Below are 112,379 nucleotides of genomic sequence, written 5' to 3'. Positions count from 1 at the left end.
CGCTGCCGCACGCGCACAGCGAGGAAGAAAATCTGGTCCGGCTTGCAGCGCGCCGGGTGCTCTCGACCTATAGTGACATGGAAGAGATGGTGCGGCTGGGCGCGTACAAGGCGGGATCCAACGCGGAGGTCGACCGTGCGGTCGACCTCGCGCCGCAGATCGAAACGTTGCTCAAGCAGGGCAAGAACGAGCGCGGCTACGCGGCCGAAGGCTTTGCCACGCTCGCTGCGATATTGGAGGACACGCATGAAGACGCCCTATGACGGTGCGATGCGCATCCAGCAGTCGGAGATCGACGACGTGCGCGTGGCGATCAACGTCCAGGTCAATCAATTGATCCAGATCGAGAATTCGCGCACTGTCGTGAACGCGGCGATTGAGCGCGAGACCGCGATCGCCGCGGACGATATCCAGTTTTCGTCCCATGCCTATGTCGCGCGGATGCGCGCCGAGCGCGCCCGGCTCGCGGCGGACCAATCAGTGGTCGATGCGCGGTTGGCGCAACTGCGCAATCGCGCAGTCAGCGCTTATGGCGCGTTCAAGGCGACGGAATCGGCCGCCGACGGCTTTCGTGAGGACGCGGAGCGTACGCGCGCCAATGCCGAGCAGGCGGGCATAGACGATTTTACGGCGACCAGTTTTGTGCAGGGCCGGCAGGCCGCGCGACGCGCACAGCTCCGATGATCGGGCGGATCGATCCGTCGCAGCTCGGCGCGCAGCAACGTGCCGAGCTGATCTACGCGCAGGCGCGATCCGAACTCTCAAGCCGCCTGTGGCAGGCGGCGCTTGGGACGGGCGAGCGTGGCGTAGAAGGACAGCCAACATCCATGCCGCGCGCTTCCGAGCTTAATCTTGAAGCGCTGTTGGCAACGCTTGCCAACGATCATGCCAAACCCGTCGTTCTGCCGCGCCCCCCGCAGCCGGCGATTGCGCAGGCTGCAACAGCGCCCGACCGCCGTGAGACAAGTGATGAGCGCGGCGAGCGGTCGCGTGCACCAGTCGAGGCTGCCGAGGCAATGGGGCTCGGTCCCAATGCCCAATATCGTGCGACATTGATGGCGGCCGCCGACCGCACCGCAATACCCGCCGCGGCGCTCGCTGCGATCGTTCATGCCGAAGCGGCAAAGGGACCAGGCGGGCGATGGCTCGCCTATTCGCGCAATCCGCGATCGAGCGCCGCCGGTCTTGGCCAGTTTCTGAGCGGTACCTGGAAGAGTGAGGCCGAGCGCGAGGGAAGCTGGCTCAACACGCTGGCTCGCCAGAAGGGCTGGCTCAACGCACGGGGCAAGGTGGCTGGCGAGGCGCGCGCCGAACTGCTCGCGTTGCGCTACGACCCTCATGCGTCGATTCAGGCAATTGCCGATTATGCGCGCGCCAACCTCGACACGCTCGAACGCAAGGGCGTCAGGATAGAGGGGGATGTCGAGAGCACCGCCCAGGCCGCCTATCTTGGCCACCACCTCGGAATCGGGGATGCCGTGAAGTTCCTCAAGGGAGGCCTCGACTCTGCGCGCGCGCGGACGCTGCTTTCCGCGCAGATTGGTAGCGTCAGCGCCGGCCAGCGAATCGCGAGTGCGGGCAGCGCCACGGGCGCGCATCGTGCGTGGCTGCTCGACTATGTGGACCGTAACATCCGTCCTGCGCGCTTCGACGGGGCCTTGCCGGTCGGCTAATCCGAATATTCCTATATTCCGTATTTATACCTAAGGCATAACGTATTTCTGCGATTTTTGCGCTATATTATAGGAATATTGGTCAGCATTAATATGGGAATAACACGTCGTTAACCTTTTTGCGCGAGAACCGATCGGGCCGGGGGGACACGCGATTGGCGCGCTGTCCATCCCACTCGGGAGGGCACAATGTCGAAGACCACGATTGCACTGGAGGCGGCGGTTGCCGCAGTTATCGCAAGCGCGCCTGAGGGCGACGCCAGGCCGACCGCGCGCCAGCGCGCAGAAGTCGACAAGGCATTTGCCCGGATCCTGAAATTGATTGCGCCGCGCATCCGCCACTTCATTCGTCAATATGGACTGGTGGCGCATTGGGAAGATGCCGAGCAGGCCTGTGCGATCGCCGTCCATCGCGCGATCCAGGCCTATGAGCCCGAAAAGGCGCAGTTCACAACCTTCGTTAACTGGCAGATCCGCGGCGAGCTGCAGAGCCTGCGCTTCCGGCTGATGGCCGATCAGCGCCCGTCCGCAAAGAAGGTCGAGGCGACGACTGTCTCGCTCAATGCGATCGCGCAGGGCGCTGAAGGTGAGGAAACCACGCTTGAATCGGTGATCGAGGACGAAAATGCGCTCGCCCTCACCGAATCTGCGGCTTCGGATTATCTGGCTGAAGCTGCCACGGCGTCGCTGGTCGACAGCTATGTCGATCATTTGCGCACGACCGCGATCGACCAGCTTCGTCGCCGTGCACGGCCGAAAAAGCGGGAACTCGCGCGGGCCGGAGAGGGCGGGGCAATGCTGCGTTCCAGGACGCACGGCATTGAGCCCGAGGAACTCGAAAAGCTCGAAGAGCGGCTGACGCGCAACCGCGACATCGTGGCGCACCGTCTGTTCGGCATGGGCGTCGGCGAAGCGACCATGGACGATGCGGGCGTCACCAAGGAACGCGTGCGTCAGATCACCAAGCGTGCTGCGAAGACGATCGCCGAGCTGGCGGGAAGCGATCCCAGGTTCGCGATGATGGCCGAATACCGCAAGGCAGGGATGCTCCGCGACAAGCCGCGCAAGGTTCATGTCGACATTGCGGTGGCGCGCATGGCGCCGCCCGTGGCGGTGTTGCCCGAGGCGAACCAGCCGCTCAGCGAGCTTCCCCGCCTCGCCGCCACGGCACCCGAAGGTTTCGAGCACCTCGCCGTCGACCTGACGGCGCTGGGCGCGAGATCGCCGCTCAGGCACTGAGGTTTCCCGACGCCTTCCCAAAAGGGCCCGCGGTGCGATGGCGCCGCGGGCTTTTTTGTGTGCGTCGCTGGGTAGTCGGTGAGTCGGGACTGTTTGTTGTCACGGTGCTGGTTGCCGCGATGCCGCCAGGCGGGCTCCATCTGAGTTTCATAAGAGGCGGTATTATTGCCGAGGCAAATGTCGGCAACGCGGTGGCAAGCGGCGTTTCAATTCCTCCCCGAGCTTGTCTCGGGGAGGGGGAGTTTAGGAATGGGCATGCTGGCGGCATGCTCATTCCTAAACTCGCGCAGCGCGGTGGAGGGGCGGGAGACTTGCTCGGTGCCGCTACCTGCCCCTCCACCATGCTGCGCATGGTCCCCCTCCCCAAGCAGAGCTTGGGGAGGATCTTACGGCCGCAATTGGTGGTGGGTTCAACGGGTCAGCGCAACACACTCCTCGAACTTCTCAGCCGGGGTCTGAAAGAGCAATGTCTTTCTCGGTCGTTCGTTGAGCTGGCGCGCGATGGCGCTTAGCTGAAGCTGGCTGAAGGCGGATAAGTCGATGCCCTTTGGGAGATACTGGCGTAGCAGGCGGTTGGTGTTTTCATTGGTGCCTCGCTGCCAAGGGCTCCTCGGATCGCAGAAATACACATCGACGTCGGTTGCCAGCGTGAAGCGCTGATGGTCTGCAAGCTCCTTGCCACGGTCCCAGGTCAGCGACTGATAGAGTTCGCGCGGCAATTTGCGCGCCTGCTTGATCAGGGCTGAGACGACGCTGTTGGTATCCTTGTTCGCGACCTTGACGAGGATCACATAGCGCGACTGGCGCTCGACGAGCGTAGCGATGTAGCTGTTGCATGATCCGGCCAGCAGGTCGCCTTCCCAGTGCCCCGGAACTGCGCGATCTTCGACAGACGCGGGGCGCTCGCTTATCGATATGGCGTTCTTCACCTGACCCAGCCCGTCTCGCTTCAGGCTGGCATGTCGAGACCGCCGGATGGTGCGCTTGGCCCTGAGATGTTCGATAAGCTCCTTCTTCAGAACGCCACGGGCCTGAATGAACAGGCTTTTGTAGATCGTCTCATGTGACACGCGATGCTGCTCTTCGTCCGGAAATCTGCGTTTGAGCCAGCCCGCGATCTGCTCTGGCGACCACTTGCGGCACAGTTTGGCTGATACTGTTCGGCGCAGGGAGGCATGGCAAGCCAGCTTGCATGGCTTCGGGCGTCGCGCACGATCCCATGCCGCCTGATCCGATGCCACGGCCCGGTAGCATTCCGTGCCCCCGTTGCGGCCGACCTCCCGGCTGATGGTCGAGGGCGCTCGACCAAGCCGGATAGCAATGGTCCGCAGCGACAAGCCTACTCCGAGCCCTCTGGAAATCTCCTCGCGCTCGCTCAGTCGCAACGCCTGGCTGGGGCGTTTTCGTTCCGGTGGACGGATGCCGCCGGATGGCGACAGCACCGAGAAGATCGACGAAGACTCCCGCTCGAACCGCCGTCCGATCGAACTCATCGACTCACCGCGCCGCCAGCGATCCCAGATTTCGGCCCGCTGTTCCGCCGAGTAGTAAATCCGCCGTCGCTGTTTCATCGCTCCCACTCCATCTTTCCTCAAGATTGAAGTGTTGCGCTGACCCGTTGAACCCACCGTCGTGTCCGGACGGTCCACTTTTGGTGGCAGCTTTTGCCCCCCCCGCGATGTCTGGAATGTCGTGGAGTCCGGACTGTCCTGTTTTGGTTTGACCGTATCGCGGAGCGGACGTTCCGAGGCGTCACGCTGGTCATCGCCTAAGGGTAATCCCCGATTTTGCCGAAATCTGGTTTGGGTAAGCTGGGAGCTTCCTTGCCCAAGCAGAATGACGTGTGGGCCTATAGCGGAGAACGATCGTGCCATTGGACTCACTCGCAACGGCCATGCCCGACGATGAAACGATTACCAACGCGTATGTTTATCTGCTCGCCCGCTTGCTTGTGATCCGTCAGGAGCGTGTCGACCGGGAGGGTGAGGGTTTCGAATACAACAAGATCACATACAACCCGCTTGGCACTGCGGACTTTGCCAATCCCAATTTCGACGTGGCCTATCTGGAAGCATGGTTCGCAGTCGATGAGCGTACGCCGGTGATACTCGACGTGCCGGAAATCACTGGACGCTACTACACCGCTCAAATTCTCGATGAGTGGGCCGAAGTCATTGCCAACATCAATGAACGGAAGTTTCCTTCCAAGCCCTTTGGCAAGTTCGCTCTCGTGGCTCCCGGGTTTCAGGGAAGCCTTCCCGCTGACGCCACCCGCATAGAGTTGCATTCCCGCAAGGCGAAGCTGCTGGGGCGCGTGGAACTGAAGGGCGATCCTGACGGAGCCGTGACGCTGCAAAAATCCTTCAAAGCCACGCCGCTCGGCAATCCCGTCATTCTGCCGCCTCCGTTCGTCAAACCCTTCGGAAATGCGGACCTGCCGGGTGCGGACATTTTTCAGGACATCGATGCGCGGTTCAGCAGCGCCCAAGATGTGGCGCCCAACGCAGCGGAGATGCAGCAGCAGGTGCGCGCCGTCACAGCTTATGTGGCATCGTCGCAAGAGGCCTTCGACCGCGTCGACAAACTCATCCGCAAGAAGGCAATCCCGGAGTTTCTTGAATACACCTTCACCAAGGCTTCGCCTTACAGGAACCACTGGCTGGTCGCCAACGCCGGGGGGAACTTCGGCGTCAACTTCTGGGGGCGTGCAGCGGCAAACTATGCCGGAATATGGACAAACCAGTTGAGCGAGGTTGTCTATATCGTCGCCACGCAGGATGCCGAGGGCGTCACGCTGGATGGATCGAACGACTACGTCATCCATTTCCCGCAGGACGATCTGCCAAGCGCCGTCGTCAACGCCTATTGGTCGGTGATATTGGTGGGTGTGCCGGATTACCGGGTCGTTCCCAACGACCTCAAGCGTTATAACTTCAACAGCTATTCGCCACTGCAGGCCGAACCGGATGGGGCGCTGAAGATAGCAATGGGGCCGAAGCCGGTTGTTGGTATCGCCGAGTCCAATTGGCTGCCCACGCCCGATGGCAAGCCGTTTTCGCTCACCTTCCGCGCGTACGTTCCCAAGGACATCGTTAAAAAAGGTGAGTGGGCGCCTCCTCCGGTCACACGGTTGGAGTAGTTCGCACCGCACGTCCGCTTTGGGGCTGCGAGTGGCACACTTTGAACGGCCGTCCTTGGGCCGTTACCTGCCATCCGCGGGGTTGTTGGGGCGACCGTAAATTTCCGCAATAGCACCAAAAAAGGCGTCCGGCGATCATCGCCGGACGCCTTTCAAGGCCGGGCCATAGCGTGGGAGCGCCATGGTCGCTTGTGATCGGCGTTTAGAAGTCCGACCAGTCCTCCTTGCTGCCATGGCCGTTCGACGCGCCGTTTGCCTTGGCCATCGCCGAGACCGGGAGCGCCTTGACGGGCGAGACATAGGGCTTGGACGTGGCGCCGCCGCCGGTCTTGACCGCGGATGCGGCTGCGGGCTTGCGGGCGACTGGCCGCCTCTCATTGTCGACCTTGAACAGCGCCGCCTGTTCGGCAAGCGAGGTGACCTCGCTTGTCAGGTTGCGCGCGGCAGCGGAGGTTTCCTCGACCATCGCGGCGTTCTGCTGCGTCGACTGGTCCATGGTGCTGATCGCGACGCTGATCTGGCTGATCGCGGACGACTGCGCCTGGTTGTCTGCAGCCATGCTGCCGAGCAGCGTGTGAACCTCGCTGACGTCGCCCGAGATGTCGGCCAGTGCGCCATCGACCTTCTGCACCGCGCCAACGGCCATCACGATATCGGTCTGCGTGGCGGTGAGCTGCTCGCGTGCGCGCTTGGCTTCCTCTTCCGAGCGCATCGCGAGCGCCGAAACGAGATCAGCGACGACCGCGAAACCGCGGCCCGCATCGCCGGCACGGCCAGCCTCGACCGCAGCGTTCATTGCAAGAACGCGCGTCTGGAAGGCGATCTTGTCGAGGCCTTCGATGACAGAATCGATGCCCGTTGCGCTTTCACGCACGCGCTCCATCGCCTGCACCGCCTCGTCCGCGATCGAGCGGCCGCCGCTGACGGTGGCGATCGCCTGGTCGGCGCGTCCGACGGTGCGGCCCGCGGCGACTGCGGTCGCCTTCAGGCGATCGTCTATCTGGACGAGTGCAGCCGAGGTTTCCTCGAGGCTCGCGGCATTGCCCTCGGTCCGGCGCGCCAGATCCTCGGATGCCTGTGCGATTTCCTGCGACCCCGTGCGAATTCCCGTTGCGCTTTCCGAAACCGCGCCGATCATCTCGCGCAACCGTTCGACCGCGTCGTTGAAGTTGGTCTTCAGGCTTGCAACGCCGGTGGGGAACTCGGCCTTTACCTCGACGGTCAGGTCGCCTTGCGCCAGCGAGGCCAGGCTGTCGCCGAGCGTTGTCGTGACAAGCTGTTGTTCTTCTGCAAGCTTGCGGTCGGCTTCCTGACGCGCGACCGCGGCGAGGCGGAAGAGCTCGACCGCCTTGGCGATCTCGCCGAGTTCGTCTGCGCGATCGCGGTGCGGCACCATCGCCTCGCGGCCTTCGGCGAGCGTGGATGTGACAGTCGTCAGTTCGCCCAGCGGACGCGAGACCGTGCGGTTGAGCACATTCCAGACCAGCGCGAGCAGGCCGATGGTGAGCGCCATCATCACCGACATGAACATCAGCGCGTTGTTGGCGAAGCTGTTGCCGTCGGCACCCTTCTGCTCGGCGATCTTGATGGTGTCCTCCATCAACTTGTTGGTCGCCTTGATCGCCGCGTGCGATGCGGCCTTGCCATCAGTCTTGAGCACCTCCATCGCCTGATCGGGCTGGTTCTGGCCCTTAAGGTCGAAAATGCGCTGGTTGACCTCCTTGAGCGTGGCGACCTTGGTGCCGAAATCCTCGATCTGGCCGTCGAGGCTTTCATCGGAGAATTTCTCGTACGCCTCGACCGCCTCGTCGATATTCTCGTGGTTCTTGGCGAGGCGGCCGTTGAGCTCCGCGAGCTCTTTCTCGCTGCGCGCGGTCACCACCGAATAGACGAGAATGCGATATTCACGGACGAAACCGCGAACGTCGGAAAGCGTCGAAGCGGCGGCAAGGCTGTTCTTGACGTGATCGTCACTGATTTCACTGAGGCGCTTGTTGGCGATGATGGCGCTTCCGCCAAGCGCGGCGACGAATATCGCGATGAGCGTGAAGGCGATCAGCATCTTTCGAGGCAGCCGCCAGTTCTGGAGAGCATTTTGCATCTCGGGTTCCTTCATAATTGAGAATAATGTGCCGGGTCAGGCGGATTCCTGTGTCCCCGAAGATTTCACAAAGATCGGCGCTGAACGGTGGTCACAGCGTGTCTCAAACAACGGAGCGATCCGGCGGGGCCTGGACCGTACCAACGGCAACCTTCCTGCGCCGAATAAAAGCTGTATTTACAGTCTGTTCGATCATTTCAGGCTTTCTATGCAGTCGTTTTCGGGCTCCGCGCCAGCGCCCGCAGCCTGATTAATTATAGGAGAAGAGCGACGTATCGTGGGGGCGGCCGATCGTCCTGCCGCCAAAACGATGCGCAACGGCCGCACATGGTAAGAATTGCGTAAATAACGCAGCGTCGCGCCACGCCTTTCTATAAGGAGGGCTCACACCCTGGAGATCTGTACCCATGTCAATTGAGACCGGCCGGCGTGGCGCCCTGTCGAATGCCCTTTGCGCCAAGCCCGCGATACGACGCTTTCTCATCGCCGCACTGGTGCACGGATCGACATTCGCGCTTGCCGCCGGGACGGCCCACGCCAAGGACAACCCGTTGCTTGAAGCGGTGGGTTCCCCCGAAGGGCTGACGCTGAAGGCAAGCCTGCGATCGCGCATCGAGGCAATTGACGGCCAGTTTCGGCCGAATATCGCGCAGGATGATTTCATGCTGTCGCTGAAAACCACGGTATTCGCGGAGTATGACACCGGGCCGGTTCGGTTCGGCGGCGAACTGTGGGACGCACGCACCTATTTCCAGAAGACGAATTCTTCGGCCGGAACGAGCGAGGTCAACGCCATGGAGCTCGTCCAGGCCTATGTCGGCCTCGATCTCGACGATCTGGGCGACGGTTCCAGGGCGACCGCGAAGGCGGGGCGCTTCACGCTCGATATCGGTTCGCGCCGGCTCGTCGCGCGGCAGTCGTTCCGCAACACCACCAACGCGTACACAGGCGCCTATCTCGACTGGAACAGCAAAGCGGGTGATCGGCTGGTGTTGCTGTGGTCCATGCCGCAGATCCGCCTGCCCGAAGATGCCGACGGCATCCGCCACGACCGTGTCGAATGGGACCAGGAAACCACCGATCTGCAGCTCTTCGGTGGCAGCCTCACCAAGGCGGGGGTGTTCGGCAAAGGGACGCTCGAAATCTATGGCTATCGCCTGTTCGAGCGTGATTCCGGTTCGCGCCAGACGCGCAACCGCCGGCTGTTCACGCCGGGCATTCGCTTGTCCCGCAAGCCCGCCAACGGCGCTTTCGACTATGATCTGGAAGGTGCCTATCAGTTCGGCGAGACGCGGAGCAGCACCGCGACCACCGACCTGACCGACCTCGATGTTTCGGCCTATTTCCTCCACGCCGAGATCGGCAAGACGTTCGATGGCCCGCTGAAGCCACGCATTTCGGTTCATTTCGACGAGGCGAGCGGCGATGGCCCGTCGGCGCGGACCTTCAATCGCTTCGACAATCTCTTTGGTGCGCGCCGCTTCGAGTTTGGACCGACCAGCCTGTACGGTCCGGTCGGTCGGGCCAATCTTTCGTCGCCCGGCGTCCGGCTCGACGTGAAGCCCGACAAGCGTCTCGACGCATCGTTGATGTACCGCGCGCTTTGGCTGGATGAGGCGACCGATAGCTTCTCGTCGACCGGCGTACGCGACAGGAACGGCGATACCGGCCGCTTCGCGGGTCATCAGGTCGAGGGGCGCGTGCGCTACTGGATCATTCCAGACCTGCTCCGCGTCGACACGGGGGCGGCCTGGCTTGCCAAGGGCCGTTTCCTGACCGAAGCGCCCAACGCTCCGGCAACGGGGGACACCCATTATGGCTATCTGGACCTGGCGATCGAAATCTGATCGCTGGCGATCGGCGGATCGTGCGCGGTGGGTTGCCATCGCGTCCTTTGCTGCCGCCACCGGACCAATTCGTCCCCGTTAATCGTCACGCGAGATCGCCCCGGAGTGCCCTGTGAAGCCTAGCCTTGATGAAGAGATCGTGGTGCTCGCGATCGCGGATCGAGCGCTGCGCAGCATTTGGTCGGCACGCCTCGGGCTGGCGGGCGAGATCATGATGATCGTCGACAATTTCGACGATGCGGCGCTGGATGCGGGGATGCGCGAGTCGGCGACGCTGATCACCGATACCGGCGCCCCGCGGCTGCCTCCGTCCGAACGCGTCGTCGCCATCCGTCAGCGGGGCTGGTGTAACGGCGTGATCCTGTTCGTCTGCAAGCCGCACCCTGACATAGACGATCCGCGCTGCGCGATCGTGCTTCGGGACAGCGAAACCGAGCGAGTGGTAGCACTGCTCAAGCGGTGGCGCGCGCAGATGGTGTCGGTTTAACCCGCCGGAAACCAGCCACCGGCGAAGGCGATGCCAAGCGCTTCGGAAAGGCTCCGGACTTCGAGCTTTTCCATCACCTTGGCACGGTAGATCTCTACCGTGCGCGGACTGATATCGAGATCATAGGCGATCGCCTTGTTCGAGCGCCCATCGATAAGCCCGCGCAGCACGTCGCGCTCGCGCGATGACAGCAGGGCGAGCTTTGCCGCGGCAGCTTCGACGCGCGCCACCTCCAGGCTCGAATGCGCCTGACGCGCAAAAGCGAGGTCAATTGCCTGGATGAGCGCCAGATGGTCGCAGGGTTTCTCGATGAAGTCGATTGCCCCGGCCTTCATTGCGAGCACCGCCAGCGACACGTCGCCCTGACCAGTGAGGACAATCGCGACAAACCTTGATTGATGGACGCCGATCGCCTTGAGCACATCTATCCCCGAGGTGCCGGGCATATGCAGGTCGAGCAGCAGGCACCCGGGTGCGAGAGCGTCCGCGGCGGCGAGGAATGCGTCTCCCGAACGAAAACCGCGGATCGCCATATCCGGCATCACCGACATGAGGCTCTGCAACGAAGAGCGCACGATATCGTCATCGTCGACGATGTAGAGATTTCTTGTCGTCATCCTGTCGCGAGTTCCGTCTGCGTGACGGCGGGCAGGGTGAGGCTGATCACCGCGCCGCCGTCGGCCTTGTTTTGGGCGGCGAAGCTGCCGCCATGGGATTCGATGATACGCCGGCAGATCGACAGCCCGACGCCCATGCCATAGGCCTTGGTGGAGACGAACGGCTCGAATGGCCGTTCCAATATGTCGGGCGAAATGCCCGGGCCGTTGTCGCTGACGGTAACAGTCACCATGCCTTCCGGGCCACCGCGGGAGGCAACCACGATTTCTGCCCGTCCCTTGCTGCTTTCGCCCAGCGCTTCAAGCGCGTTGCGGACGACGTTGACGAGCACCTGCTGCACCTGCACCCGGTCAGCGAGAATCAGCGGATGCGCAGGGTCGAGGTCGCGGCGGATTTCGACCTTTTGTTGCTGTGCGCCGGCAAGGACGAGGTGAACTGCGTCGGCCACGATTTCCTGCAGCGGCTCGACGCCGATTTCAACTTCGCCCTTTGCAACGAAGTTGCGGACGCGCCGAATGATATGACCCGCGCGCAACACTTGCCCGGAAGCTAGCTGGACAAGATCGCGAACATGCTCGCGCCGCGCCTCGTCTTCGGCAAGCAGCATTTCCGCCGCGCCGAGAAAATTGGTGGTGGCTGCAAGCGGTTGATTGAGCTCATGTGCGAGGCCTGCGGCCATTTCGCCCATCGCGCTCAGCCGCGAGACGTGAAGCAACTGGTCGCGCAGCTCACCGAGCCGCGTCTGCGCGGCGAGATGCTCGCCGATATTGCGCACGAAACCGATGAAGAGGCGTTCGCGCCCGTTATGCGCCTCGCCCACAGCAAGCTCGACCGGGATCTCGGTGCCATTGCGGTGCAGCGCGGTCATCGTACGGGTGCGGCCGATCAGATGGGGTTCACCGCTGTCGAGATAGCGCACCAATGCGCTTTCATGCTGCCGGCGATAGCGTTGGGGCATAAGCATCACGATGTTGCTGCCGAGCACTTCGTCCGCGCGGTAGCCGAAGAGTGCTTCGGCTGTGGCACTGAAAGACCGGATGTTGCCTGCCTCGTCCATTGTTACCATCGCGTCCGGCACGGTTTCGAGGATCGAGCGCAATTCGGCTTCGCGCGCCTTAAGGGCCTCCTGGCGCTCCTCACGTTCGGTGGCATCGAATATGATACCGATCATGCGTGCGAGCCGGCCGTCGTCATGATAGATGCAGCGCGCCCACCCCTCTATCGTCTGCACACGTCCTTCGCTGGCTTTCGAGCGCAAGCGAAAGGTGAAGCGCGGCAAGCGGTGCGCGATCACCTCGTCCTCGCCGGGGAAAATCTCGCGATCGAAATTTTGCCGGATCTGTTCGCGCCAGTGTTCAAATCCCGCCTCGGAGGGCGCCGCGCCAAGCAACCTCTCCGCCTCGCCGGACAGGCGCAAGCAGTCGTTGGAAACGTCCCATTCGAAAATGCCGATTTCCAGTGCCTCAACGGCCAGCGCAAGGCGTGCATCGCTGACGCGTAGCGCCTCTTCGGTACGCTTGCGCGCGGTGACATCGGTCATCGACAAGACCACCACCGGCGCGCTGTCGTCTCGCGCTTGTACGAGACGCGCCTGCTCCAATATGTGGAGCGTCGTACCGTCGCGCGCGGATTCCGTGATTTCCTCCTCCCACGGCACACCCGCCTCGAGGCACTGGATCATCGTGGTCCAAAGGTCGGTCGTGTGGGCGCCCGTCAACGCATGTTTGCGCTGGCCGACCACTTCCGCCGCCGTCCATCCGTAGAGCCGCTGACACCCTTCCGACCAATGCACGATTGCACCACTGATGTCCGTGAGGACGATCGGCGCCGAATCAAGCGCCCGCGTGACTTCCCACCGCGCAACATGCTCGCGTGCAATACGCGACCATGCCCAGATCAGGATGGCCGCCGAAACCGTGATCTGCGCGCTGGCGTGGATGATCTCGGCCATGTTGAGAGGCATGGTTGTATTCTGCAACGCCCATAGTCGCGCCAACGCAAAGGCAACGGGCGCAAGCACGCAAAGTGCAAAAATGGTGCGAAGCGTACGCCCCTCCAGACCATGCGTTGACTGCAGGCCCGGCCATCCGAAATAACGGCGCCAGATTATCAGCGCCATTGCTAGCGCCCCGACCGAGGTCGCGGTGGGAAGTGACATGGTTGCGTGTCGCTCCCAACTCGCAGGCGCGTCCAGCCCGAGAGGCACCGAAGCCCCCGCAATGACCGCGATGCCGAGCGCAAGGCTGGCGATCAGTACGACGAGCTGACCATGGTGACGTCGAGCGCCCAGTGAAATAAGAATGCCAAGCGCAAGCAGCAGTACGGCTACCGCGGGCATCGTGCCTGGGCGAGCCGGAGCAAGACCGGTCGTGCGCGACAGGACGTCGCCAAATGCCCAGGCATCGATATGCGTCGAAATGCCAGCGACATTCTGGGCGAGCGCAGTCGCGGCAATTGCGCATGGCGCCAACAGAATGGCAACGGTGAGCATGGCCCTTCCGACCATCGCCGCTATCAGGCCGAACGCCGTGAGCGCGACCGCGGTGGCGGTCGCCGGCTGCATGGGATAGCCGCGATTGCCAAATCCGGCGATCTCGGGATGGCGAAGTGCCCAACCCGCCAGAACGACCACGCAACAGGCGAGCGCGATCGCCAGGAAGAGAACTGGGATATGTCCGGCATCCGGCGTCGCAGATCTGGCGACGTGCCGAGGTGGACTGAACTCCTGCATTCCGGTTTGTCGATGGCCCCAAGACGTGTCGAGGGCGGTCGCTAGCTGAATGTCAAAATTTGTAAAAGAGAGGATTTGCGCGCCGATTTGACGTCACGCCGTCATGTTAAGACAACTCTCTGGCATTACTGAAAAAATTTTCATCAATATTGCAAAAGAAATTACGTAAACCTGCATTGTTGCGATCAGTTCGCAATGTTTTCTCTTGCAAGGCCGTCAATGATGGCGCGGTTGATCAAAATAAGATCCTCAATGGAATCACGACCCGTGATTACTTCGCTAGTGTAACGTTCGACCCAAAGCGCGAGAGAGATGATCCGCGCGCGCAGTTCATCGGGAAGCGCATTGCCCGGTGTGCCGCACAGTGCCGAGAAGGCGCTCCAGACCTCGCGATTGCGATGCAGCGCCGGCATCAGCGCGGCGCCGGCTAGCCCGGCATCGCGTGCGTCGATCATCTCGCCGGTGATCTGGCTCATGAGCCGATACTCGGTTGCGCGGGGGGTCTCTGCAATCGACTGCGCACGGCGATAGGCGTTGAGCGACATGGTATCTCCCTGAACTATCCTGGAGCATTCTAGGACGAAGTTGGCGCTGCCGCGCATTGGCGCTCTATTTTTCGCGAAACGGCAGAGACGTCGCACGTTCGGGTCACCAATCGAAAAAGCGCGGCCACCGAGCCACCCGTCCGAACTTCATCCTATAATCAGGGGACCGGCCTCGGCCATTCACCTTCTCCGGATCTGTTCATGCTCAACGGTATCGGCCTCGTTATCATTCTGGTCTGCGTGTTCGGCAGCTTTCTGCTGTCGGGCGGCAATCTGATGGTCATTGCTCACGCATTGCCGCATGAGATGATGGCGATCGCGGGCGCCGCGATTGGCGCTTTTATTCTAGGAAACTCGCTGTCGACGGCCAAAAAGGCGTGGCACGGCGTGATCCGCGTGTTCAAGGGACAGCGCTGGACCGAAGGCGATTATCGCGACCTTCTCGCGCTGCTCTTCACGCTGCTTGCCACCTTCCGCAAGGGCGGGGCGACCGCGATTGAGAGCCATCTCGACGCGCCCGGGAACAGCGCGATCTTCGGGCGCTATCCCAAGCTGCTCGAAGACAAGGGGCTGGTCGAGTTCATCTGCGACTATTTGCGGATGATGACGGTCAATTTCGAGGATCCCCATCAGCTTGCCGAGGCGATGGAGAACGATATCGAGCGGCACCATGCCGAGGAACTTCTGCCTCAGCATTCGCTCCAGATCATGGCCGATGGCTTGCCTGCGCTGGGTATCGTCGCCGCGGTGCTGGGCGTGATCAAGACGATGAGCTCGATCGACCAACCGACGGAGATCCTCGGCGCGATGATCGGCGGCGCGTTGGTCGGCACCTTCCTCGGCGTGCTGCTCGCCTACTGCCTGGTCGGCCCGATCGCATCCAAGCTGCACCAGATCGTCGATGCCGACTTCAAACCCTATTCGATCGTAAAGACCGCCATCCTGGGGCACGCCCAGAACCTGCCGACGCAGGTGGCGATCGAGCTCGCGCGCCGAATGACTCCGTCAGCCTATGCGCCTTCCTTCTCGCAGCTCGAGGTCGCCCTCGATCAAGCCAAGGACGAAATCTATGCAACACCCGTCTGACCTGCCCGGTGAAGACCGCTCGCTGCGGCTGCCCGTGCATGGTTCAACCACCACCGCCGAAGACCTGCGCGTACGCCTCGTCCTGGCCAGCGACCTCGACGGCGAGATGATCGTCGACGCCAGCGAGGTCGAAAGCGTGGGCCAGGCCGTGCTCCAGCTTCTCGTCGCCGCAAGGGCCGAAGCCGACAGCGCCGGTCAGAGCTTCATCATCTCCAATCCCAGTCCCGCCTTTGTCGCGCGTGTGGCCGCCTGCCGGCTGAGCGACGCCATCGGCCTCGCAACGGAAGAGGAAACCGTTCAGTGAGCAAACTTATCCTGACCGTCGATGACTCGGCCAGCATGCGGATGCTGCTCAAGACGTCGCTGACCGCCCAGGGCTTTCGTATCGAGAGCGCCAATGACGGTGAACACGGGCTCGAGCGTATGCACGAGGTGCAGCCCGACCTCCTGATCACAGATATCAACATGCCCAAGATGGACGGCTTCGAGCTGATCGAGGCGGTGCGCGCGGTGCCTACATTCCGCGGTACGCCCATCCTCGTGCTGTCGACCGAGTTCTCGGACGACAAGAAGGCACGAGCGCGCGAAGCCGGCGCCACCGGCTGGATCACCAAGCCGTTCGACGCCACCAAGCTGGGAGCGGCCATCCGCCGCGTGTGCCCATGAGCACGGGCAATGACGAGCTGGACGAAATCCAGGCAATCTTCTTCGAGGAGTGCGCCGAGGGTCTCGCCGTCGCCGAACAGGGCCTGTCGGCGATGGCGGCGGGCGACGTCTCGGCCGATGTCATCGCGGGCGTCTTCCGGGCGGTCCATTCGATCAAGGGCGGTTCGGGCGCGTTCGGCCATGCCGCGCTGCTCGCCTTCTCGCACCGGTTCGAGAATGTCCTCGACGAGGTCCGCGCGGGTCACATCGCAGCGAGCGCAGAGGTCACCAAGGTGATGCTCAACGCGTTCGACATCCTGTCGGATCACGTCGCCGCCGCGCAGGGCACGGCTGCGGTGCCGGCGGACGCCACAATGTTGGAACAGCTTGACGCGATCCTTGAGCACAAGGGCATGCCCGGCGCGGCTGCTCCGGCCCCCGCGGCCCCGGCGGCTCCGGCGTCCGCTGCGCCTGTGGCCGAGGATGACGGGTTCGGCTTCGTGCCCGTGGCGGCGGCCGTCGATGATTTCGACCCCTTCGGTTTCGAGCCCGTCGCAATCGATCTCGACGATCTCGCGCCGGCCGAGCCGCAGGCATGGACCGTGCGTTTCGGACCGTCGCGCGCCGCGCTCGCCAATGGCAGTGAACCGCTGTTGCTCATCCGCGAGCTCGAAAGTCTCGGCGGTGCGATCGTCGCGGTGGATGCGACGGCATTGCCCGGCCTGCGCGATCTCGACCCCGAAGAGAGCTATCTGGTCTGGACGGTGAGCCTGCCCGGTACTGTCGCCGAAACCGACATTCGCGAATGCTTCGATTTCGTAGCGCCCGATTCGGTGATCGAAATCACGCAGGATGCGGTGACCGAGACGCCGATTGTCGTCGAGGCTCCCGCGGCGCAGGCGATCGAAGCCCCCATGCTGACATTGGTCGAAACCTCGACGGCGGTGGTTGCACCTGTGACGGCGACAACGACTGCTGCCGAAGTCCGCACCGCTGAGCCTGCCGCGCAGACCATCCGTGTCGACCTCTCCAAGCTCGATCAGTTGCTCAACCTGGTCGGCGAGCTGGTGATCCGCGGCTCGATCCTGTCGGACCGGCTGTCGCCCGTCGACCAGGAACGTGTCGAGTTGCCCGAGCTGTCGCGCCTGACGCGACAGATCCAGGACAATGTGATGTCGCTGCGCGCGCAGCCGATAAAGCAAGCCTTCTCGCGCGTGCCGCGCATGCTGCGCGACCTGATGGCTGAGACCGGCAAGAAGGTCGTGCTCGAAACCAGCGGCGAAATGACCGAGGTCGACAAGGGCGTGATCGAGAAGATCGGCGATCCGCTGACGCATATGATCCGCAACGCCGTCGACCACGGCATCGAGAGCACTGACGAGCGCATCGCCGCAGGCAAACCCGCCGAAGGCACGATCCGGCTGTCTGCCGAGCAGAAGGGCGCGCGCATCGTGGTGCGCGTCAGCGACGATGGACGTGGCATCAACCGCGAGCGCGTACGCGCCAAGGCGATCGAGAAGGGCATCATCAGCGCCGACGCGCAGCTTTCCGACGAGGAGATCGACAGCCTGATCTGCGCGCCCGGCTTCTCGACGGCGGAGACGATCTCCAACATCTCAGGCCGCGGCGTCGGCATGGACGTGGTCCGCAGCAACGTCGAGGCGCTGGGTGGCCGCGTCGAGATTCATTCGACGCCGGGCGAGGGGACGACCTTTGTGATGGCGTTACCGCTGACGCTCGCGATCCTCGACGGCATGATCGTCCGGCTGGGCGACCAGCGCTATGTCGTGCCGCTCGCCAATGTGATCGAGACGGTGAGGCCCGAGACGGGCCAGGTCAAGCCGACCTCGCCCACACAGGAAGTCATCGAGCTGCGCGGCAGTTACCTGCCGATCAGGCGCGTCGACGAGATGTTCGGCTTCGCCGCCAATGATCGCCGCAGCCCCGAGGAATCGGTCGTCATCATCGTCGAGAGCGACGCGAGCGGCCATGTCGGCCTGATGGTCGACACGATCGACAACCGCCGCGAGGTCGTCATCAAGAGCCTGGAGGACAATCTCCATCCGATCCGCGGGCTCGGCGGCGCGACTATCCTGGGCGATGGCTCGATCGCGCTCATCCTCGATATCGACGCGCTCGTCGCGGCGTCCGGCAACCACAGCAAATTCGCCCTGAAAGGAATGGCAGCATGACCACGATCCAGGAAACCGAAACCGACGAGCGCAAGATCGTCACCTTCACGCTTGGTACGCAAATGTTCGGCATCGACATGCGCTCGCTGATCGAGATCCGCGAATGGGAAGAGCCCACGCCGCTGCCCAGCGTTCCCGCGTTCATCAAGGGCGTTACCAACCTGCGTGGTTCGGTGGTGCCGGTGGTGGGCTTGTCCGAGCGGCTTGGCTGGGCGCCCAGCGTGCTGCATCCGCGCTCGTGCATCCTGGTGGTGAGCATCGCCGGTCGTCAGGCAGGTTTCCTCGTTGACGAGGTCGCGGACATCGTCGTCATCAATGGCGGCGATATCCAGCCCGCGCCCGATGTGGAAGTGAATGACGAGAGCGTCATCGCCGGCCTCGTCAAGATCGAGCGCCGCACCACTGATACCGAGACCACCGAAGCGATGGTGTTGCTGCTCGACCTCGATGCGCTGAGCCTCATCCGCCATCTGACGGATCTGGCCGCGTGAAGCACAGCGTCATCCCTGTCGGTACTGAAGCGCCGGACTCCTCCGCGCTCGCAGCGACCGCTGAACTTGGCCTGACCGAGTTCCGCGCGATCGCGGCGATCATGCAGGAAGAGGCGCGCATCCATCTTGTCGAGAGCAAGGTGACGCTGGTGCACTCGCGGCTTTCGCGGCGCCTGCGCGAACATGGCCTGACGCGCTTCGCGGATTATGTCGCGCTGGTGCGGCAGGATCCCGTCGAGCGTGAGGCCATGGTCGTCGCATTGACCACGAACCACACGCACTTCTTTCGTGAAAATCATCATTTCGATCACCTCCGCCAGGCCGCGTTACCGCTGCTGCAGGGTCGCGTCCGGCTCGGCCGTCCCGTACGCATCTGGTCGGCGGGCTGCTCGAGCGGCGAGGAAGTTTATTCGATCGCGATGTGCCTTGCCGGCGACGCGCAGGCGAGCGCATCCTGGTTGCGCAACGGCGACGTCAAGCTGCTTGCCACCGACATTGCTCCGCACGTCGTCGAGGCAGTGTCGCGGGGCCATTATTCGGCCTCGACCGTCGAACCGATCCCGCCCAGCTATCGCAGCCGCTGGCTGCGGAACGAGGGTGACGGCCATACGGTCGTCGACGAACTGCGCAGCCTCGTCACCGCGCGTGTGCTCAACCTGTTCGATGCCTGGCCGATGCGCCAGAAATACGACGTGATTTTCTGCCGTAACGTCATGATCTATTTCGACGATGCCGCGAAGGCCGAGCTCGAGGCGCGCTTCGTCGATATGCTCGCGCCCGGCGGGTTTCTTTATATCGGCCATTCGGAGCGGCTTATCGGACCAGCGGCGGCAGTGATGGAGCCCGTCGGGCAGACGATCTACGTCAAGCCGGGGGCCGCGCAATGAGCGATTGTACCCGCGTCCTGATCGTCGACGACAGCGCTTCGATGCGCGCCGTGCTCAACCGCATCCTGACATCCGATCCCGAGATCGAGGTTGTGGGAATGGCGCCCGAGCCGCACGCCGCGCGCGAGATGATCAAGGAACTCAACCCCGACGTCGTGACGCTCGATATCGAGATGCCGGGGATGGACGGCCTGTCCTTTCTCGAAAAGATCATGCGGCTGCGGCCGATGCCCGTCATCATGTGCTCGACGCTCACGGCGCGCGGTGCCGAGGCGACGATCGAAGCCCTGCGCCTGGGCGCGGTGGACTGTATCGCCAAACCCACCGGCAACCCGCTCGAGATCGCGCAGGATGGTGCGTTGCTGCGCAAGATGGTGAAGGCGGCCAAGCGTTCTTCGGTACGTCGCGGTCCCACGCAGCTTGCGCCGGTGGCCCCGGCTCAACCGGGAACGCAGCGAGATGTGGTGATTGCGGTCGGCGCGTCCACGGGCGGTGTCGAGGCGTTGTTCTCGGTGATCGGGGCATTGCCGTCCGACTGTCCTCCCGTGCTCGTCGTCCAGCATATGCCGGCGGCCTTCACGCGCGGCTTTGCGACGCGGCTCGATCGCGAGGCGCGCGTCCGCGTGGTCGAAGCGACCGCTGGAATGCCGATCGAGCGTGGCACCGTCTATATTGCTCCAGGGGGCGACAACCACATGGAGCTGGTGGGCGGCACCAACGGCCATATCCGGCTGCGCCCGACGGAGCCTGTGGGCGGCCACCGGCCATCGGTGGACGTGCTGTTCAATTCGGTGGCGCCGCTCGGCGCCCAGGCCGTCGGGGTAATCCTGACGGGAATGGGCAGCGACGGCGCGGCCGGTCTTCGGGCCATGCGGCTCGCAGGGGCGCGGACGCTTGGCCAGAACCAGGCGAGCTGCGTCGTCTACGGAATGCCGCGCGCTGCCTTCGAACTGGGGGCGGTCGAGCGGGAATTGAGTTTGTCGGCGATGCCCGAGGCGATCCTCGCGGCATGTCGGAAGTAGTTATTGGGAGCGGGTCATGCCGGCAGCGTCTGCAATTAAAGTAATGGTGGTCGACGATCAGACGAGTATGCGCGCGATGATCCGGCGCACGCTTCAGGATCTCGGGTTCAAGGACATTCGGGACAAGGCGGGGCCGGTCGAAGCGTTGGCCGCGATCAAGTCCGATCGCGTCCACCTGATCATCTCGGACTATAACATGCCCGACATGGACGGGCTCCAGTTTCTGGAAGCCGTGCGCGGTGATGCCGTGATCGGCAAGACCGTCTTCATCATGCTCACCGGCTCGGCCGACAAGGAGATCGTGCAGAAAGCGGCGGCGCTGGGCGTGAACAACTACGTGGTCAAGCCCTTCGCGCCCGCGGCGCTCAAGGAAAAGATCGAGCGCGTCTTCGGCGAGCTCACCTGATCCATGCGCCGCATCCCGATCGTACAGGGCGAGCACAGCGTAGTGGCTGAGCCCGATGTCGTGATCTCGACGCTGCTGGGTTCCTGCGTGGCCGTGTGCCTTCAGGATCCGGTGGCGCGCGTAGGCGGCATGAACCATTTCCTCCTCGGCGAGCCGGGGGCGGACAGTACGGTCGGGGCCGCTGACATGCAGCGCTATGGCGTCCATGCCATGGAGCTGCTGATCAACGGGATGATGAAGCATGGTGCAATCCGCACGCGGCTTCGCGCGCATCTTTATGGCGGCGCCAACATCATCGCCGGTCTGGGGGCGATCGGCAGCAGCAACGCCGCCTTTGCGCGCCAGTTCATGGAAACCGAAGGCATAGCGATCGGACGTTGCGAGCTGGGCGGGACCCATGCGCGCAAGGTGGAATTCATGCCCTATGAAGGGCGGGTGCGCGCGACGACCGTCGCCAACGCGCCGCCGCCGGTCATCAAGCCAAAGCCCGTCGCCGAACCGGCAGGCGACGTCGAACTATTCTGAGCAACCCACGGACGGAAGATCGGTCGAGAGATGATGATCACACAGACAGACCTGCTGAGCACCTCGCTCTGCGCGGCGGTGGCCGAGGAGATCCGCGGCGTGCGCGCGATCATCGAGCAGCTTGCCGAGACGCTGGTTTGTGACGAGCGCTTCGCCACCGACTATCTCGACCAGTTGCAGTCGTTCGATCTCGTCATCCAGCAGGCCGACGAGAGCGCCGACCTGCTCGATCGCGTGGCGCAGGGGCAGACCATCCACGAGGCAATCGACCGGGTGCGGCTGACCGTAATCCAGGAGCGGCTGCGCGCCGCGATCGGCTGAGGACGTCATGGCACAGGACGACTACGCGCCGATCATCATCCGCAAGGTCAGGAAGCACAAGCATGCAGCCCACCATGGCGGTGCGTGGAAGGTCGCCTATGCCGACTTCGTGACCGCGATGATGGCGTTCTTCATGCTGCTCTGGCTGCTCGCCAATCCCAACAAGGCGCAGCTCAAGGGACTGGCCGAATATTTCTCGCCAGCGACCTCGAAGGACTCGCCCGCGGCGACGCTGACCTCGAGTCCCGGCAGCCAGCCCGGTCTGGGCGGACGCAGTCGTCGCGCCCAGGCAAACGACCCCCAATCGATAGGCCAGCCTTCGGCCGAAGCGGGGACGAATGGCGCGGCGCGCGGCGGCACCGCCGATGTTCCCGAAGCCGCGCTGCGCGTTCTCGCTGATGAGATGATGATCTCGATCGAACCGCCTGCCGAGACGCCCGATGCGAAGCGCAATGTCCGCGTGGAACCGACACGCGACGGCGTGCGCGTCCATCTGGTCGACAGCGCCAATCGCTCGATGTTCAAAGGGCCGACCGCCGAACTCAACGACTATGCGCGCCAGATGCTGACGCGGATCGCGCGCAAACTGATCAAGACCGGCGCACAGATCGCAATCGAGGGGCACACCGATTCCGCGGGCGGGCAGAGCGAGGCCAACTGGCACCTGTCGAGCGAACGCGCACTCGCCGCGCGTTCGGCCATGGTTGCTGCGGGGCTGACGCCCGACCGCTTTTCGGAGGTGGTGGCCAAGGCCGGTTCGGAGCCGATCTATCCCGATCGCCCCGATCGCCCCGAGAACCGCCGGATCACGATCGTGATCCTCGCAGAATCGTCCGCGCTGCCGCGCGACGTGAGCTTCGCATTCTGAGCGCGGGAGGCATGCTGTGAAGGGGTTACTTGTATCCGCGCTGGTTCTGACGCTGGGCATAGGCGTGGGCGGCGGGGCCGCGTTCGGCACGAGCATGGCGCTCGGCGCCAGGCCACAGCTTCAGGAGTCGACCGAGTTCGTGCCCACGGGCACGGTACTCGCGCCGCTGGTTTTCGCCGATGGCCGTCTTTCGGGCTACGTCTCGTTCGAGGTGCAGCTCGAGGTGGCGGCCGGCACGCGCGAGGACGTGGAGGCGCGACTGCCGATCCTGCTTAACGCGATCAACATGCGCACCTATCGCACCCCCATGGCCAGCGGCCGTGACGGACTGATCCCGAGCCTGTCCGCGTTCCGCAAGGTCGTCATCGAAGCCGCCGCCGAGACCTATGGCAAAGGCGTGATCCGTCGCGCTGTGGTCACCCAGGCTTCGCCCGTTTGAGTTGGTTTTCGAGGAGAGACCCATGACCTTGCTGTCGTTCGACCATCCCGAGAACAGCCTCGATACGCCGACGCGCGATGCATCGTCGACGCCGGTGGCGCCGCGCGCGCCGCGCACGTTGACGCTGCTGCTCGTCGGGCGCGTGATCGGGGACAGGCGCGACGCGCTTTGCCGCATCCGCAACCTTTCCGAAGGCGGGTTGAGGGCCGAAGTCCGCGCACGCTTCACGCTGGGAGAAAGCGTCCGCATCGAGTTCCGCAACAGCGACGCCGTGACGGGCGTGGTGCGCTGGACCGATCGCAAGGCGATCGGCGTCCAGTTCGATGCGCCGGTAGACGTCGAGCGCCTGCTGGCCGAATCCACGACGGTGCGGCGCAAGGGCGCTCCCGCACCGCGCGCACCACGACTGCCGACAAGTTGCTGGGCAGATATCCGCATTGACGGGCATCCTCAGCGCGCCTCGCTGCTCGATCTTTCACAGGGCGGGGCGAAACTGCGTACCCGGACGCCGCTGGAAATGGGCGCGATCCTGATTTTGTCCGTGCCGGGGCTCGAGCCGATGCGAGGCGTCGTTCGCTGGGTGCGCGGCGACAATGCCGGCATCGCTTTCCTCGAGCCGATCGCCTTTGCGGCCCTTGCTGCGTGGCTCGATGATCCGGCGACGCGTTATGCGGCTGCCGTGGCATGGGGCGAATGATGCGCCATGTAACCAGGTCGGCAGGACGCGGACCTGGTTACATGGCGGAAGCCTGATCAGCCGGGTCCGCCAAAGCTCTTGATCAGCGATCCTGCAATGAGTGCCCAGCCATCCACGAGGACGAAGAAGATGATCTTCATCGGTAGCGATATCGTCGCGGGTGGCAGCATCATCATGCCCATCGCCATCAGCACCGCGGCGACCGCGAGGTCGATGACAAGAAAGGGCAATAGCAGCAGGAAACCGATCTCGAAGGCGCGACGCAGCTCGGAGATCATGAAGGCCGGCATTAGCGTCGTCATCGGCAGCTCCGCGCGCGTCGCGGGCTTCTTGCCCGAAAGCTCGACGAAAAGCTGCACGTCCTCGTCGCGGACATGCTTGAGCATGAAGGCGTGAAACGGCTTGGAGGTCCGCTCGAACGCCTGCGCTTCGCTGATGCGCCCCTCATTATAGGGCGTAACACCCTGTTTCCACGCCTGATCGAAAGTCGGCGCCATGACGAAGAAGGACAGGAACAGCGCGAGGCTGATGATGACCGGGTTGGGCGGGACGCCGGGCGCGCCGATGCCTGTGCGGAGCAGCGAGAGCGCGACGACGATGCGCGTGAACGAGGTGACCGTCATCAATATGCCCGGCGCAAGGCTTAACACGGTCAACATCAGGACGAGCTGGATCGCGCGGCCCGAAATCGAACCCTCGCCAAGATTGGCCGACACGCTCTGCGCGAGCGCCGGCTCAGCAAAAACAAGCGTCAGCAGGCCGGTGAATGCGAGAAAACAGATCTTACGCATGAGGCTTCGCCTTGGTGCCTGGTTTGGATGTGATCGCGGTTTCGAGCATCAGCAGCCCTTCGGGGGCGATCATCACGAGATGCTCCTTGTTGTCGCGGCGGATGAGCGCGACCGAGCGGCGCGCGTCGATGGAAAGCCGTTCGACGATCTCGATGCGGCGGGAGCCCGCACCGGCGCCGATGAGGCCACCGATCACGCCTCCAGGCAGCTTTATTTCGTAGCGTCGCACGGCCCAGAGTGCGCCGGCGAGCAAGCCGAGCACCACGCCAAGCGCACCCAGCGTGCGGAGCAGCGATAGGAAATCCATCTCAGCGACCGCGCTGCACGACTTCGATGATCTCGAGCGACATGTGTTCGCCGTCGACGAGCACCTTGCCTTTCGCGACCAGCTCGTCGTTCACATAGACCAGTGTGGGGTCATTGTGGCCGCAATCGAGCGGGATCATCGCCCCGCGGCTCATCTTCAGTACCTGACGGATCGGAATGTCGGTCGATCCGAGCACGATCGACAGATCAATGGGAATACCCTCGAGCACAGACATGTGTGTCTCCTTTCAAGGGCGTTATAGGAATAATTTTATGGGAACCTCCGGCACTAGGCAAAAAATGCCTATAAGAGGGATGTCGGCAGCGTGTTTGCTGGAGGAACCATGGATTTGAAGTCTTCTATCGGCGTTTCTGCATCGGGCCTGCGTGCGCAGTCGCTCCGAATGCGTGTGATCGCCGAGAACCTCGCCAACCAGGATTCTGTGGCGCGCACCGCGGGCGGCGATCCCTATCGCCGTCGTGTCGCGACTTTCAAGGCCGAGGTCGATCGCGCGAGTGGTGCGACCAATGTCACGGTGAAATCGATCGAGGGGGACAAGAGTGATTTCCCGCAGATCTATCAGCCAGGTAATCCCGCGGCCAACGCGCAGGGATACGTCCGCCGGCCCAATGTGAACGGCCTGATCGAATCCGCCGACATGAAGGCCGCGCAGCGGTCCTACGAAGCTAATCTCAACGCGATCGAGGCCGCGCGCGGCCTGACGATGCGCACCATCGACCTGCTCAAATAAGAGGAAGAACAATGTCCATTGGAGCTCTTGACGCTGCGTCCGCCTACGGACGCGCGATGACCGGTATTGCGTCCAAAACAGGGGACGTCGAAAACGCCGCCCCCACCGCCGCGCCCGCATCGGGCGGCTTCGGCGCGATGATCGAGAACATGGTGACCGACGCCGCGGGCTCGCTCCGTCAGGCCGAGGCCGCCAGCGCGCAGCAGGTGGCGGGAAAGGGCGATCTGATCGACGTCGTCACCGCGATCGGGGCGGCCGAGACCGCGCTCGACACCGTGGTCGCTGTGCGCGACCGCGTGGTCAGCGCCTATTCCGAAATCATGCGCATGCAGATCTGACGGCTGGCAAGCCACGGCCACCCACCGCTTATCCTGAGGAGGGACTGAGCGTGGCGAAGCATGTCCTGAGCGCCTGCCTTGGCAGGCAGTCGAAGGGACCCGTCTCGAAGGACCGGCACCCATGTCCTTCGAGACGCCGTTTCGGCTCCGCTCAACGGCTCCTCAGGACGAGCGGTTAGTTGGACATTCGAAGGCAACACATATGGACTCCTTTCAGGCAATGGAGCTGGCCAAGGCCGGGCTGCTGCTGACGCTGACGATCGTCGGGCCGATGCTGATCGCCTCGCTGATCGTCGGCGTCGCGATCGGCCTGTTTCAGGCGCTGACGCAGATTCAGGAAATGACGCTCACCTTCGTCCCCAAGATCCTGGTGATGGGCATCGTCATGCTGCTTTCGCTGCCGATGATCGGTTCGGCGCTCTCCGCCTTCATGGCGCGGATCGCGGACATCATTGTCGCCGGCTGAACCATGACCGATCTGCCTTTCGACGCGACGGCCTTCCTCATCCTGTTCGCACGGATCGGGGCGGTACTGATGCTGCTCCCCGCCTTTTCGGAGGATGCAATCCCGCCGCGCGTGCGCTTGTTGCTCGCGCTGGGCTTTACGGCGGGATTGTTCGGGTTGCTTGAGGGGCGCGTCTCACCCGTGATCCGTTCGGACACAGCGCTGCCCGGCATTATCATCGCCGAAACGCTTGTCGGGATCGCGATGGGCATGATCATCCGCATTCTTTTCAATGCTGCCGCAATGGCTGGCGCAATTGTATCGATGCAGGTCGGCCTGTCCTCGGCGCTGATCGCGGACCCCGCCTTGGGCGGGCAATCCACCTTGCTCGCACGCCTCGTCACGGTTGCGGCTGCGGTCACGTGCATGGCGATGGGCGTGCATCATCTCTGGATCGCATCGATGGTGCACAGCTACACGCTGTTTCCCATCGGCGGCCTGCCCCCGGCCGAGGATTTCGCGCGGCTCGCGGTGCAGACCACGGGCAGCGCCATGGCGCTCGCGCTCAGCCTGTCTGCGCCGCTGCTCGTCTATGGCATCGTCTTCAACGTGGCGCTTGGCCTTGCGGCGCGTATGGCTCCCGCGATCCAGGTTTTCTTCATCACCCAGCCGCTCAACATCCTGCTCGGTCTCGCGCTGTTCGCGGTCACGATCGGCACGGCGCTCACCGCCTTCGCACAGGCCATGGCGGCCTATTTCCAGAATGGATGGAGCCTCTAGGCCATGTCTGACAGCGACAAGGACAACAAGACCGAGGAACCGACCCAGAAGAAGCTGGATGACGCGCGCGCCAAGGGCGACGTCGCAAGCGCGCCCGAAATGCGCCATGCCGTAATGTTCGTGGCGATCGTCGCGATGGCCGGCGGGGTGGGGGCAATGGCGCTGTCCAGCCTTGGCGCGATGTTCGTCCGGCTCTGGGGCAGCGCCGACGATTTCGCGATGGAACCCGAGGGTGCACAGAACCTGATCGGCGGCGTGCTCGTGCAGCTTGGGTTGTCGCTTGCGCCGGTCGCCGGCCTGCTCTTTGGCTGCGCGCTGCTCACGATGTTTCTGCAGGGAAGGCCGACGCTCTCCTGGTCGCGCGTCAGCCCCAAATGGTCCAAGCTCAATCCGATGACGGGTCTCGGCCGCTTGCTCGGCAAGCGGGCGCTGGTCGAGTTCGCCAAGACGCTCGCCAAGTTCTTCGTCATCTGCATCGTGGCGGTCATCGTCGTCTGGCCCAAGGCGGTCGCGTTCGACCAGCTCATTGGTTCGGACCCGGGCGCGATCGGGCAGGCGGCCGTGGAACTCGTCTATCAGATGATCAAGACGGTCGCGATTCTCGTGGTGATGCTTGCGGGCTTCGACTTCGTCTATCAGCGCCGCGCCTATATGAAAAAGATGCGGATGAGCCTGCAGGAGCTCAAGGACGAGCTGAAGCAGAGCGACGGCGATCCCAAGATCAAGGCCAAGATCCGCCAGATCCGCATGCAGCGCGCGCGCAAGCGGATGATGGCCGCGGTGCCTGGCGCCAGCGTGATCATCACAAATCCGACGCACTATGCGGTCGCGCTCAAATATGAGCATGGCGACATGGCCGCTCCGATCGTGGTCGCCAAGGGGGTCGACGCAGTCGCGCTCAGGATTCGCGAGATCGCGGGCGACAACAAGGTGCCGATCGTCGAGAGCCCCCCATTGGCGCGCGCGCTCTATGCCGCGGTCGACATCGACCATCCCATTCCGATCGAGCATTACGCCGCCGTCGCCGAGATCATCGGCTATGTCATGCGCCTCGCGCGCAAGGCCGCCTGATGCGCGCAAAATCACGCCCTGCCGCCGCCATCGCGCCCGCCTTCATCCTATAAGGACTATGATGCGAACCTCATCCAGCTTCAGCGCGCGCGCGCTATTCTTCGCCTCCGCGGCGATGCTCGCCGCGTGCGTCGTGACCCCCGCGCAGGCCGGGCCAGCGCCGCGGATCAAGGACATCGTCGATGTCGAGAATGTCCGCGGCAACCAGCTCGTCGGCTATGGTCTCGTCGTCGGCCTTGCCGGCACGGGTGACCGCATCCGCAACGTTCCCTTCACCGAAGAGACGATGCAGGCGATGCTCGAACGGATGGGCGTCAATATTCGCGGCACCCAGATGCGGACAGAGAATGTCGCTGCAGTTTCGGTGACCGCCACAATGCCGGCCTTTGCGCGCACGGGATCGACGATCGACGTCCAGGTCTCGGCGCTTGGCGACTCCACCAGTCTTCAGGGGGGCACGTTGCTCGTGTCGTCGCTCCGCGCGCTCGATGGCGAGATCTATGCGGTGGCGCAGGGTCCTGTCGCGATCTCGGGTTTCCAGGCGCGCGGTCAGGCGGCCAGCGTGACGCGCGGCGTATCCACGTCGGGGCGCATCGCGGGCGGCGCGATCATCGAGCGTGAGGTGCCCTATGCGCTGAAATCGGCGTCGAGCCTCAAGCTCGCGCTCAAGAATCCGGATTTCACCACCGCGCACCGCATTGCCGACGCGATCAATCGCCAGGCGATGGGAGCGGCCGAGGTGCTTGACCCCGCCACGGTCGAACTGCGCTCGCGCGATGGCGCGCCCGGCAGCGTGATCGAACTCGTCGCGCGCATCGAGAATCTGCCCGTCGAGGTCGATTTGCCCGCGCGTGTCGTGATCAACGAGGCGTCGGGTACCGTGGTGATGGGCGCGGACGTTCGGGTCAGCCCCGTCGCGATCGCGCAGGGCGGGCTCACCATCAGCGTTTCCGAAACGCCGATCGCATCGCAACCCGAGCCGTTCTCGGACGGCGAGACAGTGGTGCTCCCGCGGACGCAGATCGATGTCGACGACGGCAGCGGCCGTTCGCTCGCGATGCTTGGCGGCGGTGCCTCGCTCCAGTCGCTCGTCTCCGGCCTCAACGCGCTCGGTGTGAGCCCCCGCGACCTGATCACCATTCTTCAGGCGCTCCGCAGCGCGGGCGCACTCCAGGCCCAAATAGAGGTGCAATGATGGATCCTACGTCTTCGCTGCCGCCGTCACAGGCGCCGCAGATGCCCAGGCCGGCCCGCGATATGGCAACCACCGCGCGCGAGTTCGAGGCGGTGTTCGTGGGTCAGATGACCAAGCTCATGGTGGAGATGGTGGAAACCGACACCGGCTTTTCAGGCGGCCATGCCGAAGAGATGTTCCGCGGCATCCTTGCCGAGCAGATGGGCAACGAGATCGCGAAACGCGGCAATTTCGGGCTGGCGCCGATGGTGCTGGATCAGATGATCAGGATGCAGGAGGGTGCTGCCAATGGCCAGTAATGTGATCGATGTCATGGCTTCGCTGACGCTGATCATGAACGAGGAGACCGACCGGTTGCGCGGGCATGAGCGCGCACTCGATCTCGCCGAACTCGCAACCGCGAAGGTGCGGCTCGTCGGCGTCCTTGAAACCGAGCTTGCGCGTGTCAATCGCGAGCAGCCCGGCTGGACCGAGGCACTCGACGACGAAGAGCGCGACGCGCTCGCCAGCGCCCTGATCGCTCTCGGCGACGCGTCGACAGCCAATGCCGCGATCCTCGAGCGTCAGATCGACCTGTCGGCCGAGATGATGGGTGCGGTTGCCGCCGAAGCCAAGCGGCTTTCGGGCAGCCGCACGTCGACCTATGGCGCACGCGGCGATTTGTCGCACATGGATCTGGCGACGCCGATCTCGGTCAATTCGGAATATTGAGCGAGGGGCAACCCTCCAACCAAAAATATCTGATGTCGCCCAGCTTTCGCTGGGGCGACATTGTGAAGTTCAGTTCTGCCCCACAGCACGGAGCAGGTTCGGGTCGTCCTCCAGCTCGATGACCATTCGCAGCGTCGCTGCCGGTGGGAGCGGACGGCCGAACAGGAAGCCCTGACCATAGGTGCAACCAAGGTTCGACAGCATGGTTGCCTGTTCGAGCGTTTCGATTCCTTCGGCGGTCACGGGCATGCCCAGGCTCTGCCCCAGGTCGACGATCGCTTTCACGATCTTGCTGCCCGCAAAGCCGTCGAGCGCCTCAATGAATGACCGATCGATCTTGATCCGGTCGAACTGCAACTCGCGCAGATGGTGCAGGCTCGAATACCCCGTTCCGAAATCGTCCAGCGCCACCTTCACCCCGGCGTTGCGCAGCGACGTGATCGTCGCGCGCGCCAGCTCGACATCGCGCACGAGCGCGCTTTCGGTGATCTCGACGATCAGCCGGCCCGGCGCGATTCCGCCGGCATAGAGTATCTGGAGCAGCCTCAACGGCAGGTCGGGATCGCAGATCTGGATGGGCGAAACATTGATCGACAATGTCAGGTGCGCTGGCCAGCTCCTGAGGTCGCGGCAGGCCTGACGCAGCAACGTGAAGCAGAGGTCGTTGATCGCGTCCAGATCTTCGGCGATCGGAATGAAGGTGCCGGGGTCGAGCATGCCGCGCTGCGGATGGTTCCACCGCGCAAGGCTCTCGAAGCCCACCAGATCCGCGGAACGCAACGAAAAGATCGGCTGATAGTAGGCGATGATCTCGCCGCGCTGAATGCCCGACCGCAGATCGTCCTCCAGCGCCGCGCGGTCGCGCAGGTCAACGTCCATGGAGGGTTCGAACGCGCAAAATGCGCCGCCTCCATCGCGCTTGGCGCGCGACATCGCGATGCACGCCGCGCGGAGCAGATCGGTGGCAGCGCTCGTGCCACTTTCGTCCACCGCGAAGCCCACCGACGCGCCGACATCGACGACCCTTCCGCAGACATCTATCGGGAGCGAAACCGTATCGAGGATCCGACGCGCGAGACTTTCGGCCATCCCGTCGCCGCGCATATGCGGGACAAGAAGCGCAAATTCGTCACCGCCCAGATGAAGCAGCCGCATATGCTCGTCGGTCGTGCGGCGGAGCCGCTCGGCCGCCACTCTGAGCACCTGGTCGCCGGCAGCATGGCCACACAGATCATTGACGAGCTTGAAGCGATCCAGGTTGACGACGAGCAGCGAGACGGTTTTGGGCAATTGGCCCTGCAATCGCGTCTCCGTGAGCAGTTCGGCGAGCATCGATCGTGGTGGCAGCCCCGTCAGCGGATCTTGCGGCGCGGTTGCCGTCTCCGATGACAGTTGCTGAGTGGGACCAGACAACAAACATTCTGCCCAACGGGGTACGCGCATACCATGGTCCTAATCGGTGCCCAGTAGCATCATTATAGGAGGTAAGCGGACACCGGGGCCCCCGGACACTAATATCGTATCAAACTATTCGAACACCGCGCCGATCACGGTTGCCACATTGACCGGGTCGAGGCTGTCCATGACCATCTCGCGGTCCGGGTTCAGGCTATGGCCCATCATGCGACCATCGCGATCGAAGGTAATCGACAAAAGGCGCAGGCCGCCTTCTTCGCGGATCACCGCGATTCCTCCGGCCGAGGGGAAGCGATCGGGGTCTACAATCACCGTGGCGCGGCCGGGCAATGCGGGCCCCAGCGACGGACGGCAGACGCGAAGCCCGAAGGCATTGGCCCCTGCGATGCGCGGCGCCTCGACCGTGGCCCCGGTCGCGGTACGTGCGATCAGTCCGTCGTTCAGCGGCGTACCGAAAACGGGCAGCAGCCGAACTGTCGCCGTGTCCGAAGCCTGGATCGCGGCCATCACCGCCGAGGGCTGCTGCGCGGCGGTCGAATGTGGGGCGGCTTCGGGCGTGCGGCGCGGCGGCGGACCCTTGGCTGTCTGATGCTCCGTGACGGCTGATGGCTTGCCAGCCACTGCATCGAGCTCGGTACGCAAGGCCGCGACCTTTGCGCGGGTCTTCGCGATCCTCAGTTCGGGATTGGCGATCTGTGCAAGATAGGGCGCAAGCGTGCCGCTTTCATGCGCATCGGTTACCGCGGCGCGCAGAGCCTTGATGTCATGCACGCCGAAGATGCGGCACAGCGCGATCAATGTGGCGTCGTTCCAGCGGTCCAGCGTCTTGTAGGCGTTTTCGAGACGCGACAGGATCACGGGCGGAATGCCGTACACGGTCTCGATCGCGGCGATCGAAAGCCCGGCGTCGGCATCGCGACGCGCACGCAGCGCCGCAGCCAGAAGCACCGCGAAACTGTCCTCCGCAACGTCGAAGGCCGCAGGATCCTGGAATTCGGAGGCCCACCGCGCGATGTCGAAGCCCGGATCGTCAATGTCGACGAGCAACTGCCCCGGTTTCACGCCGAGTGCGCGGGCGATCGCGACAAGTTCCTCGGCGCGTGCCACCACCTCGCCGCGCTCGATCTTGGACAGGCGGATATAAGGAATGGCGGGAATATGCTGCGATAGGGCAAGCAGCTTGGGAAAGCCGCTGCGCCGGCGCCATTCACGGATTCTATTGGGAAAGATCGTCCAGCGATGCCGGTCGATGATAGCGGTATCCAAGAGCTTCGGCGTCGGCGGATGCTCGGTGACGCGGCGAACCAGATCGGCGTACGAAGTGCCATGACTCCGTTTCATATGGATGCCGCGCCGTCCTTTTTCTGTTGGGCTCTGGTCGCCCGAGCGGCTGCATAACGCCGCTTCTCCTTTGAAGTCAATATTATGGGATATGCTGGCTCATAGTCATGGCAATGCGACGAATGGCCGCAACTATTCGTCCAAAGCCCCCGACACTTGGGGCGCGACATGGCTGACCACGACGTCGACGCCCCGGTCATTGGGGTGGATGCCATCGGGCAGCAGCAGGTCGCGGCGTCCGACAACACCATCGAGGAAAAAGGGATAGAGCGTCGCGCCGTGCTTGCGCGCCAGTTCGGGATAGATGCGATTGAATGCCGCGGCGTAATCGGCGCCCAGATTGGGGGCGGCGAGCATGCCGGTCAGCATCGTCCTGACGCCTCGCTTGTCGAGTTCGCTCAGGATCGCGTCGAGATTGGCGCGCGTCGCCTCGGGGCTCAGCCCTCTCAGCATGTCATTGCCCCCCAGCCCGACGATGACGAGATCGGGCTTGCGCGCCAACCCGTCGAGCACGAAGGAAAGGCGCTGCAGCCCGGCCGCGCTGGTATCGCCCGAAACGCCGGCATTAAAGACCTGCGCTTTGACGCCCCCGGCGCTAAGCGCGCGTTCGAGCGCGGGAGCGAAACCCTGATCCTGGGCGAGGCCATAGCCCGCAAACAGGCTGTCCCCAAAGGCGACGACGAGTTTTGTGTCCTTTGCGGGCACGACGCTAGCGGCGGCATTTTCCTCGCGCAGCGTGGACTGTTGTTGGGGCGCGTCAGCAGAACAGCCTGCCACCACATGGACAAGCGCGAGTAATGACCCATATTGAGCGAGCTTCGTCGCCAAGGAGTTTTCCTTTTCATGCATGCACCTGTCGATGCCCCCACTATTGCGATCCGCGCGCGCAATGTCACGCTCTCGCTCGGCACGCGCGCCACGCCCGTCGAAATTCTGAAGGGCATCGATCTCGAAATCGGTCGCGGCGAAAGCCTCGCGATCCTTGGGGCCTCGGGATCGGGCAAGTCGTCGCTGATGGCGGTGCTGTCGGGACTCGAGCGCGCGAGCGGGGGCGAAGTGATAGTCGCCGGGGTCGATTTCGGCGCGCTCGACGAGGATGCGCTGGCGCGCGCACGGCGTGGACGGATCGGCATCGTCCTCCAGTCCTTCCACCTGCTGCCCACCATGACCGCCCTGGAGAATGTCGCGGTGCCGCTCGAGCTCGCCGACCATGAGGACGCCTTTGCGCGCGCCGCCGAAGAGCTTGTGGCGGTCGGCCTCGGCCATCGTCTCGATCACTATCCCGCGCAGCTTTCGGGCGGCGAGCAGCAGCGCGTGGCGATCGCGCGTGCGGTCGCCCCACGCCCCGGGATCATCTTCGCTGACGAGCCGACGGGCAATCTCGATGCGGCCACCGGCGCCACGGTGATCGACATGCTTTTCGCGCGGCAGGCGGCGTCGGGCGCGACGCTCGTCATGATCACGCATGATCCATCGCTGGCCGAGCGCTGCGACCGGATCGTTGAGATGCGCGACGGCCGGATCGTCGCGGACCGCCGCGCATGACCGCACTGGACTGGCGGACAAGCTGGCGCATCGCGCGCCGCGACCTCCATGCGGGCTTCCGCGGATTGCGCTTGCTCTTCATCTGCCTGTTCCTCGGCGTGGCGACATTGGCCGCGATCGGCAGCCTGACCGCGGCGATCACCGACGAGCTTGCGGCGCGCGGGCAGACGCTGCTCGGCGGCGATATCGAGGTCGCCATGACGCAGCGCGAGGCGAGTGCGTCGGAAAAACAGACATTGCGCGACGTTGGCCGGCTCAGCGAGACGATCCGTATGCGCGCGATGGCGCAGCGTAGCGATGCGGGGCAGGGGACTGTTCCCGCGGCGGTGCTCACCGAACTCAAGGGCGTCGATGTCGCCTATCCGCTCTATGGTACGCTCGCGCTGCGTAGCGGCATTTACGCGCGCAACCTGCCTCCCGATCAGATCGTGATCGGCGATGCGCTTGCCGAGCGGTTGCAGCTCCGCCCCGGTGATCGCCTCCGTTATGGCGCCGCGCTTTTCACGATCCGCGACATCATCGACGACGAACCCGATCGCGTGGGTGAGGGGTTCACGCTGGGGCCCGTCGCGCTGGTCTCGATCGAGGGGCTGCGGCGGACGGGGTTGATCCAGCCCGGCAGCCTCTATGAGAGCAAATATCGTCTTCGACTGGTCGAGGGCGCCGACGCCGCATCGACACGCGCCGCGCTCGAGAAGCGCTTCACGTCGGCGGGTTGGGAATTCAAGGACCGCGATCGCGCAGCGCCCGGCGCCAATCGCTTCTTCGAACGCATGGGGCAGTTCCTGTCGCTGATCGGGCTGGCGGCGCTGGTGATTGCGGGGATTGGCGTCAGCAACGGCGTTTCCTCCTATCTCATGCTCAAGCGCGACGGGATCGCCACGTTCAAGGTGCTCGGCGCAACGTCCGGCGACATCCAGCGCATCTATCTGCTTCAGGTCGGCGCGGTCGGGCTGCTCGCGATTATGTGCGGCGTTGTGCTGGGCGCGCTCCTGCCGCCCGCGATCGTCGCACTGGCGGGCGACGCCTTGCCCGTCCAGCCGGGCCTCCGCATCCATTCGCTGCCCTTGCTGACCAGCGCGGCCTATGGCCTTCTCATCGCCTTCATCTTTACGCTGCCACCGCTCGCGCGCGCACGGACGCAGCCGGCCGCCGCAATATTTCGCGCGCTCGTCGAGACTGGATGGCGGCTAGACCGCCAGAGCGTCCTGGTCGTCGCGGCCGCCATCGTCGCGCTGCTCGCGCTTGCGTTGCTGACCGCGCGAGAGCCGATCTTTTCGGCCGCAGTTCTCGGCGCCGTCGCGGCGGTACTCCTCCTGCTACTATTGTTGGGGCTCGCGGTCAGCCGGCTGGCGCGACGGATACCGCGGCCCAGGCGGCCGCTATGGCGGCTGGCGATCGCCAATCTGTACCGGCCGGGCGCACAGACATCTGCGCTCGTCGTGGCGCTGGGGCTCGCGCTCACCTTGTTCGTTACGCTGGCGGGCATCCAGACCAGTCTCGATGCCGAGATCAGCCGCACCGTTCCCAAAAAGGCGCCCAATCAGTTCGTGCTCGACATTCCCGCCGCGGAGCAAGGTCGTTTCCGCGCAATCGTGGAGAAGGAGGCGCCCGGAGCGGAGCTCAATATGGTGCCCGCGCTGCGCGGCACGATCGTCGCCTATGCCGGGCAACGCGTCGCTGATCTGAAGGAGATTCCCGAGGGCGCGTGGTTCCTGCGCGGCGAGCGCGGCGTGACCTATAGCGCGAAGCTTCCCGAGGGCAGCGACCTGGTGGCCGGGACATGGTGGCCCGCCGACTATGCGGGACCGCCGCTGATTTCGCTCGATCAGGAGGCCGCCAAGACGCTTGGCATCGGCGTGGGGGATATGCTCACGGTCAGCGTGCTCGGCCGCGAGATCGAGGCGCGCATCGCCTCGCTCCGGCAGGTCAACTGGGACACGATGGGGTTCAACTATGTCCTCGTCTTCTCACCCAACACGCTCAGCGGTGCGCCGCACACGGTTGCCGCAACGATCACGATGCCGGCCGACCGCGAGCCAGCGGTGACGCGCGCAGTGCTCGGCGCCTTCGCCGGCGTGTCGATCATCGCGGTGGGCGAGGTGATCGGGCAGGTGAGCGCGCTGCTGACCCAGATGTCGGGCGCGATCGTCGCCGCCGCGTCGGTTGCGATTCTCGCCGGGATCGCGGTGCTGATCGGCGCGATCGCGGCCTCGCGACAGGCGCGCAGCTATGACAGCGTCATCCTCAAGACGCTCGGCGCCACGCGGATTCAGGTGCTCGGCGCGCAGGCGATCGAATATGTGCTGCTCGCCTCGGTCCTCGCGCTGCTATCGCTGGTGCTCGGCAGCGCTGCCGCGTGGTATGTGATCGTGCAGGTCTTTGATTTTGGCTGGGCGCCCGACTGGAATGTCGTGCTGGGAACGCTGTTCGTCGGCGCGCTTCTGACGCTCGGCATCGGTCTGGCCGGATCGATTCCGTTGATGTCGGTGCGCCCCGCGCGCGCGCTCAGGCAGCTCTGACGGCAAGGACATTCCGCACGAAATGGCGAGGCGCAATGCGGGCTTGGCCCAAACAGCTTGATTTGTGCGTTTCGCTCGGGGATAGGGCGCACGATCGGAATGGGAGACAGGTGGATGCCGAAGCTGGTTGTCGTGACGCGCGACGGAACCGAACATGTGGTCGAGGGTGAAACTGGCCTTTCGGTCATGGAGGTCATCCGCGACGCCGGTTTCGACGAGTTGCTCGCGCTGTGCGGCGGCTGCTGCTCATGCGCAACCTGTCACATTCACGTCGACGAGGACTTCGCCGACAAGGTGCCGGCGATGAGCGAGGACGAGAACGACCTGCTCGACAGCTCGGATCACCGCGACGGGACTTCGCGCCTGTCGTGCCAGATTCCGTTCAACGACGCCCTGGACGGCCTGCGCGTCACCATCGCGCAGGAAGACTGAGCTCAACCCCCGACAATGTCGGCTTTCGCTGGGGCGATGCGCTTTGGTTTGAATAACTTGTGCGTTGAACGATTAGGTTGGATCCCTCTGGGCCGCTCATCCTGAGGAGCCGTTGAGCGAAGACGAAACGGCGTCTCGAAGGACGCGCGATGTCGGTCCTTCGAGACGGGACTTCGCCAAGCTCAGTCCCTCCTCAGGATGAGCGGTTCAACCTAGGCACAGCCTACTTTACCGCGTCATCCTCAGCACCGCCGTGGGTGCCGCCTTGCTCAGCGGATCCGCCTTCCACACGATCGCCTTGCGCCCCTTGACGATCTGCACGCCATCCTCGTTGTTCTGGCTGACGATCTCGGCATCGGTGTCCAGCGTGAAGGTGCCGTCGAGCAGCTTGGCGGCCTCGCCGCGGCCTGGCGCCTGATCCCCCGTCGATTCGTTGCCGAATGCTGGCGCCTTCAGGCGTACGGTGCCGTTCTTGCGCAGCTCGATCGCGATGAAGGGGAAGATCACCTCTGCGTCGATATTATAGGGATAGACGAAATTGTGCGTCAGCGCGCCGCTCACCTGATAATCGATCAGGTACTTCCCCTCGCCCAGATACTGGACCGAACGATAGCCGGCTTCCTTTGACAGCGCCTCGGCGATCGCGCGGTGTTTTCGTTCCTTGTCGGCATCGGTCTCTGCGGCGTCCTTGCCCTCGTCCTGGAGCGCGATCGGGGTAAAGAGAGTCTCGTCCTCCTCGGCTCCGCCATCTTCGTTGCCGGCATCGGGCTCTTCCTTCGCGCCATCCTTCAGCGCCTTGCCCATCTCGGCACTGGGGTCGAACGCAATCACCTCACCCTTATAGGCGAAGGTGAAACTGCGATCGGCGTTGATGCTGAGCGTGGATGTGAACTTGCCGGGGGTCAGCAGACAGCCCGTCAGCAGCAGGGGTGTGACTATGGCCAGCGCGAGCCGCCCGATCCGGTGATGCATCAATCAGCCCCCCACTTGCGGCCGGGTCGCCGCTGCATAGAGCGCGATCGCCGCGGCGTTCGACACGTTCAGGCTTTCCACCTTAGGACTGATCGGCAGCTTGGCAAGCTCGTCGCAATGCGCCGCGCTGTTGTGACGCAACCCCTCGCCTTCGGCGCCGAGGACAAGCGCGACCTTGGCCGTACCCATCACATCGTCAAGCGTGCGCGTCGCCGCACCCGTCAGCCCGATGCGCCAGAATCCGGCCTCGGCGATCTCGTCTAGCGCGCGCGCAAGGTTGACCACGCGCACCCAAGGCACCAGCTCGAGCGCGCCCGAAGCGGCGCGCGCCACGGTTCCCGATTCGGGGGGCGCGTGCCGGTCCTGCGTGACGATGCCGAGCGCGTCGAAGGCGGCCGCCGAGCGCAGGATCGCGCCGACATTGTGCGGATCGGTCACCTGATCGAGCACGACCAGCGGGCGATTCTGCTCGACGCCGCGTTCCAGCAGTTCGCCCAGCCACACGTCCTCGAGCGGATCGACTTCGACTACCAGCCCCTGATGCGGCGCATCTGAGGGCACGAGTCGGCCGAGGTCGGCGGCATCGCAATAGGTGACGGGAATCACCGGCGGCAGATCGAGCCTTGTCAAAGCCTCCCGCGTTCCCCAGATCTTGCGGACGGTGCGTTCGGGATTGGCGAGCGCGGCGAGTACGGCGTGGCGGCCCCAGAAACGGGGACGTCCGTGCGCCTGTTGCGATGGTCGATGGCCTCTTTTCATAATCTGCGGGCTTTTGCGCGCGGAGGCGTTGACAGGCAAGCGCCCATTCGCCATTGAGCCGCCTTCCTGATGACAGGCACCCTGGACAGGTGGCCGAGTGGTTAAAGGCAGCAGACTGTAAATCTGCCCGGGTTTCCCGTACGCTGGTTCGAATCCAGCCCTGTCCACCAATTCCCCGAATTCGAAGACGCGGTTCAACAGCGCGGCAGCATCGTTGCGGCGGACTGCTTGGCGTATATCGCGAAGTTGCTATTTTTTGTGCGGGACGCGCCGAGGCGCGTCCCTTTTGTCATCAGGCCGCGAGGAGTTCGTCAGCGGGACCGAAGAACTCATAATGGATTCGGTCGGCCGGAACCCCGGCCTGTGATAATGCAGAAACGAAAGCGCGCAGGAACGGTCGCGGGCCGCAGAGGAAATAGTCGGCATCGTCGATCGGCGTCTCCGATGCCAGCCAGTCCCGGTCGATCAGTCCGGCGTGGTCATAATGCTCACCCAGGACGTCCTCCGCACGCGGCGTCTGGTAAAAGGTCGTAACCTTGATGCCCGGGCGCGCCATGGCGAGCGCGCTCACCGATGCGCGCATCGCATGCGTGGTGCCGTCATGCGTGCCGTGGATATAGTGGATCGGCAGATCGACATGGCGCTCGGCCGCGGTTTCGAGCATCGCTGCCATCGGCGTCAGCCCGACGCCGCCCGAAAGCAGCACCACCGGCCGTTCGGGGCGTTCGGGCAGGAAGAATTCGCCCGCCGGCGGCGCAACCTTCAACGCGGTGCCTGGCGTGGCGTGATCATGCAGCCATCCGGAGACGAGCCCGCTGGATTCGCGCTTCACTGAGATGCGGTAATATTCGCCATTGGGGGCGTTGGAGATCGAATAGTTGCGCTTGATCGGGGGATGCCCCGGCAGTTCGAGCCAGAAGGTGAGGTATTGACCGGGCTTGTGTCGAACAACGCGGCCGCCATCGGTGGGGCGCAGAATGAATGACGTGATCACCGCGCTTTCGCGCTGCACCGTCTCGATCACGAAATCGCGCCAGCCGCTCCAGCCGCCCTCGGCTGCCGCGAGTTCGCCATAGATCCGGTTCTCGCGCGCGATCAGTATGTTGGCGAGGAACCAATAGGCTTCGCCCCAGGCCGCGAGGATCTCGTCGGTCGCGGCATCACCCAGCACCGCCTTGATCGCGCCCAGCAGTGCTTCAGCGACATGGGGATAATGTTCGGGCAGGATCTGGAGCCCGACATGCTTCTGCGCGATCCGCTCGACTGCGGCCGCCAGTGCGCCGAGATTTTCGATATTGGCCGCATAGGCGAGGATCGCAGCGGTCAGCGCGCGGGGCTGCGCGCCATCGGCTCCCTGATGTGACTGGTTGAACAGGTCGCGGATCTCCGGGTTCTCGAACATGCGCGCATACATTTCGCGCACGATGTCGAGGCCGTGCGCCTCGAGCGCGGGAACGGTGGCTTTGACGAGCGCGATCGTGCGCTCGCTGAGGGACTGCGTCATCAGCGTTTCCTTGGTTATTGCTCTGGGAATGGTGTCGTCGGCGTCGGTGTCGGCGTCAGGGGCTCGTGGATCGCGGCTCGAGCCGAAAGAACAGCGCGAGCTGCAGGCTCTCGGCGATGCGCGCGGCCTTGATCTGAAGCGCCGCCGCGGCATCGGGCGCCATGACTTCCGCGACCGTGCGATTCCACAGCGCCAGCCAGCGTTCGAAGAGTTCGGGGGTGATCCGCGCGGCATGCTTCAGATGTGCGGCCATCGGGTTGCCCTTGTAGCGCCCCGTCGTGAGCATCACCGACGACCAGAAGGCGACAAGCTTGTCGAGATGTTCGGGCCAGTCGTGGATCGCGTCATTGAAGATGGGGCCAAGCTCGGAGTCTTCACGGATGCGGGAATAGAACAGCGGGACGAGCCGTTCGAGCCCCGCGTCGTCGATCTGTGCAGCATCGTTCACGACTCATGCTCCAATCATGCATTGTGTGTGCATGTATCAGCTCAATTGAAACATGCAACAAAAATACATATAACGATTGGGGCGCTGCGAAGCGCCCGGACAAAGGAATGCGATGCGGCTGACGCGCTACACCGATTATGCCATGCGCGTGCTGCTCTACCTCGGCGCGCGACCCGACCGGTTATGCTCGATCGCCGAGATCGCGCGCGCCTATGGCATCTCGCAAAACCACCTGATGAAGGTCGTCAACGATCTGGTGAATGCTGGCTATGTCACCAGCGTGCGCGGCCGCTTTGGTGGCGTACGGCTGGGGCGTCCCGCTGTGGAAATCAACGTTGGTGCGGTGGTGCGCCATACCGAGGACGGTTTCGATCTGGTCGATTGCGGCAACTGCATCATCGCGCCCGCCTGTGGCCTGACCGGCGCGCTCAAGGAAGCGCTGGCGGCCTTCATGGCGGTGCTCGACGGCTATTCGCTCGACGATCTTCTGGTAAAGCGCGACGATCTTGCGCGGCTGTTCGTCGCTGATGCCACCATGGTGAGCGGCGAATAAAAAAGGGGCCGCGACGCGGCCCCGATTTCTTGAGCAGTTATCCTAGCGGTCGCGTTCGAAACCGCCTTGCTGGCGATCCTGGCGGCGATCTTCGTCGCCCATCTGGCGCTGGCGATCGGGCTGCTGTTGCTCCTGCTGGCGATCGTCACGGCCGGGCTGTTGCCGCTGGGGCTGTTGCTGCTGTTTCTTCTTGTCAGGCATTGCAAGGTCCTCCTGCATCTTCCCGTCATCGGGATAACAGGGAAACCGGCGACGTGCTGGCGATGTTCCAATTTGTGCGGCAAGCCGTTGGAATGCGTCCTCGACCGGAATAGAAGGGAACGGCCCGCCGTTTGCGGGGTTCTGGGCCGAAATCATATGAAAGGCGCGAAATGGGAAAGGCGAGGGGTATGAGGGCCGGCAAGCTGGTGATCGCGCTGTCGTCGGCGGGCATCGGCCTGCTGGCGGGTTGGCTGTTCGTGCGCCGGCGCAATGCGGACGCGCAACCGCTTGACGGACACGCAGCGGCTTTTTCGCCGGGCGAGACCGAACCCGAAGCGCATGCACAGGTCCGCAATGCCGGCCCTGCGGCGATGCGTGACGGCGCCAGCCGCGCCTGGCACGAAGTCGACGAAGCGTCGGATGAATCCTTTCCCGCCAGCGATCCGCCATCGTTCAATCCGGGGACTGGCTGACCTTTCCCACACCGGTTGCAATCCGTTGTCTTCCGGTTCATTGACGCAACATGCTTTCTCAACGGACCCGGTACACAATCCGCGCGCTCCAGCACCTGGCCGACCATTATGGTGAAGGCCCCATCCAGCTTACCCAGATAGCTGACGCGCAGAATATCCCGGCAAAGTTCCTGACAGTCATCCTTTCCGAGATGAGCCGCGCCGGGCTGGTGGCGACGCTCAGGGGCAAGGATGGCGGCTATTGGCTCGCGCTGGCGCCCGTCGACATAAGCTATGGCGACATCGTCCGGCTGACGCGCGGTTCGCTCGCGCTCGTCCCTTGTGCCAGCCGGTTCGCGCACGAGACATGCAAGAACTGCCTCGAAGAACGAAAGTGCCGTCTTCGGCAACTGATGCTGCGCGTGCGCGACGAAACCGCGCAGGTGCTCGACGGCATAACGCTCGCCGATCCGATCCCCGTCGAGGACGCGCCCCATTGACAAATCGGTGCCGGCCAAGGAAGAGGGCGGCCGCGCGGGTGTAGCTCAATGGTAGAGCAGAAGCCTTCCAAGCTTACGACGAGGGTTCGATTCCCTTCACCCGCTCCACCGATAACATCAGTGGGTTAAGCTCCGTTAGTTTGCGGACGACGCTTTCGCTCGCCTGTTCTTCCTAGTGACGTTCAGATATGTCCGGGGGCAAGGGGGCATTATGGCACTGACAAAGCGATGGGCGGGTAAGGCGTGGGGTACGAACATAGGCAATGTGTTCGTCACGCTCGAAGGTGAAGATTCGGCGCTTACCGGCACCTTGCGCATGAATGAGCAGGGCGTGGGGATCGCCGTCTATTCTGTGCAGGGCGCTTTTGAAGCGCCGACGTTGACACTCACCGGGCAGCCTCAAGTTGAGATCGAGGATGTCGAGTTTGGGGAACTCACCGTCACCGGCACGATGAATGCCAAGGGTGAAATCCACGGCGACTGGCAAACGATCATCGGATCAGCCGGGACCTTCGTTCTCTTTCCCCATGCAGGGGGCGAGCAGGCTGACGATATCCAAAGGGCGGAGCAGTTCCACATCGCGCGACACAACTTCGGCGCGATTGAAATTGATCGGGAGCAGATCACGGAGATTGCGGAGAGCATTCGTCGCGACTTCCCCAGCGTCATCGTTACCGTCGTCGCGGGGACAGAACAGGCCCGTTATCTAGAAGATTTCAAGCAGCTCCAGTTCAGTGTGGATAAGGCTGAGATCATCAAGATTTTTGCCTCGAAACCGGATGGCACGGGGTCCAACCAGGTCGTTTCTATCGAGTTTGGTCCCCAAGTGAACTCGGCCATGACCCAAGGGGCGAATGAAGCATGGGTGCTCGGTCAGCTTGAGACGCTGAAGCGTGACCTGAAACGGTACGAACGAACCTACATCACGAATTTCAAGCGGTGGGGTATCGGCATAAATCAACTCATGCTGCTGGGCGCGGTGGTGTTCCTGCCAAGTCTGAGCGGATTGGGGGACCGCGCGATCTTGATGGGGGCCGTTCTTGCCCTGATCGTCGCGGTCAATTGGCTACACTCCCGCTATGTGCCGTTTGCAGCGATCTATCTTCGGGAGAAGAAGAAGGGGCTGCTCGGAGGCATTTGGCCCTCCATGGCGTCTTGGGTGATCGGGATAGTCGCGGCCGTGATCGCAACGTTGCTCGCTGCCTACCTGCAAGGGTGGCTGCAGATACCGGCCCCACCCTCCCAGCCGCCCGCCGTTAGCACTTCCACGGCAAAGTGAGGTGGCCTGGCTGATACCTCGCCGGACGATTGGGCTCTCACGATCGATCTGAGCAGTGGAATTAATGTTGGAATCGGTCACCCGCTCCAGCTTCCGCAGCGACAATTTGCGACACTTTTCCGCGCCGCTGACAAATTCCAGCGACAGGTGCCGCGCATAAACCACAGCATCGGCGGGCAACGTGCCCGTATGTATGTGGAGTTTTCGACCATGAAGAAGATGATTTTGGCGACCGGCCTTGGCGCCATGCTGCTCGCGGGCGGTATCGCGATCGCGCAGACGGGGGGCGATGCCGGCCATCCCGGCATGCACCGCGGTGGCGGCATGCACGGCGCCGACACGAATAATGACGGCACCGTCACGCGCGCCGAGCTGACCGCCAGCCTCGACCAGCGCTTCGCCAGGCTCGACACCAATGGCGACGGCCAGATCACCCAGGCCGAACGCGACGCGCAGCACAAGGCGCGCGCCGACGCGCGCTTCAAGGCGCTCGACGCCGATGGCAATGGTCAGGTCAGCCGCGCCGAATATGATGCAGCGCACGAAAAGCGCCAGGCGCAGCGCGCCGAGCGCGGCGAAAAGACGGGCGAGCGCGGCGAGGGCCGTCGCTGGCACCGCGGCGGACGCGGCACGGGTGGCATGATGGACGCCAATAAGGACGGCACGGTCACCAAGGCCGAGTTCCAGTCGCGAGCGCTTGCGATGTTCGATCGCGCCGACGCCAACAAGGACAGTCAGGTGACGCAGCAGGAGCGGGATGCGGCACGCGCCGCGTTCAAGGCGAAACGCGGCGAACCCAAATAAGGCGTTTCATCGGGGCGGCGGGCAGGGTTTGCATCCTGGCCGCCGCTTCGCCATGACGGGTTCGACCGACGCATGACCGACCGACCGCACCTCCTTCTCGTCGACGACGAGCGCTCGATCCGCGAGCCGCTTGCCAGCTATCTGCAGAAGAGCGGGTTTCGGGTAACCGCGGTGGCCGATGCCGCGGCAGCGCGCCAGCGGCTTCAGGGCTATGCGATCGACCTGGTCGTGCTCGACATCATGATGCCCGGCGAGGATGGCCTCAGCCTGTGCCGCCATATCCGCGAGACGGGCGAAATTCCCGTCATTCTCCTTACCGCGAAGAGCGAAGAGACCGACCGTATTGTGGGCCTCGAAATGGGCGCCGACGACTATGTGCTCAAGCCCTTCAGCCCACGCGAACTCGTCGCAAGGATCAAGGTGATACTCCGTCGCGCAGGGGGCGGCGGATCGCGCCAGTCCGCACCCGAAAGCAGCAGCTACGGCTTTGCCGGCTGGGTGTTGAAGGCGGGAGAACGCATTCTGGTTGATAGCGAGGGTGTCACCGTCCCGCTCTCCACGGGCGAATATAATCTGCTCCTCGCGCTGGTCACGCGCCCCAATCACGTGCTGAGCCGCGACCAGCTTCTCGATATCACCCAGGGGCGCGAGGCCAATGCGTTTGATCGTGCGATCGACAATCAGGTCAGCCGGCTGCGCCGCAAGATCGAGGTCGATCCGAAAAACCCGATGCTGATCAAGACGGTATGGGGTGGGGGCTATACGCTTTCGACTGAAGTCGCGCGGCTGTGAGGCGGCTCTGGCCCAGCAGCCTTTCCGGGCAGATCGCGCTGTTGATGGCGATCGCATTGCTCGTGGCGCAGGCGATCAATTTCGCGCTGGCGCTGCGTGAGCGAGAGCGGCTGGTGCTAACGCAGGTCAGCGCGCCAACGATTGCGCGACTGATCGACGCGGTCGAACGCGATCGCGCGGGACAGCCCGTCGAGCGGCGCTTTCATCATCTTCCCGCGTGGCGCGGGATTCGACTGAACCAGCAAAGCGTGATCGGCCCGAACATGCGGCCGCGCAAGGATATCGCCGATCGCGCGCGCGCGGCCTTTGCCGAACTCGAAATTCCGGTGCTGCGCATCGAGGCGGCCGAAGGCGACATCCACCGCGGCGACCGGCTTCAACGCATGACGCAGGCGCGCCGCGCGGTGATCGGCGATGACCGTGGCCCGCGGCCTACGCTGGTGGTCACCGCGCAGGTGGCGCCCGGGCGCTGGATCAGCGCGACCGCGAAACTGCCCTATCGCGACAATCGCTTCATCTTCTGGCTGATCGCGCAGACGCTGATCCTCTATGCGGTGATGCTCGTCCCCGTGCTTTGGATCGGCAGGCGGATTGCGCGCCCGCTCCAGCAGCTTACCGGCGCGGTCGAATCCTTCCGCAGCGCCGAAGGCGGCACGGCGGTGCCCGAAAGCGGTCCCGGCGACGTCCGCCGGCTGATCGCCGCATATAACGGCATGCGCACGCGCATCGCGGGCATGCTCGATGAGAAGGACCGGATGCTTGGCGCGATCGGGCACGATCTCCGGACGCCGCTCGCCTCGCTGCGCCTGCGCGTGGAGGGAATTGACGACGAGGGTGAGCGCGACCGTGCCGCGGGCACGATCGAGGAAATGAACCGCACGCTCGACGACATTCTCTCGCTCGCGCGGCTGGGACGGCCCAGTGAGGCCGAAACCAGGGTCGATCTTGGTGCGCTGCTCGATTCGGTGGTCGACGACTTCCAGGCGCTCGGCGCGGACGTAAGCCTCGCCGAGGCGCCGCGCACGACCGTTACGATCCGACCCACGCTGATCACGCGCGCGGTGCGCAACCTCATCGACAACGCGGTCAAATATGGCGGGCGAGCGGTGGTTGCGGTGGGTTCCGAAGACGGCGGCGTGGTCACCACGATCGACGATGACGGCCCCGGCATTCCCGAAGACCGGATCGAGGCGATGTTCCAGCCCTTCACGCGGCTCGAGGAATCGCGCAGCCGCGAAACCGGCGGCACGGGGTTAGGCCTAGCGCTGGCGCGCGCGATCGCGCTCCAGCATGGCGGACGGCTGACGCTGGCCAACCGCGAAGGGGGCGGCCTTCGGGCGCGCCTGTGGTTGCCGGTCTAGAGATTGTTTGGTCGTAGCCGGGCGACAGCAAATGCTTCAACCCAAGTGCAATATTCTGGACCACGATACGTCGATTCGGGTTCGGTGCTCCTGCGAAAGCAGGAGCCCATTTGTCCGGCCGCCTTGCCGCTTTCGGCATGGGCTGGGGCAAGCCCGGAGCACCGATATCGGTCAGATTTTACGCTGGCTGCATTAGGAACAGCGTTCAGTCGCCCGAGGACTTGCGCGCCTCTGCGATCGCTTCCTTCAACGCCTCGTAACCCACCGCGCCGTTGAGCACCTGATCGCCCACGACCCAGCTCGGCGTGCCGCTGAAGCCAAGCGAACGCGCCACCGCGACATTGCTGTCGATCTCGTTCTGAACGGCTTCGGAGCCGATCGCGGTCTCGACGGTGCGGGCGTCGAGACCGACGTCGCGCGATGCCTTCTCGACCGCGGCCGCGCTCGGGCGGCCCGACGCATAGAGTGCATCGTGGAAATGCTTGAACTTGCCCTGTTCGGCGGCGGCGAGGCTCACGCGTGCGGCCTTTTCGCTGTCTTCGCTCAGAATGGGCAGCTCGCGGAAGACGATCTTGAGGTTCTTGTCCTCCTTCAGCAGCCGCTCGATATCGGGAAGGCTCTTGCGGCAGAAGCCGCAGGCATAGTCGAAAAAGACGGCGAGCGTGGCATTGCCGTTGGGATTGCCCGCCCAGGCCGACGCGAAGGGCGTCTCGATCGCCTTGCGGTGGGTGTCGATCGACTTGGCAACCTCGCGGTTCTGCAGCTTCTCGATCGCCTGCGGGATGATCTCGGGATGCGTGAGGATATAGTCGCGCACCACCGCCTCGATCTTGGCGCGTTCGGCGTCGCTCACCTGCGGCGTGGAGGTCAGCGCGCCCGTGGCGAGCGCGGTGCCCGCGGCACCCGCAAGAAACGCGGCAACAGCGATCATGATCGATTTTCCCTTGGTCATATTCACCGCTTCCGGCGTTCCTCATGCACTGCGGCCTCCGAGACCATCGCGATATCCTGTGCGCGAAGCCAGTCCGGCGTGCCTTCCTTGATCCCCTGCATCGCCTGACGGGCATTGGCAAGCGCGAGCTGCGAACGCCCTTCCAGATTATAGCGCTCGGCGGTCGCGAGTTGCGCGCGCGGCAGGTCGCCCTCACGCTCGTAGACGACGCCCAGTTGATACCAGGCGAAGGGATTGTCGTTGTCGCGCGTCACCGCGGCGCGCAATACGGTGCGCGCCTCTTCGAAATTCTTCGGATCCTCGGTCGCGATCAGCGCATGGCCGAAAAGCGCGGAGATCAGCGGCTGCGCACGCGTGCGGTCTACCGCTTCGCGCAACGCCGGCAGCGCCTCATTGGGCTTGCCCGATTCGAGCAGAATCTGCCCCTTGAGCTCGAGATAATAGGGGTCGTGCGGATGCGCTGCGAGCAGCGCGTTGACCTCTTCGAGCGCTTTGTCGGGATAAGCCGATTTGTGCCACGCATAGGCGCGCGCATAACGCGCGGGCTCGGTCTTGTCGCGTTCGGGATAGTCGCGCAACGTGTCCTTGGGATCCGAGGCGAAGCCCTTCAGCTTGGCCTTGATGCGTTCGAAACGCTCTTCCAGTCCCGGGTCTGTCGGCTTGTCCCAGTTGGGCGATGACTTGTACTGGTGTTCGAGCACCGCAAGACGTTCACCGCTCAGCGGGTGGGTGCGGCCATAGCTGTCGTCCTGCGGGATCGCGAGCCGATATTCGAGGTTCTGGATGCGCTTGAAAAAGGCGAGCGAGCCCTTGCCGCTGATCCCCGCCTTTTCGAGATAGTCGACGCCCGCGGCGTCGGCCGAGGACTCCTGGGTACGGCTGAACGCCAGATATTTGCCGAGCGCGGCCTGCTGCCCTGCGGCCATGATCCCCATGCCCGCTTCGCCTGCGCCTACTGCGACCGCGGCGATCCCTGCGAGCAGGCTCAGGATCGTGATTCCCGTTGCGGTCTTCATCCCCTCGGACGAGCGGATGATGTGCCCGCCGACGATGTGGCCGAGTTCGTGCGCGATCACGCCCTGCACCTCATTGGCGTTGTCCGCCTGCATGATGGTGCCCGAATTCATGTAAACGATCTGGCCGCCCGCGACGAACGCGTTGATCGAAGGATCGCCGATCAGCACGACCTTGACGTTGCGGGGGTCGAGCCCGGCGGCCTTGATCAGCGGCGCTGACATCTCGTCGAGCACCGCTTCGGTCTCCGCGTCGCGCAGGATCGATTGCGCCATTGCGGGCTGGACGAGCAGCACCAGCGAAACGAGCAACGCAATGGTAGCGCGAAACACGTGCACCAGGGAGCGGGATTGAATGGCCATTTGCCCTCTACCTCTTCCCCCGCACATGAACCGCCGATGAAAAGCAGGGTTCCGGAAAGGGTGCGGCCGAACGACCGCACCCTTCCGACATCGGAAGTTTATTCCTGCCCGCCAAAGGTTCGTTGCCACCAACCGCGGCGGGGAGAATCGTCGCCTTCATCCGCTGCATCGTTTGCGGCGGACGCAACCGCCGGCTCTTCGGATTCAGCCGCTGCCGGGGCCGCAGCCACAGGCTCGGGCGTCTCGACCTTCGGTGCGGCTTTCTTGCGCGTGCGCTTGGGCTTGGCCGGCGCTGCCTCGGCTTCGGGCTCCGCGGCGGGCACGGGCTCGGGCGCTGGCTGCTCAGCTTCCACGTCGGCCTTTTTCTTGCGCGTACGCTTGGGCTTGGCAGGCGCTGCCTCGGCTTCGGGCTCTGCGACGGGCTCGGGCTGTTCGGCCTCGGTTACGGGCGCAGCCTCGATGACGGCTTCGGCTTTCGCCTCGGCCTTGGGACGGCGGCGCGTGCGCTTGGGCTTTTCCTCAGCCACTGGCTCAGGTGCGGCTTCCGCAGCCTCGGGCTCGGCAGGGGCTTCGGCTTCGGCTTCGGCTTCGGCTTGGCCGTCGGCGGCTTCGCCAGCCTCGTCCTGCGCCTCGCCCTCGCGCCGGCGGCGTCCGCCGCGACGACCGCGACGGTTGCGACGACGCTTGGCTTCACGTCCTTCCTCGTCCTCGGACGATTGCACGGCTTCCGCGTGAGCCTCTGCGGGCTCGCCCTCAGTCTCGGCTTCGGCTTCGGCGGCTGCCTCGGTTTCGGTCGCGATCTCTGCGTCGGAGCGGCCTTCGCCCTCCTCGCGGCGACCACGCCGGCCGCGGCCGCGGCGCCGACGGCGGCGTCCGCCTTCGCGTTCGCGCTCGGCGCGTTCTTCCCGGCTGCCCTCGGTCTCCTCGGCCTCTTCCTCTTCTTCCTCTTCGTCCTCCTCGATCGGAAGATCCTCGTCTTCCTCGACGATGACAGGGGCGAAGCGCGGCGCATGTTCGGGCGGCGGGCCGCTCGATTCGACGCTCATCCGTGCACCCTCGGTTTCACCGTCGGGCAGGATGTCGATGGTCACGCCGTAACGATCCTCGATCTCCGCGAGTTCGGCGCGCTTACGGTTGAGCACGTAGATCGTCGCTTCCTGGCTCGCGCGCAGCGTCAATCGGCTGCCACGACCGCGTGCGGCCTCGTCCTCGAGCATACGCAGTGCCGACAGACCCGCCGACGATGCGGTACGCACCAGTCCGGTGCCCTCGCAATGCGGGCACTGGCGCGTCGAGGCTTCGAGCACGCCGGTGCGCAAGCGCTGGCGGCTCATTTCCATCAGCCCGAACGAGCTGATCCTGCCGACCTGGATGCGCGCACGGTCATTGGCGAGCGCGGCCTTCATTGCCTTCTCGACCTTACGGACGTTGGAGTTGTTCTCCATGTCGATGAAGTCGATGACGACGAGGCCGGCCATGTCGCGCAGGCGCAACTGGCGCGCGATTTCGTGTGCGGCTTCGAGGTTGGTCGCGACCGCGGTCTGCTCGATGCCATGCTCGCGCGTAGACCGCCCCGAGTTGATGTCGATCGAGACCAGCGCCTCGGTCGGATTGATCACGAGATAGCCACCCGACTTGAGCTGGACCGTCGGGTTGTACATCGCGGCGAGCTGATCCTCGACATTGGATCGCTGGAACAGCGGCACAGCGTCCGAATAAGGCTGCACCCGCCGGGCATGGCTGGGCATCAGCAGCTTCATGAAGTCCTTCGCCTGGCGATAGCCTTCCTCGCCCTCGACGATCACTTCCTCGATGTCGCGGTTGTAGATGTCGCGGATCGCGCGCTTGATCAGGTCGCTGTCGCCGTAGACCAGCGCGGGCGCGGTCGCGGCAAGCGTGTTTTCGCGGATCTCGTCCCACAGTCGCGCCAGATAATCGAAATCGCGCTTGATCTCGGTCTTGGTGCGCTGGAGCCCGGCGGTACGGACGATGCAGCCCATCGAGCTGGGCAGCTTGAGGTCCGCCATGATCGACTTCAGGCGCTTGCGGTCACCGGCATTGGAGATCTTGCGGCTGATGCCGCCGCCATTCGACGTGTTGGGCATCAGCACGCAGTAGCGGCCGGCGAGCGAGAGATAGGTGGTCAGCGCGGCGCCCTTGTTGCCGCGCTCTTCCTTCACGACCTGGACGAGCAGCACCTGACGGCGGCGAATGACGTCCTGGATCTTGTAGCGGCGGCGCAGCGCCATGCGCTTCTGGCGGAGCGCCTCGACCGCACCGTCATCGGCCTGCGCGCGGCCACGCTTACGGCCGCGGCGGGGTTCGCCACCCTCTGCGTCGCTTTCGTTTTCGCCTTCGCCCTCTTCATCGACGGGGTCGCCATTGTCGACGTCTTCGAAGCCGTCATTATGCTCGCCGTCCTCGCCCTCGTGCTCCTCGTCCTCGGCATCTTCGTGCTTGGCGCGCAGAGCTTCTTCCTCGGCGGCGTGCTCGGCCTCCTCGCGAAGCAGCGCTTCACGGTCTTCCTTGGGGATCTGGTAGTAGTCGGGGTGGATTTCGCTGAAGGCCAGGAAACCGTGGCGATTGCCGCCATAGTCGACAAAAGCCGCCTGGAGCGACGGTTCGACTCTGGTTACCTTGGCGAGATAGATATTGCCCTTGAGCTGTTTGTGCTCGGCGGACTCGAAATCGAACTCCTCAATCCGGTTTCCCTTGACGACGGCCACGCGGGTCTCTTCCCGGTGGCGCGCGTCGATCAGCATGCGCATGGTCATTAAAAATACTCCGGGCGCGCCCGATGCCGGCACTCAAGGCCGGCGGCGCGCCAAATTGTGGGGACGGCGCGCGGAAAGCTTCACTCCGCGTCGCGTTCGCCCGGGTTGCAGTGTAAAGTGGTGCTGTTGCTGCGTGCGCACGTCCGGCAATCATCGCCGGAACCGCCCCCAAGCCCGAAGCATTGCCGGCCCATCGGCCGGAATGCGGTGCGGGGGAGAAATGCCTCATGCAAGCGTCAACCTGAAATTGTCGTCCCGAAGGACGATCCCAAAACCGCCGTGCGTACCCTAAGGGTTCGTCGGCAACGTGCACCGCTAGCATCGCACGGCAGCAGGGGCAACAAAAAGCCGTTCATCTTCGCGGTGCTCGCGGGCGGACGCGGCACGGGCCAACGAAGTTTTCGCTCGATTCCGCGCGCATTGCCTGCCATTTCGCAAATATGGGGATTTTGGCGGGGAGCTTCCAGTGATCTTGGGCAAGCGGCGCGCGATGGGGCTGTCGCTGCTGTTGGCCGCGCTGTGTGCAGGATGCGGCGAGGCGCCCGAACCACGCAGCCGTTACAACATCACCCTCGCACTCGGCGCGCCAAGGCCGGCGCCGCCTTTGCCCGAGATATCGGGGCCCGAGGGGCGGCCGCTCGTTGTGCTCGATGCCGGCCATGGCGGGCACGATCCCGGCGCGATCTCACCGCATAGTGGCGAACGCGAAAAAGCCGCGACGCTCGCCGTCGCGCGTGCGATCCGTGACGAGCTGATCCGGTCGGGCCGCGTCCGTGTGGCGCTGACCCGCGACGACGACCATTTCATCGCGCTGCCCCAGCGCTACGAGATTGCGCGGCAATTGAAGGCAGACCTGTTTCTTTCGATCCACGCCGACAGCGCCGAAAATCCCGAGGCAAGCGGCGCGACGCTCTACACATTGTCCGAGGTCGCCTCCGACCGCGAGGCTGCGCGGCTGGCGGCGCGCGAGAACAGCGCCGACATGCTGGGCGGCGTCAATCTCGGCCGGCAGAGTCAGGCGGTCAGCGCGATCCTGATCGACCTGTCGCAGCGCGAGACGATGGATGCTTCGACGCGTTTTGCCGAGCTGCTGCACCGCGAGGCATCGACCTATATGCCCTTCCGCACGCTCTATCACCGCTTCGCCTCGCTGGTGGTGCTCAAGGCGCCCGATACACCCTCGGTGCTGTTCGAAACCGGCTATCTGAGCAACGAGGCGGACACCAAATTCCTCTTCTCCGAACAGGGCCGCGCCCGGATCGCGCGCGGCACCGCGCGCGCAATCGAAACGCATCTGGCGCGGGGCGCGCTGCGCCCGTCGTCTTGAGCTGGAGCGTCATGTGCTTAATCTGACGCACTACCGAGTACCCCGGCGAAGGCCGGGGTCCAGGAGTAACACGCACCGCAGCCTGCCACTCTGGACCCCGGCCTTCACCGGGGTACTCGGCGCTTGATTCCGAATTGGTTCAGACAGGGCTAGCTGTGGAGCCTCACCGCCTTCACTCCGCGCTAACCATTGCGGGTTAAGCGGGTACCATGAATGCCCACGCCCAGATCGAGGCCGAAGCCGCGATCGCCGATCCGCGCCCGCGCTCGGCGGTGAGCCACGGCGTGGGTGTGGCGGGGCTTGCGGGGTTGTTCGCATGGATCGCGATCGCGCGGCAGTTCGGCATGGATGGGCCCAACTCGGCGCTGATGGCGGTGTTCTGGTGCGCGCTGCCGATGGTGGTCTGGTCGCTGCTCGTCGATCGCGTCCACCGCAATCCCTCGACGGGCATTGACTGGTCCGCATTGCCCAAGCCGCTTTCCGAGACGCTCGACATCAGCATCAGCAAGATCGCCGGGCTCTGGGCGACCTGGGGCCTCATCGCGGTGATTTACTGCATCGGGCGCTGGTATTGGGAGGGCGGCTACCAGTTCTCCATGTCGGTGCTGGCTACCGTTGCTCCGTGGCTTGTGGGGCTGTCCATCCCCTATGTGCTTTGGCTCGATCGCCGCCTGAAGGATCCGCGCGACGGCGCCTGGATTTTCGGGCAATGGCTCGCGGGGCAGGGCGTGGCCGACCCCGAGAAGCTTTACGACCATTTCCGCGCCTGGGCGGTGAAGGCCTTCTTCCTCGCCTTCATGATCTCGATCGTGCCCGGCGGATTCGGCGATTTCGTCCGCGCGCCGATGGCGGAGATATTGTCGGGGCCGGTGCCGATGATCAACTGGCTCATCACAGGCATGTTCGTCGTCGACGTGATGTTCGCAACCGTCGGCTATGCGCTGACGATGAAGCCGCTCGACGCGCATATCCGCTCGGCCAACCCTTATGCAGCGGGCTGGACAGCCGCGTTGATCTGCTACCCGCCCTTCATCCTGATGAATCCCGGCGGCCCGCTCGACCATCACAAGGCCGCGGGCGACTGGGCGATGTGGTTCGCCAATTATCCGGTGTTGCTGGTGGGGACGGGGCTTGCGCTGGTGCTGCTCACCGCCATCTATGCCTGGGCGACGGTTGCGTTCGGACTGCGCTTTTCCAACCTCACGCACCGCGGCATCCTGACCCACGGCCCCTATGCCTGGACCAAGCACCCCGCCTATCTGTCGAAGAACCTGTTCTGGTGGCTTTCACTGCTCCCCTTCTTCGCCACCTCGGGCAGCCTCGTCGACGCCGCACGCAACACCGCCATCCTCGCAATCGTCAGCGGCGTCTATTACTGGCGTGCACGGACCGAGGAAGCACATCTCGGGCAGGACCCCGCCTACCGCGAATATGCGGACTGGATGGAGCGTAACGGCCCGATCCCAAGGCTTATCCGCCGGCTCACGGGCCGTACGCCGGCAAATCTCGCACCTGCCGAGTAACAGGCTCAGCCGAGCTTTACGACGTCGGGTGCGGGCGCCCATGACAGGCACGCAGTGCGTCAAAAGCGATTGACTCTCCAGCCCCTTCCGATGCCAATGCAAAGGCGTTGAATTTCCATCGGAGAAGGACTGGCGCGATGCGACTTTTCGGTTCGGCTGCAGCGGCATGCGCCGTCACTTTCATCATGCTCAATCCAGTCACGGCAACGGCCGCCACCCCCAACGACCTGTCCGATCTTGTCGGCGCCCGCGCAGGGCAAGCCGAGGGCCAGATCGAGGCGCGCGGCTATTATCTGGCCGATAGCCGCAAGGGCAGCGAGAACAGCTACACCTATTGGTGGAACGCCTCGCGCAAGGTCTGCGCGCGCGTGACGACCAGCGACGGACGCTATGCCGCGATCCAGTCGACCGGCGCCAGCGACTGCAATCAGAAGGGCGGCAGCGACGGCACCGCCGCTGCGGTCGCGATCGGTGCGGCGGCGCTGATCGGGGCGATCGCGCTCAGCCACAAATCGCACGACCATGATGACGGCAATCACTATAACGACCAGAATCGTGAGGGCGACTATGAACGCGGCTATCGCGACGGCCTCTATAACCAGAGCTATCACAATTATTCGCGCACCGACGCCTATTCGGAGGGCTATGCCGCGGGCGTACGCCAGCGCGGATACGAGACGTCCTATCGGCCAGGTTATTATAATGGCGGCGGCTATGGCGGCTATGTGAACGTCAATGATCTGGTGGGCCGTAGCCGCATCGACGGCGAAACCGAACTCTCGCGCCGCGGCTTCGTCACCACCGATAGCAACAAGACCGACTATGACGGCCGCTATACGACCTGGTGGCGCGCCTCTTCCGAGCAATGTATCACCGTTAACACGCGCGGCGGCTCCGTCTATTCGGTAAACTCGGTAAGGCCGCGCAACTGCAAATAGTTCGGGGCAGAAAGCGTCCGCTTTCGACCCAAAAGGCGGACATCCGTCGGTAGCGGCTGGTGGCGCCCTTCATTCCCTTCCCTGCAAGGGAGGGGTTAGGGGTGGGTATCGCCGTCCGGCGATCAAAACACGGAGGTCTGAAGGGGCTCGCTTCGCTCGCCACCCACCCCCGGCCCCTCCCTTCCAGGGAGGGGAGCAATTTCAGCTTTCCACGACATAGCGGACATCGGCCCGACCACGCTGAGGGCTGGGCGTCAGAAGCTCATCTCGGCATAGATCCGGCTGAGGTCGCCGCCCCATTCGCCGTGATATTTGTCGAGCAGGCGCTGCGCGGGCACCTTGCCTGACGCCACGATCTCGCGCAGCGGGTCGAGGAAGCCGCTTTCGTTGTCGCCCGACGAGTTGAGTCGTGCGCGGGCGTTGAGACCGGCACCCGCGATCTCGAGAACCTCAGGCGCGATATCGTGGAGCGTGCGGCCGCCCGCAACCGGCGCGTCGAGCGCGAGCCTGGGGACGGAATCGCGCAGCAACTGGCGTTCATCCATCGACCAGTCCTTGACCAGGTCCCATGCCGCGTCGAGCGCGCTCTGGTCGTAGAGCAGCCCGACCCAGAAGGCGGGGAGCGCGCAGATCTTGTTCCAGCGTCCGCCGTCCGCGCCGCGCATCTCGAGGAAGCTCTTCATGCGAACCTCCGGAAAGGCGGTCGACAGGTGATCGGACCAGTCGGATTCGGTTGGCAACTCGCCGGGCAGTGCGGGCAACTCGCCCCTCAGAAAATCGCGGAAACTCTGGCCCGCGGCGTCGATATATCTGCCGTCGCGGTAGACGAAATACATCGGCACATCGAGCGCGTAATCGGCATAGCGTTCATATCCGAACCCGTCCTCGAACACGAAGGGCAGCATGCCCGTGCGCTGCGGGTCGGTGTCCGACCATATATGGCTGCGATAGGAAAGGAAGCCGTTGGGCTTGCCCTCGGTAAAGGGCGAATTGGCGAAGAGCGCGGTCGCAAGCGGCTGGAGCGCCAGCCCGACGCGGAACTTCTTCGCCATGTCGGCTTCGCTCGCATAGTCCAGATTGACCTGGATCGTGCAGGTGCGAAGCATCATGTCGAGACCGAGCGAGCCCACGCGCGGCATGTGCCGCAGCATGATGTCGTAGCTGCCCTTGGGCATGATCGGCAGCTCTTCGCGCGTCTTGTCGGGCCACATGCCGAGGCCGAGAAAGCCCTTGCCTGTCTTGTCGCCGATCGCCTTCACCTGTTCCAGGTGGCGGCCCGTCTCGGCGCAGGTTTCGTGCAGATTCTCCAGCGGCGCGCCTGAAAGCTCGAGCTGTCCGGCGGGCTCGAGGCTGACGGTGCCATCGGAACCCGACAGTGCGATGACGTTGCCGTTCTCCTCGACCGGCTTCCATCCAAATTGAGTCATGCAGCCAAGCAGGTCGCGGATACCGCCGGGCTCGTCATAGGAGGGGGCGTGATGATCGCTGGCGCAATAGACGAATTTCTCGTGCTCGGTGCCGATGCGCCAGTCTTCCTTGGGTTTTTCACCCTTGGCGAAGGCCGCGACGAGCTGATCCCGGGTCTCAATGACCGGATCGTTGCCATTTGAAACCGTCTTTGTGCTCATTGCCCGCCCTTAGCCGCGCCGTCCCCCATTGGCCAGCGCGGATGTGCAGATGGTTGGCGGCGGTCGACTTGTGAAGGGGTAGGCGTTTTTTATGAGGCGCTTACGCGGTTTTCCAGTCGCCAGCGGCCGCCATCCAGACGCTCGTCGCGGCTGCCGCCGCGGTCTCGGCGCGCAGGATGCGCGGGCCGAGCGTGATTCCCACCGCCGGGGGCAGCGCGCGGACCGCGGCGCGCTCCTCCTCGTCGAAGCCGCCCTCAGGGCCGACAAGAATGGCGGCAGGGCCGGGATGCGTGCGCATCGCATCGAACGCGGGCACGCCGCCTTCCTCATCCGCGAAGAACAATACGCGCCCCGCGGGCCAGTCCTTGAGCAGTGCGGCCAGCTTCACGGGCTCGGCCATTTCGGGAAGCGCGGTGCGCCCGCATTGCTCGGCCGCCTCGATCATGTGCGCGCGCAGCCTTTCGGTGTTGACGCGGTCGATCACGGTGCGACGCGTAAGCACTGGCACCAGCCGTCCGACGCCCAGCTCGCACGCCTTCTCCGCCACCCAGTCGACGCGGCCCTTCTTGATCGGCGCGGCACAGAGCCAGAGGTCGGGAACCGCCTCGCGCTCACGCAACCGCGCGGTTACATTCAGGATCAGGTCGCGCTTGCCGATCGCGACGGCTTCGGCCACCCATTCGCCCGTCCGGTCGTCGAACAGCTTGACCGCCTGTCCCTGCTTCAGCCGCATCACCGAGATCAGATAATGCGCCTGCCCGCCATCGACGCGAATCTCCTGACCGTCGCCGAGCTCGCCGTCGATGAACAGCCGCGGCGCGCTTTCGGGTGGCCATGCAGGGGTTGCGGGCATGAAAAATCCTTGATGCTGTCATGCTGAACTTGTTTCCGCATCCATACGAAAACACTTGCGTGTCCGGATAGTCCGAATGGACCCTGAAACAAGTTCAGGGTGACGGCCGATGGAGATCGGAATAGGACGCCCCGATGACGAGCGAATCCGAGATCGTTCCCGACACGCAGTATCGCGGGCTTATGCGCGTCCTCCCCGAAAAGATTCGCGGCTTCGCGCTGCTCGCGCGCTTCGACCGGCCGATCGGCTGGTGGCTGCTCTTCTGGCCCTGCGCATGGGGGCTGGCGCTCGCGGGCGGGCTGGCGCACCAATGGCCGTTGGTTTTCTGGTTCCTGCTTGGCAGCATCGCGATGCGCGGTGCGGGCTGCGTCTACAACGACATCGTCGACCGCGATCTTGACCGGCAGGTCGCGCGCACGCGCAGCCGGCCGCTTGCGAGCAGACTGATCTCATTGAAGGCGGCATGGGTGTGGCTGCTGCTGCTGTGCCTGATCGGGCTGGTGGTACTGTTCCAGCTCCAGCCCTTTGCGCAGATCGTCGCGCTGGGCAGTCTCGCGCTCGTCGCCGCCTATCCCTTCATGAAACGGATCACCTGGTGGCCGCAGGCCTGGCTGGGGCTCGTCTTTACCTGGGGGGCGCTCGTCGGCTGGGCTGCGATCCGCGGCGACCTCGCGGTGCCGGTGCTGCTGCTTTACGCCGGGTCGATCTTCTGGGTGGTCGGTTATGACACGCTCTATGCGCTTCAGGACCGCGAAGATGACGCGCTGATCGGCGTTCGTTCTTCGGCGCTGCGCATGGGCAGCCATGTGCGCGGCGGCGTGTTCGCCTGCTATGCGCTCGCGGTGCTGCTCTGGGCCGCGGCTATCTGGACGCTCAGGCCAGATCCGCTTGCGCTCGTCGCGCTGTTTCCCGCGGCGCTGCACCTGTTCTGGCAGGTCGCGACGTTGAATCCCAAAGATGGTCTCGACGGCCTGATCAAATTCCGATCGAACCGCTTTGCGGGCTTCCTCGTCTTCCTTGCCTGCGGCGCGGTCGGATCGGCTGCTTGAACCTTCGTCGCGCTCGGCCTAAGCGCGGCTGATGCTCAGCGTAACCCAAGCCGAAAATCAGGTCGCCGATCTTGTCGCACGCGCACGCAAGGCGGGTGCCGACGCCGCCGACGCGCTCTATATCGGCGGCGCCTCCACACAGGTGCAGATGCGGCTCGGCGCGCTCGAGGATGTCGAGCGATCCGAAGGCGAGGAGATCGGCCTCCGCGTCTTTGTCGGTCAGCGATCGGCGAGCGCCTCCACGTCCGCGCTTTCATCCCCGTCCTTTGACGCGCTGGTCGAGCGCGTCGTCGCGATGGCGCGCGAGGCGCCCGAGGATCCCTATGCCGCGCTCGCGCCCGAGGAACGGCTCATGCGCGACGAACTCCCCGCAATCGATATCGACGATGGCGCCGAGGTTGATCCGGCCGCGCTCAGGGCGCGGGCGCTCGAATGCGAGGATGCGGCGCGCAGCGTCGACGGTGTAACCAATAGCGAGGGCGCGGGCGCGAGCGCGAGCCGCACCGTCATTGCTCTGGGCACCAGCACGGGCTTCGCGCGCGGCTATGCGGGCACCGGACACGGCGTCTCGGCCAGCGTGCTCGCCGGGAACGGCGGCGGGATGCAGCGCGACTATGCCTATCATTCGGCGCGGTATCTGAGCGACCTCGAAGGCGCGGCCGTTATCGGCCGTCAGGCGGGGGAGCGCGCGATTGCCAAGCTCGATCCTGTTCGCCCCGCGAGCGGGCCGATGCCGGTGATCTTCGATCCGCGCGTGGGAAGCGGACTGCTTGGCCATCTGATAGGCGCGATCACAGGCGCAGCGATCGCGCGCAAGACCAGTTTCCTGCTCGACAGTCTGGGGCAGGCGGTCTTCGGCGCCGACATCACCATCGTCGACGATCCGCACCGCGTCCGGGGCCTGCGCTCGCGGCCCTTCGACGGCGAGGGTCTGGCGGCGCACAACACCACGATCATCGACAAGGGCGTGCTGACCGGCTGGCTGATGGCGACCGCCGCCGCGCGACAATTGGGGCTCGAGCCCACCGGCCACGCCTCGCGCGGAATCGGCGGGGCGCCGGGCGCCGGGAGCAGCAACCTCCACATGCTGCCCGGCAGTGTCACGCCCGGCGCGCTGATGGCCGATATCAAACAGGGCATCTACGTCACCGAGCTGATCGGCATGGGCGTGAACGGCGTGACGGGCGATTACAGCCGCGGCGCGGCGGGCTTCCTCATCGAGAATGGCGAACTTGCCCGGCCCGTGGCCGAACTGACGATCGCGGGCAATCTCAAGGATATGTACCGCGCGCTCATTCCCGCCAACGATCTAGAATTCCGTTATGCGAGCAACGTGCCGACACTCCGCATCGATGGCATGACGGTCGCGGGTGGCTGAGGCGCTGATCGACCGGGTGGCCGCGGCAGCGGCCGAAGCGGCGGCGATGGCGCATGGCCGCTGGCGCGGAGAGTTCGCGCAGTGGGAAAAGGCGCCGGGCAATCCGGTGTGCGAGATCGACCTTGCCGCCAACGACATATTGCGCACGCGTCTGACGGAAATCGATCCCGAAGCCGGGTGGTTGTCCGAAGAAACCGCCGACCACCCCGACCGGTTGCTCGTCCCTCGCGTCTGGGTGGTCGATCCGATCGACGGCACGCGCGACTATATCCGCGGGCGGCCGGGCTGGGCGGTGTCGGTTGCGCTGGTGGAGGGCGGCCGGCCCGTGCTCGGCGTCCTTGATGCGCCCGCGCGCGGCGAACATTGGCGCGCGGTCGCGGGGCATGGCGCATGGCGCAACGGGCAAAAGCTCGTCGGCAGTCGTCGCACCGAGTTCGCCGGAGCACGCGTGCCAACGGACGCGCTACCCAAGGTCGACAGTGACCTGAGCGCGGTTGAAAAACCCAATTCGATCGCGCTGCGTATCGCGATGGTCGCCGCCGACGAGGCCGATCTGGTCGCCACGATCCGCTGGGGCAATGAATGGGATATCGCCGCCGCCGTGCTGATCGCGCGCGAGGCCGGGGTGGCCGTGACCGATGCCTTTGGCGGCGCGCTGCGTTTCAACAGCACCAAGGGTGAGGCGTTCGGGATGATTGCCGCGGCGCCGGGAATTCACGATGCCGCGGTCGAGCGGCTCCGCGAACGCGCCGAGACAGGGATCGTTCGCTAGGCGGCGCAATGGTTGAACTTGCCGCCGAAACCTTCCTGTTTCTCGTAGCCATCGCCGCCATTGCGGGCTTTATCGACGCGATTGCGGGTGGCGGCGGGTTGCTGACCTTGCCCGCTTTGCTGGGCGCGGGCGTGCCGCCGGTAATGGCGCTCGGCACCAACAAGGTCCAGTCGAGCTTCGGCTCTGCGACCGCCTGCTACACCTTCTGGCGAACGGGGCATATCGACCTGCGCCGGATGGCGTGGCCGGTGGCGGCATCGTTCGGCGGCTCGGCGCTGGGCGGGCTCGTCGTGCAGTGGATAGACCCGTCCTTCCTCGCGGGGCTCGTGCCTGGGCTGCTGATCCTGATCGCGCTTTATTTCCTGCTGTCGCCTTCGATGAGCGAAGTCGACCTGCGCCACCGCATCGAGATCCCCGCCTATAGCGCGGTTGCGGCGGTGATCGGCTTTTATGACGGCTTTTTCGGACCCGGCACCGGTTCATTCTTCACGATCAGCCTGATCTCGCTGCTCGGTTTCGGGCTCATCCGCGCGACCGCCAACACCAAGCTGCTGAATTTCGCGAGCAATATCGGCGCGCTGGTCATGATGGCGGCCGGCGGGCACATTTACTGGACGCTCGGTCTCGCGATGGCGGGGGCAAGCATTGTCGGCGGGCGGCTTGGCTCGATGACCGCGATCCGCTTCGGCGGCAAGCTGATCCGCCCGCTGCTCGTCGTCATGTCGGTGGGAATGACGATCCGGCTGCTTGCCGATCCGAAGAACCCGGTCGCGCAGATGCTGTGGGCCGGGTGATCAGCCGACGGGCTGGAGCCCCAGCCTTGGTATCTCGATCGCGGGGCAGCGATCCATCACGACCTTGAGCCCCGCTGCCTCGGCGCGCGCGGCGGCCGCCTCATTGATGACGCCGAGCTGCATCCACACCGCCCTGGCGCCGATGGCGATCGCCTGATCGACCGCTTCGCCCGCAGCTTCGGGGCGGCGAAAGATATCTACGATGTCGATCGGGTCGCCGAGCTGCGACAGATCGCGCCAGACGAATTCGCCGTGCACATGCTCGCCGGTGATTTGCGGGTTGACGGGGATCACGCGGTAGCCCTGACCCTGGAGGAACCTCATCACGCGGTTGCTTGGCCTGTGGGGGCGATCCGAAGCCCCGACCAGCGCAATCGTGCGCGCGTCGCCGAGCAATCGGGCAATGTCTTCGTCGTGCGTCAGGGGCATGGCTTCATTGCTCCTTTCATTGTCATTCCCGCGAAAGCGGGAATCCAGACAATGCTTGTAACCGCGCTGTCGATCCCGAAAATCCGCTGGATCCCCGCTTTCGCGGGGATGACGCAAATATAAATGGTCAGTGCACGGGTTGGTTCAACCATTCACGCAGGCGTGCCGCGATTTCGTGAAATGTCCTGCCTTCGGCCGCATTGCTCGCCGCCGGGGGCGTGCCCGCGTCCGACGCCTTGCGGATTGCGATGTCGAGCGGAATGCGGCCCAGAAACGGGTAGCCCATGCTTTTGGCTGCCGCTTCTGCGCCGCCGGTGCCGAAGGGGTCGGAAACCTCGCCGCAGTGCGGGCACTGATAACCCGCCATATTCTCGATCAGCCCGATAATCGGCACATTGGCCTGATTGAACAGGTCGATCGCGCGCGTCGCGTCGATCAGCGCCAGATCCTGCGGGGTCGAAACGATCACCGCCCCCGAAGGCTTGTGCTTCTGGATCATCGAGAGCTGGACGTCACCCGTGCCCGGCGGCAGATCGGCGATCAGCAGTTCGGCATCGCCCCATTGCGCGTCGATGAGTTGGCCGAGCGCGTTGCCCGCCATCGGCCCGCGCCACGCGATCGCCTGACCCGGCTTCACCAGATGGCCCAGCGACAACATAGGGATGCCGTAGCGGCTGTCGATCGGGATCAGTTTCTGATCCTCGGCGTGAGGGCGTTCTCCCTCGGTCGCCATCAGTCGAGGCTGCGACGGGCCGTAGATATCGGCGTCGATCAGCCCGACCTTGACGCCCGCCTGCCGGAGCGCGATTGCGAGATTGGCGGCGACGGTCGATTTTCCGACCCCGCCCTTGCCGCTGCCGACGACAATCAGGCGGCGGTCCTTTTTCTCGCTCGTCATCGCGATGCGGACGTCGGCCACATCGGGAAGCGCAAGCAGCGCGGCCTTGATATCGGCCTCCATCTTCAGTCGCTGATCGCCCGAAAGCCCGGTTACGTCGAGGATCAGGCTGGCCCGGCCCTCGCTCAGCCGCGGGGCGGCGGCGCGGGTTCCGGAGATGGGCGAAATGGCGGCCAGAAGCCTCTCGGTATCGGTCATGTGCGCCAAATAGGCAGAGTTTCGGGCAATGCCACTGTTTTTCCCGAAAGCGCTTCTTATAATGGACCTCATGAACGAAAAATCGGGGTGGTTCGCGTCCGTGAACGCGATGCTGAATGAAGGTGGCGGCGGCCCTTGGGGCGGCGGCAAGGGTTCCGGCGGCGGTTCGGGCGGGGGTGGCGATCGCCCGCCCAGTCCCTGGAACCGGCCGCCCGAGGGCGGGCGCCCGCGCGGCAATCGCGGCGGCCCGGGGCCGTCGGCTATGGACCAGATCGTGGCAAAGCTGCGCGAGATCTTTGGCGGCGGCGGCGGGGGCTTCTCGCGCCCGGGCGGAAAACCCGTCTGGCCGCTGATCGTCATCGCTTTCGTCGTCGTGTGGATCGCGCTCACCAGCGTTCACCGGATCGGCCCGGAACAGGCGGGCGTAATTACGCAGTTCGGCAAATATTCGCGCACGCTGGCGCCAGGTGTCGGTTTTTCGCTGCCCGCGCCGATCGAGCGCGTTGAAAAGATCGACATTCAGGCGATTCGGACCGTCCAGATCGGTCAGGCGGGCGGAGAGGACAATCTGGTGCTCACCGGCGACCAGAATCTGATCGACCTTGCCTATTCGGTGCGATGGAACATCAAGCCCGGCGCGGCCGAACAATATCTGTTCCAGCTCGCCGAACCCGAGCCGACGATTCAGGAGGTCGCGGAAAGCGCGATGCGTGCGGTGGTCGCCAATTTCACGCTGAACGACGCGATCGGCCGCGGGCGGACCGAGATCGAGCAGCAGGTTGCGGCAGCGATGCAACGCATCCTCGACGACTACAAGGCAGGCGTGCAGATCCAGGGTATCGCGATCAACCAGGCCGATCCGCCGAGCGCGGTCAACGATGCTTTCAAGGAAGTGGCGGCGGCGCAGCAGCAGGTCGAATCCAACCTCAATGGCGCGCGCGCCTATGCGCAGCAGGTGACCGCGAGGGCGCAGGGTGAGGCCGCGGCGTTCGACAAGGTCTATGAGCAATATCGGCTTGCGCCCGAAGTGACGCGGCGGCGCATGTATTACGAAACGATGGAAAAGGTTCTCGCCAAGGTGGACAAGACCGTGATCGAGGCGCCCGGGGTCACGCCCTATCTGCCGCTTCCCGAAATCAAGAAGCGCGCACGCGCGACGGTGGAGGCGGGGCAATGAACCTGATCGAACGCATAAGCCGTTATCCCATCCAGACCGCGCTGGTCGTGCTTGCGCTGCTGATCCTGATCACCAGCACCTTCTCGATCGTGCCCGAGACCAAGCAGGGTGTCGTGCTTCGCTTTGGCGAGCCGGTGCGCATCATCAATCAGTACAACCCGACGGAAAGCTTTGGTCAATCCCATGCCGGCCTGATAGCGAAGGTCCCATTCGTCGAGAACATCACATGGATCGACAAGCGGATCCTCTCGATCCCGATGGAGCGCCAGCAGGTGCTTTCGACGGATCAGGCCAGGCTTCAGGTCGACGCTTTTGCGCGCTTCCGTATCGTTGATCCGCTGCGGATGGTGATCACCGCCAAGAACAGCGAGAACGTGGCCTCAGCGCTGCGGCCGATCCTTGGCTCGGCGCTCAGGAACGAGCTTGGCAAGCGCCAGTTCGCCGCGCTGCTCAGCGCGGAACGCGGTCAGGTGATGGATAATATCCAGAATGGCCTCAACCGGGTGGCGCGGCAATATGGCGCCGAGATCGTGGACGTCCGGATCAAGCGGGCAGAGCTGCCCGAAGGCACGCCGCGCGACAGCGCGCTCGAACGGATGCGGACTGCGCGGCGTCAGGAGGCGCTGACGATTCAGGCGCAGGGGCTGAAGCAGGCGCAGATCATTCGCGCGCAGGCCGACGCCGACGCTGCCAAGACCTATGCTGCGGCGTTCGGCAAGGATGCCGACTTCTACGACTTCTATCGCGCGATGCAGTCCTACGAGCGGACCTTCGGCACCGACGGGTCGTCGCCCGAAGGCTCGTCGTCGATCATCCTTTCACCGGACAATAGCTATCTCAAGGAGTTTCAGGGGCGCCGTTGAACCGCGCCCATTCAATCTGCGTTAAGCCAGCGCGCGCCAGCCTCGCGGGGAACCGCGCGAGACTGGGAAATCGCGCCAATTGGAAGGAAGACCGGAGGATTATGAACGTGCGCTACGCCTATGCCATCACCACCGCCCTGCTCGTCGGCGGGGCGGCGATCACGATGGGCACGAATACGCCAGTGGGTGCCCAGACCGCCCAGAATGACGAACGCGCGATGCTGGCTGCAGCTCCGCGAGCCGGCGCGCCAATGAGCTTTGCGGATCTGACCGCGCGGCTTCAGCCATCGGTCGTCAACATCTCGACCAAGCAGACCGTCCAGGTTCAGAACAACAACCCCTTTGCGGGCACGCCTTTCCAGGACTTTTTCGGCCAGCGGGGCAATAATGGCCGCCCGGTCACGCGCGAAGCACAGTCGCTGGGTTCGGGATTCATCATCTCGGCTGACGGCTATATCGTCACCAACAACCATGTCGTGGCGCCTGGCAATCGCAGTGCGGTGGTGGATTCGATCACCGTGACGCTGCCCGATCGCAAGGAATATGAGGCAAAGCTCATCGGCCGCGATCCCGCCTCAGACCTCGCGCTCCTCAAGATCAACGCCACCAACCTGCCCTTCGTGACGTTCGGCGATTCGACGCAGACGCGCGTCGGCGACTGGATCGTCGCGATCGGCAACCCCTTCGGACTTGGCGGCACGGTGACTGCGGGCATCGTCTCGGCGCTCCACCGCAATACCGGTCAGGGCGGCGCCTATGATCGCTATATCCAGACCGATGCGTCGATCAATTTCGGCAATTCGGGCGGCCCGATGTTCGACCTGAACGGCAACGTCATCGGCATCAACTCGGCGATCTTCTCGCCCACGGGCGGCAATGTCGGCATCGGCTTCGCGATCCCCGCGGAGCAGGCCAAGCCGATCATCGACACGCTCAAGGCGGGCGAGCGCGTTCAGCGCGGCTATCTCGGCGTCGGCCTCCAGCCTATCGACGAGAATATTGCTGCGTCGCTGGGCCTGCCCAAGAATGTTGGCGAACTGATCGCGCGGGTCGAGCCCAATGAGGGCGCGGCCAAGGCGGGTATCCAGCAGGGCGATGTCATCACCAAGGTGAACAATACGCCGGTGACCCCGGACAACACGTTGTCCTTCCTGGTCGCGAACACCAAGCCGGGCCAGAAGATTCCGATCGAACTGTACCGCGGCGGCAAGCGAATGACGGTCACCGCGACAGTCGGCCAGCGTCCGCCCGAAGAGCAGCTCGCGGCCTTCGCCAATCCCGATGGCGATGCGATCACCGAGCCCGATGCCGGTACGGGTGAGCAGGCGACGCGCGATTCGCTGGGCCTTGCCGTCCAGACGCTGACTCCGCAGATCCAGCGCCAGCTCGGCCTTGCGCCCAATGTCCGCGGTGTCGTTGTCGGTGCGGTCGATCCGTCGAGCGACGCGGCCAATTCGGGCATCCAGCGGGGTGATATCATCCTGTCTGCGAACCAGCGCCCGACAACCACCGCCGACGAGCTCAACGCGCAGGTGCGCGCATCACAGACGAGCAATCGCCCGGTGCTGCTGCTCGTCCAGCGCGGCAATGGCGCCGCGCGCTATGTAGGTGTGAAGCTCAAGGCGCGCTGACGCGAAAATCCCCGTTTCGTCGGCGCTTGTCGTTCCATGCCCCCAACCGCTAAGAGGTGTGGGAATATGGGAGGCGCAGAGTGGCTGACGAGACGGGGCTTTTCATCGGGGTCGGCGGCGGCCAGCGCCAGATCCTCAATTTCAGGCGCGCCAACCGCCACGGCCTGATCGCGGGTGCGACAGGCACGGGCAAGACCGTCACGCTCCAGGGTATTGCCGAGGGTTTCTCGCGCGCGGGCGTTCCCGTCTTCGTGGCGGACGTGAAGGGCGATCTGTCGGGCATGGCGATGCCCGGCTCGCCCACTGCCAAGGTCCATGAAAGCTTCGCCGCGCGCGCCGCCGAGATCGGCGACACCGAATGGACGTACAAGGACAATCCCGTCCAGTTCTGGGACCTGTTCGGCGAGCAGGGCCATCCGATCCGCACCACTATCTCCGAAATGGGGCCGCTGCTGCTCTCGCGGCTGATGGATCTGAACGAGGTGCAGGAAGGCGTGCTCACGATCGCCTTTCACGTTGCGGACAAGGATGGGCTGCTGCTGCTCGACCTCGACGATCTTCAGGCGATGCTTGCGCACTGTGCCGATCGCGCCGACGAACTCACCACCACCTATGGCAATGTCTCGAAGCAAAGCATCGGGACGATCCAGCGTTCGCTACTGCAGCTTCGTAGCCAGGGCGGCGACAGGTTCTTCGGTGAGCCCGCGCTCGATATCGGCGACTTCTTCACGCAGGATGAGCAGGGCAGGGGGATCGTCAACATCCTTGCCGCCGACAAGCTGATGGCGAGCCCCAAGCTCTATTCGACATTTCTGCTCTGGCTGCTGTCCGAACTGTTCGAGACGCTTCCTGAGGTCGGCGATCCCGACAAGCCAAAGCTCGTCTTCTTCTTCGACGAGGCGCATCTGCTCTTCGACGAGGCGCCCCGGGCGCTGCTCGAGAAGGTCGAGCAGGTCGTGCGCCTCATCCGTTCCAAGGGTGTCGGCGTCTATTTCATCACCCAGAACCCGATCGACATACCCGATGGCGTCGCGGGCCAGCTTGGCAACCGCGTCCAGCATGCGCTCCGCGCCTTCACGCCGCGCGATGAAAAGGCGATCAAGTCGGCCGCCGAAACCTTCCGCGCCAACCCGCAAGTCGATGTGGTCACAGCGATCACCGAACTGAAGGTGGGCGAGGCGCTCGTCTCGCTGCTCCAGGCCGATGGTGCGCCATCGCCGGTGCAGCGCACGCTGATCAAGCCCGTCTGTTCGCGCATCGGTCCGGTGACGCCGGTCGAACGCGGGGTGATCAAGGAAACCGACGCGATCGGCAACAAGTATGACACGCTGATCGACCGCGAATCCGCCGAGGAATTGCTTGGCGCAAAGGCGGCGGAGGCTGCCGCTGCCGCAGCCGAGGCCAAGGCCGCGGCCGAACAGGCCAAGCTCGACGCCGTGCAGGCCAAGGAAGACGAAAAGGCGCGCATCGCGGCCGAGCGCGAAACCGCGCGCCAGGCCAAGGAAGCCGAACGCCAGCGCGTTGCCGCCGAACGCGAGGCGGCGCGGCAAGCGCGCGAGGCGGCGAAGCCGACCTTTGCCGAAAAAATGGTTCAGTCCGCGGCGCGCTCGGCGGCAACTTCGATCGGGCGCAAGGTGGCGGGCAATCTGGGCGGACAGTTGCTGCGCGGCTTGCTCGGCGGCCTGTTCAAGGGGCGCTGATGCGCTGGCCCGCGCTTCTCTTCCCGATCGCGGCACTGGCGTCGGCACCCGCCGCCGCACAGGCTGCCTCGGAACAGGTCGGGCTTTATGAAGCGCAGGCCACCGAGATTGCGGCGGCGATCGACCTGCGCGCCGATGGCCGCTTCCGCTACGGGCTGAGCTATGGCGCGCTCGACGAGGAAGGCGAGGGTGTCTGGACGGTCGAGAGCGGCACGATTTACCTGACGAGTGATCCCAAGGTTACGCCGCCGCGCTTCGCGCTTGAGCGCGACGTGCCCGCGCCTGCGGGAACCCTCACGGTCCAGCTTTCGGATCCCGAGGCGCTCGGCGGTTATCCGTTGACGCTGATCGTGACCATCGCGGGTGAAGATCGCCCGCGTTATGTGGACGCGGAGGAGGACGGCCGCGTGCCGCTCGAGCCCGGCATGGTCGTGACGAGCGTCGTCCCCGATATGCCCGTCTACGAGATCCCGTATCAGCCGCACGCGCTCACCCCCGACGTGGGACACAACCTCGTCTTTCGCTTCGAGCCCAATGATTTCGGCAAGGCCGATTTCGCCCGCGAACCCGTAGCGATCCGTGACAGCACGCTCGTCCTTGAACGCTACGGACGTACCATCCCTTTCCATCGCCAGCAGCGTTAGAGCGTCGCGCGTTTAGCAGGGTTCAGTGCTCCTGCGAAAGCAGGAGCCCATTTTCCGTGGCGCACAGTCGTTTCTGGCTTGGGCTCCGGGGCAAGCCCGGAGCACGAATACGGATCAGGTATAACGCACGATGCTCTGGCGCCGTTCTCAGCCTCGCTGACAAACCGGTTTCGCGCCGCGCGAACCGCCTGTAGGACCCCCTGATGCAGAAAACCCGACTCCCCGAACTGACGCTGCGCGGCATAGTGCTTGGCGGCCTGATCACGCTCGTCTTCACTGCCGCGAATGTCTATCTGGGGCTCAAGGTAGGGCTCACTTTCGCCACCTCGATTCCCGCCGCGGTGATCTCGATGGCCGTGCTGCGCTTCTTTTCAAACGCCAACATCCTCGAAAACAACATCGTCCAGACCATCGCCTCGGCGGCGGGCACGCTGGCCGCGATCATCTTCGTGCTGCCCGGCCTCGTCATGATCGGCTGGTGGCAGGGCTTCCCCTATTGGACGACCACGGCGGTCTGCGCGATCGGCGGGATATTGGGGGTGATGTATTCGGTGCCGCTCAGGCGCGCCTTGGTGACCGGATCGGACCTGCCCTATCCCGAGGGTGTTGCCGCCGCCGAGGTTCTGAAGGTCGGCGCGGCGTCCGAAGGCGGGGCCGAGGAGAATGCCAGGGGGCTGCGCACGATCTTGACGAGTTCGCTCGCCTCGGCAGGCTTCGCGATCCTCGCCGCGACCAAGCTGGCGGCCGCCGAAGCCGCCACTTATTTCCGCGTCGGCGCGGGCGCGAGCAGCGTCTCGACCAGCCTGTCGATGGCGCTGATCGGCGTCGGCCATCTTGTCGGGCTTTCGGTGGGCGCCGCGATGCTCTTCGGCATGCTGTTGAGCTGGGGCGGGCTCGTGCCCGTGATGACAGCGATGCACGGCGTTTCGGGCGCGGTGTCCGACGTCGTTGACACCACCTTCCGCAGCGAAGTGCGCTTCATCGGCGCGGGCACGATCGGCGTCGCGGCGATCTGGACGCTGCTCAAGATCATGGGACCGATCATCAGCGGCATTCGCAGCGCAATGGCGGCCGCACGCGCGCGCAAGGATGGCGCGGAGCTTGAACTCACCCAACGCGATCTCCCGATCGGCATCGTCGGCGGCACCATCCTCGCCTCGCTGCTCCCGATCGCGGTCCTGCTCTGGCAGTTCGCGGCAGGCGGGCCGATTGCCGAGCATGCGGTGCCAATCATCGCGGGCACGCTCGTCTATATCCTCTTCATCGGCGTCGTGATTGCTGCGGTCTGCGGCTATATGGCGGGGCTGATCGGCGCCTCCAACAGCCCGGTCTCGGGCGTCGGCATCCTCGCGGTGCTGGGCGCGGCGCTGCTGCTCGCGATCCTCTACGGTCATGGCGGCGATCCCGATCGCGCGCAGGCGCTCGTCGCCTATGCGCTGTTCACGACCGCGATCGTCTTTTCGATCGCCACCATCTCCAACGACAATCTTCAGGATCTGAAGACCGGCCAGCTCGTCGGCGCGACACCGTGGAAGCAGCAGTTCGCGCTCGTCCTCGGCGTGATCTTCGGCTCGCTCGTCATTCCGCCCGTGCTCAGCCTGCTCAACGGCGCTTTCGGCTTCCAGGGCGCGCCGGGGGCAGGCGCGAACGCGCTCGCAGCCCCGCAGGCCGCGCTGATCTCGGCACTCGCCAAGGGCGTGCTCGGCGGCGATCTCGACTGGAGCCTGATCGGCTTCGGTGCCACGATCGGCGTCGTCGTGATCGCGATCGACGAGGCGCTGGGCAAGGCGGGCAAGATGCGGCTCCCACCCCTGGGCGTGGGCATGGGCATCTATCTCCCGATGGCGCTGACCTTGCTCATCCCCGTCGGTGCGGCGCTCGGCTATTTCTACGAACGCCGCGCCGAGCGCGCCGCCGATCCCGAATTCGCGAAGCGCATGGGCGTGCTGATGGCGACGGGGCTGATCGTCGGCGAAAGCCTGTTCGGCGTCGCCTTTGCGGGCCTCGTCTGGAGCACCAACAGCGACGCTCCGCTTGCGCTGGTGGGCGAAGGCTTCGAAAGCTTTGCCCTGCCGATCGGGCTTATCGTGTTCACAGGTGTGATCGCCTGGCTGTATCGCACAGCCAGGCGATCCGCCGGGATCGCCTGATCAGGCAGCAAGCCGCGGGAGCAGCGTGTCCAGCGTGACGTGTCCCCGGAAGCCGCCCGCCGATTGCGCGGGGGTTTCATCTTCGATCGCGTGCGCGAAAACCATCGCGGGATCGGCTTCCAGCTTGCGGAGCAGCCGGTCGACCGCGGGATATTCGCGCGGCAGATCGAACAGTTGCAAATCCTCCGCCCAGCGGACGATCGCCGCGAAATAGGCATCGGCGATCGTCGCCTGTACGCCCACCAGCCATGCGCGGTCCGCCAGATGCGCCTCAAGATTTGCGAGGACCTGCGCCGTGCTGTCGCGGCCCAGCATACGCAGCATCGCGGCCTCGGGCGATCCTTCGGGCTGCTTGAAGCTGTTCCAGACCATGCCGAACGCGCCGTGCACGCTGGTATGCAGGTAGGACAGCATCGCATTGAGTTCGTCGAACGCACGCGTGCCCTGCGCAAAGCCGATGCCGCGGGAAAGATCGCGCGCCGCGATATGATGCAGGATGGCTAGGCTTTCGGTCAGCACGCTGCCATCCTCAAGCATCAGTGCGGGGGTCTGCATCGTCGGGTTGATGTGCGCATAGCCCGCTTCCTTCGCGAGCATGTCGACGCGACTCAGCCGATAGGGCTGGCCCAGCCACTCAAGCGCGACGATCGATCCGAACGAGCAGCCGTGCGGGATGCCGTAGAACAATACCGGTTCCATATATATCTCCGTTGATGTCTGGAGCGCCGGGCCCGGGCGCCTGACAGCCAGATGCGGCTTTGCTATGCTTTTCTCAAGTACCGACTATTTTGTAGGGTACGCACCAGAAGGTAAGTTTCGGAGAATTGCGTGGCGAAAAACATGCCCGAAGCCTGTGGACTCGGCGCCGCGCTCGAAGTGATCGGCGGCAAATGGAAGACCTTCATCCTGTGGGAGATCCATTTCGGTCCGATCCGCTTCGGCGAATTAAAGCGGCGCGTGACGGGGATCAGCGAAAAGATGCTGATCCAGAATCTGCGCGAGATGGAGGCCGATGGCATCATCGCGCGCGAAATGTTCCATGAGATCCCGCCGCGCGTCGAATATTCGGTCACCGAACTCGGGCGGACGCTCAACGATGCAGTGACGCCGCTCGCGACCTGGGGGAAGGTCTACAGCAAGCGGATCATGGAGACGCTCGAGGGCGGGTGAACTGCGCACCGGCCGGGCCGGACGCGCGCTCAGTTGCCCTTGGAAAAGAACCGCTCGGCGATCTCGCTCGCGATGCGCGCGGGTCGCAGCGTTTCGGCGTCGATGCAGCACCAGCTCGACTTGACCTCGGCCAGCACGTCCTCGCCGCGCTTGATCAGCGTTTCGTAGAACGCGCGTGCGCCTTGGACTTTTTCGAGGATGACGGTGGCGATCACCTCGTCGTCCAGAAAGGCGGGCTTGCGATAGGTGATCTCGTGCTTGAGCGCGACCCACAGATGCCGGGCGACCGCATCGGGGGGCGCCAGCGAGCGCCAGTGGTCGAGCACCGCTTCCTGTACCCAGTTCAGGTAGTTGGCGTTGTTCACATGCCCCATGAAGTCGATATCGCCCGGAACGATCTCGATGGGATGGTCATGGGGAATCGCTGCGGTCATGCGCTGACACTACTGTAAATAGCTGTGAAAGGCGAGGAAAAGCTTCACTTCATCAGGTCGAGCAGCGCGCCGATCGGCACGAAGGCGAAGGCGACCGAACTGTCGGCCACGCCATAGGGCATGAAGAGCAGGTCGCCATGCTTCATCGCACCGCAGGTATAGACGACATTGGGGACATAGCCCTCGCGGTCCTGCTCGATCGCGGAAAGGATCGGATCGGGAGTGCGCGCGAGCACCTTCGACGGATCCTTCTTGTCGAGCAGCACCGCCCCGATCGAATATTTGCGCATCGCGCCGACACCGTGGGTGAGCAGCAGCCAGCCCTCGTCGAGTTCGATGGGCGGGCCGCAATTGCCCATCTGGACGAGTTCCCATGGGTAGACCGGTTCCACCAGCTTCTCGCCGTCCTCCCAGTGGTCGATCGAGTCGGACTTGAGCAGGAAGATGTTTTCGCCGTCCTGCCGGCCGATCATCATGTAGCTGCCGTCGATCTTGCGTGGGAACAGCGCCATGCCCTTGTTGCGCGCGGCGGCGCCCTTGATCGGCACGAGGTCGAAACTGTGGAAATCGCGCGTTCGCATCATCTCGGACTGGATCTCGCGCCCCGAATAGGCGGTATAGGTGCCGATCCACTCGACCGAGCCGTCGTCATGCGTGAAATGGACGAGGCGCAGATCCTCGAGCCCGTTGCGCTGCGCGGGCGTAATCGGGAAGATCACCGTCCCCGAAAGCGTGCTGTCCTGGTGGCGGTAGACCGTGACGGGACCTTCAGGCACGAGGTCCTCGGCCTCGTCGAGCGCGTCGGCGGCGGTGGCGAAGGGGGGCTCGGGCGCGAGCCGCAGGTCACCCGTGTCGCTGATGATGCCTTCGCGAAAGACGACGGTGGAGATATGGCCTTCGCCCACCGCGCGCAGCGACATGATGATCCGCTGCGATCCCTTGGGCATCCCCGTCTGGTCGTGGTGCGAAACCACGCTCGGATTCATCAGGGCTGCGGCGGCATAGCTGTATTCGTGGCAGAAATAGGCGCCGATGAGCTGACGCTTGTCGTCGCCGATGTCGCCGAGTTCGCGCCCGAGCTGCGCTTCGATTTCCTCATAGCGCGTCATGAAGACGCGGCGCGTCTGCCAATGGCGTTCCTCGAAATCCTTGAGCACCGCCTCAAGTTGCGCCTGCGCGGTTTTGGTGTCCATTTCGAGGACTTCGTCGACCAGCCGCTCGGAACGGCTTCGCGTCGCCCCATTCGCTTGCCACGCAAGGTGAAAGGGACGAACCACGACGCGCGACGGATCGGCGTAGAGCCTCAGGTGATGATTGTAGACGCTGAGCATCGACCTTCCCGGCTCCACCGGCGCTCCCCCTGTCCGTGCCTGAAAATTCAAGCGACGGCGCCCACCGGTTCTGCCACGGCTGTAGCGGCCTTGGATAGTCTGGAAATTGCGCAGGAGGCGAGTTGCAGTGCCAGGATCGATTCCGCGCCCTGGTTGCGATTGATGCCGGTGGGCATCAACCCGTCGAAACAGCCGCCATCGTTGCGCGTGGCGAGGGGCATGTCGAGGTCATTTTCCCCCAGAAACCAGCGATAGGCGCGCCGTGCCTCATCGACCCATCGGCGATCGCCCGAGGCTTCAAATGCGGCTTCGCACGCGTCGATCGTCGCCTGCGCTTCCAGCGGCTGCTGGTCGAACGGCATGGGCGGTTCGAATGCGCGCCCGAAGCTGTCGGTGCCAACCGCGCGGAAATGCCCCTCGGGCGCGATCTGCTGCCCGGCGATCCAGTCCAGCGTCTGCAACCCGCATTCGCGGTAGTCTTCCCGGCCAAGCGCTATGCCCGCGCGCAGCAGCGCCTCGGGCAGGCGCGCATTGTCATAGGCAAGCACCGCCTCGAACCATGGCCAGTCGGGTCGCCTTGATTCGGCGAGCAGTGCAAGCAATTGATCGCCGAAGGTCTCCAGTATCGCGCGCGAGGCGCCGTGACCGCGGCGCGCGTCAAACATCGCGGCAGCACCCAGCATCGCGAAGGCCTGCGCACGCGGTGCGCCGAGCGAAAGCGCGTGATGCGCGGTCCGGTCGAAGAGGTTCGCCGCCCAGTCGGCGTGCTTCTGGATCGGCGCGTGGCGAGCGGTGACGCCCAGCGACCACAATGCGCGGCCGTGACTGTCTTCCGATCCGAAATCCTCGCACCAGCTTCGATCAAAGCGCATGAAGTTGCGGAAGCGGCCATGATCGGGGTTCCAGCTATGCTGGACGAACGAGGCGTAGACCGTCATCCACTGATCGCGCTGGCTTTCGTCGATATCCTCGATGCGTCCGAGCAGCATCAGCGCGCGTGCATTGTCATCGACGCAATAGCCGTGATGGCGGTCGGGCACCGAAAAGACGCCGTGCTGGTACATCCCCGTCGAATCGCTCATGCGAAGCACTGCGGTCAGATCGGGGGCGAGGAGGCTGGCGCGCGCCGTCATTGCCTTGCCGAGCCGCATGGGCGCGCGCTGCTCCATTTCGCCGAGGATCATCGCCGCGCGCTCGGCGAGCCGCGACCAAAGCATCGTCCGCCCGCGCGCATAGGCGCGTTCCGCGAGCGCATCGCGCCCCGCATCGTCCTCGAGCAGCCGCACGATCGCCGCCGCCATCTGGGCGCTGTCGCCGAAATTGACGAGCACGCCGTGATTCTCGTCGAGGATCTCGGTGGCATGGATATAGGGCGTTGCGACGACGGGTTTGCCGACGCTGACAGCATAGGAAAGCGTGCCCGAAGTGATCTGATCGCGGTTCAGATAGGGCGTCACATAGACATCGGCCGCCTGAAGATAGTCGAGCAACTCGTCGGGGTCGACAAAGGCGTCGATGAAGCGGACATGGTCGCTCACGCCGAGCGTTTCGGCGAGCGCGTGCAGCTTTTCGCGATACGCCTCGCCCTCGCGCCGGACGAGATTGGGATGCGTCGCGCCGAGCACGACATAGAGCGTCTCGGGATGCGCAGCGACGATGCGCGGCATCGCGTCGATCATCACCTCGATGCCCTTGCCGGGGGCTATCAGGCCGAAGGTGAGGATCACCCGGCGGCCTTCGAAGCCGAACCGCGGCTTGACGGAGTCGGGCGCAACGAGCGGTCGATCGGGAACGCCGTGCGGGATGACGGCGATTTGCGCATCCGCCACGCCATAGACGCGACGCAGAATCTCGCGGGCCTTTTCGGCCATGACGATGAGTTTGGACGCACGTCGCGCGAGCGCTTCGAGCACGCGGCGCTCATCGGGACCGGGCTTTTCGAGCACCGTATGAAGCGTCACGAGAACGGGCAGGTTCACGCGGTCGAGCAGATTCAGGATCAACTCGCCAGCGGTCCCGCCGAAAATGCCATATTCGTGCTGGAGCCAGATCGCGCGCGCGCCGCTCTCGGCGATCTTGCGCGCGGCCGCGCGATAGGCGGCAGGGTCATTCTGGTCGATGGTGGCGATGTGCTCGGGATAGGCAATGCCGCTGCCGTCGTCCATCGCGTAGAGATCGACGGTCATGGCGGGAAAGCGCGCCGCCAGCGCGTCACAGGTATCGCTCGTAAAGGTCGCCATTCCGCAACGCCGGGGAAGCGCATTGCCAATCAGCGCGATGTGCGCCGGTGCTTCAGGCGCAAACGCTTCACGTGAAGCCGTTTCGTCCATGGTCACCCTTTCGCTAGTGCAACAGTATCAGGGGCGTGAGTTTTCCTGTGCTACCGAACGTGTCTTGGGGGTGAAGGTTGCCTATATTGTGCATTGCAGCAAGGGGATTCCGCAGGGCGTTGGAATCATGCGATCAAGTGCTGTCAGGTTAACCCCTGCCGCGATAACCCGGTACGCCTTGATCGGGCAGCCATAGGCCTTGGGGTGGTTCTCCCGATTGCCAGAAGACGTCGATCGGGATGCCGCCGCGCGGATACCAATAGCCGCCGATGCGCAGCCATTTGGGCTTCATCTCGGCGAACAGCCGCTCGCCGATGCCGACGGTGCAATCCTCGTGAAAGGCGCGGTGGTTGCGGAACGCGCCGAGGAACAGCTTCAGCGATTTGGATTCGACGATCGTCGCCTCGGGGGCATAGTCGATCACCAGATGCGCGAAATCGGGCTGGCCCGTGACGGGGCACAGCGAAGTGAATTCGGGCGCGGTGAAGCGCACGAGATAGGGCCGCCCCGTCCGGGGGTTGGGCACATAGTCGAGCACGGCTTCTTCGGGAGAGTTGGGAAGCGTCGAGCTCTGGCCGAGATGGGTCGTTTGCATGGCTGCGCATTTAAGGGAAAGCGTGCGCGATAACCACCCTCCAGTGTCTCGCCGCTTTTCGACGAACGACATTGCCCGCCGAACGGGGGTGCAATAGCAGACCCGTGAGACAAGATATCCAGAGAGGCGCATGCGGAAATCACTGGGAAAAATGGCACTGGGGGCTGGCCTGCTGGTGCTCGGAGCGATCGCTCCTGCCTTTGCGCAGGACAAGGAAAAGCCGGCGGCCGAAAAAACGAAGACAGAGGATATCCCGCCGCCCAAGCGCTCGATCACGAAGCATTCGGGGCGGTTCGGCGGCCAATCGGTCAGCTACACCGCCACCGCAGGCGAAACCTGGCTCAAGGCCGATGACGGCACCCCGCGCGCGGCGATCTTCTCGGTGTCCTATGTGAAGGAAGGCAGGGATCCCGATCGCCCCGTCACCTTCCTCTTCAACGGAGGCCCCGGTTCGGGTTCGGTATGGCTCCACATGGGCGCCTTCGGTCCCAAGCGTGTCGCCATCCCTTCGGACGCCCGCGACGACGGCGCCCCGCCCTATCCGATCGTCGACAATCCCGACAGCCTGCTCGACGTCACCGACATCGTCTTCATCGATCCCGTTGGCACCGGCTTCAGCCATGCGCTGGGCAAAACCGATCCCAAGGACTTCTACGGCGTCACCAAGGACGCCGAAGCGATCGCGCAGTTCATCCGGCTCTGGCTAAATGAAAATGGTCGCTGGAACGCGCCTAAATATCTTGGCGGCGAAAGCTATGGCACGACGCGCTCGGCCGCGGTGCTCAACCAGCTCGAAGGCGCATATAACGACGTCGCGCTCAACGGCGTGATCCTGATCTCGACCGTGCTCGATTTCGCGGCGGGGGCGGACACGCCCGGCAACGAGATGTCGTACATCCTCAACGTGCCCAGCATGGCGGCGACCGCGCTCTTCCATGGCAAGGCGCAGGCGTCTTCCGTGGAAGCGTTCACGCAGGAGGCGCGGCAATGGGCGATCGGCCCCTATGCCGCCGCGCTCCTCAAGGGCAATGCCTTGCAGGGTGACGAACGCGCCGCCGTCCGCAAGGATCTGGCGCGATTTACCGGGCTTTCGGAGGCGTATCTCGAACAGGCGGATCTCCGAGTTACGCCCGACCGCTTCTATAAGGAACTGTTGCGCGATCGGGGCCTCACCGTCGGCCGTCTCGACAGCCGATATACCGGCAAGGATTATGACAATGCGGGGGAGACGCCCGACAATGATCCCAGCTTCTACGGCATCGACGCGGGCTATACCGCCGCAATCAACGCCTATGCGCGCGAAACGCTGAAGTTCGACACCGAGCGGCGCTACGTCACCATCGGCAGCGTTGGCCCCTGGGACTGGCGTCTCGGCGGCGGGCGAGACAACGACGTTTATGTCAATGTGGCTCCCTATATCGGCAAGGGGCTGCGCGAAAACAGCGGGCTGCGGATTTTCGTGGGGCAGGGCTATTACGACTTCGCGACGCCCTTTTTCGCCGCCGAATATGCGCTCAGCCGCACGGGCATCCCGAAGGAGCGCGTCGAGTATCGCTATTACGGCTCGGGCCACATGATGTACGTCCGCGATGAGGATCGTGCGAAGCTGAGCCAGGACATCCGCGCCTTCATCCGGGCTCGCTGAGCGCACTCGACGGCATGGGCGGCGCAGATTAAGCATAGGAGGAATCAGAAAGAGGAGAGCGTTTCATGGACATGCTGGTTTCGACCGAATGGCTCGCTGCAGAACTCGGCGCATCGGACCTGCGTGTGGTGGACGCGACTTATTTCCTTCCGACCGATGGTCGCAATGCCGCTACGGAATATGAGGCAGCGCACATTCCAGGCGCGGTTCATATGGATCTCGAGAACCTCGTCGACAGCAGCAGCGACCTGCCCAATATGCTGCCGACGCCCGAGAAATTCGCCAGCCGGATGCAGTCGCTGGGTCTCGGCGATGGCAGCCGCATCGTGCTTTACGATGATTCGCCCTATCGCACCGCGGCGCGCGCCTGGTGGATGCTCCGCCTGTTCGGCGCGCACGATGTCGCGATCCTCGATGGTGGGCTCGCCAAATGGAAAGCGGAAGGGCGCGAACTCGCCGCGGGCAAGGAGCCGCACCGGCACCGCCACTATACCGTCTGGAAGGATGACGCGACCTTGCGCACCCTCGACCAGATGAAGGCCAATGCCGAAAGCGGCGCCGAACAGGTGCTCGACGCACGGAGCAGCGCGCGCTTCACCGGCGAGGAGGCCGATCCGCGTCCCAAGACGCATGCCGGTCACATTCCCGGATCGAAGAACCTGCCCTATGGCAACCTCTTCAACGCCGATGGCAGTTGGAAACAGGGTGACGCGCTCAAACAGGCATTTGCTGATGCCGGCATCGATCTCGGACGGCCGCTCGTCACGACCTGCGGCTCGGGGATCACTGCCGCGGTGCTGCTCTTCGGCGCGACGCTCGCGGGTGCGGACAAGGTCGCGCTCTATGACGGTTCGTGGAGCGAATGGGGTTCGGATCCCTCGACGAAGAAGGCGATGGGCGCTGCATGAGCAATGAGGACGGGGGCGGTCGCGGCGACGCGACCCGGCTCGTCCATGGCGGACGACGCAAGGAATGGACGGGCGCGGCGGTCAACCCGCCCGTCTGGCGTGCGTCGACGATCCAGTACGACAGCGTCGCCGAGATGCGCGCGCGCCAGCACGACACCCACCACCAATTCTATTATGGCCGGCGCGGCACCCCGACCCAGTGGTCGCTCGCTGACGCGCTGACCGAGATGGAGCCCGGAGCGGCCGGGACATTGCTCTACTCTTCTGGCGTGGCCGCAGTCACGACGGCGCTGCTCTCGGTGCTCAAGCCCGGCGACGAACTGCTGATGGTCGACAGCGCCTATGAGCCGACACGCGCCTTTTGCGATGGGCTGCTCCGTCGCCACGGCATCGCGACGCGCTATTATGATCCATTGATCGGTGCGGGGATCGAGGCGCTGGCCACCGACCGGACCGCCGCGATCTTCATGGAGAGCCCGGGAAGCCTGACCTTCGAGGTGCAGGACGTCCCCGCGATTGTCGCGCTTGCGCGTGCGCGCGGCATCGTGACGCTGCTCGACAATACATGGGCGACACCGTTGTTCTTCCCCGCGATCGAAAAGGGCGTCGATCTCACGATCCTGGCCTGCACCAAATATATTGTCGGCCATTCGGACGTGATGCTGGGATCGGTCACCGCCAATTCCGAGCATTGGCAGGCGTTGCGCAAGACCAGCTATTCGCTCGGCCAGTGTGCCTCGCCCGACGATGCCTGGCTCGCCGCGCGCGGTCTGCGCACGCTCGATGTGCGGCTGTCGCGGCACCAGAGCAATGCGCTTGCTGTCGCCCGGTGGCTGGACGAGCAGCCGGATGTAGCGCGCGTGCTCCACCCCGCGCTGGAAGATTGTCCCGGTCATGCAATCTGGAAGCGTGATTTTCGTGGCGCATCGGGACTGTTCTCGTTCGTGCTCGAAGGGGGCGACGACGCCGCGCGCACAGCGCTGATCGACGGGCTCGAACTATTCGGCATCGGTTTCAGTTGGGGCGGTTACGAAAGCCTCGTCATTCCCGCCGATCCGCATCGCAGCGCGATACCATGGACCGCGGAAGGGCCGCTCGTCCGGCTCCAGATCGGTCTCGAGGATTCGGGCGACCTGATCGCCGACCTCGCTGCAGGACTGGAGCGTTTTCGGGAGGCGCGGGGATGAACGGTCGCAAGTTCGGCATCCTGTATGGACTGCGCTGGCTTGTCCTGGTTCTCGTGCTCGTCGCGCTGTTCGTGTTGCTCTCGGGAGAGGTGCCGGGATCCGGGCCGATTCTCGACTTCATGGATCGTTTCGGATTTGAAGCCGCGCGCTACAGGATTTCGCTGCTGAGCGTCTCGCGGCTGGTCGTGACGGTTGCCGCGTTGTTTGTCGCGGTGCGCCTCGTGAACCGGCTGGTTCACCGATATGTCAAACGTGCCGACGGGCTCGATCCGACGCAGAAGCTGCTGACCGAAAAGCTGATCGGTATCGCGGTGATCGCGATCGCGTTCTTCATGGGAATCGACGCGCTGGGCATAGACCTGACTGCGCTCACGGTCTTTTCGGGCGCTTTCGGTCTCGCGGTCGGCTTCGGCTTGCAGAAGACCTTCGGCAATCTCTTCGCGGGCCTCATCCTGCTGATGGACCGCTCGATCAAGCCGGGGGACGTGATCGTCGTGGGAGACCGGTTCGGCTGGGTGAACCGGATCGGGACGCGCGCTGTCTCGGTCGTGACGCGCGATGGCAAGGAACACCTGATCCCCAACGAAAATCTGATGACGCAGGAGGTGGAGAACTGGTCCTATTCGGATCGCAACGTGCGCATCCACATCCCCGTTCGCGTGTCTTACCACTCCGATCAGGACCGCGCGCTTGAGCTCATGCTGGAAGCCGCACGGGCGGCGCCTCGCGTGCTGAACGACCCTCCCACGGTCGCCTGGATCACCGCCTTCGGCGACTCGGGCGTCGAGTACGACATCCGTCTGTGGATCAATGATCCTGAGAGCGGCGTCGGCAATGTCACATCCGATGTGCTGACCCGGATGTGGAAGCTGTTTCGCGAGAATGACATTCGCTTGCCTTTCCCCCAGCGCGACCTGCACATTCGCAACTGGCCCGAAGCTCCGGCTCCGCCCTCTACTTAGGCCAGGATCTTTTCCATAGCGCGGATCGATTTCTCCATCTCGCGCGCCAGATGCGCCGCTGCGGCGTTCGCCCCCGCTCCCTGTCTGCGTCCCGCGATGAGCGCGGTCAGCCCCGCCGCCGCATAGGCCGCGGTCTCGCCCGCTACCGCGTCGAAGCGGCGCTGAACGAGTGGCGCCGCCGAGTCATAGCGTTTGTCCAGCGCCGGATCCGCCACCAGCGGGAGCGCGGGAATGCTCGCGTCCGCCAGCTCGTTGACGAGCGCCTGGATCGCGCGCAACTCGGTCAGATGCTGCGCGGGCGTTGGCTTGCCTTCGGGCACGATTGGCGTGGAAATCTCGCTCACGCGCATCACTATTGCAGCCGATGCCTAAGGAAAGGTTGAGAATGTGGCGACTGTTGCGTTGTGGCAACAGCGCTGCCCCATCATGCGGCGCATTGCACAATATTCTTGTGCAGCGCAGCGCGATTCGGCATTTGTCTTGCGTCGTGGCAATCCGCACCGGCCCATTTGGGCAAGAGAGGCAGGGAGCCGCAACGCAGGCGGGACGACGCATCGAACCAGAAAGGAATATCATGCGCACGTCCATCACCGGCCTTACGGCCCTGGCTCTGGCCATGCTCGCAACTCCCGTATTTGCTCAGGACGAGGCTGCGGCCCCCGAGGCGGAGAGCAGCATCACCGTATCGGGCGGTGCAACGCTCGTTACGGATTACCGTTTTCGCGGCATTTCGCAGACCGACAAGAACTTCGCGCTGCAGGGCACCATCAGCGTCTCGCACGAGTCGGGCTTCTATGCGACGGTCTGGGGTTCGACCATCGACGACTATGTCGCCGCAGGCGGCGATCAGGAACTCGACCTGATCCTTGGCTGGAAGAAGGATTTCAGCGGCACGACGCTCGATGTCGGGGTGCTGTATTATTACTATCCCGGCGCCGAGGAAATCGTGCCCGGCTATGACAGCGACTTCTTCGAGCCCTATGTCGCGGTGTCGCACACCTTCGGGCCGGTGACGGGCAAGCTGACGGCCGCCTATGCACCAAAGGCGAGCGCGCTTTCGGTCGGCAATGGCAAGGAAGACAATTTCTACCTTGCGGGCGATCTGTCGGCGGGGATTCCGGGCACGCCGCTGAGCGTTTCGGCGCATCTCGGCCACTCGTTCGGTCCGAGCTATCTGACGATCGGTGACGAATATACCGACTGGAGCCTGGGTGCGACCTACACCTGGAAGAACCTGTCGTTCGGCGTCTCCTATGTCGACACCGACAAGTCGCTGATCAACCCGCTTTCGGGAAAGAACGTCTCTAAGGCGGGCGTCGTCGGCTCGATCGGCGTGGCTTTCTGACCCTCCCCGATCAGGATACGAAAAAGGGGGCTGCGGCCCCCTTTTTTATTGGTCTGTCGCCCGCGGCTTATTGCGGGGTCGAGGCGCGCGCATCCTGACCGTCGCCTTCGGGCGCGGCGATGATGTCGCGCGTTACCGAGCCCTTGTCGACGACATTGGTGTCGGGATCGCCAACACCCGAGCGGATGCCCGGATCGGCGCGGTTGCCGCCGGCCTGACCGATCACGCCCGTTTCCGACGCGCTGCGCTGCGCGGGGCCGCCGAACATCGCCTGCAGCGCCTGCGTGCTCGAATCGGCCTCTTGCGGGCGCGGGGCGCCGGGCTTGGGCGGCACCAGCGCGAAATCGGGCGGGATCACCAGCGGCGCCTTGCGCGCGGTGGCGAATTCGTCGGGGCGGTCGCGATTGGTGAGGCCGCCCGAGGCGCAGGCCGAAAGCGAAATCGCGGCCAGGCCCAGACTTCCAAAAATCACCGTCTTACGCATCCACAGTCTCCGTAGCGTCTTTTGCCTTGCTGCCATCCTCGCCCACAAAGAGCGCGCGGAACAGCAGAACCAGTACCCCGATGGTAATAGCAGCATCGGCAACATTGAATACCAAAAAGGGGCGGAAGTCGCCGAAATGCAGGTCGGCGAAATCGACGACATGGCCGAAGCGGACGCGGTCGACGATATTGCCGAGCGCGCCGCCCAGAACGAGGCCCAGCGCGAGCACGTCCCAACGGCTTTTCTCGCGCCACATCCACACCGTAACACCGACGCTGATCGCGAGCGTGATCGCTACGAGTCCCCAGCGCATCGCCTCGCTGTCCGCACGCAGGAAGCCCATCGAGACGCCGTAATTTTCAACCCAGGTCAGGTTGAAGATCGGCAGGATCCGGATCTGGCCGACGGTTTCGAGCTGAAGCGGCACCGTGACGATATATTTCGCGATCTGATCGAGCGCGAAGACGCATGCGGCGAGGATCAGGCCGAGGCGGCGATGGTTGCGGAGGGCTTCGGTCATGTCTCTGCGCTTAGCTTCCCACTTTTCCCGTGAATCGTGAAAGTATATTTCAAATCAATGTTACTTCATTTCGTCATGCTGAACTTGTTTCAGCATCCACACAGGCGCAGGCGCTGCGACGCGCTCATGGACCCTGAAACAAGTTCAGGGTGACGGGGGACAGGCTGCAGTCAGCCACCGACCACACCGTCGCACCGGGCGCAGAGATCACCGTCCTCACCAACCTCGGGAAGGTGACGCCAGCAGCGGCCGCACTTGGCGTTGTCGGTCCGTGTAACTTCCACCGCGTCGCCGCTGCCGTTGATCGCACGCGCGACGATGCAGATTTCGGCGAAATCTTCAGCGTCGAGCCCGGCGAGGTCGGGCGCCGCGATTTCGGCCTCGAGGCTTGAGCGGACGATCTTTTCGCGGCGCAGCGGTTCGATAGCCTCGGTGACGCGCTCGCGCGCGCCGCGCACGCCCTGCCACTTCGTCCCCAGCGCATCATCCCGCCACCCCGCATCGACCTCAGGCCATTCGAGCATATGCACCGATTGGTCTTCGGTAGGAAAGCGCGATTGCCACACTTCCTCGGCGGTGAAGGGGATGATCGGCGCGGCATAGCGGACGAGCGCGTGGAACAGCGTGTCGAGCACGGTGCGATAGGCGCGACGTTTCGCGTCCGAAGGCGCGTCGCAATAGAGGCAGTCCTTGCGGATATCGAAGAAGAAGGCCGACAGATCCTCGTTCGCGAAATCGGTCAGCGCACGGATGTAGCGGTTGAACTCGAAGTCGCCCGTCGCCTGTTTCAGATCGGCGTCGAGAACACCAAGCAGGTGGAGCACATAGCGCTCCAGCTCGGGCATTTCGGCCACGGGCAGCTTTTCAGCCTCGGTGAAGCCGTCCAGAGCACCGAGCAGGTAGCGGAAGGTGTTGCGCAGCTTGCGATAGGCGTCGGAGGTTCCCGACAGGATCTCCTTGCCGATGCGGACGTCCTCGAAATAATCGACCGAGGCGACCCACATGCGCAGGATGTCAGCGCCGCTCTCGCCGATGATCTTCAAGGGATCGACGACATTGCCGAGCGACTTGGACATCTTGCGGCCATTGCCGTCGAGCGCGAAGCCGTGCGTCAGCACCGCATCATAGGGCGCGCGGCCGCGCGTGCCGCTGCTTTCGAGCAAGGACGACTGGAACCAGCCGCGATGCTGGTCAGACCCCTCGATATAGAGATCGGCGCGGACGCCCTCTCCATAACGCTGTTCGATCACGAAGGCGTGCGTCGAGCCCGAATCGAACCAGACGTCGAGGATGTCGGTGACGACCTCATAGTCTTCGAGCCTGTAGTCGGGGCCGAGCAGCGCCTGATGGTCGGTGGCGTACCACGCATCGGCGCCGCCCTTGGTGACAGCGTCGATGATGCGGGCATTGACCGCCGCGTCGCGGAGATACTCGCCCGACTGGCGGTGGACATAGAGCGCGATCGGCACGCCCCAGGCGCGCTGGCGGCTGATCACCCAGTCGGGGCGGCCTTCGACCATCGCATGGATGCGGTTGCGCGACTTTTCGGGCACCCAGCGCGTGCGCTCGATCGCGTCGAGCGCGATGTTCCTTAATGTTGCTCCGTTACTCTCAACCCGTTCGGCCTGAGCTTGTCGAAGGCCTGTTTTTTCTTCGGCACCGGAGGAAGGGAAGGGCAGGGCTTCGACAGGCTCAGCCCGAACGGTGTTTTGTGTGCTCCCCGCTGCCCTGTCCATCGGAATGAACCACTGCGGGGTGCAGCGGAAGATGATCTTCGCTTTTGAGCGCCACGAGTGCGGATAGCTGTGGTTGAAGTCCGCCGAGGCCGCGAGCAGCGCGCCGGCTTCGCGCAGATCCTCGCAGATCGGGCCATCGGGCGCGTTGAACTTGTTGTTGATGACCGATCCCTGACCGCCGAGCCAGAGCCAGTCGTCACGATATTTGCCGTCATCGGTAACCGCGAAGACGGGATCGATACCGTTGGCCTTGCACAGCAGGAAGTCGTCCTCGCCATGATCGGGCGACATATGCACAAGGCCCGTCCCCGCATCGGTGGTGACGAAATCGCCGGGCAGGAAGGGGCGGGGCTTGGCGAAGAAGCCGCCGAGCTTGTGCATCGGGTGGCGGGCGATGGTGCCGGCGAGGTCCGAGCCCTTATAGCGTCCGCACAGTTCGACCGTGTTACCGAGGTCGTCGTCAAAGGCCAGAAACTGTGCTCGCTTTTCAAACGCTTCGAGCAGATCCCACGCAACAAGATAACGCCGTTTGACCTTGTGGTCGACGCGCTGCGCAACAACGATATACTCAATCTCCGGCCCATAAGTCAAAGCTTGGTTCACCGGGATCGTCCACGGCGTGGTCGTCCAGATAACCGCATGCGCGCCGACAAGCTCGGGGATCGGGCTCTCGACGATCTCGAACCCAACGTCGATCTGCGTCGAGGTGATGTCCTCATATTCGACCTCGGCCTCGGCGAGCGCGGTCTTCTCGACGGGAGACCACATCACGGGCTTGGCGCCGCGATAGAGCTGGCCGCTCTCCGCGAATTTGAGGAGTTCGCCGACGATCGCGGCCTCGGCCTCGAACTTCATGGTGAGGTACGGGTCTTCCCAGTCGCCCATCACGCCCAGCCGCTCGAACTGCGCGCGCTGCACCGCGACCCATTTCTCGGCATAGGCGCGGCATTCGGCGCGGAACTCGGCCGCGGGAACCTCGTCCTTGTTGAGCTTCTTCTTGCGGTATTCTTCCTCGATCTTCCATTCGATCGGAAGGCCGTGGCAGTCCCAGCCCGGGATATAGGGCGCGTCCTTGCCGAGAAGGCTCTGCGAACGGACGATGATGTCCTTCAGCACCTTGTTCATCGCATGGCCCATATGGATGTCGCCATTGGCGTAGGGCGGGCCGTCATGGAGGATGAAGCGTTCGCGGCCGTTGCGGGTTTCGCGCAGCCGGTCGTAAATCCCGATCTTCGCCCAGCGTTCGAGGATGGCCGGCTCCTTCTGGGCCAGCCCCGCCTTCATGGGGAAATCGGTCTTCGGCAGGAAGACGGTGTCTTTATAGTCGGGCTTTTCGGTCATAGGTGGGGGGTGCTTAGAGGATCGCGCGGCAAGTTTGAAGCGATAAACCCTTCTCCCTTGATGGGAGAAGGGTACGCAGACTTGCCAGCTTGCTGGCTAGTCGTAGTTGGATGAGGGTGATGTTGGGATCATGCTCGACGCCGGGCATCACCCTCACCCAACACCGCCTAAACTCGCTTGCGCTCGCCAAGGCGCTGTATCCCTCTCCCATCAAGGGAGAGGGCGAGCTGACAAAACCCGCTTCGCATCCTCGCAATCCTGCGCGATCTGCACCTTGAGCGCGTCGAGGCCATCGAACTTCATTTCGGGGCGGAGGAAACGGATCAGCTCGACCTCGATCGTCTGGCCGTAGAGGTCCCCCGAGAAATCAAAGAAATGGGGCTCGAGCAGTTCCTTGGGCGGATCGAATGTCGGGCGGATGCCGAGATTGGCCGCGCCATCCAGCACGCGGCCGTCGGGAAGGCGGCCCCTGACGGCATAGATGCCGTAGCGCGGGCGCAGATAATGGCCGAGTTCTATATTGGCGGTGGGAAAGCCGATGTCGCGGCCCAGCTTGTCGCCGTGCTTGACGACGCCTTCGATCGCGAAAGGGCGCGTGAGCAGCCGTGTCGCGGCTTCGCAGTCGCCCGCCTGCAATGCCTCGCGAATACGGCTGGAGGAGATCACTTCGCCACCCGCAGCGACGGGCGCCACGGCTTCGGTGACGAGCCCGTATTGCAGGCCGAGTTCGGCGAGCACGTCGACATTGCCGCCGCGCCCCTTGCCGAAGGTGAAGTCTTCACCGGTGACGACGCCCCTGGCGCCGATCAGGTCGACCAGTCGCTGCGCCACGAATTCCTCGGCGGTCAGCGATGCCAGTTCGGCGCCGAATTCGAAGACGAGCATCGCATCGGCACCCGCTTTGCCAAAGAGGCGCTGGCGCTGGTCGAGCGTGGTCAACCGAAAGGGCTCGGCATCGGGCTTGAAATGACGGACGGGGTGCGGATCGAAGGTCGCGACGAGCGCAGGACCGCCCATCTGCCGTGCAAGCGCGACGGCGCGGCCGACCACCGCCTGGTGGCCCGCGTGAAAGCCGTCGAAATTTCCCAGCGCGATCACGCCGCCCCGCAAATGATCGGGGACGCGGACGCTGCCCGAAAGCCGCTCCATAAGGCGGGCTATAGGGTGGGGTGGGGCGGCTGCAAACCCCCATAGTTCCTCCCTGAGCTTGCTCGGGGAGGGGGACCGCGCGCAGCGCGGTGGAGGGGCATTCGATGATCGGCGCTTCGCGCCGCCCCTCCACCACCCTTCGGGTGGTCCCCCTCCCCAAGCAGAGCTTGGGGAGGATTTTAGGGCTTCGGCTCCAGCCCCTGCGCCAATAGCCGCAGCACGTTGCCGCCCATGACGGCGCGGATCTCGTCCTCGGTAAAGCCGCGGTCGACGAGCGCCTGCGTGATCGCCGCGAGCTGCGAGGTATCGAAGCGCGTGGTGACCGCGCCGTCGAAATCGCTGCCGAGCCCGACATGGCGAATGCCGACAAGATCGCGGACATGGGCGATGGCGTTGGCGATGGCGGCGGGGCTGGTATCGCAGACCGCGCCATCCCAATAGCCGATGCCGACAATGCCGCCGGTGCGCGCCACGCCCCGTATCTCTTCATCGGTGAGGTTGCGATTGACCTTGCACGTCGCCTGCACGCCGCCATGGCTTGAGACGACCGGCCGCGTCGCCATCGCAAGAGTTTCGGCGACCGCGGTGTGGCTGGCGTGCGCTATGTCGACGATCATGCCCTTGCGTTCCATAGCGGCGACGACATCGCGTCCGAGCGGGGTGAGGCCGCCCTTGTCCAGCCCGTGCATCGAGCCCGCAAGTTCATTGTCGAAGAAATGGGTCAGGCCGGCCATGCGAAAGCCCGCGTCGTAGAGCGTGTCGAGATTCTCGGCGCGGCCTTCCAGATTCTGCAGCCCTTCGATCGAAAGCAGCGCGCCGGTGACCTGCGCGCCGCGGGTCCGTTCTGCGAGCAACCGGGCGAGGTCGCTGCCGCTGCGGACGATGCGCAGGCGGCCCTTTGCCTTGTCTTCGGCGCGCCGGAGCTTTTCGGCGTGCCAGAGCGAGCGCTGGAGCAGCGAGTTCCAGGTGCGCACCGGCTGGAGCTGCGCCACCGCCAGCAGCGTGATGTTATCGGTGTCAGCGCCGTTCGCGTCGTAATTCTGCCCCTTGGGCGTCTTGGTGACCGACGAGAATATCTGCAGCGCGACATTGCCTGCCTCAAGCCGGCCGAGATCGAGCTGGCCCTGGCGCGTGTCGCTCAGCAGCTTGCGCTTCCACATCAGCGTGTCGGCGTGCAGATCGGCTATCTGAAGCGACTTATGGAGCGCTGCCGTGTCTTCGCTGATCTCGGGCATCGGGCCCCGCGCGACGATGTTCATGTCGCGCTCGACCATCGCCGGCGCGAGCGCGAAGAACCCGGCCAGCAGAATGAGGATCAGGACGACGACGCCGAGCGCTATGCGGCGTCTTACGAACCCCGGCGACCGTGGCCTTCCGGGTTCCGGTGCGGTCGGCCCCGGGTTTTCGCCGGGGCGCGTGCCCGAGGGTTCGCCCGTCACCTGGTGCGCACCAGCGTCACAAAGCTGTAGGCGGGGCGGCCGTTTTCCGCCTCATGCCGTTCGCGGCGCGTTTCGCGCCAGTCCTTTCCAAAGCTGTCCAGCACTGTATCCCCCTCAGCGTCCAGATGAACCTCGGTCAGCTCGATCCTGTCGGCGCGCGGCAGGAAGAGCTCATATATCTCTGCACCACCAATCACCGAAACATGCGGCGCGTTGGCGCGCCTGAGCGCGTCCTCGGCGGTATGGACCACCTCGGCGCCGTCCTCGTCCCAGCCGGTGTCGCGCGTCACGACGATGTGACGGCGGCCCTCGAGCAGCCCGGGCAGGCTGTCAAAGGTCTTGCGCCCCATGATCATCGGCGTGTTCTGCGTCAGCGATTTGAAGTGGCGGAGATCGGCGGGCAGGTGCCAGGGAAGCTTGCCGGCGCGTCCGATCACGCCATTGTCAGCCCGCGCGACGATGAGGACGATCTCGGGGCCCTTCACACCGCCACCGGAGCCTTGATGTGGGGGTGCGGATCGTAGCCGAGGATTTCGAAATCCTCATATTCATAAGCGTCGATCGCGTCGGGCTTGCGCAGGATATGCAGCGTCGGCAGCGGCCGCGGTTCACGTGAGAGCTGGAGCCGCGCCTGCTCGAAATGGTTGGAATAGAGGTGCGTGTCGCCGCCCGTCCAGACGAAGGTGCCGGGCTCGAGCCCGCATTGCTGCGCCAGCATGTGCGTGAGCAGCGCGTAGGAGGCGATGTTGAAGGGCAGGCCGAGAAAGACGTCGCAGCTCCGCTGATAGAGCTGGAGGTTGAGCCGGCCGTTCGCAACCTGCGTCTGGAACAGGCAGTGGCAGGGCGCCAGCGCCATGCGGTCGATCTCGCCGGGGTTCCATGCGGTCACGATCTGACGGCGCGAGGAGGGCTGGGCGCGGATCTGGTCGATGAGCCGGGCGATCTGGTCGATATGGCGGCCGTCGGCGCTTTCCCAGTCACGCCACTGCTTGCCATAGACGGGGCCGAGATCGCCGTCTTCGCCCGCCCATTCGTCCCAGATGCTGACCTTGTTCTCCTGAAGCCAGCGGACATTGGTGTCGCCTTTCAGGAACCAGAGCAGTTCGATGATGATCGAGCGCAGGTGCAGCTTCTTGGTCGTGACGAGCGGGAAGCCCTTTGACAGGTCGAAGCGCATCTGATGACCGAACACCGCGCGCGTGCCGGTGCCCGTGCGGTCCTGCTGGTCGGTCCCCTCGTCGAGGATGCGCTGGAGAAGATCGAGATAGGCCTGCATGTTCGCCGCCGTTTATGGCCGCGCCCGCGCCGCTCGCCAAGCCTTTATCCGCTTCCTCCGAAATGGATGCGATTTCGGGCGATTCCAGCCGTTTTGCAGCGGCTTTCGCTTCGTCAGATCGCGCGAATCCCGGATTTTGGGGTGGGTCGCGCGGAGATGTCAGTCATGGCGGAGCTGCCCATATGCGTCGCAGATTCGAGAGCAGTGCGGCCGCGATCGCGTTTCTGGGGCCGGGCATGGCGCGGATGCGCTGCGAGATGCTGTGCGTCGCGCATCTCGATTCGGACGACGGGCTGATCGGGCTGAGGCTGCGCTATGCGCGCCGCGTCGATCGCGTCGATCTGCCGATCCGCACGATCGTAGCGGATGCGCTCGCGCTTCAGAGCGCGGCGCTGATCGTCGCACACAACCATCCGGGCGGTATCGCCGAACCGAGCTCCGCCGACCTGGCGGCAACGCGCACGCTCGCCGACGTCGTCCGGCCGCTTGGTCTCTGGCTCCACGATCATCTGGTCTTCGCGGAACGCTGCTGTTTCAGCTTTCGCGGGGCGGGGCTGCTTTAGCGCCATAACGGCAGCCGCGAATCTCGCTCGGCTCGGGGCGTGGGCCCCTCGCTTCGAACTGCGCGATATAGCCATCGACCGCGGGCAGCGACTGATAGTCGACCTGCGCATAGCCGACCGCCGCGAACTCGCAGCGCAGCAGCGCGATCGGCGTGCCATGGTCCTTGGTCGGCCGCTCGGCATCGACGACGATCACGCGGCCGGTGCGCAGCAGCGACGGGCGCATCCGCCAGAGGAATTCATAAGGCTGGGTGATCTCATGATACATGTGCACCATGAAAATCCGGTCGAAGCTTTTTTCGGGCAGCTTCGGGTCCTCCGGCTCGCCCAGCCGGACGCTGACATTGTCGAGCCGCTCGCGGTTGACGCGCTCGGCAAGCGCATCCCGGACCTCGGGAATAATGTCCTCGGCAAGCACGCGGCCCTTCGCGCCCACGCGCGAGGCAAGGCGAATGGTGTAATAGCCTTCGCCCGCGCCGATATCGGCGATCGTCATGCCCGGCTTGATCCCCGCCTTGCCCATCACGGTATCGGCCTCGTTGACGCGGTCGCGCGCCTCCTCGGTCGAGAAGCGGCTCGAGACGATGGGGGCGACGGGGCGGTCAGCCTCGGGGAAGCTGAGCTGCGCCTCACCCTGCCGGCATGCGGCGAGCGACAAAAGCAGCAACAGAAACCCCGCGCGGCGCATCGGTCTAGTCGACATCCTCCACTTCGACCTTCTCGCCGGTCACGCGCTGCGAGAGCGCGGCCGCCATGAAGGGATCGAGTGCGCCATCAAGCACATCCGAGGGCGCGGTGGAAGTGACCCCCGTGCGCAAATCCTTCACCAACTGATAGGGTTGCAGCACATAGGAACGGATCTGGTGGCCCCAGCCGATATCGGTTTTCGCCGCATATTCGCCGCTCGCCGCGGCTTCGCGCTTCTGCAGCTCGGCCTCGTAGAGCCGCGCTTTCAGCATGTTCATCGCGGTCGCACGGTTCTTGTGCTGCGACCGGTCGTTCTGGCTGGCGACGATGATGCCCGTCGGAATGTGCGTTAGGCGCACCGCCGAATCGGTGGTGTTGACGTGCTGACCGCCGGCTCCGCTTGCGCGGTAGGTGTCCATCTTGACGTCGCCCTCGTTGAGCTCGATCTCGATATTGTCGTCGATCACGGGATAGACCCAGACCGACGAAAAGCTCGTGTGGCGCCGCGCCGAGCTGTCATAAGGGCTGATGCGGACGAGACGGTGCACGCCGCTCTCGGTCTTGGCGTAGCCATAGGCGTTCTCGCCCTTGATCTGGAGCGTGGCGGACTTGATCCCGGCCTGTTCGCCCGCCTGATATTCGATCAGATCGACCTTGAACCCGCGCTTTTCGGCCCAGCGCTGGTACATGCGCTGGAGCATCTCGGCCCAGTCCTGGCTCTCGGTGCCGCCCGCGCCCGCATGCACCTCGATATAGGCGTCATTGGCGTCCGCCTCGCCCGCGAGCAGTGCCTTGATCTTGTCGTCGTCGGCACGCGCAGCGAGCGCAGCAAGACCCGCGACGCCTTCGTCGACCATGGCTTCATCGCCCTCGGCCTCGGCCATTTCCATAAGCTCGACGGTGTCGGCAAGCTCGGTCTCGATCGCGCGTGTCGCGCTGATCGCCTCGTCGAGACGGCGGCGCTCACGCATCACCTCCTGCGCGGCCCGGGGGTCGTCCCACAAGGTCGGGTCCTCGACGCGCGCATTGAGCTCGTCTAGCCGGCGCAGCGCGCGATCCCAGTCGAGGAAGCGGCGGAGCAGCGCGAGCGCGTCGTTGATCTTGTCGGCATTGGCCTGCGCTTCGGCGCGCATGGTGTGTTCTCCAAAATAGTCTCGTCATGCCAGCGCAGGCTGGCATCTCTGGTGGCCACGCAAGACGCCAGCCTGCGCTGGCATGACGTGGAAATTACATCGCGTGGCCCTAGTAAATCCCGTCCTGACTTTGCAAGAACTCGCTGTCGGTCGCGGGGCGGGCGGTCGCGTTGCCAGCGGCAGCGGCCGCGCGGTCCTCGGCCTTTTTCGCCTGGGCGACTTCTTCGCGACGGATCGAGCGGCGTGGTTCGCTTTCGGGCTTGAACGCCTCCCATATCACCGCGGCCTTCGGATCATCGGTCGGCCACGCGCCGAAAACCTTGCGGCCCGACTTGCGGTCGATCCGGACCATGCGGAGGCCCTCCGGCGCTCGGAAGGGGACGACTGGCATGTCCTTCATCGCCTTTTGCGCAAACTGCTTGAAGATGGGGGCAGCCAGCGTGCCGCCCTGCGCATAGCCACCCATCGGGCGAGGCTGGTCGAAACCCATATAGACGCCCGCCACCAGATCGGCGGAACCGCCGACGAACCAAACATTGGTCGGGCCCGAAGAGGTCCCCGTCTTGCCGAAGATCGGGCGATTGAGGTCGCGCAGCACGGTGGCGGTGCCGCGCTGGACCACGCCTTCGAGCATATGGACCATCTGATAGGCGGTCATCGGATCGAGCGCCTGCTTACGGCGCAGCGGCGGGCGGGGCATGGCCTTGCCGTCCCAGTCCTTCATGTTGCAGCGTTCGCAGGGCCGCGTATCGGCCTTGAAGATTACCTTGCCGCGGCGATCCTGGACATAGTCGATCAGGCTGGGGGACAGCGCCTTGCCGTTGTTTGCGAGGACTGAATAGGCGTTGGTCAGCCGCATCACCGTGGTGTCACCCGCGCCCAATGCGATCGCAAGCACCGCGGGATAGGTCTTGCCCGGTTGGCTCACGCCCAAGGCTGCGGCGGTCTTCACCACCTTGTCCATGCCCGTCTGCGAGGCGGCACGCACCGTCATCAGATTGCGCGACTGTTCGAGCCCCCAGCGCATCGTCTGCGGCCCCGCGCCGCGCATATTGCCGAAGTTGCGGAAGCATTTCTGCCCCAGTCGTGCGCCCTGATAGACGCAGAAGGGCCCATCGACGATGATCGAGGCGGGCGTCATGCCGCTGTCGAGCGCAGCGGAATAGGCGATCGGCTTGAAGGTCGAACCCGGCTGGCGTTCGGCCTGCGTCGCGCGGTTATAGCTCTGGATGCGCGAATCGAAGCCGCCCTGCATCGCGAGCACCTGGCCCGTATGCGGGTTCTGCGCGACCATGCCGCCCGATATTTCGGGGATGTTGCGCAGCGAATAGACGCCGCCCTGCTTTTCGACCGCGATGATATCGCCCGGCTTCATCGCCTGGAAGGCGCTGGTGCCCGTGCCGCGCTTCGGCATCTGCGCATTGCCCGAAGGAAGCGTGCCGGTGCTGCCATTGGCGAAGCCCAGTTCTGCACTGCCTCCCGATTTGGAAAGCACCACTGCAGCTTCCCAATTCTGGTAGCCGATGCCGACATTGGTCGCGAGCAGATTGCGGTTCCAGCCTTCGCCGACCTCGATCGGTTTCTTGTTGATCGGGCCGCTCCAGCCCTTGCCGCGATCATAGCGAATCAGCCCGGCACGCAGCGCCTCGGTCATATATTCCTGCATCGCCGGGGCGAGCGATGTGCGCACCCAGAGCCCGCCCGAATAGACGCTGTTCCTGTTCTTGCCGCCATCGTCGCTTTCGCCGAATTTCTCGATGAGCTGGCGGCGAACCTCCTCGATGAAGTAGCCGCCGACACGTTGCTCGCGTCGCCCGACATAGGGCAGCAGCCCCAGCGGCTGCGCCTGCGCGCTCTGCATCTGCGCTTCGTCGATGAAGCCGTTGCGCTTCATTTCGCCCAGCACCCAGTTGCGCCGCGCGATTGCCTTGTCGGCATTGGAGGCGCGGCTGTAGGTGGAGGGGGCCTTGGGCAGGATCGCGAGGAACGCCATTTCGTGGAGTTGAAGGTCGCCCACGTCCTTGTCGAAATAGGCGCGCGCCGCGGCCTGGACGCCGAAGCTGTTCCGGCCAAGCGCGATCTGGTTGAGATACAGCTCCATGATCTGCTGCTTGGTGAGCACCGATTCGATCCGCTTGGCGAGGAACGCCTCCTTGACCTTGCGGACATAGCTGAGCTCGTTGGTGAGCAGCAGGTTCTTCGCCACCTGTTGCGTGATCGTCGACGCGCCGATGGGGCGCCCCGAATTGGTCAGGTTGGTGAAGATCGCGGTGATGATACCCGGATAGTCCAGCCCGCCATGCTCGAAGAAAGTGCGGTCTTCCGCGGCAAGATATGAGTTGACGAGCAGCGGCGGATATTCGTCGAAGCTCAGTTGAACGCGGCGTTCGCGGGCATAGCTGTGCACTGGGGCACCATCGATCGCACGCACATTGGTGGGCAGCGGCGGCTCATAGGTCAGCAGTGTGTCCGCCGACGGCAGATTGCGCGCGAAAACCACCCAGATGAGAAGCAAGCCGAGCAATCCCGCCAGCCCCAGCCAGGCAAGGATGCGCACCCAGCGCTTGTCCCACCACGGCCTCAGCCGGTCGAGCAGGCCGCTCGCCTCACGCTTCAACCGGTAACTGAAATTCTCGGGCGCCGCTTCGGTCATAGGCTTTCGGCTCTAGCAAGTTTTGCCGGCTTTGCCAGCCGGGTCAGCGCGCGCCCTGTCGCAAGGCGGGGGCATGCGGTGGAGCGGATGTGGGCACAGACAGCCCGGGTCCGCCCGGCTCCGACGGCCGCGCTCTTGTCATCGCCCCCGCCGCGTTTCATTCTCGCGCCAAGGAGCGGCGCATGAAAATCATCGGCAGTTTTGTAAGTCCTTATGTGCGCAAGGTTCTCGCCTGCGTCGCGCTCAAGGGGCTGGACTATGAGATCGACCCGATCACCCCCTTTTTCGGTAACGACGATTTTGGGCGGATAAGCCCGCTGCGCCGCATCCCCGTGTTGATCGACGGGGATCTCGAGATCTGCGATTCATCGGTGATCTGCGCCTATCTCGAGGAAGCCTATCCGGGGCACCCGCTCTTGCCTGCGGATATCCGCGATCGTGCGCGTGCACGCTGGCTGGAGGAGTTCGCGGACACGCGCCTCGGCGACATATTCATCTGGGGCTTGTTCTATCAGCGTGTCGTTCATCCAGCCGTATGGAAGGAGCCCGGCGACGATGCACGCGTCGAGAAGACTTTGGCCGAGGATGTGCCGTCGGTCTTGGATTATCTGGAGGGGCAGCTTCCCGCGGACGCTTTCCTGTTCGGCGACATAGGTCTTGCCGATATCGCAATCGCCTCCTTTTTCCGCAACGCGGCCTATGCCGGATTTACGGTCGACGCGGCGCAGTGGCCCCGCGTCGCGTCTTTTCTGGACCGCGCCTTTGCGCATCAAGCGCTCGCGAGCCTCATGCCCTTCGAAAACGCGCAGCTTGGCACCAGCGTCGGGGGACGACGGCAGGCGTTGCTCGACGCCGGAGCGACTTTAACCGCTGAATCGGTCGGGACGCGAGAACCGCGACGCGGCATCATGGCGCTCTGAGCGATAAGGAGCGGGCAGCAACGCCCTTATCTAGGTGTAGACGTCCCCATAAATACCGCGCAAGCTGAGCATGCGCGCGGGTGGAATGCGCCGTGCGCTTGGATGCGTATGCCAGGAGATAGCCAATGCCTGTGAGTGAAACTGTGTCACACGTGAAAGCGCCGGGTCTTCCAAGCGATATGGGTCAGATCAGAACGATCATGGCCGCGGACCGGACGCTGATGGCCTGGCTGCGCACAGCGCTGTCCATGTTCAGTTTCGGCTTCACCATCTACAAGTTTCTCGAGGGCATTGGCTCCCACCGGGACCTCGCGCACCCGAACAGTCCTCAGCAGGTGGGGATGTTCCTCACCGGCATGGGGACGCTCGCCATCGTGCTGGGAACGATAAGCTATTGGGCGACGCTGAAGGACCTCAAGCAAACCGAAGAGTTCCGCCTGGGCCGCCCCATCCTGATCATGGCGCTGATGATGTCGATTGCAGGCGTGGCGTTGTTCGTCACCATTGCCACCAGATTGATCTGAACGAGGTTCCGTGGGCGTTCAGGGTTGCTTGCCCGCGGACGCCGACGGTTCGCCCATCTCGGAGATATCGCGCTCGAGAAAGAAGCTGAGCCCGGTGCGGATCGCCGCGATCGAGGCGAGCTTGCCGATATCGTCCCAGGTTGGCGCCACCGCGGTCCGAATGATGTCCGCGCCCAGTGCGAATTCTAGCGCGAGCAGAATCCAGGTCGCAAAGCGAAGCCAGACCTCGCGCCGCGACCAGGTGCCGGGGCGCTGTGTAACAAGGTGCGTGACAACCCGGACGAGCGCCTCGATCGCGCCGTAGGCAACGATGATCACCACCGTTATTTCGAGCATGAGCGCCGAATAGGATGCGGCGATCTTGAGCGATTCTTCCATGGATTTCGTACCCTTGTTCCGGCGGCGGCGCATTGGTCGCGGGCGAACTCCGCTAGCGCCCCCAAGGAATGGAGGTGCATGATTACTATGTGCGGAGCGGCGTTGGCATTGGGGTTAACCCCGGGTCGGCGTCATGAATCTCCCGATTTTATGCCGGATGGTGCGCCACGCGACATCGGCCGCGACGGTCAGGCAATGCTGGCATGGGGTTTGTCCCGATATACCTCCGCCACGGGACTGGTAATGGATTGGGGTTCCCGCAGGGCGCGGTGGAGGATCCTTCATGGAGCTTTCAATTCGGCTTTCCTCGCAGAAGGGTCTCGCAACCGTGGCGCTTGCGATGATCGCCGTACCGGCGTCCGCACAGCAGGGCCCGATAGATGAAACCATTCGGCCTCGCCCGGGGGACGCGGCCATCGATCCCGCCAGCGTGGAGCCGCGCTCGGTCGAAAAGACGAAAAAGAAGAGGGATTTGCTGATCGCGCCCGTGCCCTTTTCCAGTCCGACGACCGGGACAGGGCTCGCGGTGGGAGGCGTTGCTTTCTACAATCCCAACAATGGGCCGCACCAATGGGTCACGGGCGGCGGCCTCATCTGGAGCAGCGGCGGCTCCAAGGGCTTCGGCGCATTCCACACCATGTCGTTCGACAAGGACCGGTTCCGGGTCAATGCGACATTTTCCTATTTCGATGCGCGCAGCAAATTCTATGGAATCGGAGCCGAAGACGGCGATCGTGGTGAGGCGCTTGAACTTGCCAGCGAGAAATTCAGCTTTCAGGTGCGTGCACAGATGCGCGCCTTTCCGCACGGCTTTGTCGGCTTGCGCTACAAACTCACTGCGACCGACGCCGCGCCAAGGGACACGGGGGCCACGCCGCCGCCGTCCACGTCGCCGCCGCCCGCCGATCAACTGCACAGCACCTTGTCCATGCTGGGCCCGATGATCGCTTATGACACGCGCGACAGCCACACCCAGCCGCACAGTGGCGTTTACGGCGTCGCCACCTGGCTGTTCGGCACCAAGGCTCTGGGGGACAGTTATGAGCACAACAAGCTCACGCTTGTGGGCAGCGCATATCTTCCCTTCGGTTCCGACACGGTGTTTGCAGTGAACGGGACGCTCTGTTCGACGGGCGGCGAGGCGCCCTATTACGACCTGTGCCTGTTTGGCTCGAGCGGGGTCCTGCGCGGATATCCAAGCGGCCGTTATCGTGATGGCGCCAGTTGGGCGGTCCAGGGCGAATTACGCCATCAGTTCGCGAAGCGCTGGGGCGGCGTCGCCTTTTTCGGCGTGGGTGGCATTGCGCCTTCGGTCGGCGATTTTCTGGACGATGGTAATGTGCTTCCCGCAGCGGGGGTGGGCGTGCGCTATCGGCCGTTCAAGAATAATGACGTCCATCTCCGCCTCGACGTGGCGATCGGAAAGAACGATCACGGCGTCTATCTCGGTATCGGCGAAGCCTTTTGAATTGTGCCCTGCAAAAATCCCCTCTCTGGTATTTCCCGCGCGCGAGTAGTTTTTTGCTCACCGCACTGCCCAAGCCATGCCAAGCTCTGCAACGATGGAGGATGAGATGAAACATATTGCAGCGATTTGCGCGGCCGCGATGCTGGCAGCTACGCCGGTCGTCGCGCAGGACGCGACGCGGACGACGAGGGTAGAGTTCGCCAAGGGCGCAACGTCCAAAGCCATCACGGGGTCGGTCAAGGGTTATGATACTGCGATCTATGTGATCGGCGCGCGCGCCGGGCAGACGATGACGGTCACCCTCAAGACCTCGAACGCCTCGAACTATTTCACCGTCATGGCGCCAGCCGCCGACGAGGCGCTGTTCGACGGAACGATCAACGGCAACAGTTTCAAGGGCAAGTTGCCCGCGAGCGGCGACTATCAGGTGCGCGTTTTCCTGATGCGCAATGCCGCGCGCCGGAACGAGGTTGGCAAATACACGCTGACGTTCGGTATCAAATAAGCATTTCGGACCTTGCTCCTGGTGTCCTGATTGCTGGAAACCGTCGAGCGTGGCGCCGCGAGGGCATCAACAATGTGGCGTGCGTGGGCGTTGCGGGCGAGTTCCAGGCCGCAACCAGTCGAGATGTGCCGGAGGCCGCAAGTCGGCCCTTTTTTCGGAAGGGGGAGGGAATGAGCTTCTTCACGATTCTGCGTTCGATCGAAGACCTGCTTTACGAGGTGATGACCTGGCTGATCTTCTACCCTCGCACGATGTGGCAGGTGATCCGCCATCCGGGCAGGATGATCGACTATTCCGATCACGAGCAAAGCGACAAGCCGGAAGAGCAATATATCGACACGCTCAGCCCGCCGATGTTCCTGATGCTGACCATCCTGATCGCGCATGGCCTGCAAATCACCTTTCATGCCGAGGATCAGGAGCGACGGGGCGGCGTTGCGGCGCTCCTCGGGGGCTCGCAGGAAAATTTGCTGATCCTGCAGGTTGTCTTGTTCAGCATCTACCCCTTGATGTTCGCGCTTGGCCTGCTCAAGCGCAGCGACCAGCCGCTCGACCGCAAGACGCTGCGCGCACCATTTTTCAGCCAATGTTATCTGGGCGCACTGTTTGCGCTCTTGCTGACGATCGCTTCGATCATGCTTCGGGCAAAGATGATCGAGATTCAGGTTGCGGGATTGGTGCTCTCGCTCGCGACAGGTCTCTGGTACATGGCGATCCAGTCGGTCTGGCTCTCGGAGCATCTGAAGATCACGCGCGTCCGCGCGGCGGGGCTATCCTTTCGTACATTGGTCAAGGCGACACTGATCAACGCGGCGTTCAGTTCGCTTTTCTTCGTGTAGTTCGGCTCAGCTTGCGCGCTACGGCCGGAAGTCACCGTTCAATGCGATATGCCAATGCACTTCATTTTAGACGTTCCTGAGCCCACCACTTCGGGCTGCTCGAACGTGCCTTCGAGCAATGCATAGGGGCGCCAGTCCGAATGTTCGAAGCGTTGCATTGCGACGCCGATCCGTTTTCCCTTCGACCAGATGACGAGCGCGCGTTTGCGCAGGATGCGCGCCTCCGCGCCCTCAGGCAGCCACGAAGCCGCGCACCGGTAGCGCGGCGCCTCCGCGCCGTCGGGTTCGAGCAGTGTGCGGAGCAGGATGGTGCGCTCCTCATAGGCATCGGCGGTGCATTGACGATGATTCTCCTTAAACGCGCACCGACTGCGGCGCTTGAACCATTCAGCCTGCGGCTCGATCAAGGGCGGCAGACCCGTGACCGGCGTCGCGTCGAGTTGGGTGAGCATCGCACCCATTTCGGCATCGCGCGCTCTGAGATCGTAATCGTCGCATACCAGCATGTCGGTGGCGTATGCCGGAGCGGCGCAATTCGCCTGGAGTTGCTCTTGCGGCGGCGGGACCGCTGCTTGTGCCCAGAAGACCAGCGCCGCAACCAGCGTCATGGCGTTCTTCCAATTGCCAGGGCCTCTAACCACCCATTTTGCCATCGATTGCCCAACATATTTCTGTCGGGTGTTTTTAGGAATGGCTGATTTTCTGAGGTCTTCAGGGATTGGCGCACCCAAGAGGATTCGAACCTCTGGCCTCTGCCTTCGGAGGGCAGCGCTCTATCCAGCTGAGCTATGGGTGCGTACGCGCTTCACAGCGTGTAAAGCGCGCTTAGCAAAGCCGATTGCGCTTGGCGAGGGGTTTCGTCGCCCCCAATCACCTCTTGGGCCAATCACTTCCTGGCGATGTCCACCGGCTGAAATTGGCCAAGACCGCAACTCGGGCCCGGGATCGAGGGGGGCGTACGCAACACGGTGATGATGTCGGTCGAGCAGAGCTGATTGAGCGAAGTCTTGTAGGAAAACCGCTCCTCAAAACCGAGCGAACTGCACGAATAGGGCAGTTCGTTTCGATATACCCTGCCACCCGTCATGTGGAAATCGATGACCTTGTCACCGTGCACGCGCGTCTCGCGGATCTGATTGAGCGTGACGCAACTCACCGCTTTGCCACTGGGCGTGGCTGGGGGCACGGCATTGCGATCCTTCTTCGCCTGAACCGAGCCGCCGGTCGTGAGCAGGGCGAGGGCGGCAACAGCGACGAGCGCGCGCATCAGATGTCTCCTTGGGTTTTTGCTCGGCGAGTTTGCTTCGGTGGAGATGACTTGGGCCTGAACGCGCAGAGATCGGCGACCTTGCAGCGCCAGCATTCGGGCGTGCGCGCCTTGCAGACATAGCGGCCGTGCAGAATCAACCAGTGATGCGCGTGGAGGCGAAAGGGCTGGGGGACCGCTTTTTCGAGCTTCTTCTCGACCGCGAGCGGGGTCTTGCCGGGCGCGAGGCCGGTGCGGTTGCCCACGCGGAAGATATGCGTGTCGACCGCGAAGGTTTCGGCACCGAAGGCGCTGTTCATCACGACATTGGCGGTCTTGCGCCCGACGCCGGGGAGCTTTTCGAGGGCATCGCGATCGGCGGGCACTTCGCTCCCATGCTCGGAGATCAATTGTTCGGAGAGCGCGATGACGTTCTTCGCCTTGGCGTTGAACAGGCCGATGGTCTTGATATGCTCCTTGAGCCCGTCTTCGCCGAGCGCGACCATCGCTTCGGGCGTCTGCACCTCCTGGAACAGCCGGCGCGTCGCCTTGTTGACGCCGACATCGGTTGCCTGCGCCGACAGCACGACGGCGACGAGCAGCGTGAAATTGTTCACATATTCGAGTTCGGTCTCGGGCGCCGGATTGTCCTCGGCCAGCCGCGCGAAGAACTCGACGATATCGGCCTTCTTCACAGCCCGAGCACGTCCGCCATCCGGTAGCGCCCGGCGGGCTTGCCCGCGAGCCAGAGCGCCGCCCTGACTGCGCCTTGTGCGAAGATTGCGCGGCTTTCGGCACGGTGGCCCAGCTCGATGCGCTCGCCATTGCCTGCCAGGATCACCATGTGATCGCCCGCGACCGAGCCTCCCCTGAGTGCAGCGAAACCGATCTGGCCCTCCTTGCGCGCGCCGGTCAGACCGTCGCGGCCGCGATCGCTGTGCGTGGCGAGATCGACGCCGCGCCCTTCGGCTGCTGCTGCCCCGAGCAGCAGCGATGTGCCCGAAGGCGCATCGACCTTGTGGCGATGATGCATTTCGACGATTTCGATGTCCCAGTCGGGTCCGAGCCGCGCGGCGGCCTGCTTCACGAGCGCGGAGAGCAGCGTGACGCCGAGCGAGGTATTGCCCGTCTGGAGCACCGCGACATGCTGCGCGGCATCGTCGACATTCTGCAGATCGTCGGCGCTGAGCCCCGTGGTGCCCACCACGATCGGCTTGCCCGCCGCGACCGCGGCGCCGAGATTGCCGACCAGCGCCGACGGCACCGAGAAATCGACCAGCACATCGGCCTCGCGCGCCAGCGCCATCGGATCGCCGCCCGCATCGACGCCGCCCGCATAATCCGCGCCCGCTGCGCCGATCGCATCGCGGATGGCCTGGCCCATGCGCCCTTCGCTGCCGTAAATCCCGATTTTCGTCATGCTCCTGAACCCGTCCTTTCGCGGCCGGCTATGAGCGAGGCGGATGCGCCTGTCCACGCCCGGCGGTGCCCTTAACTTCGCTTAGCTTCGCAAACTTCCCACAAACGCGCATGTTGATTCGGCTTCCCTTTTGGGGATGCCGAATCGCGCCTGCGGCAAACATGGCAGCAAGGGCGGATGTAGGACAGACGCCGCGCGGACGGCCCGGATCGCTCTTGCCCGATGCCGGAGAGGCTGCTTCAACCATGGCATGAACGCATATATCTACCTGGGCATCGCGATCGTGGCGGAGGTGATCGCGACCTCTGCGCTCAAGGCATCCGAAGGTTTCACGCGCTTTGGCCCAAGTGTGATCGTTGCAATCGGCTATGGCGTTGCCTTCTACGCGCTGTCACTGACCCTGAAGACGATCCCGGTCGGCATATCCTACGCGATCTGGTCGGGGGTCGGGATCATCCTGGTAACGGGCGTCGCGTGGGCGCTCTACGGCCAGAAGATCGACCTAGCGGGGATGGCCGGGATAGGGCTCATCATTGCCGGGGTGGCGGTGATCAACCTGTTTTCGCAGTCGGCAGGGCATTAGCGGCAGCCCGCGCCGCGACCCTGTTGCCTTATGGCCGCTCACGACCAAAAGGAGACCTTCTCCCTCAAGGGAGAAGGATACGGAGCCTTGATGCGCGTGAGCGCAGCTAGGCGGAGTTGGATGAGGGGCCGGAAGCTCGGGAGTCGTGCGTTGCCGTTGACTTACTCCCCCTCACCCAGCTCCGACTAGGCGGCACAGCCGCCAAGTCTGCGCAACCCTCTCCCTTGAGGGAGAGGGAGTTCGAGACGTCCGCTAACCACCGCTCGGCAGACATGCGAAGGGCTGGCCAGTCAGCCGGCCCCTCGCGATCACATCAAAACCGCCAGTTGAGCGTCGCCGCGAAGGTTGAGCTTGAGAAGTCGCTGCCCGAGCGGCGGATGTCGGTGCCCGCGGCATTGGCGGTGATGAAGGGATTGCCCGCGGTTCCGCCCGACGCGCGGACCGTGAAATCCTTGGGGCTGAGCTTGGTGTAGAGATATTGCACGCCGAGCGACATATAGGGGGTCAGCTTCTGCTCGACGCCCGCACCGGCTTTCCAGCCCCAGGCCGCCGATTTGCCGCTGCCGACGAATTTGCTGTCGTCGTTGCTGGTGATGAAGTCGCTTTTGAACTTGCCCCAAGCGCCGCCGCCGGTGACGTAGAACAGCGCATTGCCTGCCGCGACGCCGGCGCGGGCGCGCAGACCCAGCTCGTGCTCCAGCTTGCGGCGGAAGACATAGGCGTCGGGCGTGCTGGTGAAGCCCGAGACGCTGTCGGTCAGGCCAGGATAGCGATATTCGGCGACGAGCCCGACGACGAAATTGCCGAACTGCTTGTCATAGCCCGCATGGGCGGCGATATCGAACTTGTCCTTGTCCTTGAAGCAGCCCGCGCCGACGCGGTCGCCGGCGGCGCGGCCGTCGCAATAGCCTGGCGCGAAGAGATCGACCGTCGGCGCGGCGGCGGTGGCGATCATGTCGTCATACTGGCCGTCGAGATCCTTGTCGAAGACGAGCGTCTCGTTCGATGCGCCGCTGGCGTAGCGCGCGCCGGCCTGGAGCCCGACATAGGGGCCGGTCCAGACTTCGTCGTCATTGCTCTGGGCGAGGGCGGGGGAGGTGGCGACGCCGGACAGGGCGAACGCGAGCGCGAAACGGCATATGGATTTCATGATGAGATGACCCCTTTAACGAACAGGCGCGCGACTGCGGCTGATTGCCGTCGTTCCGCCCGCATGCGCGCGAAAAAGGCGTCCGGGGGCTGAACGGGGGCTGAATATGGGGGCTTGGCTACAGAAAGCCGCTCATCCTGAGGAGCCGTTGAGCGAAGCCGAAACGGCGTCTCGAAGGACGCACTGTGCAAAGTCCTTCGAGACGGGTCTTCGCCTGCGCTCAGCCCCTCCTCAGGACGAGCGGACGGGGCCGACGATCGACACAAAAAAGCCCCGCCGAATTGCTTCGGCGGGGCTTCCTGTTTTGCCGCGAGGCAAAAGGCTTACACTTCGGCGCCGTCCTCACCGTCGGTGTCGGCGACGACGACCGCGAGCGGATCATCGCCCGTATCGGCCTCAACCGGCTGACGCAGCTCGGCAGCGTGCTCTTCGGCCGCCGAAGCGGGCGCGATGAGGCTTTCCTGCCAGGTGCGCTGCGATGCGCGAAGTGCGGCGTCGCGGCTGGTGGCGGTGACGCGCAGACGGTTCAGACCCGCGCCGGTACCGGCGGGGATGAGACGTCCGACGATCACGTTCTCCTTGAGGCCCATCAGCGTGTCCTTCTTGCCCTGGACCGAAGCCTCGGTAAGGACGCGCGTGGTCTCCTGGAAGGACGCGGCCGAGATGAAGCTGCGCGTCTGGAGCGAAGCCTTGGTGATGCCGAGCAGCACCGGCTTGCCCTGCGCGGGCTGGAAGCCCGGCTGCAGCTTTTCGTTGATCTCGTCCATCTCCTCGCGATCGACCTGCTCGCCCGCCAGCAGCGTGGTGTCGCCGCCATCGGTGATCTCGACCTTTTGCAGCATCTGGCGAACGATCGTCTCGATGTGCTTGTCGTTGATCTTCACGCCCTGGAGTCGATAGACTTCCTGGATTTCCGACACGAGATATTCCGCGAGCGGCTCGATACCGAGCACCTCGAGAATGTCATGCGGATCAGGCGAGCCGCCGATCAGGTTGTCGCCGCGCTTGACGTAATCGCCTTCCTGCACGTCGATAACCTTGGACTTCGGGATGAGGTACTCAACGACCTCGCCACCGTCCTCGGGCTGGATGCCGATCTTGCGCTTGGCCTTGTAGTCCTTGCCGAAGACGACGCGGCCCGAGACCTTCGCGATGATCGCGTTTTCCTTGGGCTTGCGCGCCTCGAACAGCTCGGCCACGCGCGGCAGACCGCCCGTGATGTCGCGGGTCTTGGCGGCTTCGCGGCTGGCGCGCGCCAGCACGTCACCGGCATGGACTTCCGCCCCATCCTCGACCGAGAGCGTGGTGCCCGGGGTCAGCATGTAGCGGCCGGCCTCGCCCGAATTGGCGTCGAGCAGCGTCAGGCGCGGACGGAGATCTTCCTTCGAGCGCGTGGGCGCACGATATTCGATCACGACGCGCTGGGCGATACCCGTGGCTTCGTCGGTCTGCTCGGTCAGCGTCTTGCTGTCGATCAGGTCCTGATACTTCACGACACCCGGGTTCTCGGTGATCACCGGCATGGTGAACGGATCCCACTCGGCCAACCGGTCGCCCTTGGTGACCTTCGCCTTGTCGTCGACAAGGACATAGGCGCCGTAGGGGATGCGGTGCACCGCACGCTCGCGGCCTTCGCTGTCGATGATCGCCAGCTCGCCCGAACGGGCCAGAACGACGCGGCGGTCGCGCTTGTCGACGATCACGCGGAGATCACGGTACTCGACCGAGCCATCCGAAACCGCTTCGAGGTTCGACTGCTCGTTGAGCTGCGCCGCACCACCGATGTGGAAGGTACGCATCGTAAGCTGCGTGCCCGGCTCACCGATCGACTGCGCCGCGATGACGCCGACGGCTTCACCGATGTTCACCGGCGTACCGCGTGCGAGGTCACGCCCGTAGCACTTGCCGCAGACGCCCTGCTTGCTTTCGCAGATCAGAGGCGAGCGGATCTTCATCCCCTGGATGCCGATCGCTTCGATCTGCGCGATCATCGGTTCGTCGAGCAAGGTGCCCGAAGGGATGACGATTTCGCCGGTCTTGGCATCGACGACGTCTTCCGCGGTGGTGCGACCAAGGATACGCTCGCCGAGCGACGCGATGGTCGAACCGCCCTGGACGATCGCCTTCATCTCGAGGGCGCGGCTGGTGCCGCAATCCTCTTCGATGACGACGCAATCCTGGCTGACGTCGACCAGACGACGGGTCAGGTAACCCGAGTTCGCCGTCTTGAGCGCGGTGTCGGCCAGACCCTTGCGGGCGCCGTGGGTGGAGTTGAAGTATTCAAGGACGGTTAGCCCTTCCTTGAAGTTCGAGATGATCGGCGTCTCGATGATCTCGCCCGAAGGCTTGGCCATCAGGCCGCGCATGCCCGCGAGCTGCTTGATCTGCGCGGCGCTACCACGCGCACCGGAGTGCGCCATCATGTAGATCGCGTTGATCGGCTTTTCGCGGCCGGTCTCCTCGTCCTTCTTGACCGCCTGGATTTCCTTCATCATCGCCGCAGCAACCTGGTCACCGCAACGCGACCACGCGTCGATCACCTTGTTGTACTTTTCCTGCTGCGTGATCAGGCCGTCCTGATACTGCTGCTCGTAATCCTTCACGAGCTCGCGGGTCTCGTCGACCAGCGCCACCTTCTCGCCGGGGATGATCATGTCGTCCTTGCCGAACGAGATGCCCGCCTTGAACGCGTGACGGAAGCCGAGCGCCATGATCGCGTCGGCGAACAGCACGGTCTCCTTCTGGCCGGTGTGACGATAGACCTCGTCGATCACGTCGCCGATGTCCTTCTTGGTGAGAAGGCGGTTGACGGTCTCGAAGGGGACCTTGTGGCTCTTGGGGAGGCACTCGCCGAGCAGCATGCGGCCCGGCGTCGTCTCGTAGCGCTTGAGGTACTGGTTGCCTTCCTCGTCGGTCTGCGGAACGCGGCTGATCACCTTGGTGTGCAGCGTCACGGCGCCGGCGTTGATCGCCTGGTGCACCTCGGCCATGTCCGAAAGCAGCATGCCCTCGCCGGGCTCGCCTTCCTTCAGCATCGACAGATAATAGAGGCCGAGGACCATGTCCTGCGAGGGGACGATGATCGGCTTGCCGTTGGCGGGGCTGAGGATGTTGTTGGTCGACATCATCAGCACGCGCGCCTCGAGCTGGGCTTCCAGCGAGAGGGGAACGTGCACCGCCATCTGGTCACCGTCGAAGTCGGCGTTGAACGCCGAGCAGACCAGCGGGTGAAGCTGGATCGCCTTGCCCTCGATCAGCACGGGCTCGAACGCCTGGATGCCCAGACGGTGGAGCGTCGGCGCGCGGTTCAGCAGAACCGGGTGTTCGCGGATCACCTCGTCGAGGATGTCCCAGACTTCCTTGCGCTCTTTCTCGACCCATTTCTTCGCCTGCTTGAGGGTCATCGACAGACCCTTGGCGTCAAGGCGGGCGTAGATGAAGGGCTTGAACAGTTCGAGCGCCATCTTCTTCGGAAGGCCGCACTGGTGCAGCTTGAGTTCGGGACCGGTCACGATCACGGAACGGCCCGAATAGTCGACGCGCTTGCCGAGCAGGTTCTGACGGAAGCGGCCCTGCTTGCCCTTGAGCATGTCGGACAGCGACTTCAGCGGACGCTTGTTGGCGCCGGTGATCACGCGACCACGACGACCGTTGTCGAACAGCGCGTCGACGGCTTCCTGCAGCATGCGCTTTTCGTTGCGGACGATGATGTCCGGCGCGCGCAGCTCCATCAGGCGCTTGAGGCGGTTGTTACGGTTGATGACGCGACGATAGAGGTCGTTCAGATCCGAAGTCGCGAAGCGGCCGCCGTCGAGCGGCACCAGCGGGCGCAGTTCGGGCGGAATGACCGGGATCACCTCGAGGATCATCCACTCCGGGCGGTTGCCCGATTCAAGGAAGCTTTCAACGACCTTGAGGCGCTTGATGATCTTCTTGGGCTTCAGCTCGGACTTGGTGACGGCCAGCTCTTCGAGCAGGTCCTTGCGCTCACCCTCGAGGTCGAGTTCCTCGAGCATGCGGCGCACGGCTTCTGCGCCGATGCCGGCGGTGAAGGCGTCCTCGCCATATTCGTCCTGCGCGTCGAGCAGCTCGTCCTCGGTGAGGAGCGAGAACTTCTCGAGCGGCGTCAGGCCGGGCTCGATCACGATATAGGCTTCGAAATAGAGGACGCGCTCGAGCTGCTTAAGCTGCATGTCGAGCAGCAGGCCGATGCGCGACGGCAGCGACTTCAGAAACCAGATGTGCGCGACGGGCGCGGCGAGCTCGATATGGCCCATGCGCTCGCGGCGAACCTTCGAGACGGTAACCTCGACGCCGCACTTTTCGCAGACGATGCCCTTGTACTTCATGCGCTTGTACTTGCCGCACAGGCACTCGTAATCCTTGATCGGGCCGAAGATGCGCGCGCAGAACAGGCCGTCGCGCTCGGGCTTGAACGTGCGGTAGTTGATCGTCTCGGGCTTCTTGATCTCACCGAAGGACCACGAACGGATGCGGTCGGGCGAAGCGATGCCGATCTGAATCTGGTCGAAGGTCTCGGCCTTCGCGATCGGATTTGCGAAATTGGTCAGTTCGTTCATTCTCAGTTCCCTCATTTTGACCCTCTCCCGCTTTCGCGGGAGAGGAGGGACCCGCCGGCGGAGCCGGAGGGAGGTGAGGGTCTTCTTCTTCCTTCGGATTCAATCAGCAGAAGGAAGAAGAAGACCCTCACCCAACCCTCTCCCGCGAAGGCGGGAGAGGGCTCATTGTTCAAATCACTCCGCGGCTTCGGCGATGTCGCCGTCGTCCTGATCCACGATCGAGGTCAGTTCGACATTGAGGCCGAGCGAGCGCATTTCCTTGACGAGCACGTTGAAGCTCTCGGGAATGCCAGCCTCGAAGGTGTCGTCGCCCTTGACGATCGCTTCGTAGACCTTGGTGCGGCCGACGACGTCGTCGGACTTCACCGTGAGCATTTCCTGGAGCGTGTACGCCGCACCATAAGCCTGCAGCGCCCAGACCTCCATCTCACCGAAGCGCTGGCCGCCGAACTGCGCCTTGCCGCCCAGCGGCTGCTGGGTGACGAGCGAGTAGGGGCCGATCGAACGCGCGTGGATCTTGTCGTCGACAAGGTGGTGGAGCTTCAGCATGTAGATGTAGCCCACGGTCACCTTGCGGTCGAACATGTCGCCCGTACGACCGTCGAACAGCTCGACCTGACCCGAGGTGTCGAGGCCGGCAAGCGCCAGCATGTTCGCCACGTCCGCTTCGCGGGCGCCGTCGAACACCGGGGTCGCCATCGGCACGCCGTTTTTCAGATGCTCGGCAAGCTCGATCACCTGCGGCGTCGTGCGTGCCTCGATCTCGGCGTGATACTGCTCGCCGTAGACGGTCTTGAGGCGATCGACCACCGCGGTCGGCGGCGAGCCGGCCTCGGGGTTGGGATTGGCCTCACGCCATGTTTCCAGCGCCTCGGTGATCTGACGGCCAAGGCCGCGCGCGGCCCAGCCCAGATGCGTCTCGAAGATCTGCCCGACGTTCATGCGCGAAGGCACGCCCAGCGGGTTGAGCACGAGATCCACAGGGGTGCCGTCCTCGAGGAAGGGCATGTCTTCCGCGGGCAGGATGCGCGAGATGACGCCCTTGTTGCCGTGACGGCCGGCCATCTTGTCGCCCGGCTGCAGCTTGCGCTTCACCGCGACGAAGACCTTGACCATCTTGAGCACGCCCGGGGGCAGTTCGTCGCCGCGCTCGAGCTTCTCGCGACGGTCCTCGAACTTCTCGTTGATGAGCTTCACGGCCTCGTCATACTGCGCCTTGACGGCTTCGAGATCGGCCTGACGCTTGTCGTCCTGGACCGCGAACTTCCACCATTCGTGACGCTCGACCTCTTCGAGGAGCTCCTCGGTGATCTCGCTGCCCTTCTTGATGCCCTTGGGCGCCGCGGTTGCGACCTGACCAACGAGCATGTCCTTGAGGCGCGACCACGAAGCGCGGTTCAGAATGCCGCGCTCGTCGTCGGCGTCCTTGCGCAGACGTTCGATCTCCTCGCGCTCGATCGCCATCGCGCGCTCGTCCTTGTCGATGCCGTGGCGGTTGAACACGCGGACCTCGACCACCGTGCCCGCAACGCCCGGGGGCAGGCGGAGCGAGGTGTCGCGGACGTCCGAGGCCTTTTCACCGAAGATCGCGCGAA

Annotated in this window: 111 protein-coding genes and 3 tRNA genes (2 of these 114 running past the window's edge); 66 read left to right on the top strand and 48 right to left on the bottom strand. The window is 64.1% G+C overall.

Annotated features, from left to right (window positions below; genetic code table 11):
- The 4 genes from fliI to D3876_RS17765 all read left to right on the top strand — a co-directional run.
- Positions 1-263 carry the 3' portion of a flagellar protein export ATPase FliI gene (gene fliI, locus D3876_RS17780; RefSeq protein WP_119765657.1) on the top strand. 1,075 nt of this gene lie to the left of the window's left edge, so the window shows 263 of its 1,338 coding nt (coding positions 1,076-1,338); its start codon lies off the left edge, out of view; its stop codon occupies positions 261-263.
- Entirely contained in the window at positions 247-684 is a 438-nt protein-coding gene (locus D3876_RS17775; RefSeq protein WP_119764779.1) for a hypothetical protein, read from the top strand. Before fliI ends, D3876_RS17775 begins: the two co-directional genes overlap by 17 nt.
- The gene (locus D3876_RS17770; RefSeq protein WP_119764777.1) at positions 681-1,673 is read left to right on the top strand and encodes a peptidoglycan-binding protein; all 993 of its coding nucleotides are present in this window, start codon (positions 681-683) and stop codon (positions 1,671-1,673) included. Before D3876_RS17775 ends, D3876_RS17770 begins: the two co-directional genes overlap by 4 nt.
- 189 nt (positions 1,674-1,862) lie before the next feature.
- Positions 1,863-2,912, top strand: a complete 1,050-nt coding sequence (locus D3876_RS17765) for a sigma-70 family RNA polymerase sigma factor (RefSeq protein ID WP_119764775.1) — start codon at positions 1,863-1,865, stop codon at positions 2,910-2,912.
- 410 nt (positions 2,913-3,322) lie between these two features.
- Here the strand turns inward: D3876_RS17765 and D3876_RS17760 are convergent, their stop codons facing one another.
- A complete protein-coding gene (locus D3876_RS17760) occupies positions 3,323-4,483 on the bottom strand; it encodes an IS30 family transposase (RefSeq protein ID WP_119760753.1) in 1,161 nt (386 codons plus the stop codon).
- 323 nt (positions 4,484-4,806) lie between these two features.
- On the opposite strand from D3876_RS17760, the gene D3876_RS17755 reads away from it, so the two are divergent.
- Complete coding sequence (locus D3876_RS17755) at positions 4,807-6,051, top strand: DUF1214 domain-containing protein (protein ID WP_119764773.1); 1,245 nt, start codon at positions 4,807-4,809, stop codon at positions 6,049-6,051.
- 202 nt (positions 6,052-6,253) lie between these two features.
- On the opposite strand, the gene D3876_RS17750 is transcribed toward D3876_RS17755, so the two are convergent.
- Positions 6,254-8,152 carry a methyl-accepting chemotaxis protein gene (locus D3876_RS17750; RefSeq protein WP_238475434.1) on the bottom strand — a complete coding sequence of 633 codons (1,899 nt, stop codon included), beginning with the start codon at positions 8,150-8,152 and terminating at the stop codon, positions 6,254-6,256.
- A 407-nt stretch (positions 8,153-8,559) separates the two neighbouring features.
- On the opposite strand from D3876_RS17750, the gene D3876_RS17745 reads away from it, so the two are divergent.
- Positions 8,560-9,999 (top strand): alginate export family protein, encoded by a 1,440-nt coding sequence (locus D3876_RS17745; RefSeq protein ID WP_119764771.1) that lies wholly within the window; start codon positions 8,560-8,562, stop codon positions 9,997-9,999.
- Positions 10,000-10,111: 112 nt separating this feature from the next.
- A complete protein-coding gene (locus tag D3876_RS17740) occupies positions 10,112-10,486 on the top strand; it encodes a hypothetical protein (protein WP_119764769.1) in 375 nt (124 codons plus the stop codon).
- On the opposite strand, the gene D3876_RS17735 is transcribed toward D3876_RS17740, so the two are convergent.
- The 3 genes from D3876_RS17735 to flaF form a co-directional block, all read right to left on the bottom strand.
- On the bottom strand, positions 10,483-11,103 hold the full coding sequence (locus tag D3876_RS17735) for a response regulator transcription factor (protein ID WP_119764767.1): 621 nt from the start codon (positions 11,101-11,103) through the stop codon (positions 10,483-10,485). The two genes, D3876_RS17740 and D3876_RS17735, sit on opposite strands and share 4 nt — an antisense overlap.
- Positions 11,100-13,835 (bottom strand): PAS domain S-box protein, encoded by a 2,736-nt coding sequence (locus D3876_RS17730; RefSeq protein WP_119764765.1) that lies wholly within the window; start codon positions 13,833-13,835, stop codon positions 11,100-11,102. The genes D3876_RS17735 and D3876_RS17730 overlap by 4 nt, the downstream gene beginning before the upstream one ends.
- A 185-nt stretch (positions 13,836-14,020) precedes the next feature.
- A complete protein-coding gene (gene flaF / locus D3876_RS17725) occupies positions 14,021-14,380 on the bottom strand; it encodes a flagellar biosynthesis regulator FlaF (protein ID WP_119764763.1) in 360 nt (119 codons plus the stop codon).
- A gap of 201 nt (positions 14,381-14,581) precedes the next feature.
- On the opposite strand from flaF, the gene motA reads away from it, so the two are divergent.
- Genes motA through D3876_RS17660 form a run of 13 tightly spaced genes read left to right on the top strand, consistent with a single transcriptional unit; the run spans position 14,582 to position 23,959 of the window.
- Positions 14,582-15,466 (top strand): flagellar motor stator protein MotA, encoded by an 885-nt coding sequence (motA, locus tag D3876_RS17720; protein ID WP_119764761.1) that lies wholly within the window; start codon positions 14,582-14,584, stop codon positions 15,464-15,466.
- Positions 15,450-15,770 (top strand): STAS domain-containing protein, encoded by a 321-nt coding sequence (locus D3876_RS17715; RefSeq protein WP_119764759.1) that lies wholly within the window; start codon positions 15,450-15,452, stop codon positions 15,768-15,770. Before motA ends, D3876_RS17715 begins: the two co-directional genes overlap by 17 nt.
- The gene (locus D3876_RS17710; RefSeq protein ID WP_119764757.1) at positions 15,767-16,132 is read left to right on the top strand and encodes a response regulator; all 366 of its coding nucleotides are present in this window, start codon (positions 15,767-15,769) and stop codon (positions 16,130-16,132) included. The genes D3876_RS17715 and D3876_RS17710 overlap by 4 nt, the downstream gene beginning before the upstream one ends.
- On the top strand, positions 16,129-18,303 hold the full coding sequence (locus D3876_RS17705; protein ID WP_119764755.1) for a chemotaxis protein CheA: 2,175 nt from the start codon (positions 16,129-16,131) through the stop codon (positions 18,301-18,303). The genes D3876_RS17710 and D3876_RS17705 overlap by 4 nt, the downstream gene beginning before the upstream one ends.
- Positions 18,300-18,794, top strand: a complete 495-nt coding sequence (locus tag D3876_RS17700; RefSeq protein ID WP_119764753.1) for a chemotaxis protein CheW — start codon at positions 18,300-18,302, stop codon at positions 18,792-18,794. Before D3876_RS17705 ends, D3876_RS17700 begins: the two co-directional genes overlap by 4 nt.
- The gene (locus D3876_RS17695) at positions 18,791-19,681 is read left to right on the top strand and encodes a CheR family methyltransferase (RefSeq protein WP_119764751.1); all 891 of its coding nucleotides are present in this window, start codon (positions 18,791-18,793) and stop codon (positions 19,679-19,681) included. The genes D3876_RS17700 and D3876_RS17695 overlap by 4 nt, the downstream gene beginning before the upstream one ends.
- A complete protein-coding gene (locus D3876_RS17690) occupies positions 19,678-20,703 on the top strand; it encodes a protein-glutamate methylesterase/protein-glutamine glutaminase (RefSeq protein ID WP_119764749.1) in 1,026 nt (341 codons plus the stop codon). The genes D3876_RS17695 and D3876_RS17690 overlap by 4 nt, the downstream gene beginning before the upstream one ends.
- 16 nt (positions 20,704-20,719) lie before the next feature.
- Positions 20,720-21,109, top strand: coding sequence for a response regulator (locus D3876_RS17685; RefSeq protein WP_182912055.1), 390 nt, complete (start codon positions 20,720-20,722; stop codon positions 21,107-21,109).
- 3 nt (positions 21,110-21,112) lie between these two features.
- The gene (locus D3876_RS17680) at positions 21,113-21,634 is read left to right on the top strand and encodes a chemotaxis protein CheD (RefSeq protein WP_119764745.1); all 522 of its coding nucleotides are present in this window, start codon (positions 21,113-21,115) and stop codon (positions 21,632-21,634) included.
- 33 nt (positions 21,635-21,667) lie between these two features.
- Complete coding sequence (locus tag D3876_RS17675) at positions 21,668-21,955, top strand: hypothetical protein (protein WP_238475433.1); 288 nt, start codon at positions 21,668-21,670, stop codon at positions 21,953-21,955.
- 7 nt (positions 21,956-21,962) lie between these two features.
- On the top strand, positions 21,963-22,823 hold the full coding sequence (locus D3876_RS17670) for a flagellar motor protein MotB (RefSeq protein ID WP_119764741.1): 861 nt from the start codon (positions 21,963-21,965) through the stop codon (positions 22,821-22,823).
- A gap of 16 nt (positions 22,824-22,839) precedes the next feature.
- The gene (locus tag D3876_RS17665; RefSeq protein ID WP_119764739.1) at positions 22,840-23,262 is read left to right on the top strand and encodes a hypothetical protein; all 423 of its coding nucleotides are present in this window, start codon (positions 22,840-22,842) and stop codon (positions 23,260-23,262) included.
- A 22-nt stretch (positions 23,263-23,284) separates the two neighbouring features.
- The gene (locus tag D3876_RS17660) at positions 23,285-23,959 is read left to right on the top strand and encodes a PilZ domain-containing protein (protein WP_119764737.1); all 675 of its coding nucleotides are present in this window, start codon (positions 23,285-23,287) and stop codon (positions 23,957-23,959) included.
- A gap of 56 nt (positions 23,960-24,015) precedes the next feature.
- Here the strand turns inward: D3876_RS17660 and fliP are convergent, their stop codons facing one another.
- From fliP to D3876_RS17645, 3 genes are read right to left on the bottom strand one after another with little or no spacing between them, the layout of a single operon-like run.
- Positions 24,016-24,750 carry a flagellar type III secretion system pore protein FliP gene (gene fliP, locus D3876_RS17655; protein WP_119764735.1) on the bottom strand — a complete coding sequence of 245 codons (735 nt, stop codon included), beginning with the start codon at positions 24,748-24,750 and terminating at the stop codon, positions 24,016-24,018.
- Positions 24,743-25,057, bottom strand: a complete 315-nt coding sequence (locus D3876_RS17650; protein ID WP_119764733.1) for a FliO/MopB family protein — start codon at positions 25,055-25,057, stop codon at positions 24,743-24,745. Before D3876_RS17650 ends, fliP begins: the two co-directional genes overlap by 8 nt.
- Before the next feature lies 1 nt (position 25,058).
- On the bottom strand, positions 25,059-25,292 hold the full coding sequence (locus D3876_RS17645) for a FliM/FliN family flagellar motor switch protein (RefSeq protein ID WP_119764731.1): 234 nt from the start codon (positions 25,290-25,292) through the stop codon (positions 25,059-25,061).
- Between the two features lie 108 nt (positions 25,293-25,400).
- On the opposite strand from D3876_RS17645, the gene flgC reads away from it, so the two are divergent.
- The 8 genes from flgC (at position 25,401) to D3876_RS17605 (ending at position 30,348) form a co-directional block, all read left to right on the top strand.
- A complete protein-coding gene (gene flgC, locus D3876_RS17640; RefSeq protein ID WP_119764729.1) occupies positions 25,401-25,808 on the top strand; it encodes a flagellar basal body rod protein FlgC in 408 nt (135 codons plus the stop codon).
- 11 nt (positions 25,809-25,819) lie between these two features.
- Positions 25,820-26,146: a flagellar hook-basal body complex protein FliE gene (gene fliE / locus D3876_RS17635; protein WP_119764727.1), complete on the top strand. Its 327-nt coding sequence runs from the start codon at positions 25,820-25,822 to the stop codon at positions 26,144-26,146.
- A 202-nt stretch (positions 26,147-26,348) separates the two neighbouring features.
- Positions 26,349-26,612, top strand: coding sequence for a flagellar biosynthetic protein FliQ (locus D3876_RS17630; RefSeq protein ID WP_119764725.1), 264 nt, complete (start codon positions 26,349-26,351; stop codon positions 26,610-26,612).
- A 3-nt stretch (positions 26,613-26,615) separates the two neighbouring features.
- On the top strand, positions 26,616-27,371 hold the full coding sequence (fliR, locus tag D3876_RS17625; RefSeq protein ID WP_119764723.1) for a flagellar biosynthetic protein FliR: 756 nt from the start codon (positions 26,616-26,618) through the stop codon (positions 27,369-27,371).
- A 3-nt stretch (positions 27,372-27,374) separates the two neighbouring features.
- Complete coding sequence (gene flhB / locus D3876_RS17620; protein ID WP_119764721.1) at positions 27,375-28,442, top strand: flagellar biosynthesis protein FlhB; 1,068 nt, start codon at positions 27,375-27,377, stop codon at positions 28,440-28,442.
- Between the two features lie 115 nt (positions 28,443-28,557).
- Entirely contained in the window at positions 28,558-29,637 is a 1,080-nt protein-coding gene (locus D3876_RS17615) for a flagellar basal body P-ring protein FlgI (protein WP_119765653.1), read from the top strand.
- 41 nt (positions 29,638-29,678) lie between these two features.
- Positions 29,679-29,936 (top strand): rod-binding protein, encoded by a 258-nt coding sequence (locus tag D3876_RS17610; protein WP_238475432.1) that lies wholly within the window; start codon positions 29,679-29,681, stop codon positions 29,934-29,936.
- Complete coding sequence (locus tag D3876_RS17605; protein WP_119764717.1) at positions 29,926-30,348, top strand: flagellar biosynthesis protein FlgN; 423 nt, start codon at positions 29,926-29,928, stop codon at positions 30,346-30,348. The genes D3876_RS17610 and D3876_RS17605 overlap by 11 nt, the downstream gene beginning before the upstream one ends.
- 69 nt (positions 30,349-30,417) lie before the next feature.
- Here the strand turns inward: D3876_RS17605 and D3876_RS17600 are convergent, their stop codons facing one another.
- From D3876_RS17600 to D3876_RS17590, 3 genes are all read right to left on the bottom strand, one after another.
- Positions 30,418-31,761, bottom strand: a complete 1,344-nt coding sequence (locus D3876_RS17600; protein ID WP_182912052.1) for a putative bifunctional diguanylate cyclase/phosphodiesterase — start codon at positions 31,759-31,761, stop codon at positions 30,418-30,420.
- Between the two features lie 114 nt (positions 31,762-31,875).
- Positions 31,876-33,105, bottom strand: a complete 1,230-nt coding sequence (locus D3876_RS17595; RefSeq protein WP_238475431.1) for a LexA family transcriptional regulator — start codon at positions 33,103-33,105, stop codon at positions 31,876-31,878.
- A gap of 132 nt (positions 33,106-33,237) precedes the next feature.
- Positions 33,238-33,933, bottom strand: a complete 696-nt coding sequence (locus D3876_RS17590; RefSeq protein WP_420801978.1) for an arylesterase — start codon at positions 33,931-33,933, stop codon at positions 33,238-33,240.
- Positions 33,934-33,948: 15 nt separating this feature from the next.
- On the opposite strand from D3876_RS17590, the gene D3876_RS17585 reads away from it, so the two are divergent.
- The 3 genes from D3876_RS17585 to D3876_RS17575 all read left to right on the top strand — a co-directional run bounded on the left by D3876_RS17585 (position 33,949) and on the right by D3876_RS17575 (position 37,604).
- On the top strand, positions 33,949-34,650 hold the full coding sequence (locus tag D3876_RS17585) for an ABC transporter ATP-binding protein (RefSeq protein WP_119764711.1): 702 nt from the start codon (positions 33,949-33,951) through the stop codon (positions 34,648-34,650).
- Complete coding sequence (locus D3876_RS17580; protein ID WP_119764709.1) at positions 34,647-37,172, top strand: ABC transporter permease; 2,526 nt, start codon at positions 34,647-34,649, stop codon at positions 37,170-37,172. The genes D3876_RS17585 and D3876_RS17580 overlap by 4 nt, the downstream gene beginning before the upstream one ends.
- A 114-nt stretch (positions 37,173-37,286) precedes the next feature.
- On the top strand, positions 37,287-37,604 hold the full coding sequence (locus D3876_RS17575) for a 2Fe-2S iron-sulfur cluster-binding protein (protein ID WP_119764707.1): 318 nt from the start codon (positions 37,287-37,289) through the stop codon (positions 37,602-37,604).
- Between the two features lie 228 nt (positions 37,605-37,832).
- Here the strand turns inward: D3876_RS17575 and D3876_RS17570 are convergent, their stop codons facing one another.
- Both D3876_RS17570 and rlmB read right to left on the bottom strand, forming a co-directional pair.
- Positions 37,833-38,576 carry a hypothetical protein gene (locus D3876_RS17570; protein WP_119765649.1) on the bottom strand — a complete coding sequence of 248 codons (744 nt, stop codon included), beginning with the start codon at positions 38,574-38,576 and terminating at the stop codon, positions 37,833-37,835.
- A 3-nt stretch (positions 38,577-38,579) separates the two neighbouring features.
- Entirely contained in the window at positions 38,580-39,335 is a 756-nt protein-coding gene (gene rlmB / locus D3876_RS17565; RefSeq protein WP_119765647.1) for a 23S rRNA (guanosine(2251)-2'-O)-methyltransferase RlmB, read from the bottom strand.
- Positions 39,336-39,418: 83 nt separating this feature from the next.
- On the opposite strand from rlmB, the gene D3876_RS17560 reads away from it, so the two are divergent.
- Positions 39,419-39,505 (top strand) — tRNA-Tyr (locus D3876_RS17560).
- A 122-nt stretch (positions 39,506-39,627) separates the two neighbouring features.
- On the opposite strand, the gene hmpA is transcribed toward D3876_RS17560, so the two are convergent.
- A complete protein-coding gene (hmpA, locus tag D3876_RS17555) occupies positions 39,628-40,839 on the bottom strand; it encodes an NO-inducible flavohemoprotein (RefSeq protein ID WP_119764705.1) in 1,212 nt (403 codons plus the stop codon).
- Between the two features lie 55 nt (positions 40,840-40,894).
- On the bottom strand, positions 40,895-41,287 hold the full coding sequence (locus D3876_RS17550) for a group III truncated hemoglobin (protein ID WP_119764703.1): 393 nt from the start codon (positions 41,285-41,287) through the stop codon (positions 40,895-40,897).
- 112 nt (positions 41,288-41,399) lie between these two features.
- Here D3876_RS17550 and D3876_RS17545 point away from each other — a divergent pair, with 112 nt between their 5' ends.
- Positions 41,400-41,840 (top strand): Rrf2 family transcriptional regulator, encoded by a 441-nt coding sequence (locus D3876_RS17545; RefSeq protein ID WP_119764701.1) that lies wholly within the window; start codon positions 41,400-41,402, stop codon positions 41,838-41,840.
- A gap of 42 nt (positions 41,841-41,882) precedes the next feature.
- Here D3876_RS17545 and D3876_RS20525 read toward each other — a convergent pair whose 3' ends face one another.
- Positions 41,883-42,041, bottom strand: coding sequence for a hypothetical protein (locus tag D3876_RS20525; RefSeq protein WP_182912051.1), 159 nt, complete (start codon positions 42,039-42,041; stop codon positions 41,883-41,885).
- A gap of 188 nt (positions 42,042-42,229) precedes the next feature.
- On the opposite strand from D3876_RS20525, the gene D3876_RS17540 reads away from it, so the two are divergent.
- The 7 genes from D3876_RS17540 to D3876_RS17510 all read left to right on the top strand — a co-directional run bounded on the left by D3876_RS17540 (position 42,230) and on the right by D3876_RS17510 (position 47,229).
- Positions 42,230-42,514 carry a hypothetical protein gene (locus D3876_RS17540; RefSeq protein ID WP_238475430.1) on the top strand — a complete coding sequence of 95 codons (285 nt, stop codon included), beginning with the start codon at positions 42,230-42,232 and terminating at the stop codon, positions 42,512-42,514.
- Positions 42,515-42,564: 50 nt separating this feature from the next.
- Positions 42,565-42,993 (top strand): RrF2 family transcriptional regulator, encoded by a 429-nt coding sequence (locus D3876_RS17535; RefSeq protein ID WP_119764699.1) that lies wholly within the window; start codon positions 42,565-42,567, stop codon positions 42,991-42,993.
- A gap of 34 nt (positions 42,994-43,027) precedes the next feature.
- Positions 43,028-43,101: transfer RNA gene (locus D3876_RS17530), tRNA-Gly, on the top strand.
- Between the two features lie 103 nt (positions 43,102-43,204).
- A complete protein-coding gene (locus D3876_RS17525) occupies positions 43,205-44,272 on the top strand; it encodes a hypothetical protein (RefSeq protein WP_119764697.1) in 1,068 nt (355 codons plus the stop codon).
- Positions 44,273-44,482: 210 nt separating this feature from the next.
- Positions 44,483-45,076 (top strand): EF-hand domain-containing protein, encoded by a 594-nt coding sequence (locus D3876_RS17520; protein WP_119765643.1) that lies wholly within the window; start codon positions 44,483-44,485, stop codon positions 45,074-45,076.
- A 72-nt stretch (positions 45,077-45,148) separates the two neighbouring features.
- Entirely contained in the window at positions 45,149-45,868 is a 720-nt protein-coding gene (locus D3876_RS17515) for a response regulator (protein WP_119764695.1), read from the top strand.
- On the top strand, positions 45,865-47,229 hold the full coding sequence (locus D3876_RS17510) for a sensor histidine kinase (protein ID WP_238475429.1): 1,365 nt from the start codon (positions 45,865-45,867) through the stop codon (positions 47,227-47,229). The genes D3876_RS17515 and D3876_RS17510 overlap by 4 nt, the downstream gene beginning before the upstream one ends.
- Positions 47,230-47,434: 205 nt before the next feature.
- Here the strand turns inward: D3876_RS17510 and D3876_RS17505 are convergent, their stop codons facing one another.
- The 3 genes from D3876_RS17505 to D3876_RS17495 all read right to left on the bottom strand — a co-directional run bounded on the left by D3876_RS17505 (position 47,435) and on the right by D3876_RS17495 (position 52,331).
- The gene (locus tag D3876_RS17505; protein WP_238475428.1) at positions 47,435-48,181 is read right to left on the bottom strand and encodes a DsbA family protein; all 747 of its coding nucleotides are present in this window, start codon (positions 48,179-48,181) and stop codon (positions 47,435-47,437) included.
- A 2-nt stretch (positions 48,182-48,183) separates the two neighbouring features.
- Positions 48,184-49,557 carry a M48 family metalloprotease gene (locus tag D3876_RS17500; RefSeq protein WP_119764693.1) on the bottom strand — a complete coding sequence of 458 codons (1,374 nt, stop codon included), beginning with the start codon at positions 49,555-49,557 and terminating at the stop codon, positions 48,184-48,186.
- A gap of 98 nt (positions 49,558-49,655) precedes the next feature.
- Entirely contained in the window at positions 49,656-52,331 is a 2,676-nt protein-coding gene (locus D3876_RS17495; protein WP_119764692.1) for an Rne/Rng family ribonuclease, read from the bottom strand.
- Positions 52,332-52,797: 466 nt separating this feature from the next.
- Here D3876_RS17495 and D3876_RS17490 point away from each other — a divergent pair, with 466 nt between their 5' ends.
- The 3 genes from D3876_RS17490 (at position 52,798) to D3876_RS17480 (ending at position 56,119) form a co-directional block, all read left to right on the top strand.
- Positions 52,798-53,658, top strand: a complete 861-nt coding sequence (locus D3876_RS17490; protein ID WP_420801977.1) for an N-acetylmuramoyl-L-alanine amidase family protein — start codon at positions 52,798-52,800, stop codon at positions 53,656-53,658.
- 209 nt (positions 53,659-53,867) lie between these two features.
- Entirely contained in the window at positions 53,868-55,181 is a 1,314-nt protein-coding gene (locus D3876_RS17485; RefSeq protein WP_119764690.1) for a methyltransferase family protein, read from the top strand.
- 137 nt (positions 55,182-55,318) lie between these two features.
- Positions 55,319-56,119: a hypothetical protein gene (locus D3876_RS17480; RefSeq protein WP_119764688.1), complete on the top strand. Its 801-nt coding sequence runs from the start codon at positions 55,319-55,321 to the stop codon at positions 56,117-56,119.
- A 254-nt stretch (positions 56,120-56,373) separates the two neighbouring features.
- Here the strand turns inward: D3876_RS17480 and D3876_RS17475 are convergent, their stop codons facing one another.
- Together D3876_RS17475 and D3876_RS17470 are read right to left on the bottom strand one after the other, a co-directional pair.
- Entirely contained in the window at positions 56,374-57,747 is a 1,374-nt protein-coding gene (locus D3876_RS17475) for a glutamate--cysteine ligase (protein ID WP_119764686.1), read from the bottom strand.
- A 100-nt stretch (positions 57,748-57,847) separates the two neighbouring features.
- Entirely contained in the window at positions 57,848-58,600 is a 753-nt protein-coding gene (locus D3876_RS17470; RefSeq protein ID WP_119764684.1) for a 16S rRNA (uracil(1498)-N(3))-methyltransferase, read from the bottom strand.
- Between the two features lie 134 nt (positions 58,601-58,734).
- Here D3876_RS17470 and ubiA point away from each other — a divergent pair, with 134 nt between their 5' ends.
- Genes ubiA through D3876_RS17450 form a run of 4 tightly spaced genes read left to right on the top strand, consistent with a single transcriptional unit; the run spans position 58,735 to position 62,593 of the window.
- Positions 58,735-59,649 carry a 4-hydroxybenzoate octaprenyltransferase gene (gene ubiA / locus D3876_RS17465; protein WP_119764682.1) on the top strand — a complete coding sequence of 305 codons (915 nt, stop codon included), beginning with the start codon at positions 58,735-58,737 and terminating at the stop codon, positions 59,647-59,649.
- Between the two features lie 31 nt (positions 59,650-59,680).
- Positions 59,681-61,027 (top strand): TldD/PmbA family protein, encoded by a 1,347-nt coding sequence (locus tag D3876_RS17460; RefSeq protein ID WP_119764680.1) that lies wholly within the window; start codon positions 59,681-59,683, stop codon positions 61,025-61,027.
- On the top strand, positions 61,020-61,799 hold the full coding sequence (locus tag D3876_RS17455) for a 3'(2'),5'-bisphosphate nucleotidase CysQ (RefSeq protein WP_119764678.1): 780 nt from the start codon (positions 61,020-61,022) through the stop codon (positions 61,797-61,799). The genes D3876_RS17460 and D3876_RS17455 overlap by 8 nt, the downstream gene beginning before the upstream one ends.
- Positions 61,800-61,807: 8 nt before the next feature.
- Positions 61,808-62,593 carry a TSUP family transporter gene (locus D3876_RS17450; RefSeq protein WP_119764676.1) on the top strand — a complete coding sequence of 262 codons (786 nt, stop codon included), beginning with the start codon at positions 61,808-61,810 and terminating at the stop codon, positions 62,591-62,593.
- Here the strand turns inward: D3876_RS17450 and D3876_RS17445 are convergent, their stop codons facing one another.
- Positions 62,594-63,022, bottom strand: coding sequence for a CoA-binding protein (locus D3876_RS17445; protein WP_119764674.1), 429 nt, complete (start codon positions 63,020-63,022; stop codon positions 62,594-62,596).
- A gap of 127 nt (positions 63,023-63,149) precedes the next feature.
- On the bottom strand, positions 63,150-64,118 hold the full coding sequence (locus D3876_RS17440) for an Mrp/NBP35 family ATP-binding protein (protein WP_119764672.1): 969 nt from the start codon (positions 64,116-64,118) through the stop codon (positions 63,150-63,152).
- 70 nt (positions 64,119-64,188) lie between these two features.
- On the opposite strand from D3876_RS17440, the gene hflK reads away from it, so the two are divergent.
- The 6 genes from hflK to D3876_RS17410 all read left to right on the top strand — a co-directional run bounded on the left by hflK (position 64,189) and on the right by D3876_RS17410 (position 72,283).
- Positions 64,189-65,295 carry a protease modulator HflK gene (gene hflK / locus D3876_RS17435; RefSeq protein WP_119765635.1) on the top strand — a complete coding sequence of 369 codons (1,107 nt, stop codon included), beginning with the start codon at positions 64,189-64,191 and terminating at the stop codon, positions 65,293-65,295.
- The gene (gene hflC / locus D3876_RS17430; protein ID WP_119764670.1) at positions 65,292-66,158 is read left to right on the top strand and encodes a protease modulator HflC; all 867 of its coding nucleotides are present in this window, start codon (positions 65,292-65,294) and stop codon (positions 66,156-66,158) included. The genes hflK and hflC overlap by 4 nt, the downstream gene beginning before the upstream one ends.
- Positions 66,159-66,265: 107 nt before the next feature.
- Positions 66,266-67,789 carry a DegQ family serine endoprotease gene (locus D3876_RS17425; protein ID WP_119765633.1) on the top strand — a complete coding sequence of 508 codons (1,524 nt, stop codon included), beginning with the start codon at positions 66,266-66,268 and terminating at the stop codon, positions 67,787-67,789.
- A gap of 80 nt (positions 67,790-67,869) precedes the next feature.
- Positions 67,870-69,489, top strand: coding sequence for a helicase HerA-like domain-containing protein (locus tag D3876_RS17420; protein WP_119764668.1), 1,620 nt, complete (start codon positions 67,870-67,872; stop codon positions 69,487-69,489).
- Positions 69,489-70,133, top strand: a complete 645-nt coding sequence (locus D3876_RS17415; protein WP_119764666.1) for a hypothetical protein — start codon at positions 69,489-69,491, stop codon at positions 70,131-70,133. The genes D3876_RS17420 and D3876_RS17415 overlap by 1 nt, the downstream gene beginning before the upstream one ends.
- A 203-nt stretch (positions 70,134-70,336) precedes the next feature.
- A complete protein-coding gene (locus tag D3876_RS17410; RefSeq protein WP_119764664.1) occupies positions 70,337-72,283 on the top strand; it encodes an OPT family oligopeptide transporter in 1,947 nt (648 codons plus the stop codon).
- Here the strand turns inward: D3876_RS17410 and D3876_RS17405 are convergent, their stop codons facing one another.
- Complete coding sequence (locus D3876_RS17405; RefSeq protein ID WP_119764662.1) at positions 72,284-72,982, bottom strand: glutathione S-transferase family protein; 699 nt, start codon at positions 72,980-72,982, stop codon at positions 72,284-72,286. It lies immediately after the preceding gene.
- A gap of 129 nt (positions 72,983-73,111) precedes the next feature.
- Here D3876_RS17405 and D3876_RS17400 point away from each other — a divergent pair, with 129 nt between their 5' ends.
- Complete coding sequence (locus D3876_RS17400) at positions 73,112-73,453, top strand: winged helix-turn-helix transcriptional regulator (RefSeq protein WP_238475427.1); 342 nt, start codon at positions 73,112-73,114, stop codon at positions 73,451-73,453.
- 29 nt (positions 73,454-73,482) lie between these two features.
- On the opposite strand, the gene D3876_RS17395 is transcribed toward D3876_RS17400, so the two are convergent.
- From D3876_RS17395 to queF, 4 genes are all read right to left on the bottom strand, one after another.
- Positions 73,483-73,887 carry an acyl-CoA thioesterase gene (locus D3876_RS17395; protein ID WP_119764658.1) on the bottom strand — a complete coding sequence of 135 codons (405 nt, stop codon included), beginning with the start codon at positions 73,885-73,887 and terminating at the stop codon, positions 73,483-73,485.
- Between the two features lie 44 nt (positions 73,888-73,931).
- Positions 73,932-75,218, bottom strand: coding sequence for a glycoside hydrolase family 130 protein (locus D3876_RS17390; RefSeq protein ID WP_119765631.1), 1,287 nt, complete (start codon positions 75,216-75,218; stop codon positions 73,932-73,934).
- A 47-nt stretch (positions 75,219-75,265) separates the two neighbouring features.
- Positions 75,266-77,458, bottom strand: coding sequence for a glycosyltransferase (locus D3876_RS17385; protein ID WP_420801976.1), 2,193 nt, complete (start codon positions 77,456-77,458; stop codon positions 75,266-75,268).
- Between the two features lie 238 nt (positions 77,459-77,696).
- The gene (gene queF / locus D3876_RS17380) at positions 77,697-78,143 is read right to left on the bottom strand and encodes a preQ(1) synthase (protein WP_119764654.1); all 447 of its coding nucleotides are present in this window, start codon (positions 78,141-78,143) and stop codon (positions 77,697-77,699) included.
- A gap of 151 nt (positions 78,144-78,294) precedes the next feature.
- Between queF and D3876_RS17375 the strand changes: the two genes are divergently transcribed.
- From D3876_RS17375 to D3876_RS17360, 4 genes are all read left to right on the top strand, one after another.
- Positions 78,295-79,788, top strand: a complete 1,494-nt coding sequence (locus D3876_RS17375; RefSeq protein WP_420801985.1) for a S10 family peptidase — start codon at positions 78,295-78,297, stop codon at positions 79,786-79,788.
- Positions 79,789-79,853: 65 nt separating this feature from the next.
- Positions 79,854-80,696, top strand: a complete 843-nt coding sequence (gene sseA / locus D3876_RS17370) for a 3-mercaptopyruvate sulfurtransferase (protein ID WP_119764650.1) — start codon at positions 79,854-79,856, stop codon at positions 80,694-80,696.
- Complete coding sequence (metC, locus tag D3876_RS17365; RefSeq protein ID WP_119764648.1) at positions 80,693-81,883, top strand: cystathionine beta-lyase; 1,191 nt, start codon at positions 80,693-80,695, stop codon at positions 81,881-81,883. Before sseA ends, metC begins: the two co-directional genes overlap by 4 nt.
- Complete coding sequence (locus tag D3876_RS17360) at positions 81,880-82,845, top strand: mechanosensitive ion channel family protein (protein ID WP_420801975.1); 966 nt, start codon at positions 81,880-81,882, stop codon at positions 82,843-82,845. Before metC ends, D3876_RS17360 begins: the two co-directional genes overlap by 4 nt.
- Here the strand turns inward: D3876_RS17360 and D3876_RS17355 are convergent.
- Positions 82,842-83,189 carry a hypothetical protein gene (locus tag D3876_RS17355; protein WP_147417687.1) on the bottom strand — a complete coding sequence of 116 codons (348 nt, stop codon included), beginning with the start codon at positions 83,187-83,189 and terminating at the stop codon, positions 82,842-82,844. The genes D3876_RS17360 and D3876_RS17355 overlap by 4 nt on opposite strands.
- Positions 83,190-83,419: 230 nt before the next feature.
- Here D3876_RS17355 and D3876_RS17350 point away from each other — a divergent pair, with 230 nt between their 5' ends.
- The gene (locus D3876_RS17350) at positions 83,420-84,190 is read left to right on the top strand and encodes a TorF family putative porin (protein ID WP_119764642.1); all 771 of its coding nucleotides are present in this window, start codon (positions 83,420-83,422) and stop codon (positions 84,188-84,190) included.
- 67 nt (positions 84,191-84,257) lie between these two features.
- On the opposite strand, the gene D3876_RS17345 is transcribed toward D3876_RS17350, so the two are convergent.
- From D3876_RS17345 to thyA, 7 genes are all read right to left on the bottom strand, one after another.
- A complete protein-coding gene (locus D3876_RS17345; protein WP_119764640.1) occupies positions 84,258-84,674 on the bottom strand; it encodes a DUF3035 domain-containing protein in 417 nt (138 codons plus the stop codon).
- On the bottom strand, positions 84,667-85,194 hold the full coding sequence (gene lspA, locus D3876_RS17340) for a signal peptidase II (protein ID WP_119764638.1): 528 nt from the start codon (positions 85,192-85,194) through the stop codon (positions 84,667-84,669). Before lspA ends, D3876_RS17345 begins: the two co-directional genes overlap by 8 nt.
- Positions 85,195-85,364: 170 nt before the next feature.
- Positions 85,365-88,271 carry an isoleucine--tRNA ligase gene (gene ileS, locus D3876_RS17335; protein WP_119764636.1) on the bottom strand — a complete coding sequence of 969 codons (2,907 nt, stop codon included), beginning with the start codon at positions 88,269-88,271 and terminating at the stop codon, positions 85,365-85,367.
- A 210-nt stretch (positions 88,272-88,481) separates the two neighbouring features.
- Positions 88,482-89,420: a bifunctional riboflavin kinase/FAD synthetase gene (locus D3876_RS17330; RefSeq protein WP_119764634.1), complete on the bottom strand. Its 939-nt coding sequence runs from the start codon at positions 89,418-89,420 to the stop codon at positions 88,482-88,484.
- Between the two features lie 179 nt (positions 89,421-89,599).
- The gene (locus tag D3876_RS17325) at positions 89,600-90,760 is read right to left on the bottom strand and encodes a dipeptidase (RefSeq protein WP_238475468.1); all 1,161 of its coding nucleotides are present in this window, start codon (positions 90,758-90,760) and stop codon (positions 89,600-89,602) included.
- Between the two features lie 95 nt (positions 90,761-90,855).
- Positions 90,856-91,344 (bottom strand): dihydrofolate reductase, encoded by a 489-nt coding sequence (locus D3876_RS17320; protein ID WP_119764632.1) that lies wholly within the window; start codon positions 91,342-91,344, stop codon positions 90,856-90,858.
- Positions 91,341-92,135 (bottom strand): thymidylate synthase, encoded by a 795-nt coding sequence (gene thyA / locus D3876_RS17315; RefSeq protein ID WP_119764630.1) that lies wholly within the window; start codon positions 92,133-92,135, stop codon positions 91,341-91,343. Before thyA ends, D3876_RS17320 begins: the two co-directional genes overlap by 4 nt.
- A gap of 182 nt (positions 92,136-92,317) precedes the next feature.
- On the opposite strand from thyA, the gene D3876_RS17310 reads away from it, so the two are divergent.
- Positions 92,318-92,698: a JAB domain-containing protein gene (locus D3876_RS17310; RefSeq protein ID WP_182912050.1), complete on the top strand. Its 381-nt coding sequence runs from the start codon at positions 92,318-92,320 to the stop codon at positions 92,696-92,698.
- On the opposite strand, the gene D3876_RS17305 is transcribed toward D3876_RS17310, so the two are convergent.
- The 3 genes from D3876_RS17305 to D3876_RS17295 form a co-directional block, all read right to left on the bottom strand.
- Positions 92,670-93,401: a class I SAM-dependent methyltransferase gene (locus D3876_RS17305; protein ID WP_420801974.1), complete on the bottom strand. Its 732-nt coding sequence runs from the start codon at positions 93,399-93,401 to the stop codon at positions 92,670-92,672. The two genes, D3876_RS17310 and D3876_RS17305, sit on opposite strands and share 29 nt — an antisense overlap.
- A complete protein-coding gene (gene prfB, locus D3876_RS17300) occupies positions 93,391-94,518 on the bottom strand; it encodes a peptide chain release factor 2 (protein WP_119764624.1) in 1,128 nt (375 codons plus the stop codon). The genes D3876_RS17305 and prfB overlap by 11 nt, the downstream gene beginning before the upstream one ends.
- Positions 94,519-94,627: 109 nt before the next feature.
- Positions 94,628-97,171, bottom strand: coding sequence for a penicillin-binding protein 1A (locus D3876_RS17295; RefSeq protein ID WP_119764622.1), 2,544 nt, complete (start codon positions 97,169-97,171; stop codon positions 94,628-94,630).
- 182 nt (positions 97,172-97,353) lie between these two features.
- Here D3876_RS17295 and D3876_RS17290 point away from each other — a divergent pair, with 182 nt between their 5' ends.
- Both D3876_RS17290 and D3876_RS17285 read left to right on the top strand, forming a co-directional pair.
- On the top strand, positions 97,354-98,091 hold the full coding sequence (locus D3876_RS17290; protein ID WP_119764620.1) for a glutathione S-transferase family protein: 738 nt from the start codon (positions 97,354-97,356) through the stop codon (positions 98,089-98,091).
- Positions 98,092-98,216: 125 nt separating this feature from the next.
- On the top strand, positions 98,217-98,615 hold the full coding sequence (locus D3876_RS17285; protein WP_119764618.1) for a YidH family protein: 399 nt from the start codon (positions 98,217-98,219) through the stop codon (positions 98,613-98,615).
- 18 nt (positions 98,616-98,633) lie between these two features.
- Here the strand turns inward: D3876_RS17285 and D3876_RS17280 are convergent, their stop codons facing one another.
- On the bottom strand, positions 98,634-98,993 hold the full coding sequence (locus D3876_RS17280) for a DUF1622 domain-containing protein (RefSeq protein WP_119764616.1): 360 nt from the start codon (positions 98,991-98,993) through the stop codon (positions 98,634-98,636).
- Between the two features lie 283 nt (positions 98,994-99,276).
- Between D3876_RS17280 and D3876_RS17275 the strand changes: the two genes are divergently transcribed.
- The 3 genes from D3876_RS17275 to D3876_RS17265 all read left to right on the top strand — a co-directional run bounded on the left by D3876_RS17275 (position 99,277) and on the right by D3876_RS17265 (position 101,805).
- Positions 99,277-100,461 carry a BamA/TamA family outer membrane protein gene (locus tag D3876_RS17275; protein WP_119764614.1) on the top strand — a complete coding sequence of 395 codons (1,185 nt, stop codon included), beginning with the start codon at positions 99,277-99,279 and terminating at the stop codon, positions 100,459-100,461.
- A gap of 106 nt (positions 100,462-100,567) precedes the next feature.
- Positions 100,568-100,966, top strand: a complete 399-nt coding sequence (locus D3876_RS17270; RefSeq protein ID WP_147417686.1) for a DNA breaking-rejoining protein — start codon at positions 100,568-100,570, stop codon at positions 100,964-100,966.
- Positions 100,967-101,136: 170 nt separating this feature from the next.
- On the top strand, positions 101,137-101,805 hold the full coding sequence (locus tag D3876_RS17265) for a hypothetical protein (RefSeq protein WP_119764610.1): 669 nt from the start codon (positions 101,137-101,139) through the stop codon (positions 101,803-101,805).
- A 38-nt stretch (positions 101,806-101,843) separates the two neighbouring features.
- Here D3876_RS17265 and D3876_RS17260 read toward each other — a convergent pair whose 3' ends face one another.
- The 5 genes from D3876_RS17260 to dapB form a co-directional block, all read right to left on the bottom strand.
- On the bottom strand, positions 101,844-102,536 hold the full coding sequence (locus tag D3876_RS17260) for a lysozyme inhibitor LprI family protein (protein WP_147417685.1): 693 nt from the start codon (positions 102,534-102,536) through the stop codon (positions 101,844-101,846).
- Positions 102,525-102,601, bottom strand: a tRNA-Arg gene (locus D3876_RS17255). Before D3876_RS17255 ends, D3876_RS17260 begins: the two co-directional genes overlap by 12 nt.
- A gap of 90 nt (positions 102,602-102,691) precedes the next feature.
- Positions 102,692-103,072, bottom strand: coding sequence for a hypothetical protein (locus D3876_RS17250; RefSeq protein WP_119764606.1), 381 nt, complete (start codon positions 103,070-103,072; stop codon positions 102,692-102,694).
- The gene (nth, locus tag D3876_RS17245; protein ID WP_119764604.1) at positions 103,072-103,746 is read right to left on the bottom strand and encodes an endonuclease III; all 675 of its coding nucleotides are present in this window, start codon (positions 103,744-103,746) and stop codon (positions 103,072-103,074) included. Before nth ends, D3876_RS17250 begins: the two co-directional genes overlap by 1 nt.
- On the bottom strand, positions 103,743-104,471 hold the full coding sequence (dapB, locus tag D3876_RS17240) for a 4-hydroxy-tetrahydrodipicolinate reductase (RefSeq protein ID WP_119764602.1): 729 nt from the start codon (positions 104,469-104,471) through the stop codon (positions 103,743-103,745). The genes nth and dapB overlap by 4 nt, the downstream gene beginning before the upstream one ends.
- A 250-nt stretch (positions 104,472-104,721) precedes the next feature.
- On the opposite strand from dapB, the gene D3876_RS17235 reads away from it, so the two are divergent.
- The gene (locus tag D3876_RS17235; protein ID WP_119764600.1) at positions 104,722-105,054 is read left to right on the top strand and encodes an SMR family transporter; all 333 of its coding nucleotides are present in this window, start codon (positions 104,722-104,724) and stop codon (positions 105,052-105,054) included.
- Between the two features lie 313 nt (positions 105,055-105,367).
- On the opposite strand, the gene D3876_RS17230 is transcribed toward D3876_RS17235, so the two are convergent.
- From D3876_RS17230 to rpoB, 3 genes are all read right to left on the bottom strand, one after another.
- Entirely contained in the window at positions 105,368-106,204 is an 837-nt protein-coding gene (locus D3876_RS17230) for an outer membrane protein (RefSeq protein WP_119764598.1), read from the bottom strand.
- Between the two features lie 323 nt (positions 106,205-106,527).
- Positions 106,528-110,784, bottom strand: a complete 4,257-nt coding sequence (gene rpoC / locus D3876_RS17225; protein ID WP_119764596.1) for a DNA-directed RNA polymerase subunit beta' — start codon at positions 110,782-110,784, stop codon at positions 106,528-106,530.
- A 174-nt stretch (positions 110,785-110,958) separates the two neighbouring features.
- On the bottom strand, positions 110,959-112,379 hold the 3' end of the coding sequence (gene rpoB, locus D3876_RS17220; RefSeq protein WP_119765627.1) for a DNA-directed RNA polymerase subunit beta. 2,728 nt of this gene lie beyond the right edge of the window; only the last 1,421 of its 4,149 coding nucleotides appear in the window; its start codon lies beyond the right edge, outside the window; it ends in the stop codon at positions 110,959-110,961.

Origin of the sequence: Sphingomonas cavernae, assembly GCF_003590775.1 — a bacterium.
Classification (GTDB): Bacteria; Pseudomonadota; Alphaproteobacteria; order Sphingomonadales; family Sphingomonadaceae; genus Sphingobium_A; species Sphingobium_A cavernae.
This window is presented reverse-complemented; position numbering and strand designations above follow the sequence as displayed.

Excerpts from the sequence above, each read along its gene's own strand:
- D3876_RS17775 (WP_119764779.1), top strand. The coding sequence starts at position 247 with ATGAAGACGCCCTATGACGGTGCGATGCGCATCCAGCAGTCGGAGATC.
- D3876_RS17770 (WP_119764777.1), top strand. The coding sequence starts at position 681 with ATGATCGGGCGGATCGATCCGTCGCAGCTCGGCGCGCAGCAACGTGCC.
- D3876_RS17765 (WP_119764775.1), top strand. The coding sequence starts at position 1,863 with ATGTCGAAGACCACGATTGCACTGGAGGCGGCGGTTGCCGCAGTTATC.
- D3876_RS17760 (WP_119760753.1), bottom strand. The coding sequence starts at position 4,483 with ATGAAACAGCGACGGCGGATTTACTACTCGGCGGAACAGCGGGCCGAA.
- D3876_RS17755 (WP_119764773.1), top strand. The coding sequence starts at position 4,807 with ATGCCCGACGATGAAACGATTACCAACGCGTATGTTTATCTGCTCGCC.
- D3876_RS17750 (WP_238475434.1), bottom strand. The coding sequence starts at position 8,152 with ATGCAAAATGCTCTCCAGAACTGGCGGCTGCCTCGAAAGATGCTGATC.
- D3876_RS17745 (WP_119764771.1), top strand. The coding sequence starts at position 8,560 with ATGTCAATTGAGACCGGCCGGCGTGGCGCCCTGTCGAATGCCCTTTGC.
- D3876_RS17735 (WP_119764767.1), bottom strand. The coding sequence starts at position 11,103 with ATGACGACAAGAAATCTCTACATCGTCGACGATGACGATATCGTGCGC.
- D3876_RS17730 (WP_119764765.1), bottom strand. The coding sequence starts at position 13,835 with ATGCAGGAGTTCAGTCCACCTCGGCACGTCGCCAGATCTGCGACGCCG.
- flaF (WP_119764763.1), bottom strand. The coding sequence starts at position 14,380 with ATGTCGCTCAACGCCTATCGCCGTGCGCAGTCGATTGCAGAGACCCCC.
- motA (WP_119764761.1), top strand. The coding sequence starts at position 14,582 with ATGCTCAACGGTATCGGCCTCGTTATCATTCTGGTCTGCGTGTTCGGC.
- D3876_RS17715 (WP_119764759.1), top strand. The coding sequence starts at position 15,450 with ATGCAACACCCGTCTGACCTGCCCGGTGAAGACCGCTCGCTGCGGCTG.
- D3876_RS17705 (WP_119764755.1), top strand. The coding sequence starts at position 16,129 with ATGAGCACGGGCAATGACGAGCTGGACGAAATCCAGGCAATCTTCTTC.
- D3876_RS17700 (WP_119764753.1), top strand. The coding sequence starts at position 18,300 with ATGACCACGATCCAGGAAACCGAAACCGACGAGCGCAAGATCGTCACC.
- D3876_RS17690 (WP_119764749.1), top strand. The coding sequence starts at position 19,678 with ATGAGCGATTGTACCCGCGTCCTGATCGTCGACGACAGCGCTTCGATG.
- D3876_RS17685 (WP_182912055.1), top strand. The coding sequence starts at position 20,720 with ATGCCGGCAGCGTCTGCAATTAAAGTAATGGTGGTCGACGATCAGACG.
- D3876_RS17680 (WP_119764745.1), top strand. The coding sequence starts at position 21,113 with ATGCGCCGCATCCCGATCGTACAGGGCGAGCACAGCGTAGTGGCTGAG.
- D3876_RS17675 (WP_238475433.1), top strand. The coding sequence starts at position 21,668 with ATGATCACACAGACAGACCTGCTGAGCACCTCGCTCTGCGCGGCGGTG.
- D3876_RS17670 (WP_119764741.1), top strand. The coding sequence starts at position 21,963 with ATGGCACAGGACGACTACGCGCCGATCATCATCCGCAAGGTCAGGAAG.
- D3876_RS17660 (WP_119764737.1), top strand. The coding sequence starts at position 23,285 with ATGACCTTGCTGTCGTTCGACCATCCCGAGAACAGCCTCGATACGCCG.
- fliP (WP_119764735.1), bottom strand. The coding sequence starts at position 24,750 with ATGCGTAAGATCTGTTTTCTCGCATTCACCGGCCTGCTGACGCTTGTT.
- D3876_RS17650 (WP_119764733.1), bottom strand. The coding sequence starts at position 25,057 with ATGGATTTCCTATCGCTGCTCCGCACGCTGGGTGCGCTTGGCGTGGTG.
- D3876_RS17645 (WP_119764731.1), bottom strand. The coding sequence starts at position 25,292 with ATGTCTGTGCTCGAGGGTATTCCCATTGATCTGTCGATCGTGCTCGGA.
- flgC (WP_119764729.1), top strand. The coding sequence starts at position 25,401 with ATGGATTTGAAGTCTTCTATCGGCGTTTCTGCATCGGGCCTGCGTGCG.
- fliE (WP_119764727.1), top strand. The coding sequence starts at position 25,820 with ATGTCCATTGGAGCTCTTGACGCTGCGTCCGCCTACGGACGCGCGATG.
- D3876_RS17630 (WP_119764725.1), top strand. The coding sequence starts at position 26,349 with ATGGACTCCTTTCAGGCAATGGAGCTGGCCAAGGCCGGGCTGCTGCTG.
- fliR (WP_119764723.1), top strand. The coding sequence starts at position 26,616 with ATGACCGATCTGCCTTTCGACGCGACGGCCTTCCTCATCCTGTTCGCA.
- flhB (WP_119764721.1), top strand. The coding sequence starts at position 27,375 with ATGTCTGACAGCGACAAGGACAACAAGACCGAGGAACCGACCCAGAAG.
- D3876_RS17615 (WP_119765653.1), top strand. The coding sequence starts at position 28,558 with ATGCTCGCCGCGTGCGTCGTGACCCCCGCGCAGGCCGGGCCAGCGCCG.
- D3876_RS17610 (WP_238475432.1), top strand. The coding sequence starts at position 29,679 with ATGCCCAGGCCGGCCCGCGATATGGCAACCACCGCGCGCGAGTTCGAG.
- D3876_RS17605 (WP_119764717.1), top strand. The coding sequence starts at position 29,926 with ATGGCCAGTAATGTGATCGATGTCATGGCTTCGCTGACGCTGATCATG.
- D3876_RS17595 (WP_238475431.1), bottom strand. The coding sequence starts at position 33,105 with ATGAAACGGAGTCATGGCACTTCGTACGCCGATCTGGTTCGCCGCGTC.
- D3876_RS17585 (WP_119764711.1), top strand. The coding sequence starts at position 33,949 with ATGCATGCACCTGTCGATGCCCCCACTATTGCGATCCGCGCGCGCAAT.
- D3876_RS17580 (WP_119764709.1), top strand. The coding sequence starts at position 34,647 with ATGACCGCACTGGACTGGCGGACAAGCTGGCGCATCGCGCGCCGCGAC.
- D3876_RS17575 (WP_119764707.1), top strand. The coding sequence starts at position 37,287 with ATGCCGAAGCTGGTTGTCGTGACGCGCGACGGAACCGAACATGTGGTC.
- D3876_RS17570 (WP_119765649.1), bottom strand. The coding sequence starts at position 38,576 with ATGCATCACCGGATCGGGCGGCTCGCGCTGGCCATAGTCACACCCCTG.
- rlmB (WP_119765647.1), bottom strand. The coding sequence starts at position 39,335 with ATGAAAAGAGGCCATCGACCATCGCAACAGGCGCACGGACGTCCCCGT.
- hmpA (WP_119764705.1), bottom strand. The coding sequence starts at position 40,839 with ATGACGCAGTCCCTCAGCGAGCGCACGATCGCGCTCGTCAAAGCCACC.
- D3876_RS17545 (WP_119764701.1), top strand. The coding sequence starts at position 41,400 with ATGCGGCTGACGCGCTACACCGATTATGCCATGCGCGTGCTGCTCTAC.
- D3876_RS20525 (WP_182912051.1), bottom strand. The coding sequence starts at position 42,041 with ATGCCTGACAAGAAGAAACAGCAGCAACAGCCCCAGCGGCAACAGCCC.
- D3876_RS17540 (WP_238475430.1), top strand. The coding sequence starts at position 42,230 with ATGAGGGCCGGCAAGCTGGTGATCGCGCTGTCGTCGGCGGGCATCGGC.
- D3876_RS17535 (WP_119764699.1), top strand. The coding sequence starts at position 42,565 with ATGCTTTCTCAACGGACCCGGTACACAATCCGCGCGCTCCAGCACCTG.
- D3876_RS17525 (WP_119764697.1), top strand. The coding sequence starts at position 43,205 with ATGGCACTGACAAAGCGATGGGCGGGTAAGGCGTGGGGTACGAACATA.
- D3876_RS17520 (WP_119765643.1), top strand. The coding sequence starts at position 44,483 with ATGAAGAAGATGATTTTGGCGACCGGCCTTGGCGCCATGCTGCTCGCG.
- D3876_RS17515 (WP_119764695.1), top strand. The coding sequence starts at position 45,149 with ATGACCGACCGACCGCACCTCCTTCTCGTCGACGACGAGCGCTCGATC.
- D3876_RS17505 (WP_238475428.1), bottom strand. The coding sequence starts at position 48,181 with ATGACCAAGGGAAAATCGATCATGATCGCTGTTGCCGCGTTTCTTGCG.
- D3876_RS17500 (WP_119764693.1), bottom strand. The coding sequence starts at position 49,557 with ATGGCCATTCAATCCCGCTCCCTGGTGCACGTGTTTCGCGCTACCATT.
- D3876_RS17495 (WP_119764692.1), bottom strand. The coding sequence starts at position 52,331 with ATGACCATGCGCATGCTGATCGACGCGCGCCACCGGGAAGAGACCCGC.
- D3876_RS17485 (WP_119764690.1), top strand. The coding sequence starts at position 53,868 with ATGAATGCCCACGCCCAGATCGAGGCCGAAGCCGCGATCGCCGATCCG.
- D3876_RS17480 (WP_119764688.1), top strand. The coding sequence starts at position 55,319 with ATGCGACTTTTCGGTTCGGCTGCAGCGGCATGCGCCGTCACTTTCATC.
- D3876_RS17475 (WP_119764686.1), bottom strand. The coding sequence starts at position 57,747 with ATGAGCACAAAGACGGTTTCAAATGGCAACGATCCGGTCATTGAGACC.
- D3876_RS17470 (WP_119764684.1), bottom strand. The coding sequence starts at position 58,600 with ATGCCCGCAACCCCTGCATGGCCACCCGAAAGCGCGCCGCGGCTGTTC.
- ubiA (WP_119764682.1), top strand. The coding sequence starts at position 58,735 with ATGACGAGCGAATCCGAGATCGTTCCCGACACGCAGTATCGCGGGCTT.
- D3876_RS17460 (WP_119764680.1), top strand. The coding sequence starts at position 59,681 with ATGCTCAGCGTAACCCAAGCCGAAAATCAGGTCGCCGATCTTGTCGCA.
- D3876_RS17450 (WP_119764676.1), top strand. The coding sequence starts at position 61,808 with ATGGTTGAACTTGCCGCCGAAACCTTCCTGTTTCTCGTAGCCATCGCC.
- D3876_RS17445 (WP_119764674.1), bottom strand. The coding sequence starts at position 63,022 with ATGCCCCTGACGCACGACGAAGACATTGCCCGATTGCTCGGCGACGCG.
- D3876_RS17440 (WP_119764672.1), bottom strand. The coding sequence starts at position 64,118 with ATGACCGATACCGAGAGGCTTCTGGCCGCCATTTCGCCCATCTCCGGA.
- hflK (WP_119765635.1), top strand. The coding sequence starts at position 64,189 with ATGAACGAAAAATCGGGGTGGTTCGCGTCCGTGAACGCGATGCTGAAT.
- hflC (WP_119764670.1), top strand. The coding sequence starts at position 65,292 with ATGAACCTGATCGAACGCATAAGCCGTTATCCCATCCAGACCGCGCTG.
- D3876_RS17415 (WP_119764666.1), top strand. The coding sequence starts at position 69,489 with ATGCGCTGGCCCGCGCTTCTCTTCCCGATCGCGGCACTGGCGTCGGCA.
- D3876_RS17410 (WP_119764664.1), top strand. The coding sequence starts at position 70,337 with ATGCAGAAAACCCGACTCCCCGAACTGACGCTGCGCGGCATAGTGCTT.
- D3876_RS17405 (WP_119764662.1), bottom strand. The coding sequence starts at position 72,982 with ATGGAACCGGTATTGTTCTACGGCATCCCGCACGGCTGCTCGTTCGGA.
- D3876_RS17395 (WP_119764658.1), bottom strand. The coding sequence starts at position 73,887 with ATGACCGCAGCGATTCCCCATGACCATCCCATCGAGATCGTTCCGGGC.
- D3876_RS17390 (WP_119765631.1), bottom strand. The coding sequence starts at position 75,218 with ATGCTCAGCGTCTACAATCATCACCTGAGGCTCTACGCCGATCCGTCG.
- D3876_RS17385 (WP_420801976.1), bottom strand. The coding sequence starts at position 77,458 with ATGGCGACCTTTACGAGCGATACCTGTGACGCGCTGGCGGCGCGCTTT.
- queF (WP_119764654.1), bottom strand. The coding sequence starts at position 78,143 with ATGCAAACGACCCATCTCGGCCAGAGCTCGACGCTTCCCAACTCTCCC.
- D3876_RS17375 (WP_420801985.1), top strand. The coding sequence starts at position 78,295 with ATGGCACTGGGGGCTGGCCTGCTGGTGCTCGGAGCGATCGCTCCTGCC.
- sseA (WP_119764650.1), top strand. The coding sequence starts at position 79,854 with ATGGACATGCTGGTTTCGACCGAATGGCTCGCTGCAGAACTCGGCGCA.
- metC (WP_119764648.1), top strand. The coding sequence starts at position 80,693 with ATGAGCAATGAGGACGGGGGCGGTCGCGGCGACGCGACCCGGCTCGTC.
- D3876_RS17360 (WP_420801975.1), top strand. The coding sequence starts at position 81,880 with ATGAACGGTCGCAAGTTCGGCATCCTGTATGGACTGCGCTGGCTTGTC.
- D3876_RS17350 (WP_119764642.1), top strand. The coding sequence starts at position 83,420 with ATGCGCACGTCCATCACCGGCCTTACGGCCCTGGCTCTGGCCATGCTC.
- D3876_RS17345 (WP_119764640.1), bottom strand. The coding sequence starts at position 84,674 with ATGCGTAAGACGGTGATTTTTGGAAGTCTGGGCCTGGCCGCGATTTCG.
- lspA (WP_119764638.1), bottom strand. The coding sequence starts at position 85,194 with ATGACCGAAGCCCTCCGCAACCATCGCCGCCTCGGCCTGATCCTCGCC.
- ileS (WP_119764636.1), bottom strand. The coding sequence starts at position 88,271 with ATGACCGAAAAGCCCGACTATAAAGACACCGTCTTCCTGCCGAAGACC.
- D3876_RS17330 (WP_119764634.1), bottom strand. The coding sequence starts at position 89,420 with ATGGAGCGGCTTTCGGGCAGCGTCCGCGTCCCCGATCATTTGCGGGGC.
- thyA (WP_119764630.1), bottom strand. The coding sequence starts at position 92,135 with ATGCAGGCCTATCTCGATCTTCTCCAGCGCATCCTCGACGAGGGGACC.
- D3876_RS17310 (WP_182912050.1), top strand. The coding sequence starts at position 92,318 with ATGCGTCGCAGATTCGAGAGCAGTGCGGCCGCGATCGCGTTTCTGGGG.
- D3876_RS17305 (WP_420801974.1), bottom strand. The coding sequence starts at position 93,401 with ATGTCGACTAGACCGATGCGCCGCGCGGGGTTTCTGTTGCTGCTTTTG.
- prfB (WP_119764624.1), bottom strand. The coding sequence starts at position 94,518 with ATGCGCGCCGAAGCGCAGGCCAATGCCGACAAGATCAACGACGCGCTC.
- D3876_RS17295 (WP_119764622.1), bottom strand. The coding sequence starts at position 97,171 with ATGACCGAAGCGGCGCCCGAGAATTTCAGTTACCGGTTGAAGCGTGAG.
- D3876_RS17290 (WP_119764620.1), top strand. The coding sequence starts at position 97,354 with ATGAAAATCATCGGCAGTTTTGTAAGTCCTTATGTGCGCAAGGTTCTC.
- D3876_RS17285 (WP_119764618.1), top strand. The coding sequence starts at position 98,217 with ATGCCTGTGAGTGAAACTGTGTCACACGTGAAAGCGCCGGGTCTTCCA.
- D3876_RS17280 (WP_119764616.1), bottom strand. The coding sequence starts at position 98,993 with ATGGAAGAATCGCTCAAGATCGCCGCATCCTATTCGGCGCTCATGCTC.
- D3876_RS17275 (WP_119764614.1), top strand. The coding sequence starts at position 99,277 with ATGGAGCTTTCAATTCGGCTTTCCTCGCAGAAGGGTCTCGCAACCGTG.
- D3876_RS17270 (WP_147417686.1), top strand. The coding sequence starts at position 100,568 with ATGAAACATATTGCAGCGATTTGCGCGGCCGCGATGCTGGCAGCTACG.
- D3876_RS17265 (WP_119764610.1), top strand. The coding sequence starts at position 101,137 with ATGAGCTTCTTCACGATTCTGCGTTCGATCGAAGACCTGCTTTACGAG.
- D3876_RS17250 (WP_119764606.1), bottom strand. The coding sequence starts at position 103,072 with ATGCGCGCGCTCGTCGCTGTTGCCGCCCTCGCCCTGCTCACGACCGGC.
- dapB (WP_119764602.1), bottom strand. The coding sequence starts at position 104,471 with ATGACGAAAATCGGGATTTACGGCAGCGAAGGGCGCATGGGCCAGGCC.
- D3876_RS17235 (WP_119764600.1), top strand. The coding sequence starts at position 104,722 with ATGAACGCATATATCTACCTGGGCATCGCGATCGTGGCGGAGGTGATC.
- D3876_RS17230 (WP_119764598.1), bottom strand. The coding sequence starts at position 106,204 with ATGAAATCCATATGCCGTTTCGCGCTCGCGTTCGCCCTGTCCGGCGTC.
- rpoC (WP_119764596.1), bottom strand. The coding sequence starts at position 110,784 with ATGAACGAACTGACCAATTTCGCAAATCCGATCGCGAAGGCCGAGACC.